The organism is Pseudomonas sp. P179, from assembly GCF_000478485.2.
Classification (GTDB): Bacteria; Pseudomonadota; Gammaproteobacteria; order Pseudomonadales; family Pseudomonadaceae; genus Pseudomonas; species Pseudomonas aeruginosa.
Map to the genome: position 1 here is coordinate 1 of NZ_KI517356.1, position 91,335 is coordinate 91,335.

At 55.1% G+C, this 91,335-nt stretch carries 106 protein-coding genes; 14 read left to right on the forward strand and 92 right to left on the reverse strand.

Annotation, left to right across the window (positions count from 1 at the left end; translation table 11 throughout):
- The 7 genes from HMPREF1224_RS42195 to HMPREF1224_RS0112560 all read right to left on the reverse strand — a co-directional run.
- A partial coding sequence (locus tag HMPREF1224_RS42195; protein ID WP_010794185.1) for a type II secretion system protein occupies positions 1-188 on the reverse strand: 188 nt, incomplete at its 3' end.
- Between the two features lie 47 nt (positions 189-235).
- Positions 236-1,993, reverse strand: coding sequence for a GspE/PulE family protein (locus HMPREF1224_RS42200; RefSeq protein WP_010794186.1), 1,758 nt, complete (start codon positions 1,991-1,993; stop codon positions 236-238).
- Between the two features lie 2 nt (positions 1,994-1,995).
- Positions 1,996-2,655, reverse strand: coding sequence for a hypothetical protein (locus HMPREF1224_RS42205; RefSeq protein WP_021263691.1), 660 nt, complete (start codon positions 2,653-2,655; stop codon positions 1,996-1,998).
- 2 nt (positions 2,656-2,657) lie between these two features.
- Positions 2,658-3,134: a hypothetical protein gene (locus HMPREF1224_RS0112555; RefSeq protein ID WP_021263692.1), complete on the reverse strand. Its 477-nt coding sequence runs from the start codon at positions 3,132-3,134 to the stop codon at positions 2,658-2,660.
- Complete coding sequence (locus HMPREF1224_RS42210; protein WP_010794188.1) at positions 3,131-4,066, reverse strand: hypothetical protein; 936 nt, start codon at positions 4,064-4,066, stop codon at positions 3,131-3,133. The genes HMPREF1224_RS0112555 and HMPREF1224_RS42210 overlap by 4 nt, the downstream gene beginning before the upstream one ends.
- The gene (locus HMPREF1224_RS42215; protein WP_010794189.1) at positions 4,066-5,712 is read right to left on the reverse strand and encodes a type II secretion system protein GspD; all 1,647 of its coding nucleotides are present in this window, start codon (positions 5,710-5,712) and stop codon (positions 4,066-4,068) included. Before HMPREF1224_RS42215 ends, HMPREF1224_RS42210 begins: the two co-directional genes overlap by 1 nt.
- A gap of 13 nt (positions 5,713-5,725) precedes the next feature.
- Positions 5,726-6,613, reverse strand: coding sequence for a hypothetical protein (locus tag HMPREF1224_RS0112560; protein ID WP_019484906.1), 888 nt, complete (start codon positions 6,611-6,613; stop codon positions 5,726-5,728).
- Between the two features lie 127 nt (positions 6,614-6,740).
- Between HMPREF1224_RS0112560 and HMPREF1224_RS0112565 the strand changes: the two genes are divergently transcribed.
- Positions 6,741-8,234, forward strand: coding sequence for an HD domain-containing protein (locus HMPREF1224_RS0112565; RefSeq protein ID WP_031628640.1), 1,494 nt, complete (start codon positions 6,741-6,743; stop codon positions 8,232-8,234).
- Positions 8,235-8,276: 42 nt separating this feature from the next.
- On the opposite strand, the gene HMPREF1224_RS42220 is transcribed toward HMPREF1224_RS0112565, so the two are convergent.
- The 28 genes from HMPREF1224_RS42220 to HMPREF1224_RS44960 all read right to left on the reverse strand — a co-directional run bounded on the left by HMPREF1224_RS42220 (position 8,277) and on the right by HMPREF1224_RS44960 (position 32,977).
- Entirely contained in the window at positions 8,277-8,750 is a 474-nt protein-coding gene (locus tag HMPREF1224_RS42220; protein WP_010794191.1) for a hypothetical protein, read from the reverse strand.
- Between the two features lie 5 nt (positions 8,751-8,755).
- On the reverse strand, positions 8,756-10,153 hold the full coding sequence (locus HMPREF1224_RS42225) for a helicase HerA domain-containing protein (RefSeq protein WP_010794192.1): 1,398 nt from the start codon (positions 10,151-10,153) through the stop codon (positions 8,756-8,758).
- Entirely contained in the window at positions 10,117-10,806 is a 690-nt protein-coding gene (locus tag HMPREF1224_RS42230; RefSeq protein WP_010794193.1) for a SprT family zinc-dependent metalloprotease, read from the reverse strand. The genes HMPREF1224_RS42225 and HMPREF1224_RS42230 overlap by 37 nt, the downstream gene beginning before the upstream one ends.
- Before the next feature lie 47 nt (positions 10,807-10,853).
- Complete coding sequence (locus HMPREF1224_RS42235) at positions 10,854-11,759, reverse strand: hypothetical protein (RefSeq protein WP_010794194.1); 906 nt, start codon at positions 11,757-11,759, stop codon at positions 10,854-10,856.
- Positions 11,753-12,553, reverse strand: a complete 801-nt coding sequence (locus HMPREF1224_RS42240) for a hypothetical protein (RefSeq protein ID WP_010794195.1) — start codon at positions 12,551-12,553, stop codon at positions 11,753-11,755. The genes HMPREF1224_RS42235 and HMPREF1224_RS42240 overlap by 7 nt, the downstream gene beginning before the upstream one ends.
- A 155-nt stretch (positions 12,554-12,708) precedes the next feature.
- Positions 12,709-13,089: a hypothetical protein gene (locus HMPREF1224_RS42245; protein WP_010794196.1), complete on the reverse strand. Its 381-nt coding sequence runs from the start codon at positions 13,087-13,089 to the stop codon at positions 12,709-12,711.
- A gap of 111 nt (positions 13,090-13,200) precedes the next feature.
- Entirely contained in the window at positions 13,201-13,794 is a 594-nt protein-coding gene (locus HMPREF1224_RS42250) for a hypothetical protein (RefSeq protein WP_010792577.1), read from the reverse strand.
- Between the two features lie 98 nt (positions 13,795-13,892).
- Complete coding sequence (locus HMPREF1224_RS42255; protein ID WP_010794197.1) at positions 13,893-14,663, reverse strand: hypothetical protein; 771 nt, start codon at positions 14,661-14,663, stop codon at positions 13,893-13,895.
- 73 nt (positions 14,664-14,736) lie between these two features.
- Entirely contained in the window at positions 14,737-16,002 is a 1,266-nt protein-coding gene (locus HMPREF1224_RS42260; protein ID WP_010794198.1) for a DUF3150 domain-containing protein, read from the reverse strand.
- Between the two features lie 158 nt (positions 16,003-16,160).
- Positions 16,161-16,439 (reverse strand): hypothetical protein, encoded by a 279-nt coding sequence (locus tag HMPREF1224_RS42265; protein ID WP_010794199.1) that lies wholly within the window; start codon positions 16,437-16,439, stop codon positions 16,161-16,163.
- 116 nt (positions 16,440-16,555) lie between these two features.
- A complete protein-coding gene (locus HMPREF1224_RS42270) occupies positions 16,556-18,610 on the reverse strand; it encodes a vWA domain-containing protein (RefSeq protein WP_010794200.1) in 2,055 nt (684 codons plus the stop codon).
- 2 nt (positions 18,611-18,612) lie between these two features.
- Complete coding sequence (locus HMPREF1224_RS42275; protein WP_010794201.1) at positions 18,613-18,828, reverse strand: hypothetical protein; 216 nt, start codon at positions 18,826-18,828, stop codon at positions 18,613-18,615.
- A gap of 166 nt (positions 18,829-18,994) precedes the next feature.
- Positions 18,995-19,252 carry a hypothetical protein gene (locus HMPREF1224_RS42280; protein WP_010792583.1) on the reverse strand — a complete coding sequence of 86 codons (258 nt, stop codon included), beginning with the start codon at positions 19,250-19,252 and terminating at the stop codon, positions 18,995-18,997.
- Positions 19,253-19,383: 131 nt separating this feature from the next.
- Positions 19,384-20,205, reverse strand: a complete 822-nt coding sequence (locus tag HMPREF1224_RS42285) for a hypothetical protein (RefSeq protein ID WP_010792584.1) — start codon at positions 20,203-20,205, stop codon at positions 19,384-19,386.
- An 11-nt stretch (positions 20,206-20,216) separates the two neighbouring features.
- Entirely contained in the window at positions 20,217-21,338 is a 1,122-nt protein-coding gene (locus HMPREF1224_RS42290) for an AAA family ATPase (protein WP_010794202.1), read from the reverse strand.
- Between the two features lie 156 nt (positions 21,339-21,494).
- The gene (locus HMPREF1224_RS42295) at positions 21,495-21,935 is read right to left on the reverse strand and encodes a hypothetical protein (protein WP_010794203.1); all 441 of its coding nucleotides are present in this window, start codon (positions 21,933-21,935) and stop codon (positions 21,495-21,497) included.
- Positions 21,936-22,015: 80 nt separating this feature from the next.
- The gene (locus HMPREF1224_RS45725) at positions 22,016-22,189 is read right to left on the reverse strand and encodes a ribosome modulation factor (protein WP_010792587.1); all 174 of its coding nucleotides are present in this window, start codon (positions 22,187-22,189) and stop codon (positions 22,016-22,018) included.
- A 46-nt stretch (positions 22,190-22,235) separates the two neighbouring features.
- On the reverse strand, positions 22,236-22,532 hold the full coding sequence (locus tag HMPREF1224_RS0112570; RefSeq protein ID WP_031628642.1) for a hypothetical protein: 297 nt from the start codon (positions 22,530-22,532) through the stop codon (positions 22,236-22,238).
- Between the two features lie 619 nt (positions 22,533-23,151).
- A complete protein-coding gene (locus tag HMPREF1224_RS42300) occupies positions 23,152-23,649 on the reverse strand; it encodes a hypothetical protein (protein WP_010792590.1) in 498 nt (165 codons plus the stop codon).
- A 62-nt stretch (positions 23,650-23,711) separates the two neighbouring features.
- Positions 23,712-24,662: a PD-(D/E)XK nuclease family protein gene (locus HMPREF1224_RS42305; protein WP_010792591.1), complete on the reverse strand. Its 951-nt coding sequence runs from the start codon at positions 24,660-24,662 to the stop codon at positions 23,712-23,714.
- Positions 24,663-24,733: 71 nt separating this feature from the next.
- Entirely contained in the window at positions 24,734-24,874 is a 141-nt protein-coding gene (locus tag HMPREF1224_RS45445; protein ID WP_153897989.1) for a hypothetical protein, read from the reverse strand.
- A 469-nt stretch (positions 24,875-25,343) separates the two neighbouring features.
- A complete protein-coding gene (locus HMPREF1224_RS42310) occupies positions 25,344-26,582 on the reverse strand; it encodes a DUF7146 domain-containing protein (protein ID WP_010794204.1) in 1,239 nt (412 codons plus the stop codon).
- A 341-nt stretch (positions 26,583-26,923) separates the two neighbouring features.
- Positions 26,924-27,061 (reverse strand): hypothetical protein, encoded by a 138-nt coding sequence (locus tag HMPREF1224_RS45450; protein WP_153274579.1) that lies wholly within the window; start codon positions 27,059-27,061, stop codon positions 26,924-26,926.
- Positions 27,062-27,672: 611 nt separating this feature from the next.
- Positions 27,673-28,848 (reverse strand): ParB/RepB/Spo0J family partition protein, encoded by a 1,176-nt coding sequence (locus tag HMPREF1224_RS0112575; RefSeq protein ID WP_021263700.1) that lies wholly within the window; start codon positions 28,846-28,848, stop codon positions 27,673-27,675.
- Positions 28,848-29,678 carry a ParA family protein gene (locus HMPREF1224_RS42315; protein WP_010794207.1) on the reverse strand — a complete coding sequence of 277 codons (831 nt, stop codon included), beginning with the start codon at positions 29,676-29,678 and terminating at the stop codon, positions 28,848-28,850. The genes HMPREF1224_RS0112575 and HMPREF1224_RS42315 overlap by 1 nt, the downstream gene beginning before the upstream one ends.
- A 173-nt stretch (positions 29,679-29,851) precedes the next feature.
- Positions 29,852-31,273: a hypothetical protein gene (locus tag HMPREF1224_RS0112580; RefSeq protein ID WP_256220528.1), complete on the reverse strand. Its 1,422-nt coding sequence runs from the start codon at positions 31,271-31,273 to the stop codon at positions 29,852-29,854.
- 140 nt (positions 31,274-31,413) lie between these two features.
- A complete protein-coding gene (locus HMPREF1224_RS42320) occupies positions 31,414-32,274 on the reverse strand; it encodes a ParB/RepB/Spo0J family partition protein (RefSeq protein ID WP_010794210.1) in 861 nt (286 codons plus the stop codon).
- A gap of 61 nt (positions 32,275-32,335) precedes the next feature.
- A complete protein-coding gene (locus HMPREF1224_RS44960) occupies positions 32,336-32,977 on the reverse strand; it encodes a hypothetical protein (protein WP_019439026.1) in 642 nt (213 codons plus the stop codon).
- Positions 32,978-33,118: 141 nt separating this feature from the next.
- Between HMPREF1224_RS44960 and HMPREF1224_RS42325 the strand changes: the two genes are divergently transcribed.
- Genes HMPREF1224_RS42325 through HMPREF1224_RS42340 form a run of 6 tightly spaced genes read left to right on the forward strand, consistent with a single transcriptional unit; the run spans position 33,119 to position 43,489 of the window.
- Positions 33,119-33,505 carry a response regulator gene (locus tag HMPREF1224_RS42325; RefSeq protein ID WP_010792598.1) on the forward strand — a complete coding sequence of 129 codons (387 nt, stop codon included), beginning with the start codon at positions 33,119-33,121 and terminating at the stop codon, positions 33,503-33,505.
- A complete protein-coding gene (locus HMPREF1224_RS0112585; RefSeq protein ID WP_019439027.1) occupies positions 33,495-33,983 on the forward strand; it encodes a chemotaxis protein CheW in 489 nt (162 codons plus the stop codon). Before HMPREF1224_RS42325 ends, HMPREF1224_RS0112585 begins: the two co-directional genes overlap by 11 nt.
- An 11-nt stretch (positions 33,984-33,994) precedes the next feature.
- Positions 33,995-36,004, forward strand: a complete 2,010-nt coding sequence (locus HMPREF1224_RS42330; protein ID WP_010794211.1) for a methyl-accepting chemotaxis protein — start codon at positions 33,995-33,997, stop codon at positions 36,002-36,004.
- Entirely contained in the window at positions 36,001-36,792 is a 792-nt protein-coding gene (locus tag HMPREF1224_RS0112590; protein ID WP_019439029.1) for a CheR family methyltransferase, read from the forward strand. Before HMPREF1224_RS42330 ends, HMPREF1224_RS0112590 begins: the two co-directional genes overlap by 4 nt.
- Positions 36,793-36,794: 2 nt before the next feature.
- Positions 36,795-42,560, forward strand: coding sequence for a response regulator (locus HMPREF1224_RS42335; protein WP_010794212.1), 5,766 nt, complete (start codon positions 36,795-36,797; stop codon positions 42,558-42,560).
- On the forward strand, positions 42,557-43,489 hold the full coding sequence (locus HMPREF1224_RS42340) for a chemotaxis protein CheB (RefSeq protein WP_010792602.1): 933 nt from the start codon (positions 42,557-42,559) through the stop codon (positions 43,487-43,489). Before HMPREF1224_RS42335 ends, HMPREF1224_RS42340 begins: the two co-directional genes overlap by 4 nt.
- Positions 43,490-43,534: 45 nt before the next feature.
- Here the strand turns inward: HMPREF1224_RS42340 and recA are convergent, their stop codons facing one another.
- The 4 genes from recA to HMPREF1224_RS42355 form a co-directional block, all read right to left on the reverse strand.
- Positions 43,535-44,572 carry a recombinase RecA gene (recA, locus tag HMPREF1224_RS42345; protein ID WP_010794213.1) on the reverse strand — a complete coding sequence of 346 codons (1,038 nt, stop codon included), beginning with the start codon at positions 44,570-44,572 and terminating at the stop codon, positions 43,535-43,537.
- Positions 44,569-44,913 carry a hypothetical protein gene (locus HMPREF1224_RS44965; protein WP_081717424.1) on the reverse strand — a complete coding sequence of 115 codons (345 nt, stop codon included), beginning with the start codon at positions 44,911-44,913 and terminating at the stop codon, positions 44,569-44,571. Before HMPREF1224_RS44965 ends, recA begins: the two co-directional genes overlap by 4 nt.
- Before the next feature lie 62 nt (positions 44,914-44,975).
- Positions 44,976-45,968, reverse strand: coding sequence for a twin-arginine translocation signal domain-containing protein (locus HMPREF1224_RS42350; RefSeq protein ID WP_223290564.1), 993 nt, complete (start codon positions 45,966-45,968; stop codon positions 44,976-44,978).
- A 53-nt stretch (positions 45,969-46,021) separates the two neighbouring features.
- A complete protein-coding gene (locus HMPREF1224_RS42355; protein ID WP_010794215.1) occupies positions 46,022-46,567 on the reverse strand; it encodes a hypothetical protein in 546 nt (181 codons plus the stop codon).
- Positions 46,568-46,685: 118 nt separating this feature from the next.
- Here HMPREF1224_RS42355 and HMPREF1224_RS44970 point away from each other — a divergent pair, with 118 nt between their 5' ends.
- Positions 46,686-47,147 (forward strand): hypothetical protein, encoded by a 462-nt coding sequence (locus HMPREF1224_RS44970; protein WP_079743779.1) that lies wholly within the window; start codon positions 46,686-46,688, stop codon positions 47,145-47,147.
- Here the strand turns inward: HMPREF1224_RS44970 and HMPREF1224_RS0112595 are convergent.
- The 6 genes from HMPREF1224_RS0112595 to HMPREF1224_RS42375 all read right to left on the reverse strand — a co-directional run bounded on the left by HMPREF1224_RS0112595 (position 47,114) and on the right by HMPREF1224_RS42375 (position 53,471).
- A complete protein-coding gene (locus HMPREF1224_RS0112595) occupies positions 47,114-47,467 on the reverse strand; it encodes a hypothetical protein (protein WP_021263404.1) in 354 nt (117 codons plus the stop codon). The two genes, HMPREF1224_RS44970 and HMPREF1224_RS0112595, sit on opposite strands and share 34 nt — an antisense overlap.
- Positions 47,464-49,032 (reverse strand): sigma factor-like helix-turn-helix DNA-binding protein, encoded by a 1,569-nt coding sequence (locus HMPREF1224_RS42360; protein ID WP_010794216.1) that lies wholly within the window; start codon positions 49,030-49,032, stop codon positions 47,464-47,466. The genes HMPREF1224_RS0112595 and HMPREF1224_RS42360 overlap by 4 nt, the downstream gene beginning before the upstream one ends.
- A 24-nt stretch (positions 49,033-49,056) precedes the next feature.
- Positions 49,057-50,163 carry a DNA polymerase III subunit beta gene (gene dnaN / locus HMPREF1224_RS42365; protein ID WP_010794217.1) on the reverse strand — a complete coding sequence of 369 codons (1,107 nt, stop codon included), beginning with the start codon at positions 50,161-50,163 and terminating at the stop codon, positions 49,057-49,059.
- A 170-nt stretch (positions 50,164-50,333) separates the two neighbouring features.
- Positions 50,334-51,134: a hypothetical protein gene (locus HMPREF1224_RS0112600; RefSeq protein ID WP_021263408.1), complete on the reverse strand. Its 801-nt coding sequence runs from the start codon at positions 51,132-51,134 to the stop codon at positions 50,334-50,336.
- 185 nt (positions 51,135-51,319) lie between these two features.
- Complete coding sequence (locus HMPREF1224_RS42370) at positions 51,320-52,072, reverse strand: NADAR family protein (RefSeq protein ID WP_010794219.1); 753 nt, start codon at positions 52,070-52,072, stop codon at positions 51,320-51,322.
- Entirely contained in the window at positions 52,059-53,471 is a 1,413-nt protein-coding gene (locus tag HMPREF1224_RS42375; RefSeq protein WP_010794220.1) for a hypothetical protein, read from the reverse strand. Before HMPREF1224_RS42375 ends, HMPREF1224_RS42370 begins: the two co-directional genes overlap by 14 nt.
- Positions 53,472-53,626: 155 nt before the next feature.
- Between HMPREF1224_RS42375 and HMPREF1224_RS44975 the strand changes: the two genes are divergently transcribed.
- Positions 53,627-53,953, forward strand: a complete 327-nt coding sequence (locus HMPREF1224_RS44975) for a hypothetical protein (protein WP_079743068.1) — start codon at positions 53,627-53,629, stop codon at positions 53,951-53,953.
- Here HMPREF1224_RS44975 and HMPREF1224_RS42380 read toward each other — a convergent pair.
- From HMPREF1224_RS42380 to HMPREF1224_RS0112610, 10 genes are all read right to left on the reverse strand, one after another.
- Complete coding sequence (locus tag HMPREF1224_RS42380; protein WP_010794221.1) at positions 53,940-54,761, reverse strand: PRTRC system ThiF family protein; 822 nt, start codon at positions 54,759-54,761, stop codon at positions 53,940-53,942. The genes HMPREF1224_RS44975 and HMPREF1224_RS42380 overlap by 14 nt on opposite strands.
- Positions 54,762-54,764: 3 nt before the next feature.
- Positions 54,765-55,457 (reverse strand): PRTRC system protein B, encoded by a 693-nt coding sequence (locus HMPREF1224_RS42385; RefSeq protein WP_010794222.1) that lies wholly within the window; start codon positions 55,455-55,457, stop codon positions 54,765-54,767.
- Positions 55,458-55,466: 9 nt separating this feature from the next.
- The gene (locus HMPREF1224_RS42390; protein WP_010794223.1) at positions 55,467-56,843 is read right to left on the reverse strand and encodes a hypothetical protein; all 1,377 of its coding nucleotides are present in this window, start codon (positions 56,841-56,843) and stop codon (positions 55,467-55,469) included.
- Between the two features lie 105 nt (positions 56,844-56,948).
- A complete protein-coding gene (locus tag HMPREF1224_RS42395) occupies positions 56,949-57,161 on the reverse strand; it encodes a PRTRC system protein C (RefSeq protein WP_010792614.1) in 213 nt (70 codons plus the stop codon).
- 11 nt (positions 57,162-57,172) lie between these two features.
- Complete coding sequence (locus tag HMPREF1224_RS42400) at positions 57,173-57,667, reverse strand: hypothetical protein (RefSeq protein WP_010794224.1); 495 nt, start codon at positions 57,665-57,667, stop codon at positions 57,173-57,175.
- Between the two features lie 33 nt (positions 57,668-57,700).
- Positions 57,701-59,533, reverse strand: coding sequence for a PRTRC system ParB family protein (locus HMPREF1224_RS42405; RefSeq protein ID WP_010794225.1), 1,833 nt, complete (start codon positions 59,531-59,533; stop codon positions 57,701-57,703).
- Positions 59,534-59,680: 147 nt separating this feature from the next.
- A complete protein-coding gene (locus HMPREF1224_RS0112605) occupies positions 59,681-60,094 on the reverse strand; it encodes a hypothetical protein (RefSeq protein ID WP_019484871.1) in 414 nt (137 codons plus the stop codon).
- A 384-nt stretch (positions 60,095-60,478) separates the two neighbouring features.
- Positions 60,479-60,943, reverse strand: a complete 465-nt coding sequence (locus HMPREF1224_RS42410; protein WP_010794227.1) for a hypothetical protein — start codon at positions 60,941-60,943, stop codon at positions 60,479-60,481.
- An 8-nt stretch (positions 60,944-60,951) separates the two neighbouring features.
- Positions 60,952-61,314 (reverse strand): hypothetical protein, encoded by a 363-nt coding sequence (locus HMPREF1224_RS42415; RefSeq protein ID WP_010794228.1) that lies wholly within the window; start codon positions 61,312-61,314, stop codon positions 60,952-60,954.
- On the reverse strand, positions 61,311-61,946 hold the full coding sequence (locus HMPREF1224_RS0112610) for a hypothetical protein (protein WP_031628649.1): 636 nt from the start codon (positions 61,944-61,946) through the stop codon (positions 61,311-61,313). Before HMPREF1224_RS0112610 ends, HMPREF1224_RS42415 begins: the two co-directional genes overlap by 4 nt.
- A 188-nt stretch (positions 61,947-62,134) precedes the next feature.
- On the opposite strand from HMPREF1224_RS0112610, the gene HMPREF1224_RS0112615 reads away from it, so the two are divergent.
- Positions 62,135-62,413: a hypothetical protein gene (locus HMPREF1224_RS0112615; protein WP_019437329.1), complete on the forward strand. Its 279-nt coding sequence runs from the start codon at positions 62,135-62,137 to the stop codon at positions 62,411-62,413.
- On the opposite strand, the gene HMPREF1224_RS44980 is transcribed toward HMPREF1224_RS0112615, so the two are convergent.
- The 3 genes from HMPREF1224_RS44980 to HMPREF1224_RS44990 form a co-directional block, all read right to left on the reverse strand.
- Positions 62,410-62,742, reverse strand: coding sequence for a hypothetical protein (locus tag HMPREF1224_RS44980; protein WP_019437328.1), 333 nt, complete (start codon positions 62,740-62,742; stop codon positions 62,410-62,412). The two genes, HMPREF1224_RS0112615 and HMPREF1224_RS44980, sit on opposite strands and share 4 nt — an antisense overlap.
- On the reverse strand, positions 62,739-63,137 hold the full coding sequence (locus HMPREF1224_RS42420; protein WP_010794230.1) for a hypothetical protein: 399 nt from the start codon (positions 63,135-63,137) through the stop codon (positions 62,739-62,741). Before HMPREF1224_RS42420 ends, HMPREF1224_RS44980 begins: the two co-directional genes overlap by 4 nt.
- 1,964 nt (positions 63,138-65,101) lie before the next feature.
- Entirely contained in the window at positions 65,102-66,196 is a 1,095-nt protein-coding gene (locus tag HMPREF1224_RS44990) for a replication protein (protein ID WP_228759825.1), read from the reverse strand.
- A 131-nt stretch (positions 66,197-66,327) separates the two neighbouring features.
- On the opposite strand from HMPREF1224_RS44990, the gene HMPREF1224_RS42425 reads away from it, so the two are divergent.
- Complete coding sequence (locus HMPREF1224_RS42425; RefSeq protein WP_010794233.1) at positions 66,328-66,687, forward strand: histone-like nucleoid-structuring protein, MvaT/MvaU family; 360 nt, start codon at positions 66,328-66,330, stop codon at positions 66,685-66,687.
- Positions 66,688-66,734: 47 nt separating this feature from the next.
- Here HMPREF1224_RS42425 and HMPREF1224_RS0112625 read toward each other — a convergent pair whose 3' ends face one another.
- Positions 66,735-67,130: a hypothetical protein gene (locus HMPREF1224_RS0112625; protein WP_172688665.1), complete on the reverse strand. Its 396-nt coding sequence runs from the start codon at positions 67,128-67,130 to the stop codon at positions 66,735-66,737.
- Positions 67,131-67,326: 196 nt separating this feature from the next.
- On the opposite strand from HMPREF1224_RS0112625, the gene csrA reads away from it, so the two are divergent.
- Positions 67,327-67,503: a carbon storage regulator CsrA gene (csrA, locus tag HMPREF1224_RS42430; RefSeq protein ID WP_010794235.1), complete on the forward strand. Its 177-nt coding sequence runs from the start codon at positions 67,327-67,329 to the stop codon at positions 67,501-67,503.
- 939 nt (positions 67,504-68,442) lie between these two features.
- Here the strand turns inward: csrA and HMPREF1224_RS0112635 are convergent.
- The 17 genes from HMPREF1224_RS0112635 to HMPREF1224_RS45810 form a co-directional block, all read right to left on the reverse strand.
- Positions 68,443-68,889: a hypothetical protein gene (locus HMPREF1224_RS0112635; RefSeq protein ID WP_031628650.1), complete on the reverse strand. Its 447-nt coding sequence runs from the start codon at positions 68,887-68,889 to the stop codon at positions 68,443-68,445.
- Complete coding sequence (locus tag HMPREF1224_RS42435) at positions 68,886-69,590, reverse strand: hypothetical protein (protein ID WP_010794238.1); 705 nt, start codon at positions 69,588-69,590, stop codon at positions 68,886-68,888. The genes HMPREF1224_RS0112635 and HMPREF1224_RS42435 overlap by 4 nt, the downstream gene beginning before the upstream one ends.
- A 6-nt stretch (positions 69,591-69,596) precedes the next feature.
- Positions 69,597-69,842, reverse strand: coding sequence for a hypothetical protein (locus HMPREF1224_RS42440; RefSeq protein ID WP_010794239.1), 246 nt, complete (start codon positions 69,840-69,842; stop codon positions 69,597-69,599).
- Positions 69,843-69,887: 45 nt separating this feature from the next.
- A complete protein-coding gene (gene rdgC / locus HMPREF1224_RS42445; protein WP_010794240.1) occupies positions 69,888-70,808 on the reverse strand; it encodes a recombination-associated protein RdgC in 921 nt (306 codons plus the stop codon).
- Positions 70,809-70,919: 111 nt separating this feature from the next.
- A complete protein-coding gene (locus HMPREF1224_RS45000) occupies positions 70,920-71,147 on the reverse strand; it encodes a hypothetical protein (RefSeq protein WP_010794241.1) in 228 nt (75 codons plus the stop codon).
- A gap of 12 nt (positions 71,148-71,159) precedes the next feature.
- Entirely contained in the window at positions 71,160-71,846 is a 687-nt protein-coding gene (locus HMPREF1224_RS42450; RefSeq protein ID WP_010794242.1) for a hypothetical protein, read from the reverse strand.
- A gap of 11 nt (positions 71,847-71,857) precedes the next feature.
- A complete protein-coding gene (locus HMPREF1224_RS42455) occupies positions 71,858-72,061 on the reverse strand; it encodes a hypothetical protein (protein ID WP_010794243.1) in 204 nt (67 codons plus the stop codon).
- A gap of 52 nt (positions 72,062-72,113) precedes the next feature.
- Entirely contained in the window at positions 72,114-72,524 is a 411-nt protein-coding gene (locus HMPREF1224_RS46270; RefSeq protein ID WP_010792699.1) for a helix-turn-helix transcriptional regulator, read from the reverse strand.
- Positions 72,521-72,976, reverse strand: coding sequence for a hypothetical protein (locus HMPREF1224_RS45010; protein ID WP_019437999.1), 456 nt, complete (start codon positions 72,974-72,976; stop codon positions 72,521-72,523). Before HMPREF1224_RS45010 ends, HMPREF1224_RS46270 begins: the two co-directional genes overlap by 4 nt.
- Positions 72,973-73,689 (reverse strand): hypothetical protein, encoded by a 717-nt coding sequence (locus HMPREF1224_RS42460; protein ID WP_010794244.1) that lies wholly within the window; start codon positions 73,687-73,689, stop codon positions 72,973-72,975. Before HMPREF1224_RS42460 ends, HMPREF1224_RS45010 begins: the two co-directional genes overlap by 4 nt.
- A 512-nt stretch (positions 73,690-74,201) precedes the next feature.
- On the reverse strand, positions 74,202-74,603 hold the full coding sequence (locus tag HMPREF1224_RS42470) for a hypothetical protein (RefSeq protein ID WP_010792702.1): 402 nt from the start codon (positions 74,601-74,603) through the stop codon (positions 74,202-74,204).
- 91 nt (positions 74,604-74,694) lie between these two features.
- Complete coding sequence (locus HMPREF1224_RS0112640) at positions 74,695-75,075, reverse strand: WGR domain-containing protein (protein WP_031628652.1); 381 nt, start codon at positions 75,073-75,075, stop codon at positions 74,695-74,697.
- A 130-nt stretch (positions 75,076-75,205) separates the two neighbouring features.
- The gene (locus HMPREF1224_RS42475) at positions 75,206-75,448 is read right to left on the reverse strand and encodes a hypothetical protein (RefSeq protein ID WP_010794245.1); all 243 of its coding nucleotides are present in this window, start codon (positions 75,446-75,448) and stop codon (positions 75,206-75,208) included.
- 147 nt (positions 75,449-75,595) lie between these two features.
- Positions 75,596-76,051, reverse strand: coding sequence for a hypothetical protein (locus tag HMPREF1224_RS42480; protein WP_010794246.1), 456 nt, complete (start codon positions 76,049-76,051; stop codon positions 75,596-75,598).
- Between the two features lie 75 nt (positions 76,052-76,126).
- Positions 76,127-76,522, reverse strand: a complete 396-nt coding sequence (locus HMPREF1224_RS42485; RefSeq protein WP_010794247.1) for a response regulator — start codon at positions 76,520-76,522, stop codon at positions 76,127-76,129.
- A gap of 101 nt (positions 76,523-76,623) precedes the next feature.
- On the reverse strand, positions 76,624-76,845 hold the full coding sequence (locus HMPREF1224_RS45455; RefSeq protein WP_128683640.1) for a hypothetical protein: 222 nt from the start codon (positions 76,843-76,845) through the stop codon (positions 76,624-76,626).
- Positions 76,842-77,168, reverse strand: a complete 327-nt coding sequence (locus HMPREF1224_RS45810) for a hypothetical protein (protein ID WP_010794248.1) — start codon at positions 77,166-77,168, stop codon at positions 76,842-76,844. Before HMPREF1224_RS45810 ends, HMPREF1224_RS45455 begins: the two co-directional genes overlap by 4 nt.
- A 150-nt stretch (positions 77,169-77,318) precedes the next feature.
- On the opposite strand from HMPREF1224_RS45810, the gene HMPREF1224_RS0112645 reads away from it, so the two are divergent.
- Positions 77,319-77,651: a helix-turn-helix domain-containing protein gene (locus HMPREF1224_RS0112645; RefSeq protein ID WP_019438004.1), complete on the forward strand. Its 333-nt coding sequence runs from the start codon at positions 77,319-77,321 to the stop codon at positions 77,649-77,651.
- 44 nt (positions 77,652-77,695) lie between these two features.
- Here HMPREF1224_RS0112645 and HMPREF1224_RS42490 read toward each other — a convergent pair whose 3' ends face one another.
- From HMPREF1224_RS42490 to HMPREF1224_RS0112680, 13 genes are all read right to left on the reverse strand, one after another.
- Positions 77,696-78,205 (reverse strand): hypothetical protein, encoded by a 510-nt coding sequence (locus HMPREF1224_RS42490; protein WP_010794249.1) that lies wholly within the window; start codon positions 78,203-78,205, stop codon positions 77,696-77,698.
- Between the two features lie 96 nt (positions 78,206-78,301).
- Positions 78,302-79,420, reverse strand: a complete 1,119-nt coding sequence (locus HMPREF1224_RS42495) for a tetratricopeptide repeat protein (protein WP_010794250.1) — start codon at positions 79,418-79,420, stop codon at positions 78,302-78,304.
- Between the two features lie 719 nt (positions 79,421-80,139).
- A complete protein-coding gene (locus tag HMPREF1224_RS0112660; RefSeq protein WP_031628656.1) occupies positions 80,140-80,667 on the reverse strand; it encodes a DUF262 domain-containing protein in 528 nt (175 codons plus the stop codon).
- Between the two features lie 101 nt (positions 80,668-80,768).
- The gene (locus HMPREF1224_RS42500; RefSeq protein WP_010792710.1) at positions 80,769-81,005 is read right to left on the reverse strand and encodes a YheU family protein; all 237 of its coding nucleotides are present in this window, start codon (positions 81,003-81,005) and stop codon (positions 80,769-80,771) included.
- Positions 81,006-81,081: 76 nt separating this feature from the next.
- Entirely contained in the window at positions 81,082-82,137 is a 1,056-nt protein-coding gene (locus tag HMPREF1224_RS0112665) for a COG3904 family protein (protein WP_216868436.1), read from the reverse strand.
- Positions 82,138-82,145: 8 nt separating this feature from the next.
- Positions 82,146-82,478 carry a hypothetical protein gene (locus tag HMPREF1224_RS42505; RefSeq protein ID WP_010794253.1) on the reverse strand — a complete coding sequence of 111 codons (333 nt, stop codon included), beginning with the start codon at positions 82,476-82,478 and terminating at the stop codon, positions 82,146-82,148.
- Positions 82,479-82,558: 80 nt separating this feature from the next.
- A complete protein-coding gene (locus HMPREF1224_RS45020) occupies positions 82,559-83,074 on the reverse strand; it encodes a hypothetical protein (protein ID WP_171886844.1) in 516 nt (171 codons plus the stop codon).
- Between the two features lie 308 nt (positions 83,075-83,382).
- Positions 83,383-83,787, reverse strand: coding sequence for a hypothetical protein (locus HMPREF1224_RS0112670; RefSeq protein WP_019484866.1), 405 nt, complete (start codon positions 83,785-83,787; stop codon positions 83,383-83,385).
- Between the two features lie 17 nt (positions 83,788-83,804).
- Positions 83,805-84,365, reverse strand: coding sequence for a hypothetical protein (locus tag HMPREF1224_RS0112675; protein ID WP_031628659.1), 561 nt, complete (start codon positions 84,363-84,365; stop codon positions 83,805-83,807).
- Complete coding sequence (locus HMPREF1224_RS42510) at positions 84,362-84,703, reverse strand: hypothetical protein (protein ID WP_010792715.1); 342 nt, start codon at positions 84,701-84,703, stop codon at positions 84,362-84,364. The genes HMPREF1224_RS0112675 and HMPREF1224_RS42510 overlap by 4 nt, the downstream gene beginning before the upstream one ends.
- Positions 84,704-85,449: 746 nt before the next feature.
- On the reverse strand, positions 85,450-85,905 hold the full coding sequence (locus tag HMPREF1224_RS42515; protein ID WP_010794255.1) for a hypothetical protein: 456 nt from the start codon (positions 85,903-85,905) through the stop codon (positions 85,450-85,452).
- A gap of 534 nt (positions 85,906-86,439) precedes the next feature.
- Entirely contained in the window at positions 86,440-86,967 is a 528-nt protein-coding gene (locus HMPREF1224_RS42520) for a hypothetical protein (RefSeq protein WP_010792717.1), read from the reverse strand.
- Positions 86,968-88,191: 1,224 nt separating this feature from the next.
- On the reverse strand, positions 88,192-88,806 hold the full coding sequence (locus tag HMPREF1224_RS0112680; RefSeq protein ID WP_177327125.1) for a hypothetical protein: 615 nt from the start codon (positions 88,804-88,806) through the stop codon (positions 88,192-88,194).
- A gap of 102 nt (positions 88,807-88,908) precedes the next feature.
- On the opposite strand from HMPREF1224_RS0112680, the gene HMPREF1224_RS45030 reads away from it, so the two are divergent.
- Positions 88,909-89,610: a YcbK family protein gene (locus HMPREF1224_RS45030; protein ID WP_224396990.1), complete on the forward strand. Its 702-nt coding sequence runs from the start codon at positions 88,909-88,911 to the stop codon at positions 89,608-89,610.
- Positions 89,611-89,625: 15 nt separating this feature from the next.
- Here the strand turns inward: HMPREF1224_RS45030 and HMPREF1224_RS42530 are convergent, their stop codons facing one another.
- The 3 genes from HMPREF1224_RS42530 to HMPREF1224_RS45815 all read right to left on the reverse strand — a co-directional run bounded on the left by HMPREF1224_RS42530 (position 89,626) and on the right by HMPREF1224_RS45815 (position 91,173).
- Positions 89,626-90,288: a YiaD family glycine zipper/OmpA-like lipoprotein gene (locus HMPREF1224_RS42530; protein WP_010794257.1), complete on the reverse strand. Its 663-nt coding sequence runs from the start codon at positions 90,286-90,288 to the stop codon at positions 89,626-89,628.
- Between the two features lie 75 nt (positions 90,289-90,363).
- On the reverse strand, positions 90,364-90,645 hold the full coding sequence (locus HMPREF1224_RS42535; RefSeq protein WP_010792720.1) for a hypothetical protein: 282 nt from the start codon (positions 90,643-90,645) through the stop codon (positions 90,364-90,366).
- Positions 90,646-90,663: 18 nt separating this feature from the next.
- A complete protein-coding gene (locus HMPREF1224_RS45815; RefSeq protein WP_201265726.1) occupies positions 90,664-91,173 on the reverse strand; it encodes a hypothetical protein in 510 nt (169 codons plus the stop codon).
- Between the last annotated feature and the right edge of the window lie 162 nt (positions 91,174-91,335).

Consider the following 91,335-nt stretch of genomic DNA (forward strand, 5'->3'; position numbering starts at 1 on the left):
CGGGCGATTGCACCGGGGAAGTCTTTCTGCAGCTGAGTGATCGCAGTGCTCAGCTTGGAGTCTTCACGCGCCTTGAGCATGCCCGGCAGGAAGAAAGCAGTCAGGATCGCGATGACCCCCAGCACGATGGCCAGCTCGATCAGGGTGAAGCCCTTCTGGCGAACATGCTTGGTACTACGTTCGATCATTGATCTATTCCTTTTCTCTGTGTTTTTCCTGGGATTGGATCTGGCGGTTACAGCTGTGGTACCAACGATGAAGTGCTCGCTTCGCGGGTGGGGCGAATACCCGCTTTCTCCTGTAGATTCTTCGGTGCGCCAACTCGATCAGAGAGGTAGGGGCGTAGCTCTTTTTCGAGCTGCTCGAACCCGATCACACCTTCGAACACCAGGCGTAAACCATCGTCCCAGAGGTCCTTGAAGGTCCCTTCTGCGATTTGGGAGCGTCTCAGCAAGCTGGGGGAGATTCCATTCAAAATGGCCTCCTGAATTTCCGGCGTAAGCTCGAGTACCTCGATGACACCGCGCCGTCCTTTCAATCCGCCAGATTGGTGCGATCCGTTGTTACACACCTGACAGCCTTTGGGGTTTGCTCGATAGAGCTTGAGATCGCCGTTGCTGCCGAACACCGGGTTCGAGCCATACAAGGCGAATCGCTTCTCATCAGACCGGAAGAGGTATTCGACTTTGCAGCTCTTGCAGAGGCTGCGGACCAAACGCTGGGCCATGATGGCTTGCGTGTTGGTTGCGATAATGTCTGTCGGAATATCCATCCTGCCGAGGCGATCCAGCGACTCGTGGGCATTGTTTGTGTGCAAGGTGGTCAAGACCAGGTGACCAGTTTGGCCGGCTTTGAAAGCGTACTCGGCGGTCTCGTTGTCGCGGATCTCTCCAAGTAAGATCACGTCGGGGTCTTGTCGCAGCAATGCACGGAGCGCGGTAGCAAACGACAAGTGCTTACCGCATTCGGTATGCGACATGCCCTCATGCTGGATCTCCACCGGCTCTTCGATAGTGTGGTAGTTCCGGTTCGGGTCCTGGCCATAGATGTCCAGGAGCATCGCATTGAGAGTTGTGGTCTTACCTGAGCCAGTAGGGCCTGTAACGATGATCAAGCCATTGGGGGCCTCACCCAATCGCCGGAGCAGCGCCTTGTTTTCGGCAGACATGCCCAGTCTGTCCAGGTTGGCCAAGCTCGTGTCGTTGCCCAATAGACGAACCACAACCTTGGGGGTGCTCTCCGAGCCCTTGGTGACAGGAAGCGTGCTAACCCGCAGGTTGATTTTCTTGTGGGTCGAGACCGCGAAATCAAACTTCCCATCCTGGGCTGCGTTCAACTCCAGGGTAAGGCCGCAGTTGTTCTCGATAATCACTCGGCAAATAGCCTCGTGAATTTTGGATGTGTAGAGCTTGCGAGTCAGAAGTTCGCCGTCGATTCGCAACCGGACTTGAACCTGATCACCTTGTGTAGGCTGAAGGTGGATATCCGAGGCATTGAGCTTTGCCGCCTCGCGCACCAGGTCTTCCACACGCTGTGTTGCTCGGGCCTTAAGCTGCTCGCTGTCATGGACTGCGCTATCATCATCTTCAGTTTCGATGGCCTTGATCGCTTCCAAGCGGGTCAGGCTCACCACACCAACCTTTGGCTGGTGGATGTTGTGGGTCCTGGCGAACCCTGTGGCACGCTCGTGCATCCGTTTGTGGAACGGATTGGCCATGAAGATGGTGTTGCCGTAAATGAACCATGGCTCCCCTTCAGGGCCCTGAGTAATCGAGAGCCCTTCCTCCAGCTCGAAGAACACTTCACGGCCGAGCGCCTTGCCGATCGCTTGGGCAACTGCTTCGTCGTCCTTGCAGACGCGGAGGATGTCGGGAACAACCTGCTCGATGACTTCGGATACTGGTTGCGTATCAGCTTGCTGTTGCGTGATTTTCCCCGCCTCAACCAGATTCCGCAGGATCTTTCGTTGAATCCCCTGGATGTTATTGCTCATGGTCAGTCGTCCGCATAGCGTTTGGATTTGGTCCAATCGATTACCAGTTCCCGAGTGCCGTCAGGACCTTTGAAAACAGCCTTGTCGAGCCCAAATCGCTGCAGTGTGTAGTCGTTGACCTTTTCGCCATTGCGCACGATTCGGCGCCCTTGGCTGGTCATTACTACGATCGAGTCAGCCCGAACCTCGAGGAGCGCCAGAAAGTGTTTGGCCTTGTCTTCATCGTCGTCGGGGACGTTTTTCTGAGAGGAGCCAGGCTGGCCTGGACCGCCTGGAGCACTCTGGCCATTTGGTCCGCTCATCCCCATCGTAGGCTGGTCGAGCATGAACGGTGCGGCATTGGGGATGACTGGATTTTGACCGAACGGGAGGTCAGCCTTATCGGGCTTACTGCCTGCCTTGCGCACCTCTTTACCCAGAGTTGCGATATCTGTTACTCCCAGTGGAGAGCCACTTTCGTCCACAATGAAGCCGGCATCCGACATTTTCTTATAGGAGTCTGCCATTTCAGCTTGAAGTTTCAGCTGATCGCGCTTGTACTCCATGTCTCCAATCTTCCGACTGCGGTCACGATGAGTGTCTGCATCGTCCGCATCTGCAAGAGCATAGATAGGGAGCGAAAATTGAGCTGCCATAAGAGTGCCGATGACAAGATTTTTCATAATCAGGTACCCACGACTACAAAGTTAAGTTTCATCACTCCGTTCGCAATGGAGTAATCGTAGAGATAAAGGGGGATCTCCTTTTGAAGCGACCGCACACTTGATAACACCACCTGCGGATCGCCTATCACTTGGCCCGGCCAGCCTTTCAGCGGGCCTGAATAAGTATTCCCCATCTCCGAAGAATTATTCGCGTCGAAGGTTTCGAGCTTGAGCCCATCGAGTTCAAATGATGCAGTAACCTTTTTCCAAGAGGTCACGAGTTTCGGAAGCTTTTCTAGCTCCGTATACCGCTGAACGTCTTGTCTTGAAGTTTCAATTACTGCATCGATCTGATCGAAGTCTCTAGGGAGAGTGCGGCTCTCCCCCATGGTCATGCTGAATCGAACGGCACCAACTGCCACGGCTGCAATGACAATCAACATCAGATTCGAAAAGCCGAAGGTTGAAATTGACAGTTTTGAGCGCTTGATAATCATTGGTTGTCGCCCCCGCCAATTTCCGAAGGGTCAATTCGAATGACGTAATTCTGGTGGGGAGTGAACTCCGAAACTATGCCTCGGACTTTATCCGCCGGATCGAATGGCAAGTATCTGCTCGATACGAATCGGTGCAACGTCGTGAACCCGACATGAGTTTCACCATCAGGTGAAGTTTCAAGACTGCTATCGTAAGCAACTAGCTCACTGATTTTTCCGAGCTCAGCGGAGTTGTCCGGCCACTTATCCAATCGCTCACGCAGCAGCTCGCCGATCTTGGTGTCTAACTCGTCCCTTTGAATTTGCTTGGTTTTATAGACCGCCATATCAGCGTTATACAGCGTGTACATCCCGTAGTTATATACAAGTGTAGCGATCAGCATCAGGCCGCATATGCTTGCGACCATATACCAGCGTTTGGTTTGATCGTGCCTTTGCTTTTCGAATAGTTCTTGTCGGGTATATGCCGGGCTGGCGGGCAATACCAGGTCAAGATTGTCAAGATTAATGCGAGAAGCATTTGTGAGGTCGTAGTCCATCCACTCAGGGATGAAATTATCTACAAACTCAGAGGAGCTCAGAATGCTCGAAGGCTTATTGAGATCCGTACTAGAATCCACCCGCAGATAAAGCCCGCGGTCAGGACCCATTGGGAAAATAATAACCTCGTTCCCCAGAGGTACGAGGTTGTTGGCGAATAGGAGCTGCCAGAGTCCATACACGTTAATGCCCGGGTACGACTCCCGCATCGACTTTAGTTCAGCTTCGTCGATGTAGATCGCTGGCCGGCCGTCTTCGCGTGGCCCCTCAATTATGGTATACACCTCCGACTCGCGGGAGCTGCTGAGCGCCTGCGAGCCGATGGAGTCACGGCAGATGATGACCTCTTCGCCACCAATCTGGATTGGTACGCCAAGAAGCAACTGATTCATTAGAGAGCCCCCTCCACCAATGTGGGGGTGACAACCAGGACCAACTCACGTCTGTCGAGCTGATTGTTGATGTCCTGGGTGAGAGGGTTCAGCACTGCTTTAGTGACCAGATTCTGCCAAGGCAAATGACGTAGAGCCTGGTTCATTTTTTTGGTAATCAGACCGCCCAGATGGACCGCTCGACCAGAACTGGTTATCAGTTGGGTGCTGAACTCCTTCAGGTTCACGCGGGGGGTTTGGAACTCATAGTCACCAATTGCAATGGTGTCATTACCACTAAGGTTGGATATTACCGGCCAGATATCGACCATTATTTGGTCGTTGTCTAGAACCCGAACAGTAACGCTAAGCGTCACACCTACTTTCAGCCGGCCGAGCTTAGGGGTCACTGTGACATTGCCGGATTCGTCTTGGCTTTGTTCGACGTCGACGATATAGGTAAGTTCTTCACCTGCGTAAATTTGGGCTGGAACCCCATTTCGAACGGTAATATTTGGCTGATCAGTAAGCTCTACCCGCCCAAAATTTTCAAGGAATCGAATGAGAACATCTGCTTTAACATGGTCAGACTCATAGGTCCCTTGCACATTCCAGAAAGGGTCCGTGTTTTCAGTTTTTGTATTGAAGAAGTTCAGGCCAAGTGGGTTGCCATTCAGCGTGCCTTGAACCAGCAGATTCCAGTCAACACCTTTCTGCTTGTCGTTATTGAGAATTACATCATACGCCTCAACCTGAACGTTTACGACCTTAGTTGCTTCGCCAATAGCTCGTTTGAAGTAGCGATCAAGAACCTTCATTTTAGAAGGCTTGCCACCTGCAGTGATAATTCCTACCGACCGAATACCTTCTATGTAAGGCTCAATCTCATCGTTCGATGTCAACAAACCGAAGTCAGCTGGTGATGGAGCATCAAAGTTCAGGCCACTCGTCATGCCGTTGTTCGAGTTGTTACCCCCACCTACATTAGCGCTTGAAGCTCCCGAGGAGTTCTGTGTACGCCCACGACTGCCTCGGTCGGACTCTTTCTCTGCTCCGATGATCGTACGGGCACCTTCCATAACTTTCTGCCACTCATCTTCCGAGAGTTGAAGTCCAATGGTCGTGCCAGTCGCGACGTTCGAGTCCTGCTGATTATTGGAGTCGTCATCGCCCGCTTTAGCACCACGAGTCTGCGTGGATGCGATGACGTTGTTGACATTTCGGGTCGATGCGAAAGTGGCAAGGTTCCACTCGCGGGTTTCGAAATCGCTAACAATTACTCGCTTTCCTACGATCTCGATGTTCAGGTCCCGGGTCCCTTCGATGTATTCGATGAAATCTGCAAGAGTCATCCCAGCAGCAGCTACATCGATTGGATCGTTGAGGTTGACTTTGCCCTTCGGAATGATCGCGTACCCAGGCAGCGTGTCTTGCAGCACGCTTCGAAGCGGCTTGCTCTGAGCAGTTAGGAAAATCGGCCGAGCTTTCGCGATATCTTCAGTCCTGATCTCGCGTACGAAAGTGTTACCCCGGGCAGCCTGAAGAGCATCTTTCGCTTCGGGGCGCAGGGGGGCATTTTTCGCTTCTTCGGAAATGTCGAAGCTGCTGGTACATCCCAACAGGCCGGTGGCAACCAGCAGAGCTAGGGCAATGGATTTCATCTTCATGGGTGTGGCTGCCTTAGTTCGGGCGGTCGGTGATCAGGATCATGGGAGAGGGATTTCCCTGTTCGTCAGTCAGGTCCCAGAAATACTGGTAGCGAACACGGGCGTCCCGGACGGAAGCCGTGAGCTTGCGCAGGGCAATGTCACGGGCGTCAGTGGAAATGAACTCGTAGCGGCGGGTCTCAAGCTCAGGCTTGTTGTAGAAGGCTGTTTTCACACGCCAACCGACCGGCATGATCCCTTCCACAATCTCCTTCAGAGTTGCCCCTTGGTATTCGGCTTCAACCGGTTCGTTGATCACCACGGTCGGGTCTACCCGCTCCAGGGTCACTCGTTTGCGAGCAGCCGTTTCGATCATCTCCGCGTTGTTCTCGGCCAGCATGAGAAGCTGTTTGCTTTCTGTGCGGATCTGTTCGATGTCCGTGAGCTGTGCGACCTGTACCTGATCAGCCTTCGACTGCGCCGCTCGGTTCAGCTCCAGGGCTTTACGAATCTCGGCCTCTTGCGCCAGCAGATCCTGCTTTCGCTTTGCAGCAGCCTCGATCGCCGTCTTCTGCGCAGCGATGAGGTTGCGTTCTGCTTCGCTACGTGCGGCAGTCAGGGCTTGGCGGTTTCGTTCCAGGTCTTCGAGAGTTTTCCTGTATTGCCGTTCGGTCTCTGTTTCTTCTACCGAGGCAACGGGGTTATCAATCGACAGGTCGATCATTGCCGCAGGTGCTGAAGGAGTTTGCGTGGACCGCTTGTAGTCGATGGGCTGCATCACCTGCTGCGCCCTGCCGGCTTCATAAGTGCGATCGAACGGTGAGAGAGTTTCGCTCCGCGCGAGGTGAGAATCATCAAAGGCGGAAGCGTAGGCGCCCTGGCTCAGGAGGCTGACGCCCAGGATGAGGATCGTTTTTTTCACTGCGGAGTCCCATAGAAGCTTCTGTTACCTCAATAGTGGGAAGGCAGTGCTCCAAATCCGGGGTTTGGTTGGAAAATCTTTTTCAAAACCTGCATCGTGATCTTGTGTTCACCACGTTGAGATAGTCATGTCCGCTTCTACACCGAAGGTCAAAGCCTCATCTGGGGTTGTTGCCCTGATCGTCATGATTGCAGTTGTCATCCTGGGCTATGCGGCTTACTTAGAATCCACGCATAAGGCATTGGACTTCCAGGCTGAAGCCCTGTCGCCCCACTTCTACATGTTCAAGCCTCATGCAGTGGTTCAGCTCATCGCATCTGGTGGTTACGTGGGGACGCTGGTTGCAGTCCTGGTAGAAGTGCTGCACTGCATCTTCGCGGCCGCTATGGTCTACACCATTGCCAGGGTTGCAGCTTCCAGGTATTTCCGACCGCGGAACACTTCGACTGAAGCCACTGTCGTGAGCGACGATCCCTTCGAGTACGAATGCTCTATTCCAGGATCGACCATGATGATCCTGCTCAGGAACAACAAGGACCCGCGAACCGGAGAGGAAATTGGAGGGGTAACAGACCTCAACCCCTACAACCAACGCTTCTTCCGATGCAACCGAAAACAGGTAGCTCTGAGCCGGGAGCCGTCGACGCCCATTGAACACCTCGAACTGGCAGTGCATGAGTTACTAGCTGCTCATCCCACAGTCCCAGCCAGTGTCGGCGCTCACCATGCCGATGCCACGTTACGCGAGCATTCCCTCGCCATCGCCAAGGAGGTCTTGTCCTATCTGAAGCGCCAGAATGTGCAGGAACCTCTCGCTTATCTCGCTGGGCTGTCTCATGACCTGGATAAGTTATTGGCATATGCCGAGAAGGCGCCTGGCCAGTGGGTTAAGAACAAGGACGCGACACACCACAACACCTACAGCGCTTACATCGTGCGTCAGATGCCTGAGTTCGCGAAACTCCAGCCGGAGGATCAGAACGTACTCACCCTTGCGCTGCGTTACTACCACCATCCTGCAATGCTTCCTGTTTCTTCTGGCCCGCGCGTTGAGAAGTTGGTCCAAGCGCTGAGACACGCTGACGGTTTCGTGATCCGTGCAGAGAAGCAAGATGGTATTCGCGCAGCCAAGGAAAGCTCCCAGACTGAGGAACTGATCAGGGAGGCCATCCTGAAATTTGTCGGCGAAGCCAACATCAACAAGTTCCGGGCGACTGGAGAAGCAGAGGGCTGGACGAAGGACGCCATGGAGTTCGTCATCATTCCGATGTCACGAATCCTTGAGTCGATCGGCTCACATTTGCCGCTGGAGTTGAGCCGTCAGCTTCAGATGGGAGTTGATACTCGTACCTTCAGCCACCCTGCTATTCCGGTGATGCTGGAGACCCTCGAGGGTATGGGGCTTTTGCTCCATAGCTACAATCATCATGACAGCCCATCGGGCCTGTTTGATGTGAAGATTGGGGTGATCAACTTCAATGCTTGCGTATTGCTAGACAAGGAAACCCTGCAAGAGCTTCTACCCGGGGTTGTCGACCGTTGGGGTATGGCGAACTACAAAATTCAAGTTCGTCGCCCCACTCGAGATGGTGGCGCAGAAGAGGAATCGGGCGGTGATTGACCGCCCGATTTAGCATGCGAAACTCAAATCACTTGATGCTGCTCATTCGGTCCCGAGAATGCGAAGGGCAGCCTCAGTGCGAATAGTCCTCTCCGCTCTGTCTTCATGGCCGAGGTTGTTCCAGCAGGCATACGCATCCGGATAATGCGCCTGCCGTTCCGAGAGTCGGCACATAGTGACCTTGTACTCGTCTCCCGAAAGGTATTCTTTTGCGAACTGAGCCAGCGTCTGGTCCCTCCCGGTTTCCCAGAGGAGAGAAATCACAGTGTCGATTGCTATTTTCCTGCTCTCTCCGTTGAGCCCCCAGAACTGGATTTTCAGATCGCCATTGTCCGTTCTATAGACGTACTTGGAGAGGAGCTGCTCTGCCTCCTGGTACTGCCCTCGTTGAACAGCCTGCTGAGCCCCGAGTATAAGGCTGCGGTCCTGAATGTCCGCCGCGGTGACCGGGAGTATGGTTTTGCCACCAGTGCACCCAGTCAGGGTTAGGCAAAGAAGCAGAGCATATTTCTTCATCCCTACTACTCCTTAAAGTGGGTTACTAGAGTGAAGGCGTCCCCTGCGCTGAAGAGTACGTTCTGCCGGTTCTGCAGCTGCTTCAGAAGCGAAGGCTTAACCCCGAACATCCGACTTACTTCACCGTAAGTCGTCTCGGGTGTCTTGAGAAGGAAGTAGGTTGAGACGTTTTTCAGGAGGTCCGGAGTGACCTGGTCTGGCTGCTGAACCCCAGCCCAAACACCCACACCGTAACCGCGTCCCTCGGTCGCAATTCGGTTCACTGGACTCAGCGGCGAGGACGAAATTTGTTTGACGTGCTTCCCTTCGTCCGCGATCAGGATGTGGCTGGGGTACTCGGGATTGAAGAGACCAGACCTTCGAGTATCCATCACTCCCATTGCAAAGACACGACTTGCCACAATACGCATGATGATCTGCTGGTGTTCAGACGAGATATCGGTCAGGACGTATCGGTTGATTTTGCCCGCCTGTGATTTTGAAGGGTTACCAGTGAATAGACGGGATTTCACCATGCCCTGGATGATGCTGCGCAAGCCAAAAAGGGAATCTTTGGACCAGAACTCCCAGAACGTTCCGTTGCCAGTGGACTTGTTCTGCAGCGCCTGGAAATCCAGATGCTTTTTGGCGTAGCCATGCAGGACTCCTTCCAAGTCATCAAGGATCTCGTTGACCTTGTCCTCGATCTCTAATGGATCTTTGCCATCCGCCTTCATCTTGACGATGGTCTTCTCTGCCTTCGACTTGGCCTGGCCATAGGCTTTCATGATGTCGGATACCGACCCCGAATCCATGCTGGCAGAGATGGAGTTGAACACGAGATCGATCTCATCAAGGACCTGATCTAAGGTCGGGGAAGGTCTGATCCAGGACTCAATGTCGTCCTGGGAAATTCCGGCTTTGCGGTAAACCTCGTTCAGAATCTCTTCGAGGTAGTCCAATTGCCGCTTGCCGGTATTCGGTGCAAAAACCTTCACCAACTGCTTCATACCTTCGACTGTCATCAGTACCCCACCCCCCTCTTTCGTCCTCGGGACTTGGAGTGGGTTGAGGGAGCTGCCGCCCTCGAAGTAGTTGAAGGTGATGTCGTTGAAGTCTTCCGGCCGAACCAGGTGGCTGAGACCAGCCTTTTCGAAACTCTCGTAGGAGAAGTCGCCTTTGATGTCCAGGACGTGGAATGTCATGCCACGGCTATAGACACGCGCAAGTAGATTTTGAATCGTATGGGATTTGCCTGCGCCGCTTGCCCCTTCGAAGAGGACGTTAAAGTTGCTGGACTTTGCCAGCACCCAGTCCACGGTTTGGCCGCGGCTGTCGCTCCCGATCCTGATGGGATCATAGTGAGTGAGTCCTGCAATGGCCTGACTCAGCGCTGTAGGTTGGGATGGTGCAGCTTGATACATTTGATTCCCTCGAGGAATTTCAGGTCCGAGGCGATGCCCTCAGGCAGGGCAGAGTCTTGGGAAAGCCGGTGGTATGGAAACTTGCATGAGGAGCACTCGAGCTCTTCTTCCTGAAGCTTCACGGAATTGCCAGTGGTGTCGGCGATAACAGCGATTGCCTCATCTCCACCACACTCGCACTCGACGGCAAGCCCTCCTTTACTGAGCTTTACGGGACGATCGTCGAACGTACCCTTTACCTTTGCGGCAGGCGTAGCGTTCGGTGCCAGAGTGAATAGCCACTCCTGCCAGTCTTCGTCATGCAACTTCCCGATCTCTTCGCCCTTCTGCTTGACGTCTATTGCGTGCAGGATGTGTGCGAGCTCGTGAGGGATTGCTTCGTCCACCATCGTCTGCATGTCCTGCTGCAGATACAGGGGCTGAATGCGGAGTACAGCTATGCCGTGCGCCTCCCCACTGATCATCATCACATCCAAAGTGGATGAAGTTGGGTCAGTCATTGAGGGGTCGAAACGAAGGTCCAGCCAGATCCTTTCAGCTGGGAAGTCGACGTTGGTCAGCAGCCGGTTAATTTCCTTCGCAGCGAAGAGCTCGCGTGGGTATTCGGCGTTGTGCTGTTTGATGCGGGCGAAAATGGGGATTTGGGCATTCATACCCCAATAGTGGGAGTTGAGTGCCCTATTCCGCCTCTAGGACCGAGTTAGGAGTTTTTGAACATGTCAGCGATGCGGTTCCACTCCGTAAATTCCCCGGCGTTCCCGTCCTTGATCAACCGGTCCATCTGAGCGATAGGAGCAGAGTCCTGGATGAACTCGATGACATCTCTCGAGCCCTTCCAGCGTTGCATGCCAACGGCGTAGATTGCCTTTCTGCAACGCTCCAGTCTCACTGGATCAGGTTCATCCTCAGCCATACCACGATCATCGTCTTGCGTTCGCTGGGGGGCAGCTACGTTGTCCGATTTCGCATGCGAAACTGGGAAGGGATTGCTCGCCAGGTTGGTAGAGCTTGCAGGCGCTTTCAGCAGCTGGAGGATGGCCACATCAGTGAATGTTGGATAGATCAGCTTGGCGTATCCAAGGCAGTAAAATTGCAGATGGATCACATCGTCATCCGATAGCCCAACCTGGATGGTCAGCGTACCTACTGCTTCTGAGTCGAACTCTGTTGCAGTAAGCATCCGGGCGAACTGGCCGTCCTGAAGAGTGAAGCCCTGGAGTCGTTTTGGAGATGCGCTCGCACGAACTATTTCGTATTCCAACCGCGGCTGCTGGTCAGAGAGCCAACGGTATAACTCACGTACCGCGCCGAGCCCAAGGTTGAGACTGAGCTTGTCCGGGTCGTCATTTAGTAGGTACCTGCCCTTCGCTTTATGGGAGAACGTGAGACGGAGTGCTGTGTGCACACTAATCGCCTCGCCGGCGGCATTCACGTCGTTTCGGATGTAGATCGCAGCGTTGAGAGCGTTATTGCTAAACACCTGGTGCGCAGCCAGGTACTTCCCCTTGGCCGGCATCTTCGGGTTGGCGGGGGTATACACCCAGCCAGAATCTGACGGCCGCCCTTTAAGATACTGTGTGTGCTCGGCCTTGAAGTCGATCAGCATGAAGCCCCCTTTTTCATGAAACGCCGGCGGTGGAACGCGATGAGGAACAGCGCACCAGCAATCCAGACCGAATGGGCGACTCCGCAAAGCATGTAGAACAGTTCTCGAACCAAATGATGGACCCGGGTGGCGCCCGCGCTATCAATCACGATTCGTGCCTCTCCCTTGTCCAGGTAGTAGAGCACAGCTGCGACGCCATCATCTGATAGGTCGTTGAACACACCGAAACCATGTCCTTGCGGGAATGGCTTGGGGTGAGCCCTGAAAAAGGAATCAACCCCCTTCAATTGCTCCCTAAGTTCGGGTTTGAAGGCCCCATCCTCGAATGCGGTGCCCCGCCAGCAGGTCACTTTTGCTTGCTCACATTTGGGAGCGAAAGACTCTGCAGAGGCTTCAACCAGGTTGTAGTTCGTCCAAGCGAGATCCTTTGCCCAGAGAGGAAGAACACGGTTCACGAGGACGAGGTGGAAAACGGCAGTGGTGAGACAAACACTGATCAGAGCTACCAAGATCAGGGTACGGTCCATTGTTCTCGACCGAGAGCGGGAAACTCTGATCGCCAGGCCGAAGATACCCAATGCCGCGACTCCTGCGGTGATGAACTGAGGATTTGTACCTTCATTCAGCAGTAGGTCGGCCAGGTCGAATGTCAATTCCAGTTTTACGAATGTCCAGGCGAGCAAAAGCGCTCCGCAAGTGCCGGCGGCACGCAGAGTTGGTCGGATGGATAGGAAGGCTGCGAGGAATGAAACGAAGTAGATTACGGTGTGATCGAGGTCAGCAAGATCGAGCATGGTAGGGCTTCCAAATGGGATGCCCTAGAGGTTACCGGCAAGGCCTTGGCCTTCCAGTGAAAACGGGGGGCTGAGCGCCAGGGGGCTGATTCTCAGCCCCCTTCAGCGTGACCAGGTCCACGCGCGCCCTTGGCCGCTCCGATCTGCCGCGGAAATTACCGCAACAGCCGAACGCAGGCATCGAAGTCCCACAGCGAAGTGAGTAAGTCGACTTTCTGGACGCCGCCCATAAAAGCTTTGAAGAAGGAATCATCGGCAAAGAGAACCAGCACGTGGTTCCCCGGATTCGCCATCTCGTCCGCAGGACTGAAAGCGTAATAACCCATGCCAGGTAACAGCCCCTGCAGCTTCCGGTTCCAGCGCTCGATGTGATCGCGAACGAGTTCAAGCGGCATTGAGTCTGGAAACATCAACTTGGGTGCTGTGTGGCGGGCTATGTTGCCTTCCACCCCTTTGGGGAAATGGCTCTCGAGTGTGAGCCCAGAATTCCCGAAGGATTTCAGCAGGTCGTAGGCTCTGTTCGATACACCGTTCATGATTCACCTCTCGATTTCGGTAAAGGGCGGACGCCACCTCCAAACGCCCTCGTCGAGGATGCTTGGAGGTGACGTCCGCCCCCCTAAGGGAGAGGCGGTGTCACTTCAGGCTTAGAACATCCGCAGCACTGCGGTAACCAATCCTTCGACGGTTACTCCCACGGACCAGCCGATACCAGCCATGAACAGATACCAGCCGAGAGCGCGAGCGCTACGACTGGATGCGTCATGGTCGGTGTACATATGGAAGAATTCGCGGTCACCGAGGTTGGCTTCGCCAACAATCAATTCCGCTTCCTCTTCCTTCTTGGAGATTCCCAGAGCCAACTTAGCGTCGTAATCGATCGCCATGGCATCCCGGGGCAAAGGACGACCTTCGTTTGCTCCCATTGCCCACAGAACCACAAAGTGGCCGTTTGCAGGGTTGAAGATCTTCACCAGCTTTTTACGGCTGACGATCCCTGTTTTCTTGTTCTCCGATTTGATGTGCTGCCAGCCCAACCGAACAATCGACTGGCCTGCATCCTCCCGAGGGAGGCTGAAGACTTTGCCGAATGTCACGCCGTTTACAGGTGGTCGTGCGGCGAAGTGCTCCTGGACCGGCCTCGGGTCAAAGACCTTCACCAGTTTCCAGACAGCACCAGCCAGTTTCAGAACAACCACATCGGCAACAGCAGTCAGCTTTGCTTTCAGAACATGAGTCATGATGTTTCTCCTCTGGGAGCCGGAGCCCAGTTCGCACACTCGAAGGTGGCTGAATGAATTTTCAGGCCCCGCCGGCGCAGGGGTCTGTTCGCAGTGAGTTACTCGTCGCAATCAAAGTCATCGTTTTCCATGTCTCGCATGAGCGAGTTGGAAACCGGTTTCTCTTCTTTTGCTTTCCGTGCCGCTGCACGCTTGTCCCGCATCTGGTCCCGTTTGGTCAGCCTGCGGATCGTTTCCCCCTTTCGGGAGTTATCGATGAAGTCGTGCTGTGTCATGACCTGCAGGAAGGCCTGCAGGCATGCATACGGATCTTCATCCTCATCCATCATGCGCAGCCGGATGGCGAGCACATGGACGGAGTTGATGATGAGCCAGCAGCAGGGGTCAGTGAACACCGGTTCAAGAGCATCCCTCGCAGAGGTCAGCACGAACTGGCGATTGAGTTCCCAGATCATCGAGCCTCGTTTTCCGAAAACTCGACTCCCCTTGAACGGCTTGCCTACTCGGCGGTACTGGTATCCGAGCTCGTCGGTTTGCCACTTGCCATCTTTGATGACCGGTGCCATTCCAAGAGCCTTCTCCAGGCGCTCGATCGTGGAATTGTCTGAACGGGTATCCGACGTCGAGAGTGCATCCGACAAATCATCATCCTCATCCAGCTCTTTCACGCCAGGCAAATAACCGGAGGAGGACCAGAGGGCCTTCCTGTCGATTACCAGCCTAGTTGGGGCCTTTCGAACTGCTTTGGGTTTCTCAACTGCGGTTGGTTGATTGATGGCTACTCCAAACAAATCCACCGGTGCATCCGCCTCCGAGGAGGGTTGAATGGGGTTGGACAGGATGGGTTCGCCAAAGAGATCGACTTGCATAGTGCGCTCCATAGGGCGCACCACTCCCCTGACGGGGTGTGGTGGCCCGTCAGGGGTGGGAGGGAGGTATTGCTTAGAGGAACAGCGCGAAGTTCTGCGACAGAGCCGGCTTCGGCTCTTCTTGCACAACAGGCGTGGACTCAACCGCGTCCGGGACCGTGGTGTCGTCCTCTTCGTCGGTAGCTTGTGCCACTACAACCGGAGTTGCCGTGGTTTGAGCTACAGCTGCTGCAGGTGCAGCAGCGCCAGCCTGAACAGTGCTCACAACCGAAGTTGCAGGCATTGACGCCGTGGCCGCCGGAGCGGTTGAAGCAGGCTGGTTCGAAGTTGCTTGCTGAGCTTGCCCAAGGTTGGCTTGAGCAGTCGCAAGAGCTTGCTGTGCGGTGTTGCTCGCAGCAGCTGTGGTTGCTACCTGGATCAGGGGTTGGCCGTTCTTCAAGCGGTCCCAAACGATGGTCTGGTCGCGCAGAGACTTCAGGCATTCCCGCAGATTTTGGAATTCACCACCAGTGAGAAAACCGTTAGTCGGCACCTTGTCCATTTCGCTTTTCAGGGCGTCATGGAGGGGACGGATAAGCGGGTGAATGAAAGCCAGGGAGTTCAGCTTCACACACATCGCTTGAGCACGACGGACAGTTCGGGGGTTAACCTTCACTTCGCCCGATTGGCTCCCGGTTGTCTTCTTGTCGAGGGTTTCCAGGATCTCCATGGACTCTTTGCAGACGTGTTGAATGACTGCTCCGAGGACACCCTCCCGCAAAGCAACAACGCTGTCGCGTTGCGCTTCATACAGGTCCGCATCGAACTCGCCATCCTCCATTGTTACCGGAGTGACGACAAACTCGAATTTGAACCGTGCGGCTACCTCTTCCCAAGTTGGTTGGCGCTTACGAAGGTGTTCGGCCAGCAGCATTACCTGGGCAGAGTCGGCACCTTTTGCAATTGCCTTCTGGCTCATCTCCAGCAGGTGCTTGTCGCACATTGCCTGATAGCCAGGTTCATCTTTAGCGAGTTGCTGAGCCCACTCCTCCTTGATCTTGTTCAGCTCACGGATCTTGATGACCGCTTCGCTGCGGCTCATCACTGCCCCAATGGAGCACATGATGGAACCGTCTTGCTTCAGGAGGGTTTCGCCGTTTTCACGGAGCCGGGCGTAGTTACGGAGAAAGTCTTTCGGGAAGATCTTCTCAGTCACCAGCTTACGGATCTCATCGTGCAACTCTTCAACCTTGATATTCAGCACGTCGAGATCGATCTGACGATCGGCCGCCATCGCGGAAACCAGCAGGTTGATTACTACTACTTTGTTGTCATTTGCAGCGCTGATTACTTGAGTCATCGGTATTTCCTCGCACCCGCCGCGCACGGGGCATTGAGATGTACACCCGGGCGCGGAGCCGGGTGGTTTGAGATCAATGACCTCGAACAACAACCCGGCAGTGAGCCGGATTGTTGGTCCAGCTCACTGAGCAAGGAAGGCCCCCGAGGGGGCCACTGTTACAGCAGACTTAGAATCGTGCCCTCTCCCAGCGGAGTGCGTTGGGAATAGCCGTACTCTGTTTTATCCAGCACATAGCTGTAGGTTTCACGCATCCAGCCGAAGCTCAAGACGAGGGTGTTGCCCTCATCCCGGACCCGAAGATCGCGCGCGAATGTTCCTACCTCCTCGATGTAGCCCTGGAGTTCGGCTTGGGTAAGACGAACTCCTGTGGACTCGCGACGAAAGTGCAAAACGCTGTCTACTGACCGTCCGTAGACTTGAGTTTGAGTTGCCATTGAATTGCCCTCCCCCGTCGCGCACGGGGTGATCATTGAGAACACCCGGGCGCGAGCCGGATGGTTTTCCAGCTCGTTGGAGAGAGGGAGGCCGCCCCGAAGGGCGGCATCATTGGTTACATCAGCAGCTGCTTGGCTTGCTCCAGAAGAGCTGGACCAACGTCATCTGCGGTTGCAGCAACGGCGTACGGGATACCCGCCTCTTCCAGCCAGTCCTTTCGGACCTCATTGCCGATGAGGAGGTACACCACCTTGATTCCAGCGTCGACCGCTAACGCAGTCTGTTCTGTAGCCAGGGTCGCACACGACGGAGCACCATCCGTGAGGACAAACATCAGCTTCCTCTGTGCCGGATGGCTTGCCAGGCGTTGGGCTGCTTGGAAAACCGCCTCACCAATCGGGGTGTGATTCCCGCCGGTGATGCTCTCCAGACCGCCAATGCGGTCAACCGCGTTTTGATGGGAGTCCCCGAAGGTCCTCACCACCGTGTTGAGATGGCCAGTTTTTGGAGCAAAGCCCAAGAACTCGCGTGGAGTGTCGATCCTGTGGAACACCTTCTCCATGATCAGCAGGCTCTGCTGGATGGATTTGGCAACTGTCTGCACCTCGTACTCTTTTTCATTGATAGCTTCCCCAGCAGCAATGGCCTTGGCTTTCGCCTTCGCCAACGTCGCGAGAACGCTAGGATCAACCCAGCTTGTCGAGCTAGAAAGATCTGCAAGAACAGAGACCGCTGCGGTAGGGAGTACCGTTTCCTCTTTACGTTCGAAGATACGGCTGTCTCCCATACCTGCACGGTAGAGGTGAGATTGTCCGAGCGAACCGCGGCGCGTCGAGTAGACGTCCGCTTCTTCTCGGTTTAACAGGTAGGCCTGCAGTTTCGTGGCCAGTACATTGACCTTGCGGTCTAGCGCATCAGCCAGTTCACGTGCATGTTCCTTGTCAGCAGGGCAAACAAGCATCCCTTCGACCAGGTCCTTGACCGTTCCAGCCCCCAGTGAGGGTTGGTTCTCCACATCGCTCGGTTCAACTTCGAAAGCTGGAACCGGAGCAGCATCCTGATAGTCCGGGTTGGTACCGTTCTGGATGCTAGTCGCGAGTTGCTGAATCACTTTGTCCATATCCAGGACTTCGGAATCGTCACCACCATTGCTGCTGAGCATTTGCTCGATCAACTCGGCGAGGTCGACCCCGTTTTGCCCTTGGCTGTCGCCTTGGGCATTCTCGGATTGGTTATTGGCATCAGCGTCATCCTCGCCCGGCGCACCTTGGCCATCAGCCTTGGAGTCGGACTCGTCTTCAGCTTTACCGTCATCGCTACCCTGACCACCGGTGTCACCGTTGGTAGGTTCTTGATCATCTTTCTGGCCCTGGCCTTGGCCGTTGTCAGAGGTCTGATCGTCTTCCTGATTACTCTCATCATCCCCTTGCGAGGATTGCTGATCGTCCTGGTCATCCCCTTCGTCACCTTCCGAATTGTCGTCTTCAGGCTCCTCTTGGGGCTGCTCATCCTGCTGGTCACGCTGCTGCTTCAGCATTTCGATCAGCCGAAGGGTGAGATCGCCGGCGTCTTGAGTGGAACGAACGCTCGGGTACTCAGCCAGAAGGATGGTTTCCAGGTTTTCGCGCACCTGGTCGGCATGCTCACCGAAGTGGGCATCGAAGTTTTTCCGAACAGCCGCTAGAGGCTGCTGGTACTCACTCCACCGACGGCTGCGAAGGAAGCACAAGGTGTAGCTTGCAAATGCTTCTTGGGGGCTTTGGCTTCCGTCCCGGAACATGCCGCGATCGAACATGATCGCTGCTCCCTGACGGAAGAAACGCTCAGAACGTCGAGAAGACCGAGTTTGAGCGTATTCCATATACACGTCGTCGACAGCGTTCAGCAGCAGGCCCGCGAAGGCACCATGCTCCATGCTGAACTCCTGAAAAAACGGCACATCGCTGTGCATGATGTGACCGACTTCGTGGTAACCCCAACGCTTGAACAGGATCAAGTCTTCCTCTGTCAAATTCGCCGGCAGAGACGGCAGGTACGCGACCTTACCGTCGGTGCACGGTCTGACATTCGGACGAATCACGAACTTGATCTTGGAGTTTCTTGCCAGAACACGAAGGAAAGAAATCCAACCGTCCTGGAACTGTTTCGCGGTACGTTGCAGCTTACTCATGATCAGACTCCCTTCCGGATTGCGTAGGCTTTCTGGGTGTGCTCATTGGCCCTCTCTCGCAGCACACGAAGTGCTTGAGTGGGGACCTTAAAGCGGGTGTAGATCACTTGGTCTGCAACGTACGTAGCCCGTTTCAGGTACATCCGAGCGGCAACCCGGTGGTACTTGAGCAGGACTTTGTCTTTTGCTGCTTTGATTGCTTTCTGAATCAGGTTCATGGGTATTTCCTCGCACCCGCCGCGCACGGGGCATCGAGATGAACACCCGGGCGCGGAGCCGGGTGGTTTGAGATCAATGACCTCGAACAACAACCCGGCTGTGAGCCGGATTGTTGGTCCAGCTCACTGAGCGGAGTGACTGCCCCGAAGGGGCAGTCCGCATGGATCAGCAGGTTTCCCCGCGGATTAATTTTGCTTCCAAGTCATGACGCAGGACTTGGTGGCGATGGCTTAGAAACTGATCTTTGGCCCGCACTTGGTAGGCGGGGTTTTGGATCTCGTTTGCACGGCCTTGAACCTTTTGGGCGAGGCGCGCCGCCTTACGGCGGTAATGCGCACTCATCAAACGGTGGTAGGCATGCAGCACAACGCCAATCCAGAACTTATCCAGAGCAGCATCCAGTTTCGCGATTGCGATTTTCATGGTCTTACCTCTCACCCGCCGCGCACGGGCAATGTAGAAAAAAGCCCGGGCGCGGTGCCGGGCTCGTTAGAACAAACCCGGCATGAGCCGGATTTGTCCAGCTCACAAGGAGGGAGGCCCATGGGGCCTAGTTATAGGAACAGGGACATACCGATGTTGGTTGGCACCGAAACCTTGGTCCTGGAGCCACCTAGTAGACTGGCATCTTCAAGCACCTTCAGAAGGCCAGGGAACGTCTTGTACCAGTCCATTTCTTGAACGGACTGGCGTTGGAACGGTCGCTGGAAATCGAGGGTGTAGTCAGAGTCACTCGTTACCGAGAACTCGGCTCCGGCTTTGTTGAGCTCGGCAAGAAAAGCCCGTGCACAGACATCCAAAACCGACTCTTGGGTTCTAAATCGCCATAACCCCTTCCCGCTTGGCAGCAGGTTGGTGCTGTCGATAAAGCCCCTTTCCTCGAAAATTTCTCGCCCCTTTGGGGACATGGTTTCCCAGTCCCGAACCGAGGCGATGCCTTTACGAATCGAAGCCCCGTTCAAAGCGACTTCAAACTCATTGCCTACCATCCTGAAAGCTAGGGGATGACCCGCATCGATGAGCACCCGAACTACATTCTCTAAGTGGGCAAGCCCCTCATTGAACTGCTCTGCAGTGCAGCTTTTGACACGGACATAGATTCCCCGGCTTAGGAGGTCAAACTCAGCGACTATCGACTGGGCTGCATCGAGTTCCACGGGGGAATGATCGATTGGCTGCGACGAATAGCCGTTGCTTCGAGCGTCGGCAACCTGGGCACAAACATGCTCCCAGGCTTCCTCCGCTGTTCCGCAGAGCAACTCCTTCTTACCGGAAACACCTCGCATGACTGAACCTTCCCACACTGTCACGAGGAACGTATTCACGTCCCCACGTACAGCGATGAAACGTCCCGAATCGTTCGTCAGGTAGAACATCACCTACCTCCTTACGCTATCTGAGCCGCATTGCTAACCGCAGCTTTCGTCAGCGCATCCAGCTGGTCCGCCACCGAGGTGGTGTACTCTTCCGGAAGTACGAGGTCGCGATCGAAGGTTTCATCGAAGAGTTCGCGGGCCAGAGCCTGGTCCGCTTCTTCGAGGTTGCCGTAGATAGCGTCGACGAAGGATTCATCCAGATCATCATACAGAGCCATTTTGGTAACCCAGCGTTTGAGCTCACGGAAGGAGATGTTGTCGAACGCCTCCTCCTGCGAAAACGCAACACGGAACCGGAACGCGAACTCAACCATCAGTTGGATGTTGAGATCATCCACTCCAGTGTTCAGACCATGCAGAGCAGCCATCTCTTTCTCAGCCGACATGAAGTTGGCCTTGAAGGAGGTGAAGCGGCTACGTACTGCACCGTTCTGTCCCTTCGTGCCGGCATACCGGGGATCACGCGAGGACTTACCACCAGTGTTATCGGTTGCGAACAACCGGAACGACGGGTGACGAACGATGTTCATCCCACCTTCGAGGCCGAGGAGTTCCCTCGGGTCCAGTTCAGGGTCAATCCCGTGGTGTTTCAGCGTCACGACCTCATCACCTTGGAGGATGTCGTTCAGACTGAGAAGCACGCCGGGATTCAGGCTGCAGATTTCGTCGATGGTGCAGCTCAGCCCATGGCGATAGGCATAACTCAGCACACCATCAACACTTTTCACACCGTCCTTCCCAAGGGTACGGAACCCTACCAGGTAACCTTCATCAACACCGGGGCCGGCATTGATTGCGATTGACGGACGGTTAAGACGGCCATTGATCTGGTTGATGAGGGAGGACTTACCGGTCCCCTTCTCGCCTACCAGCATGATGGAGTCTTTCGTCGCCATGCTCAGGAGAACCCGGCGAACCAGGCTTTCATTGAACACGTAATTGCTGTCGACACTCGGCGAAAGCGGATGACGCTCTGCCGGTACCGGGATCGGTTTCTCAAAACCCTTCAGAGGGGTAGAGAAGCCGAACAGCTCGTGGACCATTACCGGCTCGAACTTCTGGCTGGTGACAGCTTGGATGTGAGCGGCTTTGATCTCTTCGACGGTGATGTTCTTCTTGGCTACGTTGTTCATTTGTATTTCCTCGCACCCGCCGCGCACGGGGCATTGAGATGTACACCCGGGCGCGGAGCCGGGTGTTGTGAGATCGGTGACCTCGAGCAAACACCCAGCACTGAGCTGGATGTTTGGTCCAGCTCACAGAGCAAGGAGAGGCCCCTAAGGGGCCCGTTAATAGACGGCTACGCGGTCGTACATGGGGATCGCATCCGAGTCGTAAAACCCGAACATGATCATCCCAGCGCACAGTCGCTCTTCTGCGAGTCCGATTCTCCGAGCCAGCTCGGGAACCGAGAGATGCAGATCGATTTGCAGGTTGTTCAGCACGGCCCAGAAGGAGCGTGCTGGCAATACCTGGACCTCAATGACCGGCAGGATGCCAACCATCACGATCTCTTCGATTTGCTCTGACTGAGGAACGTCGTAGACGGCTCCATGAACGAACCCCTTCTTCCACTCGTCGTAGGAGATGGTGTCGGGAGTTTCAGGGTTGTCAAATAAGGTCCGGCCTCGTAGCGCAGCCTGACGGCCTTGCTCCCAGCTGGTTGCCCCGAAATAGACTTCCTGGATGATCCCGCACAGTTCGTTGTCGCTGTATTGGCGATGTTGCATTGCTAAAAGCTCCTACCCGCTGCAGACGGGAGAATTGAAGAGTTCACTCCCGCCTGCAGGTCGGGAGGGTCCGACCTGGCTTAGCCTGGTTGGTCGTCGTAGAGGCGTGCGATGTCGTCCCAGTTGCCTGGTTCTTTCGCTACCAACCAGCCCATTGCCCATGCCCTGCCCTCTTGGGACATGGATGGGTACGGATTGGATTGGTTGGAGTTGCCCGAACGATATGCTTCTTTGCCTTGTTGAAACGCCTTCATTGAATGCTCCTTCCCGAAATCCGGGTGATGGCCACCCGAAACCCGATCACCGGGCCGGTTTTCCGATGTGCTTCATTTCCGCATGACAGGCCGCGAGGGCCAGATCCAGGGCAAACCTCGTAGCGAGGAAAGCCATCCCCAGTGGGGTGTGGAGAAGAATCGGTTTGAGCAATTTTCGAATTATGTTCGTTGTCCGCAGCACGTAATCGGCAATGATCACCGACCAATAGATCATCGGAACAATTGCTTTTGGTGCTGGTATATCTCCCCCGCAGCCAACATACAGGGCGAACCCGACTGATAGCTTTAGGTTAGAAACGAACTTGGATTTTTTGGTTTTCATGGTATTCACCTTCTAGTTTAGTTAGTTCATGGTTTTTCTCCTGTCCTAACCCCAGAGGTGATCATCCCTTAGGGGAATTTCACCCCCAGGGTATGTCCATGGAATTTATGGCGTGCTGCTTCGTGTTCCACCTACGTCGCCACCGGCACGCCGGCGCTCAACGTAGTCACAACCCCAGTAAATTGCGAATGCAAGAAACAGGATTCCGAGAGTCACACTGAAAGACATGGTCGCATCCTCGCGATGAGTAATAAGAGATTCTTTCGATCCTCTACTCACCTAGGGGCTACGTGCACGCTTCTTTGCCCGACGCGATTTACGTTTTACCGTGCGCGTCGGCTTCATTTTAGGACGCTTCTTCCGTCCCTGAGCCGTTGAGTTCAACGTAATGAGTGCAGTCATCAATATGGAAACCACAAAGACTATGCGAAGTTCATTAGTAGACCATCCTACGAACAGGGAGGAGGCAGAAGCACCCATGATGGACGCGATGATCACGACCATCAGGTTTTTTATGTAGCTCATGTTGCCTCCAAAGTTACGCCGTCGCGTGTTATGTGAAACACGACCAGGGCGTCCCGCCGGAAGTGTTGAACTTCCGGCCCGAAAGGGCTGGAAATTAGCCCTCCGGTTGGAGGAATAGCGGTGGCATATCGTCAGTATCCAGAGAGAAGTCGAGCATGCCCTGTTTACGCAGTTCAACTCGGTCCTTAACTCTAGCTTCTAACTTGGCTTTGATTTCATCTCGAAGCTCATTGTGTTTCCACTTGGGCATCGAGCGGGACCACGAACCGAGGTAATGCGCACCGTGGAAGTCGCTCCGAATCCTCGGAGACAGCAACCTGTGCGTTAGTACCTGCTTATTCGAGCCCCATACCACATTGATGCCTTCCTCCCCGTCGGAACTCATGATGAGTTCAGAGGAGTTGGCAATAAGCTGTAAACGCTCGTGGTACGACACCCTCCCAAACTCTTCAGCTAGTAAGGCGCCTTCGGCCAAGTAATTCCGCATCAGGAAATCACCAATCTTACGACTGGCGAGATCCTCAGCTTCCTTGTCACGGCGAATTCGTACAGCACGTTGAGCGTAGCGCTCCATTCGATAAGACTCACGCATGTAGCCTCCTCGAGGGCGCACCAGCCCCGTAGGGCTGTTTTGCCCCACAGGGTTGTTTATATTCAGATTAGGTCTGCAAGTGTCAGACCTGCTTTAACGCTGTATCCCGACAAGCAACCTTCGAGGCATAGCCCCGCCATGTCACACCGTTTGGAGTGACTATCGCAGGGTGAGTCGTAGGCCATATGAGGGGCACGGAAAAACTCACCTGCGCGAAGCCGTTTGGCAACTACGCGGGCATATTCCACTGCTTCCTCAATGTCGGCCGCCGTCCGTTTTACCCAGTGGACTGGATGCCAGATGGCGTTCACAACTGATTTGGAGTCCGGTTTCGTGATGTTGGGCTTCTGCCCTGAGGCATAACCACAAAGCTTTGGCTCTCTGATTCCCAACTGCTGGCATGCTAATTTCACTGCCAGCCAGTAGTAGGTCAGCTGATACCCGTATCGGGAAAACAACTCACCCTCAGGCTGTGCAGCGGTTTTCCAGTCCAAGATCACGACGTCGCCAACATCAGCCAACATCTCCCCTTTCGGGTTGAATATTGGTTTTGTGCATTCACCGACAAAGTCGATTACTAGCGTGATGAAGGTACGCTCAGCGATTTTCAACTTGAACTGTCCTTCAATAATCAGTGGCTTGAGGCCAAGATTACGGAAGTAAGACGGAAAGCCTGCAGCTAATTGTTTACCAAGAACCTCTGCTGTTTCCCGAGACTTAGACTTGGCCATGCTTATCAACTTTCCGTCGGATAAACCTTCGAACTTGTTAATAAACTGAGTGGCCATTTCCTCCTCTGGAATGTATCCCTTGACGAACCCTTCGATCACCCAATGCAAGGCTGAGCCGAACAGTAGGTTGAGCGGGGTTGCCTCGGGTTTTACACGAGCTCGGTAGTACCCAAGCAGCCGAGTGCAAACCATGGATTTCATGATCTGCGTTGGAGACAGCGTTATGTCTACTTCATCCGGGAGTGGATTGAAGATGTAATGCGGATTCACGAACGAAGTCATGCGATCACCTTTTCTAGGCGCACACGACTACCCGAGGGCAATCTTGTCGCCCTCGTGGGTTCTTGAATGGTTTAGAAGTCTATGACTTCAGATTCTTTTTCAGGTTGGTCATCCTCTCCGCGGAAAAAACGCCCTTGCGCAATTTCCAATTGCTCACCTTCCGGCTGTTGCCACAAGGATGGAGCTTCGAGAAGTTCAACTTGGCCTGTCATGGTGTTTCCTCCTATATCCCCGCTGCACCGGGAATAAGCTCGCGAAGAGATCCCGTGCAGGGGTAAGCATTGAAGCTGGAGGGTGCCTTTGACTGGTTAGCGTGCGAACACACATACCGAAATGGCGGGGAGATACACGTTCCTGGAACACGTCTACCTTGCAGGAGCAAAGGACATGCCTGGTATCTCGAGATTGTGGACTGATCAGACGATCGTCCAGTCTGTTCCAACAATGTCTGTGCTCATCTAACTCGAATTCGAGTATCGAGTCGCACCCCAGAAAACCTCGGTGAATTCACCAACGTAGTCTGGGTTTGCTCTTTCGGAGAAAGGCAAATGGGACAGACACTTTTTAGCCGAGCACATCCTAGTAGTCAAGATGTCCAAGGTCGAAACAAAGCTACTCTGGGTTTAGCATGCGAAAAAAAACCCCAGACCAGCAAAAGCTGGACCGGGGTTTCTTGAGCGCTCACGCACAGGCACTGAGCAAGCCATCTGCGTTGACTGGCTTGAAGCCCATGAAGATCCCACCTTCGCATGCTTTCGCACGCAGGAGGTGGAAGCGTTGCGGCAATGGCTGTCCAACGACCTTCTCAACCACGATGATATCTTCCCAATCCTGGCCCTTGGCTCCAGGAGTGTGAATCACATCGGGCAGCATGAAGGCCACCTCGAACCCTTTACGCATCAGCTCAATAAAGAGCTTCCACGCAAAGGTTTGTCCATCGCCATATTTCCCACGTGCTTCGTTGTATGGGTCGTTATCAGACCAGATAACTACCCTATCGAATTCAGCACGATCGACAAACAACGTCGCCAGAGTGGTGCAGGCATGCGCTACTCGAACAGACTCGCCTGTTGCCAGGTGGATTGCCCATCCTTTCTCTACGCCTTCGGTCACATGCAGCGTCCTGCAACCTTCGACGTTTGCTACTCGGATTGACGCTCCTTTGAAGCCAGACAACGGGGAATCAACTTTCTTCACCTTCGAGACACCTTCCAGCTTATGACCATCCGGAGTCAGGTAGATCTTGTGGAAATTCACCACTCGACCAGTCCTGCTCCGAAACGCCGACACGATGGCCGGGAACCGACCGATGAGCTCCTTCACAACCTGACCATCTTTCTTACGGGTTTCGTAATACTCGAGGGCCGGGTGGAATTTCACGTCACCAAGGTTGCTGTTAAGCGGGATACCGCGGTGTTGAAAGTACAAACGGCCAGGAAGAGCATCCGGGTGGGTTAACGAGATCAAGCCTTCTGCAGTCTTGATGTGCTTCGCCTTCCGCTTCTGCTCATCCTCCGGACTTATGCCAGCCCGTGAATTGACCACTACAGGAGTGACCTTACGGGTATAGCTTTTGCCGCTTGTTAGTGCATCTCTGACTTTGAACATTACGTCGGTGAAGTTGCGACCGACGCCGTCCAGGATCAGAAGCTCTACTGGGTCCCGGCCACCGTCCTGCAAGCAGGAGCAGATAGCGCGGTCTTCGTAGCCCGGCTTGTTTGAGAATCTGAAATCACTCTTCCCTCCCCCATTCCGGTGACGGTGTGGGAAAGGGCAGTCGACCAGATGTCCATGGTTCTTGAGTGCAGCATCGAACGAGCTAGTCAAACGTGGGATCACGTTAAGCCAACCGCCGTTGCTCTTCACCAGCTCCAGGACTTCCTCAGACAGTTTCGGACGTTTGTCGTCTTGACGATCCATAGCTACCTCCAATTGCAAGGCAGCCACGTCCCCTTAGGGATGGCTTGCCCTAAGGGTGGGAATTGCGCGAGCGCGAGTTTTTAAAGAACCCAGCTCCAGAATTCTGGGACTGGAATCTCTCCAGACATCCGTGCGGAATTTCGCATGCGAAAGCTGGGGGAAAGATCACCTCCAAAGCTAAGGAGGCCCCCAGCTGAAATCAAGGACATGAAGTCTACAAATGCAGAAAGGCCCGGTGCATCTCTGCGCCGGGCCTTTCGTCTCATCTGTCTAGGGCACCTCTAATACAGCCTGCAAAGGTTGTATTAGGGGTGCCCTTGACGAAGTCATAGGGCACGAGATCAGCATTCAACTCCAGCAGCTTCAAAGGAAGCACATCTGTCGTGTTGGACCTTTGTCATTGTGTTTCGCGCATCATCTCCCTGAAAAAGGAAGAGAGCAGCAGAAAGCGCAAAGGCAAAGGTGAGTGCATATTTCATGTCGTGGTCCTCAATGTGAATTGAAACGACCACTACCCTCCCGAAGGCGATGTGGATCGCCCTAGGGGTCGAGTGAGATTTGCTTAGAAAACACTCTGCGACGGAATAGCGAATGATGAGGCCAAGGGGGCACACACCAAACACCAAACCGAGCGAATGTCACCACAACGCAGCAACCAGCTCAGCAAAATTGGCGAATGGGCGTGTTCACACCAAAACGCAAAATCGCAGAGTGAAGTCCTTTACGAACTCACGCGACACTGACTTGTTAAAGAACGTGAAGCAGGTAGATCACGATGATCAAGATGCAATGCACCTGGAACATCGCAAAACGATGAACCAAGTGAAAAGCACCAGGTTCACCTTGAAGCGAGATGATTAGAACGGCGACTGAATACAGTCACTGAACCAATCTCCCACCACAACCCTTGAATTCAAAGGCGGGGGCGGGTTGTGATCAGCTATCAGTGAGTTCACCAACAGCGGGAGATCACGAGAAAACGCCTTCACGATAGGTCGCCCTACCCCGCCATTCAAGTACGCCGTGTCCCAAAATGAAAAAGGGCGCCTCAATTGCTTGAAGCGCCCTATTCCCCTACTGAAGATTTAGTTCAGCCATCGGTCTCCATCGCTGCGACGCTGACGATGTCGATCTGATCCACCTTTATCTGCTTGGGCTGTTGTGATCCGCCGATCATCAGCATGCACCATGCCTTGGAAGGATCTTCGCTGACGCGATCATTCATCAAATACCCGGACGCTACAGCACTGTCCAGTGCAACCTTGATACCGATTACCTGACGCTCCGCAGTAATCGGGATGTATCCCTTACCATTCCTCTTCGTAGTAGAACTATTCGGCGTAGATGTCTGGTTGGTAACCTGCGACGTTTGCGTTTCTGTCACCGGTGCAGAGGGCTCAGTTCCTTCCTTTTCCTGCGGGGCCTGGTTGGCACCGGGTTTAGCATGCGAAACTGGAGGGACATCCCCACTGGTTTCTTGTTGTAGAGGTACAGGAGGAGTCGCTGTTTTGTCGCCCTGCCCTCCTTCAACTGTTGGCGTTCCGAGCGTCTTACCGGCTATAGGCTTCCCTTTTGCGAGTTTCACCGCTTCGCGGACTTGCTGTCGACTCAATGAGCCGTCAGCGTGCGCTTTCGAAATGAAGGATTCGTAGACCTCTAGCTGCAAAGTCTTCAACTGCCGCATTTCGCGTAGAACTTCGGTGTCCCCGGTTATCCCCTGCTTTATCAAATCGACGAGTTCGTCTGGGAGGTCCGCGAGTCCAAGGTGGATGGATACCCAGGTCTCGCTTTTGCTCATGCGCTTGGCGATGTCCTGGTTGCTCATGTGAGCCCCTCGAGCCTTCGCATTTGCTTTCGCTTTGGCCAACCCCTTGCCAATTTCGTAAGGGTTAAGGTCATCACGATGAACGTTCTCAATCAGCTGCGAGAACACCTCATCCGAATCGTCCCGAACCGCGGCATCTACGATTGCCTTGAGTTTGAACCCAGGCAACAATGTGGCGGCAGCTACACGCCGGCCTCCTTTCTGCAAGGGGTACTTTTTCGTGTCAGGGTTCATCGGGCCGACGATAATAGGGGATTGCTGTCCTTCTGTTTTAAGGGTTTCAGCAAGCTCCTCGATATCTTTGAAGTCCTCTCGCACCTGAGGCTTAACGAGGACCTGATCCACAGTGAGCAGGATGATCTGGTGTTCTTGCGCGAGACGATCTACGTCTGTCAGATCACGTAGCTTTTCAAGGCTATCCAGGTTCAGTGTCTTGGCCATTACTTAGCACCTGCCTTCTTCACTTTAACGCCCGACATGTGAGCAAGCTCTTCCATTAGGGTGATCATTTCTTTTGCAGCGTCACGCTCTGCTCCACTGGTTCGAAGTGCCCATACCGGCTTGCACTGCCGCACTGCGGTATCTATCGCACCGCGGATAGAGAGGCTGGTTCGGAGGATTTTCTTCCCTACGACTTCCCGCAATTCGGCAAGCGACTCTTGGTGCGCTTTCACCCGCGTGTTCAACTTGTTGCAGATGATCCCGGTTGGTTCGATTCGAGTGCCCAGAATCGGAGTGAGTTTGTCGAAGCTTTCGATCAAGGAGATCACACCATCGACGGCAAAAGCTGCGAGCTCTACCGGCACATAGATGTGGTCAGCGATCACCGAAGCCGCGGTCATCTTCACACCGTTTGTGGGGGGAGTGTCGATGACTATGTAGTCGTACTCCTCACCGAGACGCTGAATGTGGCTTGCAAATGTCCTGATCACCTGGAGACCCATTTGCTCAACCGAATAAAGATCCGTGTCGCCATTCAGTGAGTAGATCAGATCGGCGCCGAATTCAGTTTTAATCGGCATCAAATCTGGCAGGGTGTCCTGGAAGAGATGCGCACTACGCAGTCCACCCTCGCGCCCCTGAGGAGCCAGGCGGCTTGAGAAATTCCCTTGCCCATCCAAGTCGATCCCAAGGACCTTGTAACCCTGTTCTGCAAGATATACCAGCCAATGGAAGTCGATGGTCGTCTTCCCTACCCCACCTTTTTGGTTGGTGAACACGTGCACATCGGCAGGTTCTTTGCGCTTCTTCTTGATCACAGTAGCTGCCATGTCTGGCTCCTTATCCGGTAATGGCAACCACTCTAACCGCAATGCGGCCCTTTTCAAGTAAAAAACCCCGCCTTGCGAGGTTTTTTTTACGATATTTCCGCGATGCGGATTTTCAGGAGGAGGTGATGGATTATTCTTTACCCATTGCTCGGTTTCGCATGCTAAACCGTTGATTACATCGGGACTTCCTGGGGGTGGACGGTAGCATGATTGGTGTTCGTCGTTCGGTTCAGGTACTCGACACGCTTGGCCGCGCCCTGTTTGTCGTAGTACCGCCCCATGTACAGATAGAACGTGCTCCCTTTGTGTACCGGTTCGAAATCCTTGATCCCGTACGCCTCTAGGTAGCGCTGGAACTTCTGCCAGCTACCTTCATCCTTATAAACGTAGAGGACGTCGTAGATCACACGTGACTTTGGGGACACGACGATCGGTGCTGGGGACTGTACTGAAGATGTCACAGGGCCGCCGGCAAGCACCGCGCTACCAGCATCTGAGCCCCTCTGAATCACAACCGGAGAGATCTTAGGCTCGAACTTGGCCACAGTTACTACTGGTGCCTGCTTGGATGCGATAGCCAGAGGCTTCGCATCTTGTTTGACCGGCTTGTCGTCAACCTTGGCGTAGGTGGTTGGCTTTTCACCATAGGAGCCTGCGTAGACTGCTCGACCAGTGACGACCGGGGCCACGACTGTAGCCTTTTTGATTTCAGCGCCGGCCGTCAAGGCCGCTACCTCTGTCCGGGCTTTGGCGGTGATTTCAGTTTTCTCACGCGCGAGTCGTGCTTTGATTTCGGCGATTCGGCTCTCTGTTAAGCTCCCGATCTCAGGCGAAGGCTGATCCGTGATTGCTGCTGTTACCGCCACAGGTGTCTGCAGCTGACGGGAGAGATCAGCCAATCGTTCATGCTCTTTCTGAGCCGCTGCCAATTTCGTCTCAAGCTGGGAGAGTTGCCCTTTCAGCTCACTAATCTGGTTATTGATTTCAACAACCGCATTTGCTGCTCGCCGTTCCGCGTCCGCGTTAGCTACCGCCATTGCAAAGCGTTGCTTCTCAAGAGTGCGGGAGCTTTCCGCCTTTTGTTCCGCAAGCTGAGCTTTCAGTTTCGCCAGATCGGCCTGCTTGGCTGTATCAGCAGCTTTCAACTGCTCAATCTCAGCCATCGCTCGATTCTCAGCCTCGAGTAATGCGCGGTCACGGTCATTCTCAATGATGGACTGGCGTATGGCCGCCTTTGAATTCTCTTCAGCAACCCGGGCCTGTGAGGCCTGGGTTGCCGCTTGGAACTCTTCAATCCGGCTCGACTCAGTTGAGGGAGCTTTACCCGAGCCTAGATCCTGTTCGTAGGCTGTTGTAGAAAGCGACGCCTCCAAGGCCTGCTTTTGCTTTTCGAGCGAATCAATCTGATCCTTGAACTCGTTCAGGCGGCGCATGTAGAGAATCTGCGATTCGGTGTACTTCTGGCTACCGAGACCATCCTGGATACGTTGATCGTACTGGGATTGAGGCTCGATGGAAGCTAGCTCCACCGGCTCGTGGGTGGAGGTACAACCGGCTAACACTGCCGTCAGAGCGATAGCCAGCAGAGTTGGCACCGGGAATGGTCGGTTTAGCATGCGAAATTATACCTTCGGCCTCTGGCTACCCGCAGGATGGTCGGCAAGGTTCGGCAGGGCCATAACAATGGCTTCTGTCGTAATAATGGAAACGGAGTGCCCAAATTCGAGGGTAGGGGCTAACACTCGTCGACTTTGATGCCTAGCCGCTCCAGAAGCCCTGCGAATTGATCGTCACCTGTCATGAGAAAGCCCATCTGCCAATTGCCACTCGGTGTCTTCTGAATCACACAGGGATACCCCGTGTGATCGGATACCAGCCGGGTCAGACGTGCGATGTCGGCGTCTTGCTTGGGCAAGTTGACCTTTGGCTTAGGCTTGTTGAGGTGCTTGGCAACCTCATCTTCGATCCTCTTAACGCTCCACCCCAGCCTTACGGCTTTCGTCGCGACTTCACGTTGGATGCCTTTCGAGTCGAGTGAGCACAGCGGGCGAGCCTGGGTCGCCGTGAGTTTGCCGTGGATCATGAAGTCCTTGGCAGTGATGTCCAAGGTGAGTAACCGCAGGTAGTTGGAGACGTGCGATCTGCTTTTACCCAGCTCCTTGCCTATTTGCTCGTGGGAGAGACCGGTTTCTTGTATGTCTGCATAGGCTTGAGCTTCTTCGATCGGGTTGAGTTGCACCCGGAGAACGTTCTCTACAGCAGAAATGAAACGGGCCTGGTTATCCGTGTAGTGCCCGATCCGACAATGCAGGCGGGGGATCATCTTGAGTTGCGCCGCGCGCCATCGTCGTTCGCCGGAAATGATGAAGTAGCCGCCCTGAGCACGGGGACATAGCACCACCGGGGTTACATTCCCCCCGGCCTTGACCATGCTGTCACCTAGCTCTTCCAGCTCTGCAAGAGTGAAGTTCCGACGGGTTTGCCAGATGCCAGGCTGCATGAGATCAACATCGACGTCTCGGTGCTCAACAGGTACTAGGTTGATACCCAGGCAATGGGACTCTGTGGGGTTGATTCCGGTCTCTGATTGATACACGTGAAACCCTCGTGCGTTCGTGAAACATGATACACGAGGGATAACGGATTGGCCGCAAAAATCAACGCCCTAATGAGCTGGCCACCTGAATCGTTGCATCTTCGATTAGTCCCCAAGGCCGCCCTGCAGGACGTAAGCAGATCACCAGGCCAGGAGACTCGCCTCTGGAAGTGTAGGGTAGGGGGTGAGCAATGTGGGATGGATCATCGTCCGGCAAGAACCCATTCGAAACAAGTGCATCAATAACCGGTTTGCAGGCCGCGGTAACACTTTCTGGGTCGAGCAAGCTGCTCTCACCTGTGATGTATACCTCCTCGACCAACAGAGGATAGGTCGCAATGGCTATCCATTCCTCGAGAACAGCCTTGTAGGTGTATCGAAGGGCCTCCACTCGTTTCAGCCATGTGTTCTTCAGGCGGGTGGCCTTGGCGTCGTGGACGCGGAGCATGGTGTTGAGAGAGACCAGCTTCGCCCCGGGGAAGCAAATGGTCAGTACCCTGGATGTAGATTCCAGGCTAATCCTGTCTTTCCTCCCATCCATATTGGCGGTTTGGACTTTTTCGAGGCGCTGGACGGCCTTGCTCGGTTTTTTATCAGCAGGGGAGGGCGGGGTAGATGTTGGCTCGCTTTGGAGCTGCCTTGCAATCCGCTCCAGAAATTTGGGATCACTGGCGAATGCAGCCCGGTGGTTTGACTTACGCATAGGTCCTCCAGAAACAAGGGAGGACCATAACCGTGCATTGAGATATGACCAGTTTTTACCTGCTTGAGGTCGGTAAGGGCAGGTACGTCCAGAAGAGGGCACCTCCTGAACATTATTAGGGCATGAATCAGGAGTTGTTCCATGTCCAATATTCGATCTGTCTGCATCGTCGACGACTCCCCCGGAATGCGGAAGATGGGGGCCGGCTTTCTGCAGAAAGCTGATATCGAGGTTCACCTCGCAAAGGATGGGTACGAGGCCCTGCGTGTTATTCGCGAGGCTAGGCCTGATGCGTGCTTCATCGACATCGAAATGCCTAACCTGGACGGATTGAAGCTTGCCTCAATACTACGAGCTTCGACTCAATTCAAGCACCTACCCATCGCCATGCTTTCCAGTGCGAGTTCACCTTTCGACATACAGAAAGGGCTCTTGGCAGGCGCAGATCTCTACCTGACCAAGCCGTTCACAGGCGACAAGATCGCGAAAGCACTCATTGATATGGAAGCGATTATCGATGAGCAGTGATATCTCCAGCGGTCGTTACAAGTGCATTGGGTATCGGATCGGCGATACCTACTGCTTGAGCCCTTCATTGGCGGTAAACGCCATCACTCAGGTTCCTGTTAGTCCCACGCAAGTGCCCGGAACGAAGCCCTGGTTGCTCGGGGCAACCAAGCTGGATGGAGACATCATTCCTTTCGTGAACATAGCTCGGTTCCTCTCGATCCCTCAGACCATGTCCAGGGCAGAACACAGTAACCCAGTGGCCTTGATCGTCCGGGGCGGAGCTGATGTGGGTGACGTAGGCGTCATCGTAGATCAAGTGGTTGGGTTCATCCCTTCGGGCAACCTCACTGACGCCCCAAATGCCAATTTGAAGATCCCACCCGGGTTAGGTGCTTGCCTAGTCGGAGTCGTAACAGGCGACGCCCGGACGTGGGCTGTCATCGACATTCAGGCGCTAATTGCCGATCCCAAAATGCAAACGATTGACCTCACATGAGACAGGACCGCATGAGCAACAATTTTTCCTTCGTTCCCCTTACCGCGGTCCTGCTGATCGCAACTGGCAGCGCGGCTGCATGGACTGGATACAGCTTCCTTAAAGACACTCGGGCTGATTCCTTCTATGTGGCTGAAACCTACGAACTGAAGTCCGCCGCTATGCAAACCATCTACTTGGCAGACAAAGCAGCGGCTGATGGTGCATATGCAAGCCAGCTCGTAGAGGCGGAAAGTCAGGTAGAGCGCGCCCTGATGCATCTTCGGAATGGAGACCCAATCAAGGGTATTCCCGGCGCACCGGAATCGGTACTGCGTAGCCTGGAGTCCCTGAGTGCTTCTTGGGATGGCATTGCCCCCTCGATCGCCAAACTGATCAGTGGACAGTCTGGGACCGAAGCCTTCAGCCGAGCCGCCAAGGAGGCGAAGACGGCCGTTGTGAAAGTGATTGAGAGTGGCCGTTCAGCTGAAGCGCTGCTATCTAAGCTGAATGCTACTTCCCAGCAGAAGAGCCAGCTGGCTCAGGCCCTCACTGAGCTGGAAGCTGACGTAGCGGGAGTCACTGCTACTACAGTAGTCGATGCCACCGGGCTGCAAGGCGCAGAGGCAGGGGTTAGCAAGTATTTAGGCGCGCTCACCGCATTCGGGAATTCGTTGCCTCGTGACAAAGCAATGATGGATGAGTTGATCAAAAGCTACCGAAGCGCTCAATCCGCTCAGAGCCTGATCAGCCAGGCAAGCGGCCTTTCCTCCAACTCGGCCCAGAATCTTCCGCATGCTAAAGAAATCTGGCAGGCACGGGACAAGATCGCGTCTTCGACAGATACCTTGATCGCTTCGGTGAAGGCTTTGCCGGATGCACGAGCCATCAATCCAACTCTCGTGGCAGTCCTGGGTGCTCTAACTATCGGCCTCGCGATCCTGAGTGTCCTCTTGGTGGCTCGTGTATCTGCTTCTCGGGCTCAGGCGGTTGAAACCCGCGGCAGCACGATTGAGGGTAGTCAGCGTGAACGGTCCAAGGAGCTGAGTCTCCTTTTGACTGAAATTGAGCGAGTAGGGCGGGGAGAGTTGGACCTTACCCTGACAGATGATCGCGATTCCACCAAAGAGATCGCGAAACTGCTCAACCAGGTATTCGCGCGTTTCCATGAGATTTTCACCGAAACCAGCCAGACCGTAATGGGGCTTGCTGCGGCGACGGAACAAACCATCACCACAGCTCGCAATGTTGACCGCAATCGTGACGAGCAATTCCGGGCGATCGAGCACATCAGCTCTCTGATCGCAGACATGAATACCTTCATCAATCTGATCCAGCAGCTCATGGGTGATACCCAGCGCGTTGCCAACAGCGTGGCTAACAAAGTCCACGCCGGCAGTGAGTCTGTGAATGGTGTGCACGAAGGGATTTTGGTCCAGACCCAGCACCTGAACTCTATCCAGCATCGAAACAAGCATCTGATCGAACGGTTCCAGATGCTGGAAAGGATCAGTGAGTTCGTAAAAGAGGTTGCGACAAAGTCCGAGCTGGTTGCTTACAACGCCTACCTGGTATCGGACCAAGTCGAGGGCAATACCGAGCTGTCCCGTGCGATGGCTAAGAGCGGTGAAGCGGTCCAGGACCTCAGCACCCAGTCGAAAGCTGTGGTGAGCGAGATTGGGCAACTGCTCAAGGACATGAATGAAGCTGCTCGCGATACCCAGACCGCTGTTGACATATCACTGAGCGAAATGCAGGGCCTGCTGACCCGCTCCAATGCGGCGCTCGCTTCCCTGAAAGACATTCAGAGCATTACTGAGAGCCTCACCACGAGTGTTGACGACGTCAATCAGCGGACCAATAGCCTCATTTCTCAGTCGTCCGAGGTATCCGAGACGATGAGTTCTATTCGTCACTACGCTTCCGAAAACTCGGCTGCGAGCGAGCAGACTGCATCTGCAATGAACAACCTGAATCGCCAAGCTCAGAACCTGCACAGTGGCATTCAAGACTTCTACAGCAAGCAACGCGAACGCGCATGAATACAGTCGATGATCTGATTCTCGATGAGGGGATGGCCAACTCTTGGATGAAGATCATCGAGGAGCGCTTTGCCATCGAAATTGACGAGCACCGGCGTGTTGCCTTTGCGAGGGCCCTTACCAGTTTCGCATGCGAAACTGGTGAGACCCTCGAGAGCCTGTTCAAGCTGTTCGTGTCTGGGCGTCTGGAGGAAGCGCAGAGATTCCAAATTCTGCACCTGGCGACCAATCACGAAACTCGGTTTTTCCGATATCCCCCATCGTTATCTGCTATCCGTGACGCCTGTGCTGATATTCGTAGACCTCCCAGAGTCTTGTCAGTCGGTTGCTCAACAGGTGAAGAGCCCTACAGCATCGCATGCACATTGCTTCGCGCTGGACATGCAGCATTTCATGTGCATGGCACCGATGTGTCCCAGCCATGTATCGATAAAGCGCGGCAGGGGATCTACCGCGGGCACCCCGAGATACGACTCGATGTCGCTGCACCACAAGGCCAGCATGAGGTCCGGTTTCACGCCTGGATACGAGACATGGTCACCTTTGAGCAGCACAACATTCTTGCTGAGCGTCCGGTGAACTTCACCGCTCCTGACGTGATCATCACCCAGAACATGCTGATCTATTACCGCGTCGAAACGCGGCACCTAATACTGCAGAAGCTGGCGGCCATGTTGCCGATTGGGGGGTACTTACTGACCGGCCCCGCAGAGGACGGTAACTGGAATCCGCTGGGGTTGAAGCGACTCCCTAACCACCTTCTCAATCTCTTTGTAAGGGTTGCTTAGCAATGCCCAAGAATGTCCACGCGGCACATCTTTCCTGGATTCGGCCCCCGATCATCAAGAGCGTCGAGATCGCCAAGGCGTCTATCGACACCTACTTCAAAAAACATGCTGATCTACAGAATCCTCCTCAAGGGGCACAGGCTGAATGGTTTGCCAACCAGAAGAAGGCGATGGCCGATGCCTTCCGCAACGTCAGTGAACACGTAGAGTTGATTCACTCTGCGCTGACTGTCTGCGATAGCCCCGGAGGCTCGGCTTTATCGGTTGAAATGCGGGTAGTCTGCACCAGTGTCCAAGAAAAACTCCTCGAAGAGGAGAAGGTGGCCCCCGCAATTCTTGCCATGATGTCCGGCATGATCATGCTGCCAAACTATCTGAAGATGGTCATTGATGGAGCCCCTGATGCTCCTGGCATCCTCTCCAGGCAGATCAATGAAATCCGTGAGGTCAGGGGCGTTCCCTTGCTTGTCGAGGACAGTCTCCCCCCAAGCATGCTCTCATTCGAGTTTGTTGATCCTCCCCGCAAGATTCATAACGTTGACGATGCCCGGCAGCAGGAGGTCTTCTCGACCTCATCTCGTCGCTTCCAGACAGCCTTCAGTTCCTACATTGGGACCCAGAACAAAGGCGCGCTGGCGGACATGCGCCAGGTCCTCCGAGAACTCCAGGAAGTTTCTCATAAGCCGGAAGTGGGCGACTTCTGGTGGGTTGGTGAGTGTCTACTCGAGGCACTTGCCATCGGGGGCCTTCGTAGTGGCGGTAACACCGTCTCCCAGGTCCGCATGCTGTCTGTCGCGGTTCAGAAAATCGGTCTAGGTGGTGAAGAAGCCGCCCTGGAAGTCCTGGGTATCGATCGCTTCAAGTCGTTGCTCTACGTACTGAGCCTAAGTTCAAAAAGCACGCCTAGCATCGAAGCCGCGTTGAGGGTTTTCAATGTCGGGAAGTCAGTCGACACCGACTCGCTGGCAAAGCTTCAGAGCAAGCTCGAATCTACTGAGGCTACAACCATTGCTGACGTCGTCCTGGAGCTGAAGCCTCTTCTGGATGCAGCCATGGTCTCTCTGGGGCGGGCCCTGGGGGCACGCTCTGACGACATCTTCAGTGTCCAGCTGTCTACATATAGCGCGGCGATGCGTTCAGTAGCGAACGTGTTCTATATGGTGGGCGAGGATGAGCTTGCAGGGGTTGCCAATAAGTCCATCGCACTCGTGGCTGGCAAGGAAGGTATTTCTGCCATCGCTGCCGAGGTGGTAGACGATCTGAAGTCTTACATCCTCTACCTCGACGAGCGCATCAATCTCATCAATGAAAATGACGCGACAAAGGCACTGAACATTGAGGGTGTCGGTGCCGACGTTCTGGACACACTCGTCTCAGAATGTTTGATCGAAGTGGTGAAGACTCGTCGTTCCGTTTCGGTTCACGTAGAAAGTGGCATTGGCCAGGATGAACTGAAGGACGGACTTGCATCTCTCGTCAATACTGCTGCGGCCTTGAAGTTTTCGGGAGCAGAACAGGTTGGTGATTTGCTCGGTGCAGTCTGCTCTGGGATGGTAGGTCTCCTAGATAATGCGGAACTCACGTACAGCCCGGAGTTGGATCTGCTGGCGAAAGCCTTGGTGGCGATTGAGATGTACCTCGAAGCCATCAAATCCAAACTTGAACCTGACCCCGAAAACCTGACGAAGGCAGCTGAAGCTCTCCGCGAACTCGGGATAGATTTCACGGAGGTGGCTCCGGTAACCACCAACGAACTTTTGATTAAATTTGAGGCAGCCCAGGAAGAGGTACGCGAAGACGATGATCCGTTCCTCACCGAGCTTTTCGAGCTGAGGAGCGTCTTCGAAGATAGCTTTACGAGCCTCGACCTGCGTAGTCGTTCGTCCATTGAGCAACTCTACAAGGCTGCAGACCGCCTCTCCATGGCCGCCCGTATGCACGGTCATGAGTCGTTCGGAAAGATCGCCAGTGGTGTTGCTGCCTTCAGCAAAGGCGTAACAAACCGAGCCCTCAAAGAGGATTTCGACCATGCGGAGGAGCATGACTTGCTGCGCTCCGGCGTGGAGATGTGCCTCCGCTGCATGGATGAATACTCTCTCAGGAACAAGGTCTCCTTGTTTGTGAAAGATGTGGCCGATGCACTCATGGCTAAAGCTGATCCGGAAATGCAGTTGGCATACACGTCTCATCCAGAGATACCGGCATCGTCTACTAACGCAACTCATCAGCCTGCAGTCCAGAACAAGCTCGAGCAAGTCGTTGCCGAGCCGGATGCAGTAATACTGGCCCATGAGCAAGAACGGGAAATGCCCGAGGGCGTCGATCCGGTCCTGATCGATATCTTCCGTCAGGAGTTCACCGAGCAATACGCAGCAATGAGTGCGTATCTCAAAAGCGGGCGAAAAGACGTCAACGAAGCGTTTTGCCGTGTCGCTCATACCCTTCATGGGATTTCGTCCAGTGCTGATTGCCTCCCGCTTGCAAGTGCATTTGCAGCCCTAGAGACTCGCCTGTTCCAGTTGAGAAGTGAAGAGGCCGAACTGCTCCAGGGTGATGTAGAAGCCCTCCTGGATTTCCTGGCAGATGCTGAACGTTTCCAGCAAGCTTTCCCTTGGAAGACTGAAACTCCCGCACTTCACTCCTGGCTAGAGGTTGTCCAGGCATTGGGGTGCGGGGCGGAAGAGGCTGAGTACGTTGAGGTCGCTCAGGTCACTCCAGTTTCGCATGCTAAACCGGAACCGGATGCTCCGCAGGAAAGTCATCAGCCGGAAAATTTGAACCCAGTTTCGCATGCTAAACCGGGAAACTCTGAAAGCGATGATGTACAAGAGTCCACCACCAAGCATGCGCAGCAGCCTTCTGCCCCGCCGGCGATTGAATACAACCCGGAGATGGCTGAGTTCTATATTGAAGAAGCCGAGGAAGTTCTCCCTCAGCTTCAGCTGAACGTAGACCGCTGGATGGGCCAGATGGATGACCATGACCTGGTTACCACCATCAAGCGGCAGATGCATACTCTGAAGGGCGCTGCAGCTATGGCAGAGGCAGCTTCGATCAGAGAGATTACCCATTACATGGAAAGCCTCTTCGAGAGTCTTTCCCTGAGCATCATTCCTGCATCAGATGACTGCGCCAGGCTGGTCGAGTATGTTTTGGTCGCATTGGATCAAATGACTAGCGCGATGCGTCGCGCTGTCGGGTACGAAGTTCCCTCGGCCTTGATCCGTTGCGTTGAAGCTGCAGTCCAGCATAATCGAGTGGATCTGGGCCTTCTTGCTCAAGAGCCCTGCACAGCCGGCGAGGTCCTCCTTCAAGATATCCAGCTAGAGAAGGTGGCCACCCAAGATGCCAGGGCCGAAACCCTAGAAGCTTGTGAAGCACAATCTATCGCAGAGCTTGAAGAAGAAACGCCTAAGACTGAAGAGTTCGAGCAAGGCATCGTCCATCCTCAGGGTGAGGAAATCTCTTTGGCGGAGGAAGAGTCAGGACACAAAAAGACTCGTCGCAGGTCTCGAGGAAAAGGTGGTGCAAAACGTCACGCGGCCCGTATGGCAGCTCACGCTCAACCCGCTCAGGAAGACAGTCTGGTGGTGTCCTCGGAGCCGGAAGACTCAGTCGAGGTCGAGAGTCCAGCTTTGCCCGCCGTCCCGGAAGCTACCCCCGAAGAGTCTGGCAAGTCAGTGCCGGCACCTGTAGCAATTCCCGAACTCGTTGAAGTCCCACCGTCAATTTCTGCCGTTACTGTACAAGAGCAGGAAGTACACCATGAGCCAGAGCGGCAAAGCAGAACTCTTCGCGAGTCGGTCGAAGGCATAACCTCTAAATCTGCCCCAACCAAGCCTGTCAGCAGCTCGGTGATTCGCGAGATCCTGGCGAAAGCCCATGACTCCATCCACGGTGTCGGCAGCAAACGTCGAAGCGGTGGCTCGGAAAAAATCAAAGTGGATCAGCGACTACTGGACACTGCAGTCGAGCAGTCCAGCGAGCTGACCGCAGCCCGATATCGCCAACAGGCGCTGCATGCCGAGTTGATGATGATCGTAACTATCATTCGGGAGAAGCTCGAGGCGCAACAGTTGAACCACATGAAGTTCACCAGCGCCCTGCGTCTTCACACAAACCAACCCGTTCCAACCGCCTTGGCCCATCAATCGGCAGGTGATTTTCAGCTTGAGCGATTCAATGATCTTTCAACTCTCAATGTGACCATGGGGGCTCAACTGGCCCAGACCATCCAAGACGTCGAGGAAATGTTCGCACAGGGCAAGCTGATCAAAGACTCCTACCGTCAACAGGCGGGGCTCATCAGCAGCCTGCAACGAGATCTTCTCGATAGCCGCCTGGTACCGTTCCAAAACATTCGTCCAGCCCTGACCAACCTCATCGAGCGTGAGTCTTCAAAACTAGGGAAGAAAGTAGACACCGTTTTCACCGGTGGCGACGTAATCGTGGACAAAGTCATGCTCGATGCTGTGCGTGATCCACTGGTCCACCTACTCAACAATGCTCTCGACCATGGTATCGAGCCTGAAGCACAGCGGATTGCTCAAGGGAAATCCGCGCATGGCAGCTTGGAGGTAAACGTCTGCCGACGAGCTAAGAACATCGTCATCACTGTCAAGGACGATGGCAAAGGCATCGATACCACGATGATCAAGGCTAAGGCACTGGAGAAAGGCATCATCAGGCAGGATGATCAACTGACCGAATCGGATCTCCTGAGACTCATCACTCACAATGGGTTCTCTACCGCAGCAAAAGTCTCTCAGCTGTCCGGCCGCGGTGTTGGTATGGACATTGTCGCTACGACGGTAGAAAGCATGGGCGGCCGGCTGGTAATTGAAAGCAAGGTAGGCTGGGGTACGACCTTCACTTTGGAAATGCCATTCACTATCGGCTCGAACCGAGCTCTCATCTGCCGTACGGGCAGTCAATGGTTTGCGATTCCCAGCTACACCATGTACCAGATCATCCAGTGCTCCCGAGCCGATCTGGAAAAACAGCGGTTGGAGAAGGGGAAAGCGGTACTTCATCACGAAGGAAAGTCCTTCGAGGTTGTGCATCTGGCCGACCTACTTGCGATGCCTGAGATGCGTTCCACTCACGATTTGGACCAGGAGGTCCTGGTCATTCTGTGTCAACAAGGCGAAATGGCTATTGGTATTGAGGTCGACAGCACTGATTCAATGCCCGAGATCCACATCAGGAAGCTGGACGGCATCCTTTCCAAAGTGCGCGGGATCATTGGCGAGACAGAGATGCAAGACGGTTCGCCGGTCTTCGTCATCGATGTCATGGAGCTGGTGAGGCTCAACCTCAAGCGGACAGACACCGGCTTCAAGGTTCGGCAAAACCGTGTCAAGTCTGTGAAACGAGATCTAAAACCGGTCTGCCTCGTCGTTGACGATGCTACGAGTTATCGCAAGCTGTTGCAGAAGCACTTCGAGGCTCGTGGGTATACGGTCATTACTGCCCGCGACGGTCAGGACGCAATGGACATGCTCCCTCTCGAGAGACTCCCTGAAATCGTCATGGTGGATATGGAAATGCCTCGAATGACTGGCTTGGAACTCACAAAGGCACTGCGAGCCCGAGCTGAATTCAATGAGGTACCAATCATCATGCTCACCACTCGCACAAATCTCGAGGACGAGGCCCTGCGAGCTGGCGTAAACATTTATCTGAACAAGCCGTGCGACAGCATCGCGCTCGATAACGCGATTGCAGAAGTTCGCCCAGAACAAGCATTGCAAGGGTCAGCTGCATGAGAGTCGGTATCATTTCAACTAGCAACGTCCAAGTGGCTCTCATCCAAGAGGTTCTCTCGCCAGTCGTCGGAGAACTCACGGTCTATGACATGAGCCACGTGGAGAATGGAGACCTGTCAGCGACTGGCGTTCACGCACTGATCGTCGACTTCAGCGACGAGGCGATTCTCAACTCAGAAGATGTCCTCGAAATGTTGGGGCGAGATGAGCCTGTCTGTGTGCTCAACGAACGTGAGTTGTATTCGATGAGCGCTGCAGAACGTCAGGCCTGGTGCAACAAGCTTGTCGATGAGCTTAAGCGAAGCATCCCCGACCTCGCAGAAAGCCTAGATGCGAGGAAAGCCGAGATTGAATCCCGAAACGCGAACGACACCTGGGTGATCGGCTGTAGCTCTGGCGGGCCTCAAGCTATCCGTGATTTTCTTGGCGAGTTACCCACGTTGCCAGTCAGTATTTTCCTGGTCCAGCACCTCACCGAAGCTGCATTCAACACCTATGTCCAGCGGGTACGCGAATGTACCTCGCGGTGGGAGGTGGTCGCGGCCGAGCATGGCGCCAAGCTTAAGGCCGGTACCATCTTCGTTGTCCCGCGTGACACCACAGTTGAAGTACGAAGCGGGGTGATCCAACTCCGGCCGGTCAAGCCAAACACCTACAGCCCGTCGATTAACAGCGTGATTCGGTCTGTGTTCAGTTCGATTGCAGGGAAGCTTGGAGTGATCATCCTCACCGGGATGGGGGATGACGGTGCCTCGGGAATTCGCGATCTGAAAGGAAAGGCGAAGATCGTTATGGCCCAGGATGCGGAGTCCAGCCAGGCCCGTTCGATGCCTGATGCTGCTAGGGAAACTGGGGCTGTATCCTTCTCGGGTAAACCGGCCGAGCTTGCCCGACATATGTACCGGATGTACGGCATCGGGAATCACTGATCACAAAACAGAAGGCCGCCCAAATTGGCGGCCTTTTCAGTTGGTCTATGCAACCTCTTGATCGTCATCACTAGGTGAGTCGGTGATCACCGCAACACCGGTGATCTTCTGGCTGCGGAGCTTCGCCTCGATCTCATCGCTGACCGCGGGATTCTCCTGCAGATACTGGCAGGCATTTGCCTTGCCTTGGCCGATCTTCTGACCTGCGTAGCTGTACCAAGCCCCCGACTTCTCGATCAAGCCACTAGCTACCCCAAGATCAACAATCTCACCGAGCTTGTTGATCCCCTTCCCATAGAGGATTTGGAATTCAGCCTGGCGGAATGGTGGAGAAACTTTGTTCTTCACCACCTTCACCCGGGTTTCGTTCCCGATCTGCTCATCGCCATCTTTCACCGATCCGGTACGACGAATGTCCAGGCGCACCGAGGCGTAGAACTTCAGGGCGTTACCCCCGGTGGTGGTTTCCGGGTTGCCAAACATCACGCCGATCTTCATGCGGATCTGGTTGATGAAGATGACCAGGCAGTTGGCGTTCTTGATGTTGCCGGTGATCTTGCGCAGCGCCTGGGACATCAGGCGGGCCTGCAGGCCGACGTGGGCATCGCCCATCTCGCCTTCGATTTCGGCCTTGGGCACCAGCGCCGCAACGGAGTCGACGATGATCACGTCCACCGCGTTGGAGCGCACCAGCATGTCGGTGATTTCCAGGGCCTGTTCGCCAGTGTCCGGCTGCGAGACCAGCAGGTCGTCAACGTTGACGCCCAGCTTGCCGGCGTAATCCGGGTCCAGCGCGTGCTCGGCGTCGACGAAGGCGCAGGTGGCGCCCTGCCGCTGGGCTTCGGCGATGACCGACAGGGTCAGGGTGGTCTTGCCCGAGGATTCCGGGCCGTAGATTTCTACGATCCGACCTTTCGGCAGGCCCCCGATGCCCAAGGCGATATCCAATCCCATGGAGCCGGTTGGGATTGCCGGAATGGTCTGGCGCTCGTGGTCGCCCATGCGCATTACAGCGCCCTTGCCGAATTGTTTTTCGATCTGGCCCAGTGCCGCCTGAAGGGCCTTGTTCCGTTGCTCATTCATGGAATTTCTCCGTTCTGTGGACGCGGGATGCGTGAGATCAAATTTCGGCCGGTTTCAGATGTGCCAGAACCCAAGACTTGTCGAATTGCTTTGGCTTGATCACCAAGGCATTTGCCGAGTGATTGATTGAGCAGCTCAAGTGCTCCAGGGTTTGCCCGGTTGATCAGATCGCGCAAAAAGTCCTCCTGCAGATCTTCATCTGCTGGGAAGGACACTGGATCGAAATCAGCGCGAATAATCGTTGCCACGCCCAGCTTGGTCGTTACCTGGATGGTCCGTGGGTCGAGGCGTGTTGCGAACTGGCGAAGAAGGGGAGAGGTGGTGATTTGGAAGCTGTCCATAGATTGGTCCTCATGTGGAACTTGAGACCAATCTATGGATATCTGGATGTGGCAGAAGCGCCTCAACCGCAGATTGTTGGGGAGCAAACCCCCATGATCTCTTCGTACTCCTTGCAGCAGACCACAGGAGTCCACCAAACGAAGGCATACAGCTCCTCAAGGGAGACGGGGTATAGCCTCATGGCTGTGTCCAGGAGAGCGCTACCGGCCTTGAAACCGACGGTTGGCCAGGGTTGAGTTTGCTGCAGCTTCCCAACAGAGAGGGCCGCGCTGAAGGGAAAGGTGCCGATTGTGAAGCCGCTGAGGTGGATTGCTCGGTATGCGGCAATTCCGGCAGCTATTGCCGCGTTGTCGTTATGGGAAGCCATTTGCCGGGGATATAGACCACCCCATTGCCCTATGCAGATCTCCATTCCAGGGATGGAGAATGAGCCAGTGAGCGGATTGCAAATCACTCCCGCAATGGCTTCTGCTGCTCCAATGTCCCGACATCCTGTGTTCCAGGTTGGGTCGAACTCGGTGCTGTAGAGCAATCTCGGGAAGCAGTTCGGCAGGGCTGAATTGAACGCATTGACGCCCTTTGACACGATAGGGTTGGCCACTGCACCGCACATGTCTAAGGCAGAGGTCAGGGAAAAGTTAGTGGTGCGAGCAGCATCCACACCACAAAGCTTGCACGACTGATAGCCCATTGCGATGTCGATCGCCCAGTCCGGCAATTGCCAGATACGGACTGCCATCGATGTGTAATCGTTGTTGTCCGTGCCCACACTGAGTGGGCCACCAATGGGTTGGCCGAGTACCGTATCTCCGCCCCCTTTGATCACTTCCACCAACGCTACTGGCTGGTAATGAGAGACGATCAGATGGTCTGGGCAGAAATGGCAGCATGGCCCGAAAATTTTGTACTCGAGGGTGATGGGGTCGATGAAAAGAAGAGTGGCAATGCTGGCACTCATCGCGGCTGCTTCCTGTGTTTTCACCCCAAACCCAATGGCGGCTGCGGCGCTGGCTGCAGCCGACATCTTCACGAAGCGTCGACGGGAGACTTCCAATTCACTCACCTACAGAACAAGGGTTTGGTCTAATAGTGGGTTGGGAGTGCCCCTCAGTTGAGGTTCCAGCACATACCCGGGAAGCCCACACTGACCATCGGCATGCTTCCGTCAGCGTCAAACTGGTCATCGCCGTCTGGCGACATCACGTTCACCGTCGGTTCTCCGTCCTGGATGTCGACCATCACCATTACATGCTCTAGGTCGGTACCAGGTTTACGACCCGTGATGTAGACCGCTTCCCGGGATACGTAGGCTGTGAGTCGAGCTCGGAGCCTGTCAGCCCCGAATTGTCCTGCCGCAGGTGCCAGAGCAACCATGGCCCCAGAGACGTTCAAGGCCATGTCATGGCGAACCTCAAATTCAAGGTTCCCTACCCGGGCCTGGCCTCTGGTGCTCCATGCCTCTCCGCGGAATTCATAGGAGCAGTAGCCAGACTCACCAAAAGTCACTGGCTGGTTGAGTCGAGCTTTGAACTGCTCCAGCGCCAGCTTTTCCACTTCCTCTGGGTGGCAGTGACTGGGCACACGCACCTTCACCGTTCCGTTGAGGTTTACCGGTACCTCGATTGTCTGAAACGCATCGTCGTTGTCACGCATAGAACTACTCCTGTGGCTGATGATGCGCATTTTGGAGATGTTCAGGTGTGCCACCAGCGTGACCGAAAAAGAGGCACCCTCGAGACACTATTAGGACAAGGAAAATGAGGATAGAAACGTGGAATCTCAGATTTTGGGCATCATCGGATCAGTGCTTCTTCTCGGTGCCATAGCCGCCCTATGGATCGGACGACTGAATAGTGCCGCGGGGAAGGCTTCAGCTGGCGAAGAAGCGCATAGCAGTAACCACCATCTGGAGGAAACACTTCCAGCAAAGCCGAAAATCAACATGGTTCCCCATGTATCTGCTACGCCGATTCAGACTTCACTTACAGAGCCTGAACGGGTGATCGAACTGGCGAAAGCGGAAGTACGTGTGGAAGAGCCCGTACTCGTCACCAGACCGGAGGTGGATTGTGATGATGCAGCTATGAACCTCCAGCTAGCAGACCAGCTACTGGTTGTCGGTGACTTCGAAGGTGTGGCCGAGTACGCCAAGCTAGTCCTTGAGATGGATACCGCATCGGTAAGACAACGCGATCGAGCTCAGATCCTATTGAGACGAGAGATGGCTCGTTGAAATTTCATTACCGTTACTGCCGCTCGTACATGCCGATCAACTCGAAACGCAATGAATCCTTCATCATCCGTCACATCAAAGCCTGGTGAGCTGCGCCATACGCAGTTCTTCTTCGACACCTGGATCAGACTTGCTCCCACGACTAGGCAGAACTGATTTTCGGCCACCGCGTAACTGTGGGCCAATCGCACATTGGATTCCGGCATTTTCAGAGTTAAGTGGACATCGCCATCATCCATCAAGTCGGCGCCGATGAAGGTGCCAAGAACTCCAAAAGCCTCGATCTCAGCACCGTACAGAGGCAGGCTCAAATTACTCATTCCAAAATCTCCAGCAGGCATTCTGCGTGCTCACTTTCTCTCAGCTTTTTCAGCGCCTCACATTCGATCTGACGTACCCGCTCCTTCGAAACACCCATGATCTCGGAGAGGGTCGCAAGAGTCTGGGCTTCCGCTCCTCCAATACCATAGCGTGCAACCACTACCTGCAGTTCCCGCTGGTTGAGAACGTCCCCGAGCACCTCAGTTATGTAGCCGGCGGCATCCTCCTCCATCACCTCCTCAACAAAGCTGTTGTTCGAGTCCGCGAGCAGATCGTGCATCCCCTCCGCCTCTGAACTGCCACTCTCCTGGAAGGTGGAGTCAATAGACATGGGCTTTCCTACACCCACGAAGTAGAGGAGATTCTCTACGTCATCCATCGAGAGTCCACAAACCTTGCTCAGGTGCTTTTTGGATGCATTCGGTTGCTCCTTCAGAGCAGCTGTAAGCTTGCTCAAGGCTCCATGTGATCCTTCGGGCAAACGGATCAGCTCCTGTTGGGTGAGGTCACGCAGGATCGTTTGACGAATCCAAGTCATGCCCAGTGTCGAAAATTTGAAGCCCATCTCCGGTGCGTACCGGTAGATGCTTCTCACGAGGCCCAGTTGAGCTGCCGAACGGACTTGCTCGAGGTCTGTGGCAAAGCGATACCCAGAGACGATCTGGTCAACCAGGCGCATATTCGCATTGGCAAAGAACCCTACGGTCTCGTGAACAACCCGCTCGGCAGAGTTGAATCCCTCCAAGGCGGCCAGCAGCTGCTCGGCCGGCATATCTGCAGTCGACGCCGCAGAAAGGATGTCCCGCTGCTTTTCAACGATCTCTTGGCGCAGCCGGCGCAACTCTCTCTGAGGATATAGTTTCAACTCGTAGCCCCCAGAGAGCATCAGACCAGGCATCAGCTTGGGTGACGTCCATTTCCCGTTGATGATTCTTGCGACCTTGGAACGAGGAAGGCGAACCTCCTCTGAGATGTACTTCACCAGGCCGTTGCAGAGGCTGGACAGCTCCTTGCACTTGGTTCGGAATTCTCCGGCCGCGCGGTTGAGGATGAGGTCGTAGGGCAGGATCTCCAGAACCTTCTTCTGGATTTCGTCTCGGACAGCTGCCACGAACAGATTGTCCTCGAAGCCGGGAAGAGCGAACGCTTTCAGTTCAGCAATCAGGGTCTGGATGGTGTTCAGTTTCTTGCGAAGAATGGATGCAAACTCACTGTCAGGAATTGAGCCCGCGCGAACCCATGCTCCGTCCTGGAAGAGCAGTGCAGCGGCCTTATCGACGCTATCGTTCTCGCCAATGGAGTTCCAAATGTCGGTCACCAGCCCTTGGAGAATGCTGGTGTCGCTCGAAATTGCTTTCAGCAGGCTGAGTTGGCCAAGAATGATGCGGTAGCCCAGGGACTGTTCCTGGTTCAGAGACAGCAAAGCCTTGGGGCCTTCCAAAGAAGGCAGGGCCGGGAGTGAGTTAGGCAACAGGAAGCCCTTACGGGCCTCCTGGTTGACTATGCGGCAATCGAGCTTAGTGTTGGTGCCTTCAGTCAGGTTAGAGCGGTCGGTGTGGCTCATTTCTTGCCCCTTCAGAGGTCCGCCTTACAGGCGAACCGGCATGAGTACGAATTTCTGATGGGGGCAGTCTTTGGCCTTAATGAGCGTGCCAGAAGCAGGGCCGGAATAAAAAAGTTGCAGGTCGGTGCTGGATACAGCTTTAAAAGCTTCCTGTGCGTAGCGACTGTTGAACCCAACATCGAAAGGGGCCGCATCGAAGTCACACGGCAGCAGGTCTTCGGCTTCTGAAAGGGCATCATTCGACACAGAGACGACCTCGACCGTTTGTTGGCAAAACTTGAGGCGGACTGCCTGGGACTTACCATCCGAGAGGAGACTGACACGAGCAACAGCGCTCGTAATCGCATCACGGTTCAAGTTGATCAGTTGACCAGTCTCTGCACGTTCAATGAGAGCGCAGTAGTTAGGGAAGGCCCCGTCGACAAGGCGGGAGGTCATGGTCCCATTGACTGCGGTAAAACTGACCAGATTGCCAGAGTGGGTGATGGTGACGTAGCCGTGGCTGGTAAAACTGGCAACGTCCTCAAGGCATGCAACAGGCAGAATGAACTTCATGGAAGAGCTTTTCTCGATCTGGAGTTCTACCATGCCCATTCTGTGTCCGTCGGTGCCCACGAGCGTCAGCTTCCCTACCGAGGCCTCGAACAGCATCCCGTTCAGGTACTGACGCACATCGTTCCGGGCAACGCAAAATGCGATACCACGGATGCCGTCCCTCAAGGCCTGCGACTCGATAGTCAGTGCCGTTTGGACCTGGCCATCGGAATGCAAAGCCTTGGGGAAAGAAGACGCAGGTAGGGTGGCGATGCTGAATCGTGAGCGTCCACAGGTGACAGTGGCTTTCTCCTCGCCCACGGATACAGTCACATCACGATCTACGGGAAGAGAGGAAACGATTTGTTCGAATTTGGATGCCGAGATGCAGACGGAGCCAGCTTCACGAACGATCAAGCTTGGGTCCTGCAGGTGAAGGCTCATCTGCTGGTGGCCATTGTTCGCCGTTACATTGAGGTAGCCATCCTGAACATCGATCAGGAAATTGCCGTTGATATCCCCGGCCTTCTTAGATGCGACACGACCGCACTGTTTGAGAATGGCAGCTAAAGGTGCAGCCTGGACAGTGAACTTCATGGGAGTCTCCTTCTGAAAGATGCTCCCATTTACGCCGATGCGCGGCTGTGCCAGAACCAGTACAGCATGTCCTTTCTGGCTGAAAAACGCCCATACGTGTAGAGGCCAGCTACGGACTGGAATACAGAGAGTTATCCGCCGAGTTATGCACAATTCCTGGGGAAAAAGGTCTAGTGCGAATCGCGGAGGAAGTCAGCTAACCGGCTTGCGACCTCGGTGCGATTGGCTTTGAAACTTGCCTTTTGGGTGAAGCGAGATGCGTCGACAAGCATAGAAGTGACCATCGCCCGATTCCCGGTGTTTCGGTAGTACCGCGCCACCACCAGATAAGCCCGCAAACGTGCCGAATCAGAGCTGAACTGGTAGAAGTCATCGGGTATGGGGCGGTACCCATCGATGACCTGGCCGACAAGATTGAACAGCTTCAGGTTGTCCGCAGACCTCACCCCTGGAATCCCATCAGCGGCCCTGACCAGGAAATCCCGAGCATCGAGTTTTAACCCCTGCGACAGATAGGTGATTGCCATTTCTGTAGCTGGTACAACCCCTGTCTCTGGGTCTTTGGCGAAATAAGCAAGAAGGTGGTTCTGGAGAGCCGAGGATCGCTCCAGATCTCCCTGAGCGAGTAACACCTGCAGCCGAAGAAGCAAGGCATCCATGTAAGCTCGCTCATCGTCTTTGCTTAATACATCCAGGGCTTTACCAAGGGCTTTGTCATCCTTGGCCTCGGAAGAGATCTGCACGATCAGCGAAAGGGCATAGGTACGGGCGTCCTTCCCATCGATCTGTTGGGCGGCGGATAGTGCATTCCGAAATCGTCCATGCTGAGCTTCTTGGACTGCTGCGGAGGCTTCTTCCCAGTAGAACCCTTTGGCAGTGCAGGAAAACGCCTCTACTGAGGACTGAAGCGACTTCAGAGTCTCAGGGAACTGAGCTCCTGCAATTCGAACCGCAGCGGCGGCTCTCCACATAGCGTCATCACGAATCGTACCGCCAGGAGCTTTCTGTAGGTGGGCCGAAATCAGGTCAGCAAGACATACCTTGTCAGCAGTTTTGTAACAGTACGCAGCGGGCCTATCCGTTACCCAGCGAGGTTGTTCAACCGCGCACCCTCCCATGAGTATGGAGAACAGTATGACTCCCAGATTCCGGGCCTTCACGCTGGCAGCTCGACCTGGTGGGCAACAAGACCGGTTTCGCATGCTAAATCGTAAGCTGCTTGAGCAAAGGAAGCTTGGCCATGGGTGCCCAGAAGAAAGACATGGGTGGCCTGGCTGATCGCGTTCTCTGCAAACTCCGCTGCGCTTTGGGCCCGAGGAAGAAACCGCAGCGGAATGTAGCGTCGTGCTGCATACGCAGCAGATCGCATGGATACCCCACCATCCGCCGAGACGATGACTTCGTCTGGCTGTCGGACGTTGAAGATGTGATCGAGCACCTCGTCGAAAGACGAATTCCTCAGGGCATCAGGCGAATCGTCTCCGGCGAGCAAGACTTTCCGCAATGGATCGCCAGAATGAAGCCGCTCGTATATCTCTTGAATCGCCTCATTGACCAGGCCAACAGGGCACTCACATCCCGGATGTGTTACGAGCGGCACCATTGAATCTTTGTGCTGTACCAGTTGCATCCAGAGCCCTGCGCGGACCATTGGTGCTTTGATCTCATCCCAGTCCGGTCGGCGGACACCTTGGGTGATTCCTGCTGTTTCGAGGATGAAGTCATCGCGGTCCTCGATACTCAGGATGTACCGACGGTAGCCTTCGTCCAAACCGCGGAATTTCTCTGCCTCAATGAAGTGCATGAGAGAGAGATAGGTCTCCACTTGCTGGCCTTCGCTGCACATATAACCCTGAAACGGTCTGTGCTCGTATGGGTCTAAGACTGGCGGTGTTTCAGTATCCCTCATTGATCATCCCCTTCAAACGATGAAGTCGTTCCCGAAAGCTCTGGACACCTGCTGCCGTCGGGTACTGCTGACACATATCCTCCGCTCGTTCCATGAGCTGTTCCAGCCGAAACGAACCGCTGAAATCTCCCCGGACTCTCTGATCCACATGCCGCAGCCATACTCCCCAGTCGCTTGGCGATAGAGCGTCAGGCTGGTACCTGCCAAGCATCCGGTTTCCGAGATCCCGAAGTCGGCGGTCAGTGCCAGTTAAGAGGAGGTCCTGCCAGGATTTGAACCCCGAAGAATGCAGCTGGCGCATTAGGTCGAGGTCAGTTGAAGGGAAATCACCCGCCCACATTCGGTGGTCAACGTCTGCGGGCTGTGCGTTTAGCTGCAGCACTGGTTCATCCCGCAATCTGCCCACCAGGTGTTTTGCTGATGTCAGGCGCTGGATGTTCGCCTTCACTGCGGAGACATTGATGCCCAGGCGCTTAGCATCATCCGGTCGAATTGCGCTCAGCGGGGCCACGAAGGGAATTCGGGACATACTGATGTGGAAAAGCGGCGCGGAGCGGTCCCCTTTGTTTGCCCTAGACAAATGCTGGAGTGACTCCGTGGAGTCTGAGCATAAGCTTGAAAGGTCAGCCTCTAAGTCCACCATGCAGATCAGGTCGGGATAACTCACGTCAGCTGCCACTGGCATAGCGAGGATAGCTCCACGATTGTCGGGGAGCGAGGGGTGGACCATCACCACAGGCTTCACACTTCGCAGGTCCCAGACTTCACCTCCATCAAGGCCCAAGAGTGCCTTGATCTGGGAAGGAGAGCTGACTGTGACGGCATGGTGGAGAAGCTTCGGACTCGCTTCCGAGATTTTGGAAAGAACCTCTTTGACCCGAAGTGCCCGGTTCTCAGTGCCGAGTCCCGCGTCCCACATGAGGAACTGGTAGAGGCCGGCTGCTCCACCAGTAAGCGTCTCAACATCCCAAGGGCATTCTCCTGGACGGATCAGGAGAATTGCTCGAAGTAGTACATCCAGATCGAGGAAGTGGGCAGTGTCAGGTACGCCCAGGCAGGGGTACGGGAGCAGATTCCGGTAAAACGATGCTCGAATGAATGGATCGTGCCTTGTCGTTGATCCAAAGGCTATATGGAGAGTGTTTGGTCGTGTGAAATCCGCGAAGACCCTCCTTGCCCACTCTACTTCGCTGCAACCCTGGTCGAACGCCAGTAGGGCCAAGTCACTATTCATCACAACATCAGGATCGAGGTATACGTCGTCTCGGAGCTTGATGTTGGTAGTTGAGAGGTCTACTGATCCTCGGGCTGGATAGACCGCCGAGTCAAAGCGAATAACCTGGCCCTCGGTTGGAGAGCGCCCGGCAGTGACTGTGTCGTAGAAGTGTATGGTTGGCATGAGTTCTTCACCTGGTTCGCCCTAATAGTGGGGACCAGGTGCCCCTGAACTGGCTGCCATGGTTCTTCATCGAGTAGAAGCTCCGAGCAAGGCCTTCGCTGGAATGCTGGAATCTGCTCGATATACTCGGGAGGAGTCAGTTAAAGAGGTGGCACGTGTTGAATGGTGGCGGTTCCATTGCCCTGGTTTGCCTGGATGGCCGAGTGCATATTGCCTCGGTGCAGGCGGATGTGATTGCGGTGAATTCAGTTGCAATTTGCGGGGATGAACTGGAGGGTTCCCCTGAGATTGCCTACGTGGACACTGGCGACCTGCCCCACCTTCACACGTTCACAATCTGCCCTCGCTGTACTACGGCGTATTTGCGCTCAGGATATCGGGAGCGGGTACTTGCCGCGCTCCCGGATCAGCCTGCCGACGTATCACCACAAGCTGCGCTGGAGGCCATGTATGTCTCCCACAACCAGCTCACACTTTTCTGAGTTTCGATACCTTCCCTTTCTTGCCTGTTGCCTTCGGCTGTTTCGGCGCAGGAGGAGGGAAGGGGTAACTCATCTGCTCTCCTGTGCCCAAGTTCAACACAAGCCAATGCTTGGACGTTTCACCAGTACGCAGTAGCTCCCACACGATGCCCATCCCTGCCGTGGTCACCGCACGGTTCACAAGGCAGTCCTGAGTACGAATGGACTCGGCTGCTGAGCAAGATTTGGTGTGGTCATCTTCCAACGAGGGTATTTCCGGGTAGGCGTCGAGGACATTCGGGAATCGGTCGCGCATGACTTTGTTGATACCACCGAAAACCACCTGACCATGACGGTGTCCATTCCCGAGGTCGAGCCACATGCAGTTATGTTTGACCGCTTCGCAGGCGCCGATGGCCACACGGGCCGAGGGTAAATCTACTGCTGAAATGATGAGGTCAGCATTGCGGATAGCGTCATCAGTTTCGCGAGAGGGGAAGCGATAGGGCAATCCCTCCCATTTCATCCCCAGCAGCAGGTTGTATCGATTGGCCAGACTGATTGCTTTGTACTGGCCGAGGTCGCAAGGCCAGAAGCGCTGACGTACAAGATTCGGTTCGCGTACAACGGAGTCGTCGATGATGGTGACATGCAGGCCATGCTTGTGCCCGAGCGAAATCAGGGCGTGATGGAATTGGGCGAGGCAATCCACTACTTCGCTGCCGTTCCCACCAGCCCCGATGACGACAATTCGTGGCGCGCTCGACAGCCAAGAGTCTGGAGTCTTGAAGCTGATGGTTTCCGGGATCAAATTCTGAACGGCCCCCATTACTCAACCCTCCCCATTGATTGCTGCTTTGAGGGTCAGAGGCTTGCCTTTGACTTCCGACAGCTTGAGGCAACGATCAGGGAACTTCTTCGCTTGCTTGGCGGAAAGGTCGCGGTAGAACTGCACCAACTCGTTGAAGTCCTTGATGCCCTTGAGGGGGATAACCCCTCCGCCGTGAGTATTCGTGCTCTCCAAGACAAAACGCTGCCAGGTAGGGATGTTCTCGATCAGGATTTCTCGCGGCAGATTGACGTTACCGGAGCAGAATGTGCCGTTGTTATAGGTATTGCCCAGCGGAGCGAAGTGCAGTTCAGTTTCCGGCGTCGGACGGCTCTTGCCTTTGTAGGCATAGCAGCGCAGCACACCGCCAGCCAAGTAAATGAGGCCGGGGATTGGTGCTTTGATAATCTCGCCACGGAACGGGATTTCCAGCACCTGGGGAGCGGTGTACCACACCAATTTGTTGCGTCCCCGCACCAGCAGGTTCTCAGGCAGGAACTCAATGCTGGGTTCTTCTTCACGAAGGAGGTCGATCAGCACCTCCTTGTCCAGGCTCGAAAAGGCTCGGCCAGCACCAAGGGTGAAGGTTTTCCCCCCGTCCAGTGGCAGGACCTCATGGCTGGTGATATCCAGTCGATGGGTTTCGACGTGGCGATGGATGAGCATGGCGCGGCATTCGACTTTTTCACTGAGCATGTTCGTTCCTTAGAGAGCTTGGGTGAGGCGGCTAAGCAGCGATACGCACTGCTTGGTTTTGTCCAGTATCGTCACGGTCTGCTGTGCCAGAAGCTCTCCATCCAGTGGAAGCGCCAAATGCAGATCGCCCACACCGTTGACCCGGTCATCGAAGCCGTTGCAGGCTTCATCTTCAAGCGAGCTGTACTCACCATGAATCGTCACAACCAGCGTCTCGAACACACCTACCCCTTCCTCCGCTGAGCCCTGGAGGTCATGCTCACTGATTGCTCGGCTGCCCTCTACTGCGTACCGATGGCAAAGCTCAAATGCTTCCTTGATCACTTCCAGAACAGGCTTGAACGGGCTGCCAGCGTTGATCGAATCCTGAACCTGCTCAATCAGCTCTTGAATTTCGACTGGGTGGTTGGAGTCCTGCTCATGCGTCAAGGTGAAATGGGTGCGTCGAGTCAGGTTGTCCAATTCTTTCAACTGATACGCGACCCCCTCGATGTAGTCCTCATCGCGGTCGTCACCTTCTATCCCCAAGGGCCAAGCTTCAAAGGGGAATTGATCCTCTGGTGTCTCCAGCAGGTAAGCGGTCAATTCTTCCGGGGAGGAGTTTTGAATGCGTTCTTTGATCGCACCATATGCGTCCGCCAACCCATGATTGTCGTAGCTGTAAACGCCCATGAAGCTGGATGGCGTGTGGAAATGAACAAGGTACGTGGACATGGCGTCCAGTGCTTTGAAAAGGAAGACTGCTACCTCACGGAATTCCTCGCAGTCCTCTGCTGGCAAGGTCAACTCGTACCGGTTGAAATACTTGGCACTGATGATGAACTTCGCCCCCTGAACGCCGAGGTAGAGCCAATCCTTTACATCCGGGCAATCGGCAGTAGCCAGATCAACAAGGCTTTGCTCGACCTTCTGTATGAGGTGGTAGGCACAGTTGGGGCCGAGGGCGACCAAGTCCTCTACCGACTCAGCAGTGAAGAGTCCTGCTTCGATGCACGCCAGTGTGGTTTGCGCTGCGGGTTGGAGTTCGTACGCTGGGGTTCCAATGAGCTTGGTACGTCGCTTGACCCCAGGAATCAGCCCGACCTTTGAGAACCCAATTCGGGATTCAATGGCCCCGATCACCTCGTTGGTGACCAGGTGCAAGCCATAGTCGTTTGGATAGGCGTTGAGCCAATCCAACTCCTTGTCACCGATCAGGCCGCCTTCGTGCGCATCAAGACAGAAGGCAGCATGGCTCTTGCGATCTACAAGGTGGCTGTATTCGCCAAAAGCGCGGCTATGGGCCTCCCGCATGGCCGTGGTGACCTGCGGGAGAGCCAGAGGGCTCAGCGCGGAACTTGGGAATTGATAGTTCCGGGAGAAGCTGGAGAGTTCAAGAGCGCCCATAGCCGCCTCAACTGTTCGTTGGATAGATCGTGGTCGGGGTTGGTCGGGACGGAGCGGGCGGAGGAATCTCCGTCCGCCCACGCCATGAGGGTGGAGAGGGCGTCCTTAGCCCTTGTCTCCGAAGCTGGCTTCACGGAATTCGTAGACATAGCGGTCGCCCTCAGAGATAGGTTCAACAATCTTGGCGCCTACCAGTCGTGGGAACTGGCGGCTGTAGTGCTTCAACACGTCGCTCGGCTCCATGCTCGGATCGGGATCGTCCAAGTCGCGCCCGGCATAACGGAACACTCGGTCCAGGGTGACGATTGCGATGCTCATCGTGTCGCTCCTCAGAAACGTTCAGCGAGATTGGCGAAGGGGGCGGGAGCCGCCGCTTGGGACGGAGCTGGTGAGGTGGACGGCTTGGTTGCCGGCTCAGAGCCACTCTCCAGATCGGAATCGTCGCTGTCGTCCTCTGCTGCAGCGCTGTTCCCTTTCGCGGCGGTGGGTGCGCTTGGAGCAGGCTTCGCTGCTTGCACTGCCGCCTCGCTCAGCTTGCGGATTTCGTCCAGGGCGGACATGCCGTGGTTCACTACTTCCGCATGACTGCGGACACGCTCGAACAGCGCGGTTTCCACTTCTTCCGGGGTGCCCGACAGCATCATCGGCTTGGCGATGGCTGCGCGCAGATTGATCTCGGCTTCGGAAGCCTTTGCAGGGGTGGGGCCGATGTTTGCACTCAGCACCACTTTCACACGGCCTCCTTCGAGGCCGGAGACGTCGATGTTGATGCGTTTGTTGCTGTCGGTCAGCGCCTGGCTGATAGCGATGAAGAAGGTGTTCATTTGGGCGGCTCCTTGGTTTCGATGAGGTTATTGTTAGGCCGAGCGACGTGTGCCAGAACCGGCCTGAACAGAAATCTCAAATGCTTCGGGGAGATACCCGGCCCAAGAGAATTCTTTGAATTCCAGCACCGCTTTGATCAGGGCGTCTGTTTTCTCGGTCGAGAGCTTGGCGAAAGCCTTGTCACCATGAATCTCGTTGTACTTCGCCTCGAATCCCGAGCGCTTGCAGTCCGCGATAATTCCCGCTTTCACCAGAGATTTGAGGTAGTTCTCGCTCATCTGGAAATGCTCAACCGGCTTCATGCCTTCATGCTTGATGTAGGCAATCGATTGACTACCCGGCAGCGACTTCTCGAAAGAGTCGGCGCTATCGTTACGGAAGGTGGTGCAGGACGCGAGATTGGTCAGCAGTTCCAGCAACTCGGATTCCTCCAGCTTTGCCAGTTCCACCTCCACATTGCAGCGGCTGCTGTCCAGCATGGCTTCAGGCATGCCCAGCTTCTTTTTGATCCGGTTGGCCAGCTCGTGAGGCAAGCTGCTGCGCATCTCCAGGTACATGCTGACGATGGCGATGGCCAAGGCGAGCCTGCGATTGCCTTGAACTGCCTTGGAACCCATTTGGCCATAGAGGTTGAATGCCTCACGGCGGATGGACTTCTTCAATGCCTGCGGTTGTGCAGGCTTGTCCTTGCTCTTGTCAGCAGCTTGTTTCGATGCCGGAGTGGTGGCCGAGGCAGTTTTGGAGAGCGGTTCAGTCGCGCGATTGTTGGCCGGCTCATGGGGGCTTTGCTGCCCAGCCGCTTCTGCGAGTGCGGCCTTGTAGGCTTCTCGCATGTCCTTGTTGCAGTTACGGTCGAAGCAGTAGCCCCCTGCAACGGTCCCTTCGTGACCCGTTGTGGTACTCACGACGGCCCCATAGTTGGAGCAGGACAGGCAGGCTGTGATCTGGCTATCACCAACGCCATTCGGCCCTTTCGCTTCCAGTTGGACATAGCCGTCCTTTGGCAGTGTCAGGTCGGTATGCACTACCCCGAACTCGTCGCGGGCCTCGATGAGCTTGACTTCGATCAGTTGGCTAGTTTTCTGGTTCCAGCAGGTGGCGTTCTGGCATTTGGCACCTGCTACTGAGGTGTCGAACAGGTCCACGTAAGCAGCCGAGTTGTGGCGGCACGACGCGCAGTCCTTGGTGTCGAAGCGAGCGGACGAGATATCGCGGGCAATCGTAAAGAGCCGGTCCTGGGTGTCTTTAACCGTCAGATTCTGATCGATGATCTTGGCCAGGATGGGTGCCTGCTCGCTTTCCACCAGACGGCACAGCAATTCAGCGTGGCCGATCTTGATTTGACCTTGTAGCAGAGCATCGCGGACTTCCGGGCAGGCGCGGGAAAGCATGATCCGACTATCGAGGCGGGTACGGGACCAGCCGAGCAGCTTCATCACCTCCGTGTGATCGTTACCGCAGTCGGCCAGAACAACAACGGCATGCTGTGCTTCTTCAATCGGGGTCAAATCCGCACGTTGCATGTTCTCGATGGCCGCGATGATCCGTGCTTGAGCCTCAGTGAGGTCACGGATGATCGCTGGGATTGTCAGGAGTTCCAGATCGACGGAAGCCTGCCAGCGGGTGTTGCCTGCGACCACCTCATAGTCGAACTCGGGCTCATCAACCGGGCGGATGATGATCGGCTGCTGTACCCCATGCTGACGGATGCTCTCCTTGATCTGAGAGTAGAGAGCGGTGTTCCGGCCCTTACGGGGATCGACTGTAGGGTTGCGGCGAATGCGGGCAACAGCTACATGCTGCATATCGGCCTGTTCTGCGGAGGCTGCGTCTTGGGTGGGGATGTGCTGAATCACGGCGGTCATGGTGAGTGCCTCTGTGTGTTTGCGATGGGCAAACTTTCAGGGGTATCGGTGTGTGGCAGAACCGGGCCGCAATTATTTTCCGCAGGGCAGGGCCTAGCGGCTTGGGCTTTGATGTCCCCGCTTCCAAACCGATATGGAGGGTTGAACTTATCGGCGGCTGGATGGATTCCGTTGCATGAACTCGGGAAGGGTGACGCCTGAGAACGCTTCCTCATCGAGGAGCGGGAAATCGTCTATTCGCTTCCGGATGTGCTCGCCCCAACGATTTATCGCGGCCATCTGCTTTGGAGTGAGCATCCAGAAACGGTGGAGGTGCGATTGCATTTGCTCCAGGAACTCGCGTCGATCCTTATTCGTGTGCTGAACCGCCTCCACAAGCCAGTGGTTGAGGCCAATGCAGCGTTTGACGTTGATTGGGCTCAGGACCGATTTGTTGGCCGCCGCGTTACGCATGGCGCCGCCGATCTGCTTGCGGAGATCATCTTCGATCTCTCCGCTTTGTTTGTACTCGTCGTGAGCCAGCTTCAACACCTTCGATACAGCGAACTTGAAGCCGTTCATTGCTTCACATCGGAGCCGAACGTATTGCACTACCTCGTCTATGGGCGGGAGAGGAGGGCGTTGTGGGCTAGAGGTTGGTGAACTTCCAGCCCCTATCTCTGGAGCTGGACTTGCCGGTGTTGGGGCCGATTCGTTGTGCTGCGCTGGTTCGTCAGCCACAACCAGTAGGGCCAGGCGCGATACATCAAGCAGCCGCTCTTCCGGCTGCCCCAGATGCTTCTTAGCGCAGCTGGGGCCAGCGAAAGCTTCGGTACCGACCTCATCGGTGATGACGATGCCCTTTTCACTGTGCAATGGCCGACGACAAAAAGTGCAAATGGCCAGGGGAGGGAGGAAGTCTCTACGCAAATAGCTCCAAGTCATCTCGATTCCCTCCCGTTGAGGTCAGCGCTGCATTTTGAGCAAGACGGTCCATTTGCCGTCTATGACCATTGGTTTGGTCTTGTTGGGCTGCAACCGAACAGTGTCAGACAAAGCGGTGTTCGTCAGCTTGACCTCCTGATTGGTCCCGCACTTGAGTTTTGCGCCGTCATTGATGGCGCTGAGAGCGGAAACCATCCCCAACACCTCGATCGGCTGTTCAGTTCCTTCGATCGGAAGCGAACGCAGCTTCAGCACCAGTCCCGTCTTGTATTCACCATCACGGCAGATTTCGCGCTTCGTCGCCGGGTCGACAAATGCAGCGTGGTAGCGATGAGAATCACGGATGTCCAGTTCGTGAGCTTGGCCGTCGAACGGCACAATGAACACCTCCGGCTCATTGGAACCCACGATGACAGAAACTTGAGCCTGGCTTGCCTCGGCACTGCCAGCAATTACAAGAAGCAAGGGGAGAAGTCGCTTGATCACTGAGGTCCTCACAGTTTTTCAGCAAAGGTGCGGGTGATGAGACGCCAGGCCGCTTGTTCCATGAACGAGTCATGGTCCAGCTGGTCTTTGGGGGTTGCTTTCAGGTCTTCGGCTGAGACCACCAATACTTCCACCTGGGCAGGTCCCCAGCTGGTAATTGGTGCCAACCCATAGCCATCCTTCAGGATGTTGTAGAGGAATTCCTCCTTGCCTACCGGGTACTCGATGCGGATGAAGCTTGGGTGCAAACTTTCGTAGTAGCCCAGGATGTACTCCAGAAGCTCATTGGCAGTCAGTTTGCTGAACGGGCAAGCCAGTGCTTTACCTTCAAATTGCAGAACCGACTTTGTCGCCGCGGCGAGCTGGTTCATAGGGCCTCCGCAGACACGGTCACCCGAATCGGATCAACTGTCCCGAAGTCATACCGAACGACCTCACCACTCTCGCCGGCAAACCGAATATTCAAGCGATCCAATCGGATCAGTGGATTGGTGCTGCTGTTCAGGTCAGCCTGCGGTACGTACATCCGATCCACCCCGAGGCAGAAGCTGATCGTGTTGTCCGAGATCTGAGGGCTAGCAGCACGGATGAAGAATCCTTCGGGGTAATGGAAAAGTTCGCCTGTTTTCACCAGCCCATTTGTGTCGACACCCAGCAGCCAAGACCGCTCCTTCTGAAAGTCTTTCATGACTACCTGATGCCCATTGTTCGAAGGCAGAACGAAGTCCAGGTCCTGACCGTGGCTCGAATCCGAGCCGCTATGGAGATTCACTTTCAGCCGGAAGCCAGTCATTTGCTTCAGCCCGGTCGGTTGATACGGCTCCCCATCCCGCCAAAATTTGGGGCACTGATCCGAAGGACCCTCAGTACGCTCGACAACCTGGACAGTCCCGGAGTGAGCCTTCGATTCGTAACTGTAGGAGGTCTCTTGCAACTCCTTGTTAGCGCAACCCGACAAGGCTACGGCCAGAGCAGCGAGAGGAACGAGCGTGATGATTCGCATAGTGGTCCTTTTCGAGTGCCAGGGCGGAATTGCCCGCTCCTGGATTGTTGGTTTCCGAAACCAGAACGATTTTAACGATCCAGCATATGGATTCACGCCAAAACGCGGGCTTGAAATCCAGTCTTGCTGATTGGCTTGAATGCGGCTGACGGGCTGTCAGAGTCGGAGTTTTCCGTAGAGGAGGGGACATGAGCACTCCGCAAGAAATGGCCTGGCTTACGACGATTTCTGTGCCCACGGTGCAAGCTGGAGAGAGGTATGTGCGCCTTACAGGATTGCCCGGTAACCGTAAGAAGGACGCTTGGAAGACGATCACGAGTAACCATCCTGGGTTAGCGGATCTCCTTCGGTCACCTGAGCTAAAGGAAGTCGTCGCGTTCTTCGACGCAGACATTTACGTCGATGCGGAGGTGGTGCCTGCTTTGCCGGCGGAGCCACTCAAAGGGCGAAAGCAGGCCGTACCCTAAAAAGGTCTTGCCAACTCATCCTTGAGCGCGTTGAAGCGAGCTCGACGTTCTTCAGGGGTCAGTGAAGCCTCATCCCCATCTTCATTGGGTATGAGATTTCCTACATCGAGTTGAGCTGTAGGCGCAGGGACGTCAGGGAGTGACACCTCTGGAGGACTCTCCCCGAATTGCTTCATCAGCAATTGTATCGCGGCTTGTAAGTCCTTCTGTCCTTCAAGACTTCGGCAACCTGCGAGTTGATGACAGAGGTTGTCGATGGATTGCCTGATTTCATCTGGCGATGGCAGCTCACTCTGCAGCCATTGCTGAGCTTGACCTAGAGCGTTCATTGGGCCGACACCTGGCTCGGCCGGACAAGCATTGCTCGGATGTTCTGAATTGCCTTGGCTTTCTCCTCCATGGTCAAAGGTGGAGTTGGTTGAACGTCAGGACAAAGCGGCGACAGATCTATCACCGAGGACGTCGTCACGGCCGCTTTGTCGGTTTGGGCCCCCTGGGGCGCTTCCGGTGTTTGGTACAGATCGAACATTTCACCGCCAGCGTCCACGTACCCTTCAATCAGTGCTTCGAGAGCTGTTCGACCGTCCTGCGGGTCAATCGACTTATCCTTCTGGGTCTTCTTGACCAGCCTCAAATGAGCGTCCTGGATTTCCTCGAGAGTCCGTGGAGCAGAAAGCCAGGTCTTTGCCCGGCTGGTGAGGGAGTTCTGGCTGTTGTTGGGCATGTGGTTCACCTCCTGAATTGGTAGGTGGATTCCCTCATGATGCTGCTTGTGCCAGAACCCTCAAGACAAAGGAAATATAAGGAAAAAGGAAGAATATAGGAGAGTCTCGCAAATCCCTTTAGAAACAAGGGGTTGAGCGAAGAATCGTGAGGCAAACCTGCCTAGAATCATGAGCCAATCCTCACTATGCCTGGCCGGCCTCAAGAGAATCGTGGACCAAACCTTCACTGTATAGAATCGAATCGTGGAGCAGACCTGACTATGCCGTCCCGAAACGTGGAGGAAACCTGAGTAGCCGAGCGGCTTTATCGACCCTAGCCCTGTAGATAAGTACCCCATAAAACCCCTGAGTGGAGCAAACCTCAGTACAACCGTGGAGTGAACCTGACTACTGGATAAACCGGTTAGGACGGATTATCCCGCTTGAGCGGATCAGGAATCGATCGCTTGAGCAGTGGGGATCGTGGAGTAAACCTCAGTATCTTTCGTTGGGCCCCCACGCTGTGAAATTTATCCGGTTGGTTACTGCATACGTGATGCTGCCGAGAAAAAAGGGGAATCGTGGGCTAAACCTGAGTAGTAGGAGCCTTCATGAGCGCAGGGTATCGAGCTACATACCCGGTACTGGACCGTGGGGTAAGCCTCGGCAGCGCCGGCGGAAGGGGTAAAGGGCATGACTCAAATCGTGGACGAAGCCTTGAGTGTACGCCGGAGGCTGACCGGGACCTGAATCATGGACGGAGGCTTCGTGCGCATCGTTGGCCAGGCCGCGGGCCCAGATCCAGATCATGGGCGAAGCCTCGGTGCTGGCGGCGGCCGAGATGCAGGTCATGGTCCAGATCGTGGACGAAGCCTCGGTTTACGCCGTGGGCTGATTGCGGGGCGGGGCCAGAATCATGGACGGAGCCTTCGTGTGCGACGTTGGCCTGGCGCGGGTCCAGGCCAATATCGTGGGGTGAACCTCAGTGTGTCCCGGGGCTGGCCCGTAAGGCTGACCAAACATCAATCGTGGACTAAACCTCAGTGCTCGATGAGTCCGGAAGTGATGGTGGATCAAAACCAGGAGTGGGAGAAAGGAGGAATCATGTTCCAAACCTCAGTAGGGATGCACTAAGGTTTGGCTACCAACTAACGTGGCCAGTCATTCGACCTGGCTCAGAACCCATCGACCAGTCGGTAATGTGTTTGAGACCGGCAAGCGTCGAACCTGGAGCCATAACAACCGGTCTGACTGACCCTATCCCAATGTTGACGAGGTGAAGTACCGAGCCCAATCGCTCGAGCAATTTGCGTATGCCTCGGGTACCGATCCTGCGTCGTGAGCTTCTCCAGTCCGTCTCTGATAATGCGCGATCATTGCACATGCTCAGGATTGCATATCGGGCCTGCTCCAAGACCATCTTGGCCTCAGGGACCTCGAGGCACATTTCATACACCCCAACCCGACAAGCAGTGTCGAGGCAAAGCCATCCCGCTTCATTGAACAGCCGCTCTGAGGTACATGTCGGATGAGCAGGAGACATTTCCTTATGGCTCCATTCCCCTTCCATGGAATTGAACTCTGGTGTTGCGTAGAGGGCGGACGGCCACTCACTGTCCGCGCGGCCATATACGTAGCCAGGTCCGGTGTACTGGACAACTGTGTAGTAGTCCTGAATACGCTCGAGCAGTAGGGCAGTAGCCCTACGGACATGGTCTGCAGTGACCACGTCCACCAACCCAAACTGAGCGCGAATCTTCTTGCGGTTTAAGGGGGCTAGAGCCCCAAATTCACGAGCTCTGCCAATTGTTTGTGCGGGGGATGGCTCGGCCGACATCTACTTACCTCCTGAGCGATAGGCAGATTGTCTATGAGAGGAACTTGTGCCAGAAGGTCCTTCCCAGGGGGAAGAAACGTGGACTAAACCTGAGTAATGGAAGGTCAAGCGGAGGCGCCGGCAGGTGAGCTGCCGGCAGACGACAGGTCAACGCGCCCGCTTTGCCATCAACTGAATTTCTCGGCGAGCTTCAGCTTGATGCCCTTTGATGATAGTGGAAACAAACTCATTAGTTGGCCAGAGTTTGTAAGTATAATCCTTTGCCCCTTTCCCTTTTGATTTCGCAATTTTGGTGTGTTCGTAACGCTGGATAGCTTTTTCTTTAACTAGCTGCTCCAACGCAATGTTCATCGCGCGAAAGTCTTCCGGCATGCGGTTTGAAAGACCTCGGGCTGTGTTAGATAAGAAGTCTACCAGTGAAAAGGTAAACGGATGGCTTGGAGATGCGTTTCGCCATTTGAAGGAAAGCATCCTGTATAGGACACGAGCAATGCCATTCGTAAGCCCCATGGATGTGGTGTATTGATAAAGCCGGTAATCACCATTTGCGATGCTTCTTGAAATAAGCGGGTGAAGAACAGCTTTGCAAAGCACTGAACTCTCAGGGTCGTCATCCGGAGAGGGCTGCACATATGCGGAGCTTCTTTTATTTCTACTACGAATAGCCAGGAATGGAAGGTAGGTCGATTTAATGTCAATCACCTCGCCATCCGCCGTCCGTGTCTGGATAGTAAGAGGAGCTTCGCTGAGGATTTCTAAGGCTTCCCGGAGCTCTGCGTACGTATAAGTATGCTTCTGCGACTGAAGCTCTTTCTGTAGTTCATAAAGAGTAAATTGAACTGAGCACTCAGCCTCGTTAAACTTGGCATTGCCTTGAGTTGAAAATTTGCGAAGCGCTTCTTCAACGAACTCCTCACGAGCGCCGGGGAAAACACCAACATCTTCTACTTGCTTCGATAGCTTGCCATCCACCTTGAGCCGCTTCTGCATTGGAACGGCTTTAAGAATTACACGAAACGGCTCCCCGTTAATCGTACCTTCCTTAACAATAGTCATTTCGGCGACTGAACGTACAGTCTTCCCAGACCATGCGAACCGAGGAAGCGCATCGTAAATGCTCACCAGATTTCCCAGATCGCTATCATCGAGAGTGATCTGGTATGCCGAGAACAAGGGCAGCGTTGATGGTGCCGCAGGCTCCTGGATTCTTTTTCCAGTAGCTTTGCTTCTGATGCTATTCAAACGGGCTACGACTCCCGTTTCTTTCCTCGAGAGGGATTGCGAATTACAATCGAGGCCTGTGAGCAAGTCGTTCTGTGATTCGATTACATCCATAGCGGCATGCCATTTACTACAACAGGAAGGGGTACAGAATGGTTTCGAAAGTCCAGCAGGTTGCAGCGATTGAAGCTCAGATCCAGGAGCTTCAAAAGCAACGAGAAGAGATCATCAATAGCCCTGGATACCAATCCGAGGCCGAGTTCAACGGGAAGCTGAATGAGCTCCTTGGCTCCTACGGAAAAGGCTTGAAGGACGTCATCGCCATCCTTGATCCAGACCGGCGAGTGCCAGAGAAAGTCGATCGCAAAGGTACTCGTCGTGCTCGCACGCTGAAGCGCTTCAAGAATCCTCACACCGGGGAAGTGGTTGAAACCAAAGGTGGTAACCACAAAACCCTGAAGGAGTGGAAGGAGAAGTGGGGCGCCGATACTGTCAAGGGCTGGGCACAGTAAGCTGCCAGTGACCGAGGGGCCAATTGAGGCCCCTTTTTCATTTCCTTTCACGGGGTTGCTCGATCGATCAGCGTCAGCACCCTGAAGGTGCAATCAGATACGCCATCCGGTGCACTTAATGCGAGATCAACCGCTTTTTTGAACTCGACGGCATGGGAGCGCTGTGTGTCCAGCATGCGCGAGATGTCGATGTACTGATCCGCCGTTATCTCGTCCTTAGGAGAGCAAATGTGATAGCCCTCCTCGATGGTGACGTCCGACAGCCTTTTCGCCGCCGTGGTGAGGTCGAACTTGGCGGGGGCCTTCAGAAAATCCTCCTGAATTGAAGCCTTCACGATCTCATCGCTGGACTCTGTGGAGGTGGTAGCCGGCATCGCGCCTGGCGTTGTGTGGCTGTACTGAATCGCACCAATCGTAGCCGCGATAGAGGCTGCGAAACTCACGATGAGTATCAGTCGTTTGTGGGGGCTTACCTGCTTCACATGCTGATCCGGCAAATGATGACTGGTCGAGATTAACCAGTGGGCGGATGAATCCAAGTCAAAATGCAGTGCTGAAATCCGCCCCCTCTCTTCGCTGGTACCAGGACTATTCAGTCGTTAAGGTGAGTCATGGATCAACCACCAAAGAAGGTGCCCTATGCTCATCCTGACCCGTACCGTCGGCGAAACCATCAACATCGGTGATGACATCACAGTAACCGTGGTGGCGAACAATCAAGGTCACATTCGCTTGGGAATCAATGCCCCGAAAGATGTGCCAGTCCATCGCGAAGAGATCTATCAGCGTATCCAGGAAGAAAATGTTGCTCCGTAATCTGATGCGTTCTTCTCTCATCATCTGGGCAGTTCTGGTGTCTGGGTGCGCCGCGGGGTGGATTCAGAACCCGAGCTCAACCACACGTAACCTGGTCGAGGACCTCAAATTAGAGGGGTACGTCTGCAAGGCTAAGTGGTCAGCGATAGAGTGCCGCCAGGAAAAGCCATACGAGAAGAAGGCCCCCAAGATATGCACATCGGAAAAAGGGTGTGTAGAGCAGCCAGGTGAGCTGATTACCAACGTCTACTCGATTGAACAAGACGCCTATGGCATCCCAGCGGTAAGGCAGTGGGTGGAATCTGAGCCCGCACCAAATTGAAGAAATACGACAAAAAAGCCCGGCTCACTGCCGGGCTTTTTCCATCATGCAAGACGCCATATCAGCGATACGGGTATCTGAGGAGAGGTGTTCCTCGTGCCACCGGCCATGCTCATCACATACGGCCCGAATGATCGAGAGCCTAAGCGGCGCACCCTCCGGCTGCATCGTGATTGTGAGAGCCCGGGGGCCAATCATCTGATCAGTACCAGGGGCCAGGCGGAAGCTGATTCGCAACGAATCTGCTGTGTCCCCGGCAAGGATGGTTCCGCGGTAGTACCGACCCAGTTGCTTTGACAGGATGTTGAATAGCGGTACCGCGACTGTCGTTTTCCAGTCAGCTGCAGCACGATGCTCTCGATCAAGGTTGTCCCTTCGATGCCGAGCAAGGCTTAGCCTGGTTTCCAGCCGACCACCTGAACGACGGGTGGATGATTCCAACCGTCGAATCTGGGTGTCGAGCTGGAGTGCATGTGACTGACGGCGCTCAACGCTATCGTTATAGCGATGAAGGAGTGCAGAGACTTTCAATTTCCCCTCGCAGCCGCGCGGATAGAAGGCGCGGCAGTAAATGTGCGGACCCGTCAAATGATCAAGTACGCATCGATTTTCAGTTGCTATTTGTCGGCAGTATTCACCGCCTTGTTGATGTAGGCGGTCAGCCCTGGCAGGTCCTCCGACATTGCATACACATCACGGTTAAGCCCCTTCATGTTGAACCGACCGTAGACTTTGCCGCCGGCGGGCATTTTGAGTGGGTTCGTCAGTGTGGCCATAGCCGTCACCTTGACCTTTTGCGGTTCCTTTTCCAGAACACATTCGCCAGCTTTCTCCAGCGCCGTGGAGGAGGCTTGGAAGTAGGACTGGAACGCATTCTGTCCGCCTCCCTTCATCGCAAGCGTGCTCCCTTCGTACAGCAGGAAAAGCGACTCTGGAGATTTGCAGAGAATAGCCTCTACACGCAGTTCCGAAGAAATCGGGTTCTTGAACTCAAGCAGATCCGCCGCGACGGCTGCCATGGGACTAAGAGTCAGAAGTGCGGCAATGGCCGCGCGCATGTTCATAGGAAATCGAATCCGCTGGTGGGTAGAAATGGGACGATGCAACCGCTGTGGCAGCGGTAGACGGTTGGGGAGTGGCCAAGCTGCTTCGCTTGCTCTGCAGCTGAAAACGGGCTGTTGGTAGGCTCTAGATCAAGGAGTTCTACTGAGTTTTCGGTTTGATGCCAGAGCTTGAAGTAGACCGACCCACGCTGATCCCCCTTCGTGCTGCTGTCCATCAGCATGACGAGGGCACACCGAGGGAAGCGCTCGATGGGAGCGGACATATCGTATGCAGCTGAGAAGTTCTGGACTGACTCGATCCACGGGTAGGTGACCTCGCCGAAAGCGATATCGATCAGATCCTGTGCCGTGCATTCCCAAGGTAAGTAGAAGTAGGTGATCTCACAGTCGTCGTGCGGCGTGGCGGACGGTTTGCATGCCATGAACTTCGCACCCACCATCACAGGGAAAACCGGCATGTCGGTGACACCCCTTTCCAGGGGTTTGAACCAAATAATCGAGGATTGATCGCCACGCTCAAGCCTCAGTTCGAGCATGTCCGGTTCAGCCTTTTTCCACTCGGTGACATCGATACCGGCGAAATTGAATAAGACCTTCAGTCCTTGAACCACCTGATACCAGGTAGTGGTTTCCGTGCGACCTTTGGAAATGATCTCAAGCGCAGGCCGAGCGCACAGATTTCTGGTGACGTCTTGAGTCATGGACTCTTAATCCTCATCGTTGGTAAGGGCCCGCATTGCCACTAGAGCAGAGACCGGGTCCTTGGTAGCGCTTTCGATGTCAGCCAGTGCCTTGCGCAGATCCCTGATTCGAGTCTCGTCGAGGTCAGAACGCTGATCACCTGCTGCGGTATGGGCAGCTAGCAGAAGGTCCAGTACCTGCTCCATCGCTAGGGTGTCAGGTAGCTCGTCGGTACCGAGATGGTTCATTGCGAACTGCTTGGGGCTGAACATTCAGTGCTCCTGGAGAAATGCCCATCGATCGATGGGCATTCTAGGTTAGACGCCTTGTGGAACCTCGATACCACCTAGTGCCTCGAAGAGCGCCGGTAGGAACTCGGCGAAAGTCAGCATCATCAAGGTGAAGCTGGCATCAAATTGGGCCAAGGCATCCTCGCCGCCGTCTTGTTCTGCTTGATCCTGCAGGAGATCTTCAAACCGCAGACGCTTGATGGCCATCTTGTCGTCGAGGATGAAAGAGAGCTTATCCGACCAGGCCAGCGCCAGCTGGGTGACCAGCTTACCCGCGGACAGGTGAAGTTGAATTTCCTCGCTGGTCAAATCCTGAGCTTTGCATTTGACGGAACCACCGTCTTCGTTGGTATCACGAAGCTCGCAATCACTCAGGACATAGAAGTCCCCGGCGGCCTTCTGTGTTTTAACCCAGTCAGTGAGGGTAGCGCTTGGGGCGACCTTGACGCTGACCGGGCGCACCGGGAGGGACCCCAGGACCTCGCGGAGTGTGGAAAGGAGGTCCTCCGCCTTTTTTGCGCTGGAGGTATCAACCAGGATCAGCCCCAGACTTGGAGCAATTGCAGCGAACGTGGTGGAGCGGCGCACAAACGCGCGTGGCAAGAAAGCCTGGATGATCTCGTCTTTCAGCTGATCACGTTCTTTCTTGTAGACCTTCCGGCACTGCGCAGTCTCGATTTCCTCGACCTTTTCTTTGACCGCATCGTTTACCACGCTGCCGGGAAGGATGCGTTCTTCCTTCTTCGCCGCTACTAGGAAAAAGCCCTGACTGGCGTGCACGAGCGGCGCATCAGGCCCTTTTCCCAGAGGGGCAGTAAATCCGTAGGTAGTGAGTTCCTGACTTTCACAGGGGCGAGCAGGCTTGCCTTTCAATGCCTGTTCGAGAACCTCCGCGGTGAGTTGCAGGTCCTGGGTAAGGGAGTACGCAAGCAGATGCTTAAACCACATGGGGTTGCCTCATTATCAGGGGAGGCAGCCAGAGTAACGATGGCACTGATCAGTTCAACTCAACCAACGTGGCTGGAATTCTCATCAGTGTCCCAAGAAGCCATCGACAGGCTAGATCTTGGCTGCGTCGAGTTTCGCTTCTGCAAGGGAGGGGTGCCGATCGACTCTTCCTGATAAATGCTTCAGGACCCAATGAGGTCGGTTAAGCCCGCCGCCACTTTCATTGAGAGCAGCCTTGTCGACGTAGTAGATGGTGGCTACACACGGGCCATCCTTAGTCACGTGGTAGCTTTTCTTTCCATTGATCACTCGATCAGTCATGAAAGTGATGCGAGCCATGTGGACTCCTGGTCAGGTAAGAAGGGTAAAGTCAGCGAGTACACCATTTGCGGCTTCCGGGCCGATGGTCTGTGCCAGCCACTGCACCCGCTCGAATACCGTACGGTTGCAGACAGTGGCTCCGGTCTGACCGACCAGGTCCAGGATCACATCAGTCAAAAGGCTATCGATGTCGACATCATCGTTTCGCGTCGCCAACTGAGCTTTCTGATACTCATCAATGGTGGCCCGGCTCCAGATCAACGACAGAGGTCGATTGTCCTCGAGCATTACCCAAAGAGAGACCTCGCGAATCATCACTTTGCCGAGGCTGCTTACTGCATGATTCGTGGCCATCTCGAGCTCAACGAGAATGTCCAGCGCAGCGTCGGGGCCCCGGTGGGCCAGCACCCAACTGATCTGGCTCAACACCCCCTCATTGAGGGAGCTATTTACCGATCGCTCGAGCTGGGTATGGATCGTCTCGTCCAGCCGCTCAGAATCGACCTGCAGACCAAAGAACGAGGGATCACTGCCGTGCTCAGCGCAGCTGAGCAAGGTCTCAGCGACACCCAGTTCCCGGGTACTGACTTCTTTGACCTTGATGGAAAAGTCAGCCAGAAATTGCATCAAGGCATGGTGAATCAGGTCACCAGGCACCTTTTGGTTCCCCAGGACGTCAACCGTAAACGTAGAACTGGTGGTTTTTGCCAGTGTCATCTCGGTGTCCTTCATTGCACGGTGATGGTGGTGGAGGTAAGTTCGTTGTTGATTTGGATTGCTTCGAAGCGCATGCCGAACTTGGCCTCTGGGTCTTCGATCGCCTGGACCAGGTAGCCAGTCATGTGTGTCCGCGCGAAGTCCATCATGGCCACTGCAATATCGGTGCTGGCGTATTGAACGGTTGGGCCATTTGGGGTGCTGAGGGTGATCATGCTCTTGAATTCCTATTCGCTGTACCGCTGGCGGAGTGCCTTTGGGTTGTGCTCATTTTGTCGCGATGCGGGCGTGCCAGAAGGGGGCCTGTAACTGCAGCGAAAGGCCGATGAGCGCAATCGGTAACCAGGTGGGAGGAGTTTTGCTCTCCCAAGTTCGGACCGTTCGGACGTGAACACCTAGGTGACATGCCAGCTCGGCCTGCTCGAGGTTCAAGTAACCGCGGGCTGAAATGAGGTCCTCGGCAGTCAGCGCCGACACTGCGCTGCGAAGCACCAGGGTTGTAGGAATCCCCAGGCATGCCAGGTGTAGCCAGTTGGGTTGGTTCCCTTTCTCCCAGTCGATTACGGTGGTTCGATGAACCCCCAGAATCTCGGCTACCTGTTGCTGGCTCAGCCGAAAAGCCTCACGGAGTGCAGCCAGGTCAATAGGCGTTACTAACGGGCGACTCGGAGTGCTCATGCTGCAGCCCTCAAGCTCTGGCCAGGGAATTTGCGTAGGTACTCAACCAGGTCTGAAGGTCTTGCAGCATCATTCAGCGGCATGAACCAAACCCGCCGTACGCGTATTGCTGGATCGAATAGACCATCCGGCCCGGGAGGCATATCAGCAGAGGGTGGGGCTACCCTGAGCATCACCTTCAGGGTTGGAGATCCCTTGCATTCAAATATTCCGATTGAGAGCCCAACGTCTGGAATGTAAGCGCCGGAACGTGGCTCGTAGTAGTTCTGGACTACAGCCAACCCATCTTGAAAAGCCGAATGGAGACGAAATCCGAAATCAAGGAGTTGACCTGCAACCTCCTCGGCCGCGATCGCGACCAGACCGGCGGTTACTCCGCCATACTTCAGATCTGGGTGACCACTCCCCAAGAGATGCTGGATCACCTGGTGATTGACAGTGGATGTGGTCATTTCGATACCTCGATGTTCTTGAGGATCGATTCCACAGCTCGAATGACTGCTTTGCTGATCAGTCGAGCGTCTCCGCCAGCGATACGGCCCTCACGCTGGATGCGCTTGATCCTTTTGGCGACGAATGCCAACTGTGCTTCCTCATCGTCGGCCTGCAGTCCTGGTGTTCTCGGCAGATCCATAAGCTTGAACGACCAGGTCGAATCAAGCTTTCGTCCTTCGAAGATCGAGATCTGGAAGGTTGAGCTTTCCAACACCACCTGGGCCTTGAAGGTATCGTCCGCGGCAACCCTCGCCGATGTCAGCTGCAGCTTCTTCTGCTCCAAGTAGGATGCGAGCCGGCCCGTGAGCACGTCTTTCACATACTCCGGCGCGCGTTCCGGCAGCCGGGAAATTGGGGCATACCGGAAACCCGGCCGACGGAGACCTTGTCGTCCATCCTCGCTTTCATAGAGTTCAGTGTGTCCGGTACGGATTGCGAAATCGATCAGACTTCGCCAGGTCGTGATCCCCTGGGAGAGCACGCGGTCGTCAACCACCATGTCACCAAGTTCTGCGCCGGCGCTGCGTTTACTTGGCGCTTGGACCTGGTCGTCCTCTTCAGCGCGAACCAGCGCTGGAGATCTGCTGTTGATGGAAACGTGAGTAGGTAGCTGAAAGCTGAAATCCAGGGCCATCTGTGGGGCCCGGACAATAGAGCGTGTGTTTTTCATGCTGGTGCACTCCTCTGAAGATGGCTCCATTGGAAGTGCAGGTTTCGAGTGGCAGAAGCGGCGTGCCTCAAAAATCTACGAATTCTTGGCACGCCGCCCAGGGAGTGTCATTCGATCAGAGGTGGATTTCGGAGTGGACGGTTGTGATCCGACCACGCGAACGCATATACGGCAGCCAGACACGCACAATGCCAAGCAGGTTCGTCAAGACGAAGCAAAGGTTGAGTAGGAGAATCCCGTAAGCGCCTACGATTAGGCCGTAGCTGCACAAGGCCAGGCTTGAGATCAAAAACAACCACCATCCCCAAGGGGATAAGCGAACGTTACTAGCGATCAACGCCGCCCCGGTGATTCCGCAAATCGTACCCACCCACTCGAAGATTTCGTTCATGGCTTCATGCTCGTCTGCAGTTGATTGACTCGCGGGGCTGAGATCCATAGGAGCCAGCTTGAGTGTCCCGCTCCCGAGTTGTAGGAGCAGGATGTGGTCCTAAGAGGTGTGCCAGAACCTGTTAGTTGGAGGCTGGAACTGGCACGGTTTTGAGCTCTTCGAGGCGCTTCAGGATGGCGATTGCCTCATCAGAGGTAGCGGGATTGGCATATGCGGACATGAAGCTGTCGAGCAAGGAGCGCAGCATCCCGCCGGTGCCCTCATTACGAATTACGGACATGAGGCAAAACTGCTCCAAAGGGACCGAGTCGACATTGCTGAGGAAGTCTTCACCGACGGTGTTCCCGACGTCATTCATCAGGATGCGGAGGATGTGATCAGGACCTTCCACATTGCCTTCACTGTCGCCGGGAACATCCACGAATGATAGGAAGCGACCTGAGGTGTGGCCGTGAGGGGTGTTGCGTAGCGCATTCAGATGCTGATCGATGCGCTCATTGAGGGTCGAGCCTCTGTTGGTCATGGTGTATCTCTCATTCACGATACGCCAAGGCTATCAGCCGAAATGCTGCGGTAGTAGCGAAAGCAGTGGGGCGCGCAGATGCGAAGCCCAACTACAACCAAAGACGCATTGGATCGATTTCAACGGCCCGAACTGGCAAGGCCTTGAGCTGGTCAAGTCGTTGTTGCCTTGCTGCTTGATCCGCAGCAGTCATCTCGGACTTGAGTTGCATTTTTTCTGCTGGGGCGTCCGTAGCGGTACCCACGAGCACGTAACCGCGTGCAAGCCTTTTTTTGCAAGCTCCCTCGAATGCCTCAAGAGCCGCGAAGTAGGAGCTCTGGGACTTCACAACCCGTTGAGTTCCGGCTGTCCCAGTACGGCCATAATGCGAGAGGACCACCCAACCGCCCGAGGTGGAATTGAGCATCAAGGTGTAGAACTTATTGGAGCTACCTTGCTGACAAAGGTAGTTGTGGGTCTGATTCAGGCTCATGCGGGCTCCCGTTGCATGGGAGTGATGATCCTTCGTTCAGTGAGGTGCCAGAAGCTCGGCTTGGAATGGAGACTCCCGGCTGAGTATCCCCAGGAGGGCCCTGGTGCACTCAGCCGGAGATGGAGGGGAATTACACCGCTGGGGCCAGATCCGGAGCCGGGTGGCGTTTACGGTGGGCGCGGTGGAGATGAGTGGCCCAGGCGACCAGGAGCGCGAAAAGGGTGAACGCCATCCAAAGACTGCCGATGCAGAACCATGCGATCGGATTGAGGGTGGTGCCCTCACCGAACATGAGCGTGGTGGTGAGAGCGCAGGCCACGACAAACAGGGTCATGGCCATGAATGCAACGCGGAGGAAAGACTCGGTGATCATGTGGTAGCTCCTTCGCTAAACCGACATTACTGATTTGGGCTTTCGCCGGGCCAACCTGTCCGGCATGAGCAGAGGTATAACCAGGGTGAGTCTTGTTTCAAGGTGCAGCCTGAAAATACGAACCCCGCCGAAGCGGGGTCACTGTGACTATGGAGTTAGCCGGTCCACGTCGAGTTTCGCGTTCAACTGCCCTTGCAGCTGTTTCAAAGCGCCCTCGATGTCACCTTGCTGCAGATTATGGAGTGCACACGATGCCGCAACATGAAGATCCACGTATGCATGCATGAGCGTGTTGTTAGTGGGGTAGGAGGACGCCGGGCCAGGCAGGGTGACCTCGATGTGCTGTGTGTCCTGCTCACTCCAGATGGCCTCACTCTTCAGGCAGGTATCTCCACCTTCAGTCACCAGGACCAACTGGTTGTTGATCTGCAGGAGCTCTTGGCCATTCCAGTTCACTAGGGTTTCGCTACCGTCCTCAAGAGTAATGGTGTCGCCTGTCTTGTGGATTTCACGGGGTACCCAAGCTGGGATCACTTCTAATGTGCCGGCCAGACGATCACCCGAGATCGGGTGGTAGGGATATAGACGCGAGTTGCTCGACATTCCGTTTTGGCTCCGTATTAATGAACAATGGAGCCATTCTTGAATGCGTTAGGGGGTGCCACCAGCTGAGTGGTGTCAAATCGCAGGTTCAAATTGCGGGCAGTGCTTCCTTACCGCGGAGAGCAGATCGTCCTGGGTAAACGGTTTGGTGATGTAGTCGGTTGCGCCGTGTTTTTTGCCCAAGGCGATGTCAAACAGGCCATCCTTCGACGAAAGCATCACCACAGGAACTGACTTGAAACTATCCCGGCTTCGAATCAGCTGGCAGGTCTGGTAACCATTGAGCCGCGGCATGAGGACGTCGATGAAAATGAGGTCTGGTTTAAAGTCCAGAGCTCGACCGAGACATTCGAACCCGTCGACAACGCAAAGCACCTCGCATCCTGCCTTAGCGAGCATGACTTCGCCCGTTTTTCGGATAGTTCGGGAGTCATCGACAAGCATGACTCGCAAGGGGGATAGATTACTCATAGGGGTCCTCGGGATTACGTGCCATCAATGGCAAGACCGACGAATGTTCGCCGGTCTGTTGCTGATAATCCAGTGAAGTCAGTTTGCTACTTTTCACCGCATCAGAAACGCCGCATTTCCGGATCGAATTCCTGAGCAAGACGCATGGCGTCACTCATCGATTTGAAGCCCGATTGCCGCGAGCCATCGGAAAGACGTACTTCCCACTGCAGGGCCTGATTACCGGCTTTGGAAGGCGCGGTATGGCTCCAGATCCGCGCTCCTGTCTCGTGCTGATAGATGCCTGGCCGGCTTCGGTACCACCCTTGAACGGCCTTGCTCACGCCTCGCCTCCGGATTTCAGCGGGTTTCCAGTGGCAGCATGCATTAGCACCTTTCGCTTTGCCCCGCGCACCAAGCGGTAAATCTCCACTTGGCCTGCAGATATCGCATCTCGCAGGTCTTGCTCATCATGGGGCGTGGCTTCAACTGTCGAGATCGTGTCTACAACCTTGTGCATCTTTCCGTCGGACAGAATTGTGAACGTCGGGCCGGGACAGATCCTTGCGAAGGTACCGGAACTGGGACTCTGGCCAGCCTGGTGCTTCCAGCCATAGAGCACACCTTCTACGGTGTCCGAAAGTTGGGGGGTGTGATTGCGATTCATCAAATAGCCTCGTCAGCCAGGAAATTTCGGGGCTATTTGAACGTTCCGAGAGCTGTGCCAGAACCACTTGGAAAGCAGATCAGCATTTCGAGTTGAATCAGTAACTTTCTTCGATAAAGTCGGGGGTGTCCGTAGCAAAGTGCCTTCAGAATGACTCCTCTCACTCAGATCAAGATCGAACGTGGCCTGTTCAAGGCCCCCGCAACCCTCACCGAGGTGGATCGAAACGCTCTTGCCGTCATCCAGAACCTAGGCGGTGAGATCACGGACGCCGGTATGTTAGGCACGCTGGTTTCGACCAAAGTCGCTTCAGCAAGAAATCAAAGGTTGCTGGGGGGCCGATTAATCAAGCGATTGGAGGGGATGGGGCTGCTGGAGCGCCGGCGGAGTGACGAAAGTGTCTCCCGGTTCGCACTTACAGAATCCGGAGCCGAGCAGGCACGGGCTTCGAAGCTCCCGATCACTGCACGAATTCTGGCGTGACTGGGGGGCGCCTTTGCATAAGGTGCCCCAGTCGGAGAGCCCCTCTACTGGTTCGAAGAGCTCAGGACATTCGCGATAACTGCCAGGCCCAGTGCAGTGAGCTTGACGTCGAAACAACGATCATCAGAGTCGAGCCGGTCCGGCATCTCAGCGACGATGCCCTTCTTCATGCAGGAGAGTGCAACGCGATGCTCTTCTCGATCGCACTCCACTGATTCCGTTTCAGTCAGGTCGTTATCAAAGGACCGCACGAACCGCAGCTGAGGCTCAGTGAGCTTTCCCGCAATTTTGTCAGCGCGAAGCCCGATCAGGTGCGTATGGACCTGGTCTGCAGGGATTTCCAGTTTCGCCCAGGCGGCAAAAGAGGTACGGGTGCTGTTGCTCTCCTGTCCGATGTCGGTGGAGGACTTGGCGTTCAGGCAGCGAAAGCGCAGGCAGTCTTCATCTTCGACGCCGGCGTAGAGCTTGTATTGAGGCCCCTCATCAAGCACTTCCCGCAGTCCAACCTTGCCATCGCTGTAGAACCGACCTTTTCCGATTTCTGACTTTTTCATCAGCAGATCCTTGTTTGGTGGATGTGTTGCAGTCGAGACTGCTCGTGGAACAGGGTCATCATCCGCCCATCTGTTCTGTGCCAGCAGCCGGGATGATTAGCCCTGGTCGACAGCTTCGTTCGTTTCCTGGATGCACTGATCCAGCTTGCCCGGGCTTTTTCGCTCCGAAAGGGTCTTCACTCCGGCCAGCGCGGATAGCTCAGCTGCTGCCTCTGCGTGTCCATGATTTGCAGCTACGGCATACCAGCAATACGCCTCGAACTGGCCATCAATTGAAGGGTATTTCCCCAGGCTTAGCCCCAGGGCAAACCGATACATCGCCTCTATGTCGCCGTTGTACGCCTTCTGCTTGAGAGACTCCGCTCGTACATCCGCGGGGTCTCCCTCCGTACGAGGCTGCACCACCAGGGAAGCTGACGCGCCCAGCGTGCGCGGTACGCTGAGGCCAGAATTCAACATACTGAGAGCTCTAGCCGATTCAGAGTCTCCGGCGGCTGCGGCTTGACTCAAGAGATCTTTTGCTCGGGATGGATCGTTGAGGTTGGGTTGGTAAGTGTTATTGAGCAGCAAGGCGAATTCCCGTTTGGCCCTGACGCTGGTCTCTGCAGCTTTCTCCATCAGAGCGGTCCCATATGGGATGTCCTTGGTTACCCCTTTCCCAAGTAGATAGTCCCAGGCCAGCACCCGGGTAGACTCGACATGGCCAAGTCCGGATGCAGTGGTTAGATAAGCCACTGCGAGCTCAGGGTTAGCTGGCACACCTTCTCCGTTCTGGTAGACCTTGGCCAGCCGGTACAGAGCATCCATGTTCCCCCTGAAGGCGCTTTGCTCCAGCAGTTCGATCATTGCCGTCGTGTCACCGGAGGTAGCTACCTTTTCCGCCTCGGCCAGCGCCTCACGGCCGGAGTCAGGTGCTGGTGTCTCTGCAACTGGAACGTTCGGCGTAGAGGAAATCGGGGTCGGAACTGCACCAGCAGGGTAGACCTGAACGTCGGGTTCGATGTCAGCCGTCTGCCTGATCTGAGCGACGGGCAAATCGGCAGGGACTTGCCGCGGTGATGCTTTGAGGATGCGACCAGGTTCCGCGGCCGGTGCTTGGAGTGGTTCTCGCGCAAGAGGCTCGTCGAAGGGGTTTCCCTCCCGTGTGACTTGGGAGGTACAGCCAGATGCGATGAGCGTTAACAGGAAGGTGGTGGGGATGTTCAAGCGTCTCATGCAGAAGGTTTCCTAGCCATAGGCTGGCAAGGATTACAGAATCAGCAGAGAGGCCCAACCGAAAGCCAGGCCCGCATTTTCGAAGCAATGAACTGACCCTTCCAGGTCGGGATATTCATCTGGAACGTAGAGAATTTCGAAGTTTCGCTCGAAGTTCAGAAGAAGCATGATGTCTGTCCCCATGGGGATCATCAGCCCGATCGGTAGATGTGCCCGATACGGTTAAGTTAGATTTTACACTTCATCTGGGTCCATAAGACCCTGTGTAACGCGAAGAAAAGTCGTCCTTACGCGAAGGTAGTCAGGGACTGTCTCACATCGCGGGTAGTGCATATCTGCCAGGTGATGGGAACAACCGCAGAAGAGCACAAAGACGTCTACAAGGCGATAGGTCGGACTTGACAGCTCGTCATCCACTACTGACCAACAAGCCTCGAAGTGCGGGAGCAACTTGGCAAAATCGTTCCAGGATATGTGCGTGTATTCTGGGATAGGGGTCCCGTAATCATCAATCTCACAGCCCAAGTGTTCAAATGAGGTCGAGTAATAGAGCCTAGGCTTCTGGCCTTGGCCACGCAGTTCCAGGATATCTGAACGAGCGGTACCGAGGTCGGGGTAACAGTGCTGAATGTCTCCAGCAAGTGTGATGCTGTACGGCATGGCGAGATCCTTAGTCCGGCTCAAAGCCAGGACGGGTAGTAGCTGAAGTTCAGTGGAAGTTAGGCGTTGAGCAATTCGAGGTCAGCTTCGGTGTGCGGGGTGCCACTGAAGTTCAGTCGACGATACAGCTCCTTCAGGACCTTCTCGTCATCGGTGTAGTCCATCTCGATGCAGGGGAAGATTAGGTTGTTGAAGCGGCGGCGCTTGTCACCCAGGCTCAAGTCCTGGAAGAAGATCCCCCCGAAGATGCTGATCTCCCCGTGAAAGAAGCGGGCGATCGCAGTGATTCGCTGTTGACCATCAATCAACCAACCAGACATGGGCTTGTCATGGCCCTGGTCGTCATAGTCGCGCCCATTGATAACGTAGTACCCGGTACCAAGGCCCAAGAAAATCCCCTCAATGAATTGGACCTGTTGGTCGAGGCCCCAGCTGGGCGGACGCTGCCACGGCGGAAGCACCAAGTTCAATAGCTGACGCTCCTGATCAACGTTAGTGCGGGCCGGGGTCCCCTCCCACAGTGCGCTTATTGAATACGAGCGCTGGTTCCCAGCAAGGATTGGAGCAGGTAGGGAGAGAGAGGACATGGCGATCTCCAGTTGTTGAGCGACCAGGAAAAAGTGGATGCGCACATAATCTGGCAGGTAGGGGTGTGCCAGAAGCCCATGCGAGGAACTGTTGTAGGTCGTCAGGTCCAGGCCTTAAGCGTCTCGGCCGGAACCTCGGAGCGGAGAGTCAAGATACATTGCTGGTAGGCCACATCGTAAAGAATGACCGCCTCGCCGATTTTCAGCGCCCTCATCACTCGTTCGATCTTCACGGCCTCAGGAGTGTCGTCACCACCATCAGTTCCGTCCCTACTCACGAAATCGGCCATGAGGTTGTGAAGCGTTTCAGGCTGTAGCTGGTCGTAGGGAATGAGCATGGGATCACCTCTAGTTTGCCTTGAAGGGTGAGGTGATCCTCTGCTGTTGAACGGTGTGCCAGAACCCGCAGTATTATCAGTCCCGACTCTGGCAGTGCTGCACAAAACTTCTGATCAGATCCCGTTCGGACCTGGCGTCAATCAGGAAGCCGTAGAAGGAGTCAGAGCCTGTGGGGTGAAAGCCAAATCCAAGTTGTTCAGCGGACTGCATATCCCAAATCATGCTGGAGTCAGGGGTGAAGGTCGCCGTCAGATAATCACCACTGATCTTGGGAGCGGATTGCAGATGAGGGATGGGGAGAAACTGGCTGTTCACCCTCAGGGTGTAATTCCGCGCATTCCGCAAAATCTCTTGGTTGTTGGTGCCTGCATCGTATAGAGCGGAAATCTTGACGCCGTTGTGACTCGCGCAGGTGACGATCAGCTTGCCGGTACCGTTCCAGGTTTCCTGTTCCCCCTTGAGGTACACCGTTCCTTGCTTGCCTTCGATCCCCCACTGGGGCGATAAAATTCCGTTGTTCACCAATGACAGGCCAGAGGCTTCAGAGATCGGTAAAAGCTGCATCTTGCCGCCACCGACCTGGGCCATCTTTTCGAACAGCAAAGGGCTTACCCCCATACGGATCAGGTAGCTGGTGATGGCAGCGCTGACTACCTGCCCGACATCCAGGTCTGATGTCGAGGTGGTCCGGCGATAGAACCTGTGGATGCCAATACGGGCGTTCTGGTCTGCAAACCGGAAGTGGCCTCCACTGAATGTAAGGACGCAAGCGCTGTAACAAATCCCGGGCAGAGGCTTGCCATAGCTACCACTGCTTTTGCCGATCGAAGTGTTGATGCCTCTGCGCCGGATCGCTTCACCCAGCTCCATTCCTGCGACCAGGTCCCCACCTGCGGAGTCCAGGTAGAGCATCGGCACCTTCCTGCCTATCTGGTCGAGGGCGGCCAGCATCTCCTGTTTGGTCGAGGTGGTTATTTCGCCTGAAAGGTACAGTTCTGCGGGCGCGGCGGTTCCATCAGGATATGTGCTTTGGAGCACTTTGATCGATGCGCCAGCGATAGCAGGACTGAACATCAGACCGAGGCTAAAGGCTGCGCCAAGAGCCTTCCCGGCCAAGTTTCTGATCTTCATCTGGCGCACTACAGGGCGAACCGTTTGAAGGTCAGCTTTCCTGCCGGAGTGTCTTGGGTGAGGTCTCCATTCTCCAGGATTTCGAAGCGAACGATGCGGTTGCCTTCTTGATCGAGGGCAGTAATTGATCCAGATTCTCTGCTCCAGCTGGACACCTTTACGTCCTGACCATCGGCGCTGATATTCCCTTCTTGGATCACCGCAATGCCAACCGTCCTGGCCTGGCCTCCTTCGGATTCCATCGTTGCCTTGTAGGCACCGACAATTGACTTGTCGCAGCCGGCGATCAGTGTGAGGGACATCGCCAAGGCTATTCGTATAAGAGATTGCATGGAGGGCATCTTTGCTTTCCGAGAATAGGGTTTCTACAAAAAGCTAACGAGTTCCCCCGGCCATTCCAGTGAAAATGTATCCCGGAAATTCAGGGCCTACATTTCTGACGCGATCGTGCGGGTAGCGGCTTCGGAATGTCCTGTAGGCCTGCTTTCACCATCCTGCGGTACTGGTCACGTCGGGGAGGCGGAGCAAGGGGTATTTGCTCCGGGGGCGGAATTCCCTCGCGCTGGGCCAGACGAAGCACCGTTTCCTCGTAAGCATCTTGGTAGTTTCGAACGCCAATGCTGACCCTGATTTTAGGGGCGCCGTCGGCGGTTTGATTGGTTGCCCAGTGCGCGCGATAGGGTGGTGACTGGGAAACGATCAAGGAAATACTCGCGATTGGTTTGGAAGAACACGCGGCGCTATGGCTGCCTGGATCGATGCCTAGCTTCTTCTCTGTCAAATCACGCCAATCCATAGCTGCGCGTAGAGCTTCGCTGAGGGAGACCTCGGGGGTGATCTTGAAGGTCTGGTAATAGTCTCGACGATGCTCCTTCGTGCCTTGCTGGATCGTTGGCCTGTATCCAACAATCTCGCCGTCCTGGTTCTTCAGGATCACGATCCGACGCATCTGGAACCGTTTGTCATCTCGCCAGCGGCGTTGTCGCATAAGGCGAGGGGCGGTCAGGCGGAGGGTGTCAGCGGACGTAGAAGGTATAGGGGCAGGGGAGGCAGAGAGGGGCACTGGCAATGTTCCTTATCCATTGGCCCCACCCATATTGGGTAGGGCCATCCGAAGTTCGATATGTTCGCAAACATCGAGGGGGATTCAATGCCATTTGTCGGTCCGGAATTTCGGACACTGAGGCTCACCAAAGGAACGATGGCGGGCAAGCATTCTCCTTAAAGTGGAGCGAGATGCCGAGGCTACACGTCTATCTCAATGGTTTGCGCCTGGATAACGCCAATCAGTTGGTGAAGGCGATTAGCCAGGTCACGACGCGCATCAGAAGTGACAATTCGACCATCGCCGTATAGGCCCTGCATGATGGATTGAAGGCAGCGGAGCTGCTCACCTTCGAGAAAGAACCCCTTCATGCTTTCAAAGCTCGGTGGAAAGAGGTCTCGCCAGTGAGTGATCTGCTCGGTCACATCCCAAGCTGACGAGCAGGTGGTTTTCCATCGGCCGGAGCACTCATCTTCATCTGGGGGATACCACCTGACGACTGCCTGGGTTCCATCCTTGAATAGCCCCTGAAGTGCTTCAGATCGGGTCGTGTAGTGATCGGTGTTTGTGGCCGCTGGCGCGATGAGTACGCTGATCCAAGGCATGCTGCCTCTCCCGTGTATTAGGCCCGGCGTTTTGTCGTCGGAGATAGTTGTTCGAGGGCGTTCAGCAATCGCTGCGCATCATTCGTGCGGATCTGAACCACCTCTGCGCCATCGGCAATGCCGGCGCGGAGTTGGCTCGGTACTTTCGCTTTGAGCAGCGTACGGACTACTGCTTTTGCCGCGGCGACAGGGCGATCCTTGCGGGGCTTCCTCTGTCTGTCTTCCTCCTGAGCCGCTACCTGAATCACAGTCATAACGTCCTGGCCTGTGGCCTCAGCAACACGCATTGCCTTGTGTGCTGAGGCAATGGACGCTTTTCGGTTGGCCACCATTTCGACCAGCCCAGTCGGTGCTTTTGAAAACTCAAGTAAGGTTTTCACATGCCGCAATGATCGGCCTGCGATCGCTGCGATCTCGATGTCCATACAACCAGCCTGGCTAAGGTTCATATACACCTGCGCAGCCAGGTGCGGGCGAAGGCCCGCAAGAGCTATCCGGAACGCCTGCACTACTGCTGCAGGAATCGACTCGCCGGAGGTCAGAGAGGTCTTGACCTCTTCATATGGCAGATCTTTCATGCCTCACCCTCCCGCGAAATGATATCGACCTTCGTGCCTGCGCAATCGACTACGTAGGTGTAGTCCTCACTGGTATCGGCGGAGGTATCAAAAGTGCCCTTGAAGTCCTCGTCGCCGTAGCTACGAGAGCGCGGAACGAGCACCGGGTAGTAGTCGGTGGAATGACGGGTATCGCGGACACCGATCATCAGTCGCTGATCCAGGGTGATGAGCTTCTGCCTTTCCTCGTTGACCTTCACGAGCACGGCCTTCAGGTCGGCGGGCAGAATCTCCAGGTCGAACTGTTGGAGAGCTTCCAGTTGATCGAATAGGGCTTGGAGCTGGTTGGTATGGAACATGGGATTCTCCTTCTGGGAACGTGGAGTAATCCTCACGCCTGCGGGGCTGTGCCAGAACCCCCCCTTATGGAATGACACAAGGTGTTCTTTTTTCTGGAATTCAGGTCGTTAACTTCCTTAAGGCGAACTGTAATCGCGAAGGAGAGATCAGACTTTGAAGTGGACCTTGGTAGTGGTCACCTTTCTACAAGGTGGTTATGGCACTCCAGCAGGAGTGCAGTACCCCATCGTTTCCGTTACCCCGTACCAAAGCCAGGCCGAATGCGTAACGGTCCTCAACGCCATCTTGGATATGTCGGGCTATCAATCTCGGGCGAAGTGCGTCCCGCCGCCGGCAAAGATTCCGGCGAAAGAGGCGGCCGTTAAGTAGATCGGAGTGCGAAAGGGGCCGCCCTTTGGGCGGTCCCTACATTTTCGTGATGTGAGACTGTCTCAGTCTAGTGGAGAGTGGCTGGCGCTCTCAGGATCGGTGCGTAGGGGCTCTCTGCGAGGGGTAGGCGGCGGCGTGTTTTCTTCGCTCTTCTGCTCTCGAGAAGTGCTGGCGTGCGCCGCTGATATTTCTTTGGCGACGATACGAACCATTACGCTATCGGTAATGAGTCCATAGAAGGTGCCGTGCAACTCCAGAGGATGTGCAATTCGATTCAAGAACTGGCTCCGTGTTTCTGATCTCCACAGGGACGAACATACAGCATTGGTGCATGGTCGCCCCTTCAAAAACGGCCACTCAAGGTAGCCCCGTATCATCATGCTGCTTGGGTTTGGCTCTCAGCGGCACTGCCCTTGACTTTGGCCAGTTTCTCCATGAAACCAGCCAGGGGCATGTCCTGCAGATCTGAAATTCGATCGCCCAGAATCGACCAGCGTTCTTCTTCCTCCATGGCCATGTACTGGCTGCGATAGCGGCATCCATCCAGGATGAGTTCAGTCGCGGTCGCGCGGTCAACTACGAAGACGACCTTGCCATCAAGCTTCAGGTTCTCCCTTGCAAAAACCTCAGAGATGCTGTCTTCCGGGTCTAGCGTGGCGTAGAAGCGGCCGCGGAGAAAGTCACCTTGGAACGTGGTCTGGCCCAGTAGTGGGCGAGCTGCATTCATCAAGATGTGCCCTGAGGGTGTCTCGGTTCCGTGATCCAGGTTGGTAGTAACCGCAACCGGAGCATGGGCCAGGAAGGAAAGCAGGTTGGATTGAGCGTATTGCATGGGGAGGTCCTCTGTCTGGGATAGGCCCAGTATCAGCAGGGAAGGGCTGTGCCAGAACCGCTGTCGGAATTTCACAGGGTCAACTTGACGTGCATCGCTCAAACGCTTCTGTACCTTGGACGCATCACTGGTGACGCCAGATCCCTGGCAAAGAGAGGCCCCCTTGATACGTCGACTTGCCGTCATGGCAACCCTTACCATCGCTGCCGGTTGCAGCTCCCACGCTACGTCGGAAACTCCCACGTCCTTGAATGGCCAGGTATCTGCGCAGCCCACTCCCTTGACTGCAAGCCAAGCCCGTTCGTTGGCATTCGATGACTGCAATTACATCGTCGACCACCTGGCTAGCACCCACAAAGATTCCGCACGGGCTCGAGCGTTGAATTACTGCATGGGCGTGGACGTCGCTAAGTTCGGCATGAACTGATCTGGTAGATCAGCCAAGAAAAGAAAACCCCGCACCTGTGAAGGTAGCGGGGTTTTTGTTGGCTCCAACTTTGTAATCCAGCAAACCGAAAGGCCAGCTGGTGACATTCAAGCAGCGGATGCGTACTTGGCGTCGATGTTTTGGAACTGATCCAGCATTTCCCGGTAGCTGATCTCGCCGCAATTGTGCCGCGTGATGAACTCCAGGCGCTCGCACCCTTTCTTCCACTCGACCGTAGATGCAACCCGATCGAGGGTATCTGGAGATGCCACCATACGAAAACCGGCGCAGAAGGCGTCTGATACGACTTCGTCCAGAGTTGTGCAGGTGTGATGGGTAATCCAGCCGTGCAGACCGAAAGCCTGGTAGCGGAATTTACCGGGTTCTGAGGCATCAGGAAGAACCAGCGCCCATTGGTTCCCGGACCAATGTTTGAGGATCAACCCTACGCCAACCCGGTCCAGTTCGTTGTACAAGGCGGTCAGGGCTTCGTGCCGCTCCATACTTTCCCGGAGCATTTGGCGGACCGAAGGCGATAGACCAGCTTGATCGGCATGGAGGTCTTCGCCATCCCCGAAGGTTTGGCGGACCGCCCTTGCCTGCTCGATGAAGCGATTTCGAAGGTCTTTATCCATGAGAACTCCAAGGGAGCACTCAAGCCCAGGGCATGATGTGCCCCGGGTAGGGTTAGAGGACGCGCCGGCGGATGCCAGGGCGCTCGAACCACGCTATGCGCGGTGTGCTGCTCCTGGCCAACCAGGTTGTCTTCATCCACAGATTGACTTCACGACATGGCCGGCCGGAAAGGCGCACGTCATCAGGCGAGCAACTTGAGAGTTGCCCGACAGGTCTCACTTCGAGGATTTGAGTAAGTCGACTGTAGTCGAGTCACTCGGTGTGCACGAATGTGCAGTGGTTGGAGCCAGCGGTGACTCCCCGATTGAAAACTGAAACTCGGGTCTCAGCCGGGGCCAGATGAACACCCTAGAGTTCTAGCGCGTACATCTGGTGCTTAAAGTCCAAGGACTCAAGCAGGAAGCATGTTTTTTGTATCACCACGCCCTACCCATCGCAAGTCAAACTGAGGCCTATTTTCTCACTCTAACGCGGTCGAGCCCGGTTTAGAGGTATGTACTGCGAGTGTTCGTCTCTCAGTACCCGGCCGAGGCTCCATCCTTCCTCAAGCGAAGCCAGGTCATCCCAGGCGATCGGGGTCAGACTGGCATTCCACCCTGCCTTAACGTCGCTGGTGTAATGGAGCGATCCATCGGGATGAAGCCGGACTATCAGTGCGTCTGGCGGTGATTGGATGTTGTGTCGACGAGTGAATCGGAAGCAAGCCGAGCATTCACCGCCGCCGGAGCACACATCGAAATGACTACCCCACTGAGCAATGGCCGTATTCATCGATTCCCGAAGCCCTGCAAATGTCCGCGGCCGGAGTGCGCAGCGGGGTTGAGGGTCAATCGAATCGATGCGTAAGCGATTCCTTCCGTCGCCATCAGGGCCACGCGGATCGCAGCTTGGGCCTTCCAGGTATATTGGCACTGTGGTCTCCTCAGGCAGCTGTGGCAATGGTGCTGGTTGGGCAGGAGCGCTCTGCCAGGCGCAGCTTGCGTGCTAGATCCTTGTCCGCTCGCCAATCGCTTGGCGTGTACGAGGCGAACACCGGAGGGCAGCCTGGCCGGCTGAAACGTAAGTGTGTTCCCCGGGTGATGGAGATTTCCCAGAGAGGATGTGCTTTCTGTAGTTCTCGGAGACGTTTCATGTGATGGGATTCCAGTTTGAGTACGCCCATCGTGATGCTCGAGGATCTGTGCCACCAGCTGATAAAAATCAGGCCCCGAAGGGCCTAACATTCAGAAGTCGATCGGTGATTCTTGGGGGCAGCGCGCCAGATGCAAGCCGAGTTGAATCGAAGCGATCTCGGCCAGGTCCTCTTTCGTTAGGGGGGCGTCGCCAATCGCCAGGCCAGAACGAAGTACGTGTGCACCATTCTTTGCCTGCCAATCGATCGCGACAAAATGAAGCCCTGGAACTTCGTTGAGCGGAGGAGCAAGGCCCCAGGTCTGCGTGGTCCGCGCGAAGCTGGCCAGGCAAGCGATTACCGTATTTCTCTTGCCTAGATCTCGCTGAGATGCCTCCGGAAGGGAGTCGAATTCGGCGACTGTGCCGAGATACTGCTCGAACGGCTTGTGTTTCGGATCTTGTCGAAGCAGTTCCGCGATGATCCCATCACCAGTCACTACAGAGCGATAGAGATCCTGGGAAACCATTGCGGCCAGTCGAGGACCGCGGTGAATGTTCACAGAGTAAAACCAGCATCGAACTGCAGAAATGGCAGGGGTCTCCGGGTCCATCTCCCAGCCTGATTTCTCCATAGCGGCTGCGACACGCTTCCGCATCGCTTCATTAAGTTGGTGCATCGAGGTACCTATCATCTGGTTGGGAGCACCGATCTTGGCATTATCCAAGTGTGCCACCAGCTCGGGAAAAGCCGCGGTCGTTTTGAGTTGAATGACGAGATGCGCCAGCTATCGTGGGCTCCGACTTTCGGAGTTCATCGGATACAGGCGTTGAAACCATCGACCATTACCCGACGGCAACTGCTTGCAGCATTCCTCGCCGCGCCAGCCGCACTCACACTGGGCCAAGCCCTCGGCAGTGTCCCCTCAGGACGTAAGTACGATTGGCGCGTAGTAGCGCTCAACCGAGATCGTTGGCTTGATCTTGAAAGGCCAGATAGCGGTGAGAAGGCCTCTTTCTGCTACTTCCGCGGAGGGAAGGGCTGGGACGTTGGTGGATACCAGAAAGCCTGCAGCATCCTGCGAGACGTGAAATTCAAATCAACCGTTCGCATGAGCCCGAAGCTACTTGATCTGCTTTACCTCATCCAGGTCTGGTTGAGGATCAACCGACTGCCCTACAAGATCCTTGTGAACAGTGGGTACCGCACCCCACAGCACAACTCCAAATTGGAGGGCGCAGCCAAGCAATCACTTCATATCAAGGCGATGGCCGCGGATATTCGCATACCGGGCTTGTCCGTCGACAACCTGGGAAAGCTGGCCCAGGCTATTGGCGTCGGAGGTGTGGGCTTCTATCCCACGAAGGGATTCATCCATGTCGACGTCGGCAAGGTTCGAACCTGGCGCGTGGCCGAATCGACCGTCCTGGAGCCAGAACACTGGATTGTGGAGCTACTCGATCCTTCGACCGATGCTCAGTGGCTGGCCAACCTTGCGCCTGATTGGCCAGAACTTGAAATGCTCGCTTGACCTTCAGCAGCCGCCCTAGATTGCGCTTATTCGCAACTCCACCCGGCGATTGGCTTGGCGACCGGCGGGTGTTTCATTTCCTGCGACCGGCATCGTATCGGCCACCCCGCGAATTGCAATCCGGTCAGCCTGGATTCCACCTGCGTAAAGGAACTGTCCAACCGCATGCGCTCGGTTGTAGCTGAGGCGAAGGTTATTTTGGAACGGCCCGGTGTTGTCCGTATGGCCGGTGATTTCAATGCGAAGGTTACCTTGGTTCCGCAGCGATTCGGCCAGTCGCGCCAGGGACGGGAAAGACTGACTTTGCAGATCTGCCGATCCAGTGCTGAACGTAATGTCCGCAGGCGCGCTCACCACGAGTGCCTGGGTGGTGTTCGCATCATCCACCTGCTTTTCAACGGTGAGGCCTGTCCCTTTCAGCTTTGGCTCTAGTTCGCCATGCTTACGGTCGAGGATGAGCCCGGTGCCACCGCCGATACCAGCACCAATTGCCGCACCAATGAGGGCTGCACGACTATCGCCGATCGCCGCGCCAATTAGACCGCCTGCAACAGTCCCTACTACGGCCCCGACGGCGGTCCGGTTAATTTCACGCTCACCGGTCATGGGGTTGGTCGCACAGCCGGCCAGGCAAGCGAGCATTACGAGGACGCTGAAGGGTTTGAGCAGTTTGTTCATGCTGGAGCTCCTTGAGATGGAGCTCCATGTTGATGGTAGGCAAGGTGTGCCAGAAGCAGCCCCTTGCAATACCCTTCAGCAGCCGATTCCTTGCGCCAGGCGATTGCAGCGCAATGCCAGCTTGTGCTGGTAGTCGGTCCCGGTGCAGGTACTCTCAAGTCGAATGAGTTGCTCCAGAGTGACTGCCTGGTTACCCGCTTTGTGGACCGCTTCGGTCAGGCTGGTGCACATCCTCACCACGTAGTTTGGCGCGCTGTACTGGGGATGGCGCGAAAAGTCGTCCGCATCGTGGCCTCGTTTGGTCAACGCTTGCTGGATAATGCTCGAGTACGGTTCGTTTACGGATTGAGTGCTCATGGATTGAGAGTCCTGGAATCAGCCAGCAAAGTGAGAGTGGGCCGTAGTATCCACCACACGGTAGGCCACGATTTGAGCGTGTGGGTTGTAACCACTGTGGTTCCAACCGAAGGCCTGTGCACTGCCGGTGTGCCGCTGGCCGTTGCGGAAGATCACTTCGACTTGGCTCGCTTCACTGAGCCCGTGTGGAAGGTGAGGACCTGTGACAGGCGATCCACCCCAGGTCAGGTATCCATCCTGCAGCGCAGCTTGCAGTGCTTGCTCGGCGATTATGTTCTGCACCAGGTCGAACTCGGCGCGTGCTGCTGCATCTCGAGTCTCAAAGATGAAGTCGCCTTCCTTGCCCAAGTCGGTGCGGCGGCGGTCACAGACAATACGCCACTTACCGTCCGGATAGTTGTTGCTGACGCAGCCGCAAGCCCCGCTTGGGTAACGAAGATTGGATACATACCAGCCTCCATGACGCCACTTCGAATAAAACGGTGTCCAGCTTTGGTCTTGGGTTTGGTCTCGTTGAATCGGTTGCATTATCTACCTCAGATGAAGGCCTTGTTGGATGGAGTAATCCTGAGGGTGACGGTTGTGTGCCAGTATCCTCAGCACAACCAGAGCGTCTATCGGGTTAGCTTGAAGGGCCACCCGCAGTCGAAATTTGTCTCACCCATTGGCTTCGCCTGAGGTGAAAAGAAA

Excerpts from the sequence above, each read along its gene's own strand:
- HMPREF1224_RS42200 (WP_010794186.1), bottom strand. The coding sequence starts at position 1,993 with ATGAGCAATAACATCCAGGGGATTCAACGAAAGATCCTGCGGAATCTG.
- HMPREF1224_RS42205 (WP_021263691.1), bottom strand. The coding sequence starts at position 2,655 with ATGAAAAATCTTGTCATCGGCACTCTTATGGCAGCTCAATTTTCGCTC.
- HMPREF1224_RS0112555 (WP_021263692.1), bottom strand. The coding sequence starts at position 3,134 with ATGATTATCAAGCGCTCAAAACTGTCAATTTCAACCTTCGGCTTTTCG.
- HMPREF1224_RS42210 (WP_010794188.1), bottom strand. The coding sequence starts at position 4,066 with ATGAATCAGTTGCTTCTTGGCGTACCAATCCAGATTGGTGGCGAAGAG.
- HMPREF1224_RS42215 (WP_010794189.1), bottom strand. The coding sequence starts at position 5,712 with ATGAAGATGAAATCCATTGCCCTAGCTCTGCTGGTTGCCACCGGCCTG.
- HMPREF1224_RS0112565 (WP_031628640.1), top strand. The coding sequence starts at position 6,741 with ATGTCCGCTTCTACACCGAAGGTCAAAGCCTCATCTGGGGTTGTTGCC.
- HMPREF1224_RS42220 (WP_010794191.1), bottom strand. The coding sequence starts at position 8,750 with ATGAAGAAATATGCTCTGCTTCTTTGCCTAACCCTGACTGGGTGCACT.
- HMPREF1224_RS42225 (WP_010794192.1), bottom strand. The coding sequence starts at position 10,153 with ATGTATCAAGCTGCACCATCCCAACCTACAGCGCTGAGTCAGGCCATT.
- HMPREF1224_RS42230 (WP_010794193.1), bottom strand. The coding sequence starts at position 10,806 with ATGAATGCCCAAATCCCCATTTTCGCCCGCATCAAACAGCACAACGCC.
- HMPREF1224_RS42235 (WP_010794194.1), bottom strand. The coding sequence starts at position 11,759 with ATGCTGATCGACTTCAAGGCCGAGCACACACAGTATCTTAAAGGGCGG.
- HMPREF1224_RS42240 (WP_010794195.1), bottom strand. The coding sequence starts at position 12,553 with ATGCTCGATCTTGCTGACCTCGATCACACCGTAATCTACTTCGTTTCA.
- HMPREF1224_RS42245 (WP_010794196.1), bottom strand. The coding sequence starts at position 13,089 with ATGAACGGTGTATCGAACAGAGCCTACGACCTGCTGAAATCCTTCGGG.
- HMPREF1224_RS42250 (WP_010792577.1), bottom strand. The coding sequence starts at position 13,794 with ATGACTCATGTTCTGAAAGCAAAGCTGACTGCTGTTGCCGATGTGGTT.
- HMPREF1224_RS42255 (WP_010794197.1), bottom strand. The coding sequence starts at position 14,663 with ATGCAAGTCGATCTCTTTGGCGAACCCATCCTGTCCAACCCCATTCAA.
- HMPREF1224_RS42260 (WP_010794198.1), bottom strand. The coding sequence starts at position 16,002 with ATGACTCAAGTAATCAGCGCTGCAAATGACAACAAAGTAGTAGTAATC.
- HMPREF1224_RS42265 (WP_010794199.1), bottom strand. The coding sequence starts at position 16,439 with ATGGCAACTCAAACTCAAGTCTACGGACGGTCAGTAGACAGCGTTTTG.
- HMPREF1224_RS42270 (WP_010794200.1), bottom strand. The coding sequence starts at position 18,610 with ATGAGTAAGCTGCAACGTACCGCGAAACAGTTCCAGGACGGTTGGATT.
- HMPREF1224_RS42275 (WP_010794201.1), bottom strand. The coding sequence starts at position 18,828 with ATGAACCTGATTCAGAAAGCAATCAAAGCAGCAAAAGACAAAGTCCTG.
- HMPREF1224_RS42280 (WP_010792583.1), bottom strand. The coding sequence starts at position 19,252 with ATGAAAATCGCAATCGCGAAACTGGATGCTGCTCTGGATAAGTTCTGG.
- HMPREF1224_RS42285 (WP_010792584.1), bottom strand. The coding sequence starts at position 20,205 with ATGTTCTACCTGACGAACGATTCGGGACGTTTCATCGCTGTACGTGGG.
- HMPREF1224_RS42290 (WP_010794202.1), bottom strand. The coding sequence starts at position 21,338 with ATGAACAACGTAGCCAAGAAGAACATCACCGTCGAAGAGATCAAAGCC.
- HMPREF1224_RS42295 (WP_010794203.1), bottom strand. The coding sequence starts at position 21,935 with ATGCAACATCGCCAATACAGCGACAACGAACTGTGCGGGATCATCCAG.
- HMPREF1224_RS45725 (WP_010792587.1), bottom strand. The coding sequence starts at position 22,189 with ATGAAGGCGTTTCAACAAGGCAAAGAAGCATATCGTTCGGGCAACTCC.
- HMPREF1224_RS0112570 (WP_031628642.1), bottom strand. The coding sequence starts at position 22,532 with ATGAAAACCAAAAAATCCAAGTTCGTTTCTAACCTAAAGCTATCAGTC.
- HMPREF1224_RS42300 (WP_010792590.1), bottom strand. The coding sequence starts at position 23,649 with ATGCGTGAGTCTTATCGAATGGAGCGCTACGCTCAACGTGCTGTACGA.
- HMPREF1224_RS42305 (WP_010792591.1), bottom strand. The coding sequence starts at position 24,662 with ATGACTTCGTTCGTGAATCCGCATTACATCTTCAATCCACTCCCGGAT.
- HMPREF1224_RS45445 (WP_153897989.1), bottom strand. The coding sequence starts at position 24,874 with ATGACAGGCCAAGTTGAACTTCTCGAAGCTCCATCCTTGTGGCAACAG.
- HMPREF1224_RS42310 (WP_010794204.1), bottom strand. The coding sequence starts at position 26,582 with ATGGATCGTCAAGACGACAAACGTCCGAAACTGTCTGAGGAAGTCCTG.
- HMPREF1224_RS45450 (WP_153274579.1), bottom strand. The coding sequence starts at position 27,061 with ATGAAATATGCACTCACCTTTGCCTTTGCGCTTTCTGCTGCTCTCTTC.
- HMPREF1224_RS0112575 (WP_021263700.1), bottom strand. The coding sequence starts at position 28,848 with ATGGCCAAGACACTGAACCTGGATAGCCTTGAAAAGCTACGTGATCTG.
- HMPREF1224_RS42315 (WP_010794207.1), bottom strand. The coding sequence starts at position 29,678 with ATGGCAGCTACTGTGATCAAGAAGAAGCGCAAAGAACCTGCCGATGTG.
- HMPREF1224_RS44960 (WP_019439026.1), bottom strand. The coding sequence starts at position 32,977 with ATGCGTAAGTCAAACCACCGGGCTGCATTCGCCAGTGATCCCAAATTT.
- HMPREF1224_RS42325 (WP_010792598.1), top strand. The coding sequence starts at position 33,119 with ATGTCCAATATTCGATCTGTCTGCATCGTCGACGACTCCCCCGGAATG.
- HMPREF1224_RS0112585 (WP_019439027.1), top strand. The coding sequence starts at position 33,495 with ATGAGCAGTGATATCTCCAGCGGTCGTTACAAGTGCATTGGGTATCGG.
- HMPREF1224_RS42330 (WP_010794211.1), top strand. The coding sequence starts at position 33,995 with ATGAGCAACAATTTTTCCTTCGTTCCCCTTACCGCGGTCCTGCTGATC.
- HMPREF1224_RS0112590 (WP_019439029.1), top strand. The coding sequence starts at position 36,001 with ATGAATACAGTCGATGATCTGATTCTCGATGAGGGGATGGCCAACTCT.
- HMPREF1224_RS42335 (WP_010794212.1), top strand. The coding sequence starts at position 36,795 with ATGCCCAAGAATGTCCACGCGGCACATCTTTCCTGGATTCGGCCCCCG.
- HMPREF1224_RS42340 (WP_010792602.1), top strand. The coding sequence starts at position 42,557 with ATGAGAGTCGGTATCATTTCAACTAGCAACGTCCAAGTGGCTCTCATC.
- recA (WP_010794213.1), bottom strand. The coding sequence starts at position 44,572 with ATGAATGAGCAACGGAACAAGGCCCTTCAGGCGGCACTGGGCCAGATC.
- HMPREF1224_RS44965 (WP_081717424.1), bottom strand. The coding sequence starts at position 44,913 with ATGGACAGCTTCCAAATCACCACCTCTCCCCTTCTTCGCCAGTTCGCA.
- HMPREF1224_RS42355 (WP_010794215.1), bottom strand. The coding sequence starts at position 46,567 with ATGCGTGACAACGACGATGCGTTTCAGACAATCGAGGTACCGGTAAAC.
- HMPREF1224_RS0112595 (WP_021263404.1), bottom strand. The coding sequence starts at position 47,467 with ATGAGTAATTTGAGCCTGCCTCTGTACGGTGCTGAGATCGAGGCTTTT.
- HMPREF1224_RS42360 (WP_010794216.1), bottom strand. The coding sequence starts at position 49,032 with ATGAGCCACACCGACCGCTCTAACCTGACTGAAGGCACCAACACTAAG.
- dnaN (WP_010794217.1), bottom strand. The coding sequence starts at position 50,163 with ATGAAGTTCACTGTCCAGGCTGCACCTTTAGCTGCCATTCTCAAACAG.
- HMPREF1224_RS0112600 (WP_021263408.1), bottom strand. The coding sequence starts at position 51,134 with ATGTGGAGAGCCGCCGCTGCGGTTCGAATTGCAGGAGCTCAGTTCCCT.
- HMPREF1224_RS42370 (WP_010794219.1), bottom strand. The coding sequence starts at position 52,072 with ATGAGGGATACTGAAACACCGCCAGTCTTAGACCCATACGAGCACAGA.
- HMPREF1224_RS42375 (WP_010794220.1), bottom strand. The coding sequence starts at position 53,471 with ATGCCAACCATACACTTCTACGACACAGTCACTGCCGGGCGCTCTCCA.
- HMPREF1224_RS42380 (WP_010794221.1), bottom strand. The coding sequence starts at position 54,761 with ATGGGGGCCGTTCAGAATTTGATCCCGGAAACCATCAGCTTCAAGACT.
- HMPREF1224_RS42385 (WP_010794222.1), bottom strand. The coding sequence starts at position 55,457 with ATGCTCAGTGAAAAAGTCGAATGCCGCGCCATGCTCATCCATCGCCAC.
- HMPREF1224_RS42390 (WP_010794223.1), bottom strand. The coding sequence starts at position 56,843 with ATGGGCGCTCTTGAACTCTCCAGCTTCTCCCGGAACTATCAATTCCCA.
- HMPREF1224_RS42395 (WP_010792614.1), bottom strand. The coding sequence starts at position 57,161 with ATGAGCATCGCAATCGTCACCCTGGACCGAGTGTTCCGTTATGCCGGG.
- HMPREF1224_RS42400 (WP_010794224.1), bottom strand. The coding sequence starts at position 57,667 with ATGAACACCTTCTTCATCGCTATCAGCCAGGCGCTGACCGACAGCAAC.
- HMPREF1224_RS42405 (WP_010794225.1), bottom strand. The coding sequence starts at position 59,533 with ATGACCGCCGTGATTCAGCACATCCCCACCCAAGACGCAGCCTCCGCA.
- HMPREF1224_RS0112605 (WP_019484871.1), bottom strand. The coding sequence starts at position 60,094 with ATGAACGGCTTCAAGTTCGCTGTATCGAAGGTGTTGAAGCTGGCTCAC.
- HMPREF1224_RS42415 (WP_010794228.1), bottom strand. The coding sequence starts at position 61,314 with ATGAACCAGCTCGCCGCGGCGACAAAGTCGGTTCTGCAATTTGAAGGT.
- HMPREF1224_RS0112610 (WP_031628649.1), bottom strand. The coding sequence starts at position 61,946 with ATGCGAATCATCACGCTCGTTCCTCTCGCTGCTCTGGCCGTAGCCTTG.
- HMPREF1224_RS0112615 (WP_019437329.1), top strand. The coding sequence starts at position 62,135 with ATGAGCACTCCGCAAGAAATGGCCTGGCTTACGACGATTTCTGTGCCC.
- HMPREF1224_RS44980 (WP_019437328.1), bottom strand. The coding sequence starts at position 62,742 with ATGAACGCTCTAGGTCAAGCTCAGCAATGGCTGCAGAGTGAGCTGCCA.
- HMPREF1224_RS42420 (WP_010794230.1), bottom strand. The coding sequence starts at position 63,137 with ATGCCCAACAACAGCCAGAACTCCCTCACCAGCCGGGCAAAGACCTGG.
- HMPREF1224_RS42425 (WP_010794233.1), top strand. The coding sequence starts at position 66,328 with ATGGTTTCGAAAGTCCAGCAGGTTGCAGCGATTGAAGCTCAGATCCAG.
- csrA (WP_010794235.1), top strand. The coding sequence starts at position 67,327 with ATGCTCATCCTGACCCGTACCGTCGGCGAAACCATCAACATCGGTGAT.
- HMPREF1224_RS0112635 (WP_031628650.1), bottom strand. The coding sequence starts at position 68,889 with ATGAACATGCGCGCGGCCATTGCCGCACTTCTGACTCTTAGTCCCATG.
- HMPREF1224_RS42435 (WP_010794238.1), bottom strand. The coding sequence starts at position 69,590 with ATGACTCAAGACGTCACCAGAAATCTGTGCGCTCGGCCTGCGCTTGAG.
- HMPREF1224_RS42440 (WP_010794239.1), bottom strand. The coding sequence starts at position 69,842 with ATGTTCAGCCCCAAGCAGTTCGCAATGAACCATCTCGGTACCGACGAG.
- rdgC (WP_010794240.1), bottom strand. The coding sequence starts at position 70,808 with ATGTGGTTTAAGCATCTGCTTGCGTACTCCCTTACCCAGGACCTGCAA.
- HMPREF1224_RS45000 (WP_010794241.1), bottom strand. The coding sequence starts at position 71,147 with ATGGCTCGCATCACTTTCATGACTGATCGAGTGATCAATGGAAAGAAA.
- HMPREF1224_RS42450 (WP_010794242.1), bottom strand. The coding sequence starts at position 71,846 with ATGACACTGGCAAAAACCACCAGTTCTACGTTTACGGTTGACGTCCTG.
- HMPREF1224_RS42455 (WP_010794243.1), bottom strand. The coding sequence starts at position 72,061 with ATGATCACCCTCAGCACCCCAAATGGCCCAACCGTTCAATACGCCAGC.
- HMPREF1224_RS46270 (WP_010792699.1), bottom strand. The coding sequence starts at position 72,524 with ATGAGCACTCCGAGTCGCCCGTTAGTAACGCCTATTGACCTGGCTGCA.
- HMPREF1224_RS45010 (WP_019437999.1), bottom strand. The coding sequence starts at position 72,976 with ATGACCACATCCACTGTCAATCACCAGGTGATCCAGCATCTCTTGGGG.
- HMPREF1224_RS42460 (WP_010794244.1), bottom strand. The coding sequence starts at position 73,689 with ATGAAAAACACACGCTCTATTGTCCGGGCCCCACAGATGGCCCTGGAT.
- HMPREF1224_RS42470 (WP_010792702.1), bottom strand. The coding sequence starts at position 74,603 with ATGACCAACAGAGGCTCGACCCTCAATGAGCGCATCGATCAGCATCTG.
- HMPREF1224_RS0112640 (WP_031628652.1), bottom strand. The coding sequence starts at position 75,075 with ATGAGCCTGAATCAGACCCACAACTACCTTTGTCAGCAAGGTAGCTCC.
- HMPREF1224_RS42475 (WP_010794245.1), bottom strand. The coding sequence starts at position 75,448 with ATGATCACCGAGTCTTTCCTCCGCGTTGCATTCATGGCCATGACCCTG.
- HMPREF1224_RS42480 (WP_010794246.1), bottom strand. The coding sequence starts at position 76,051 with ATGTCGAGCAACTCGCGTCTATATCCCTACCACCCGATCTCGGGTGAT.
- HMPREF1224_RS42485 (WP_010794247.1), bottom strand. The coding sequence starts at position 76,522 with ATGAGTAATCTATCCCCCTTGCGAGTCATGCTTGTCGATGACTCCCGA.
- HMPREF1224_RS45810 (WP_010794248.1), bottom strand. The coding sequence starts at position 77,168 with ATGAATCGCAATCACACCCCCCAACTTTCGGACACCGTAGAAGGTGTG.
- HMPREF1224_RS0112645 (WP_019438004.1), top strand. The coding sequence starts at position 77,319 with ATGACTCCTCTCACTCAGATCAAGATCGAACGTGGCCTGTTCAAGGCC.
- HMPREF1224_RS42490 (WP_010794249.1), bottom strand. The coding sequence starts at position 78,205 with ATGAAAAAGTCAGAAATCGGAAAAGGTCGGTTCTACAGCGATGGCAAG.
- HMPREF1224_RS42495 (WP_010794250.1), bottom strand. The coding sequence starts at position 79,420 with ATGAGACGCTTGAACATCCCCACCACCTTCCTGTTAACGCTCATCGCA.
- HMPREF1224_RS0112660 (WP_031628656.1), bottom strand. The coding sequence starts at position 80,667 with ATGTCCTCTCTCTCCCTACCTGCTCCAATCCTTGCTGGGAACCAGCGC.
- HMPREF1224_RS42500 (WP_010792710.1), bottom strand. The coding sequence starts at position 81,005 with ATGCTCATTCCCTACGACCAGCTACAGCCTGAAACGCTTCACAACCTC.
- HMPREF1224_RS0112665 (WP_216868436.1), bottom strand. The coding sequence starts at position 82,137 with ATGAAGATCAGAAACTTGGCCGGGAAGGCTCTTGGCGCAGCCTTTAGC.
- HMPREF1224_RS42505 (WP_010794253.1), bottom strand. The coding sequence starts at position 82,478 with ATGCCCTCCATGCAATCTCTTATACGAATAGCCTTGGCGATGTCCCTC.
- HMPREF1224_RS0112670 (WP_019484866.1), bottom strand. The coding sequence starts at position 83,787 with ATGCCTTGGATCAGCGTACTCATCGCGCCAGCGGCCACAAACACCGAT.
- HMPREF1224_RS0112675 (WP_031628659.1), bottom strand. The coding sequence starts at position 84,365 with ATGAAAGATCTGCCATATGAAGAGGTCAAGACCTCTCTGACCTCCGGC.
- HMPREF1224_RS42510 (WP_010792715.1), bottom strand. The coding sequence starts at position 84,703 with ATGTTCCATACCAACCAGCTCCAAGCCCTATTCGATCAACTGGAAGCT.
- HMPREF1224_RS42515 (WP_010794255.1), bottom strand. The coding sequence starts at position 85,905 with ATGCAATACGCTCAATCCAACCTGCTTTCCTTCCTGGCCCATGCTCCG.
- HMPREF1224_RS42520 (WP_010792717.1), bottom strand. The coding sequence starts at position 86,967 with ATGGATAAAGACCTTCGAAATCGCTTCATCGAGCAGGCAAGGGCGGTC.
- HMPREF1224_RS42530 (WP_010794257.1), bottom strand. The coding sequence starts at position 90,288 with ATGAACAAACTGCTCAAACCCTTCAGCGTCCTCGTAATGCTCGCTTGC.
- HMPREF1224_RS42535 (WP_010792720.1), bottom strand. The coding sequence starts at position 90,645 with ATGAGCACTCAATCCGTAAACGAACCGTACTCGAGCATTATCCAGCAA.
- HMPREF1224_RS45815 (WP_201265726.1), bottom strand. The coding sequence starts at position 91,173 with ATGCAACCGATTCAACGAGACCAAACCCAAGACCAAAGCTGGACACCG.